Origin of the sequence: Micromonospora sp. NPDC048839, assembly GCF_040649915.1 — a bacterium.
GTDB lineage: Bacteria > Actinomycetota > Actinomycetes > Mycobacteriales > Micromonosporaceae > Micromonospora.
The window spans coordinates 54,671-169,725 of sequence record NZ_JBEZGL010000008.1; the positions used below are offsets into that span (position 1 = coordinate 54,671).

Consider the following 115,055-nt stretch of genomic DNA (forward strand, 5'->3'; position numbering starts at 1 on the left):
CGACCGGGCCGGCTGCTGCTGGTCTGCACCTACCGCACCGACGAGTTGCAGCGCGGGCACCCGTTGCGCCCGTTCCTGGCCGAGCTGGACCGGGTCCGTGGCGTGCACCGGGTCGAGCTGGGGCGGCTGGACCGCGACGGCACCGCCGCGGTCCTCGCGGATCTGCTCGGTGTCGAGCCGTCCACCCGTGCCGTCGACGACGTCCACGGGCGCACCCAGGGCAACCCCTTCTTCATCGAGGAGTTGGCCGTGGCCGGCGATCCGCTCGGCTGCGCGGCGCTCCCGGAGACCCTGCGCGACCTGCTGTTGGCGCGGGTGGACCGGCTGCCCGAGCCGTCCCAGCGGGTGCTGCGGATCGCCGCGGCCGGCGGCACCCGGTTCGCCCACGACCTGCTCGCCGAGGTCGCCGGCCTGCCGGACACCGAGTTGGAGGACGCGCTGCGTGCCGCCGTCGCCGCCCAACTCGTGGTGGCCGACCCGGACGGCGACTACGAGTTCCGGCACGCGCTGGTCCGCGAGGCCGTGCACGACGAGTTGCTGCCCGGCGAACACGCCCGGCTGCACGCCCGCTTCGCCGCCGCGATCGAGGCGCAGCCGCACCTGGTCGCCGTCGGCCGGGCGCCGGCCGAGATCGCCCACCACTGGTACGCCGCGCACCACCACCCGCGTGCCCTGGTCGCCGCGCTCTCCGCGGCCCGCGACGCCGCCGACCGGTACGCCTACGCCGAGCAGCGTCGACTGTTGGAACGGGCGCTGGAGCTGTGGGAACTGGTGCCCGACGCCGCCGACCTGCTCGGCATCGACCACTTGGGGCTGCTGGAGCAGACCCTGGACGCCGCGATCACCGCCGGTGACTTCAGCCGGGCCATCACCCTGACCCGGGCCGGGCTGGCCGAGGTGGACGCCGACGCCGCGCCGCTGCGTGCCGCCCGCCTGCTGGACCAGCGGGGTCGACTGATGGCCCTGCTCGGCAAGAGTGACGGCAGCCGTGAGCTGGATGAGGCGTACCGGCTGGCGGCCGGCGGCCCGATCGGCGTGGAGCGGGTCCGGCTGCTCGCCGACATCGCCACCCACCTGGCCAAGATCGCTCCTCAGCGGGCCGCCCAGGTGGCCGCCGAGGCGGGTGCCGCCGCCGCGGCCCTCGGCGAGGAGTTGGCCCTGCTGCCGACGCGGATCGCCATGCTCTGCCACGGTGAGCGGGATCTGGAGCGTGGGCTGAACGGGCTGGCCACGGTCGAGGCCGCCGCGCGTACGGCCGGGGACACACCGACGCTTGTGCTCGCCAAGGTGTTCCAGTCGGACATGCTCTGCGAACTGGGCCGTTACGCCGAGTCCGCGCAGGCGGCGGAGGCCGGTGTGGCCGAGGCGCGGCGGGTGGGGATCAGCCGCTCGACCGGGGCGTACCTGTTGTCGAACCGGGCCGAGGCGCTGATCGCGCTGGGTCGGTGGGACGAGGCCGAGGGGGTGTGCGCGGAGGCCGCCCGGATCGACCTGTCCGGCGTCACCGGGCTGCACTGGCTCCAGTTGGGCGCCGGGCTGCGGCTCGCCCGCGCCCACCCGGGGGCCGAGGAGCTGGTCGACCGGGCGTTGGCCTTCCTCGGCCGGCCCTATCTGTGGCCCAACCACCGGCTGCCCCTGCACGAGCTGGCGATCGAGGCGGCGCTGGCCACCGACGACAAGATCGAGGCGGTACGCGCCGCTCGCGTCGCGGTGGCCGACGCGCATCTGCCGCAACTGCCCCGGGAAGGCTGGCCGGTGCTCAGCGCCGTCGCCCGTACCGCCGCCCGGGTCGGTGACCGGGACCTGGCCGCCGCCGTCACCGTGCTCGCCGCGGACCTGCCGGCCCGGCACCCGGCGGCGCGGGCGCACGCCGCCCAGGTCGCCGCGCTGCTGGCGGTCGGTGACCAGGCGCTGCCGGCCTGGCGGGCGGCGGTGGACGCGTGGCGTGCCGACGGGCAGCCGTACCCGCTCGGTCGGGCGTTGTTGGCGCTGGCCGAGGCGGCCGCCGCCGGCGGCGAGCGGGACGAGGTGTCGGCGGCGCTCACCGAGGCCACGGAGATCGCCCGGCGGTTGGGCGCGACACCGCTGGCCGAGGCGGCCGCGACCCTGGCGCGGCGGGTCGGCCTGCGCGGGACGGGTCAGGGCGGGGCCGGCGCCGATCTGTTGACCGCCCGGGAGCGGGAGGTGCTGCGGCTGGTCGCCGAGGGGCACAGCAACAGCCGGATCGCCGAGCAGTTGTTCATCTCCCCGAAGACGGCAAGCGTGCACGTGTCCCGGATCATCGCGAAACTCGACGTGACGAACCGGGGGGAGGCCGCCGCGCTGGCCCACCGCCTCGGCCTGCTCGCCGAGCCCGCGCCACCCCGCTGACGAGCGCGCCAGCGGTCCCGGGCGCACCGGGCCGGATCGGGCCGGGTCGCGCGGTCAGGCCGACGGCAGGTAGATCCGCCAGCCGTCGATCGTGACCAGGTCCAGGCTGCCCGGGGCGGCGCGCAACCGCTCGTCGAGCGTGTACGCCAACGGCGAGCCGGTCGGTGCGACCCAGGCGGGCGCCGCCGCGCCGTCGACCTCCCGCCGGTACGCGGGGTAGCGGTCGAAGCCGGGGCGCAGCGCGTCGTCGACGACCGCGCAGACCACCTGCTCCGACGTGGCGAAGGTGAGCCGGTTGCAGGTCCAGTAGCCGGCGCGGACGTGTCGTACGCCGAGCTGACGCAGGGTGGTCACCAACTCGGTGTGCCGGGCCTCGGCGGCCCGGGTCGCGGGCGCGGTCCGCGCCGCCTGCCAGGTGGCGTGGCCGGCGGTGCCCAGGGTGGCCACGAGCAACGCCAGCGCGACCGGGCGGGCCAGCGCCGACCCGACGCCGCGACGGTCGCCCGCGGACCGCCGGAGACCGCCACGGGCCGCCGCCCAGACCGGCCACAGCAGTGCCGGCAGGGAGATGAGCAGGCAGGACAGATAGCGGGAACTCTCCACCGGCGTGAGCCCGGCGGAACTGCTCACGGTGTACGCGCCGAGGGTGCCGACCGCGGCCAGCACGAGCGCCAACCACACGGCCGCCGCCACCCGAGCCGGGACCTGCGCGACGCCCCCAGGACCGCCGGCCGCAGGGACCGCGGGGTCGGCGGGTGCGCGGCGCAGGGTGTGCCAGGCGGTGGCGGCGGCGAGGGCCAGCAGCAGCGGCAGGGCGAGCGCCCACCACAGTTGCCAGGTGGCGCACCTCCCGGGACCGCAGAAGCCCATCCCCAGCGCAGGGCCGAGCAACAGGCCGCCGTGCAGCCGGTCCGCCCATCCCGCGCTGGCGTTCGCGCCGCTGGCGGCGAGGACCGCGTTCAGTGGGTTCCGGCCGGTCAGCAGGCTGTCCAGCAGCAGCGGTGCGGCGCCCAGCACGGCGGCGGCCCCGAGCAGCGCCCCGGCCGCGCCCCGCAGCTCCCGACCGCAGAACCCGACGAGCACCGCGCCGAGCGCCACGACGTACGGCAGCACCAGCGGGTCGACCCAGACCATCAGGCCGGCCAGGAACCCCCACGCCGCCCAGCGCGTCAGCCGCCACCCCGGTCGCCCGGTGGCCAGATCAACCGCGAGTACGGCAAGCGCCATCCCGGCCGCGTTCATCTCCGGATAGCCACCACCGGCGATCAGCTGGTTCTTCACCACCCGGTCGGAGCCCAGCGCCAGCAACACCACCACCAGCAGCCCGAACCACCGGTCCCCGGTCAGTCGCAGCGTCAACCGCCAGGCCAGCAGCAGGAACAACACGTACAGCACGAGCGTGGGCAGCCGCAGACCGAGCAGCGACGGCCCACCGGCCAGGGCGAACACCGGCGCGGCCAGGTACGCCTCCAGCGCGCCCATGTACTGCTGGCCGTAGAACCAGACCGGGAAGTCCTCAGCTCGGGCGATGTGCAGCGCGGCCAACCCCATGGCGGCCTCGTCGCTGTTGGTGGGCGGCGCGGCGTGACCCAGCAGCCAGAGCCGGTAACCCACCCCGACGAGTACGGCCAACCCGGTCAGCCAGCCGACCAACCCGAGGCGCGAGCCCGGCCGTGGGTGCGGGGAGCCCGCGCCACGCGGCTGCTGGCGTACGCCGAGGGTCATCGCACGATCATGACATCCGGACGCCGAACGGCCGCGCGGCGCTGCCGGCGGGGTCAGCCCGCGGTGGTGGCGACCGGGGTGGCGGCACGGGCGTCGAGCGCCTGCTTGTAGAGCCGACCCGCCCGGTACGACGAGCGCACCAGCGGCCCGCTCATCACCCCGGCGAAGCCGATCTCCTCGGCCTCCTCGCGCAGCTCCACGAACTCCTCCGGCTTGACCCAGCGGGTCACCGGGTGGTGCCGGGGGGTGGGACGCAGGTACTGCGTGATGGTGATCAGTTCACAACCGGCGTCGTGCAGGTCGCGCAGTGCCTGGGAGACCTCGGCGCGCTCCTCGCCCATGCCCAGGATGAGGTTGCTCTTGGTGACCAGACCGTCGGCGCGGGCCTGGCGGATCACGTCCAGCGAACGGTCGTAGCGGAACGCCGGCCGGATGCGCTTGAAGATGCGCGGCACGGTCTCCACGTTGTGCGCCAGCACCTCCGGGCGGGTGCCGAAGACCTCGGCGAGCTGCTCGGGCACGGCGTTGAAGTCCGGGATCAGCAACTCGACGCCGCAGCCGGGCTGGAGGAGGTGGATCTGTCGGACGGTCTCGGCGTACAGCCAGGCGCCGCCGTCGGGCAGGTCGTCACGGGCGACACCGGTGATGGTGGCGTAGCGCAGCCCCATCGCGACCACCGACTCGGCCACGCGACGCGGCTCGTCGGCGTCGAACTCGGCCGGCTTGCCGGTGTCGATCTGGCAGAAGTCGCAGCGCCGGGTGCACTGGTCGCCGCCGATGAGGAAGGTGGCCTCCCGGTCCTCCCAACACTCGTAGATGTTGGGGCAGCCGGCTTCCTGGCAGACGGTGTGCAGCCCTTCGCGCGAGACGAGCCCGCGCAACTGGGTGTACTCCGGTCCCATCTTGGCCTTGACCTTGATCCACGGCGGTTTGCGCTCGATCGGCGTCTCGGCGTTGCGCGCCTCGATGCGCAGCAGACGCCGCCCCTCGGGGGCCGCCGTTGCGGTGCGCGCTGCCTGGCCGGTCGTCGGCGCGGAGTGCTCGATCGTCACGAAATTGAGCCTACGCTGGACGGCAGGTGTCTATGTACGCCAGGCGACCGGCGTCACGCTCCAAACGTTGTGACGCCGGACACCGGACAGTCGAAAATGAGCGTCACACACGTGGGGATCTGGTGCTACGGTCTCCGCCAACAGCGACGACGGAGCCGAGTAGCGCGCCGACCCGCCAGTGCAGAGAGCCGCCGGTGCTGAGAGGCGGTCTGGCACCGGTGCGCGAAGACCCTCCCGAGCTGCGGGTAGAACGGCAGATCGCCTAGTAGAGCCCGCCCGGCTGGCCCCGGTCATCAGGCGACGAACGAGGCCCCCGCTCCGGCGGGGGTGAAGGTGTGGTGGCACCGCGAGGTTCCCGCTCGCCCACACCTCCCTGGGGCTGATGCGACGCGTCGCCACCGCAGGGCGGCGACGGCGTGGCGATCGACCGAGGAGCAGCCCGCCATGCAACGAACCCTGTCCCACCACCTGCCCACCCGGATCGGCACGCCCGTGCGGATCGCCGGGTGGGTGCACCGCCGCCGACTGCTCAAGTCGGTGGCCTTCCTGATCGTGCGCGACGCCACCGGCCTGGCCCAGGTGGTCGTCACCGACCCGGCCGTCCGTGCCGAGCTGGAGAAACTCCCCGAGGAGACGGTCGTCGAGGTCACCGCGACGGTGACCGCGAACGACACGGCGCCCGCCGGGGTCGAGCTGACCGACCCGGAGGTACGCCCGCTCGGGCCGCCCGCCGTGCCGCCACCGTTCGACCTGTACCGGCCGACGCTCACCGCGAGCCTGCCCACCCAACTCGACAACGCGCCGACCGCGCTGCGCCACCCCACCCGGTCGGCCGCGCTGCGGATCTCGGCGGCGGCGGTGGCCGGCTTCCGGGCCGCGCTCGACGCCCGCGACTTCGTGGAGATCCACACCCCGAAGGTGGTCAGCTCCTCCACCGAGAGCGGGGCGAACGTGTTCGCGCTGGACTGGTTCGGTGGTCCCGCGTACCTGGCCCAGTCGCCGCAGTTCTACAAGCAACTGATGGTCGGCGTCTTCGAACGCGTCTACGAGGTGGGGCCGGTGTTCCGGGCCGAGCCGCACGACACCGTCCGGCACCTCGCGCAGTACACGTCGCTCGACGCCGAGCTGGGCTTCGTCACCGACCACCGCGACGTGATGCGGGTGCTGCGCGACACCCTGGCCGGGATGCTGGGCACCGTGGGCGAGCGGGCCGGCGCCGCCCTGGCGACGCTGGGCGTCACACCACCGGAGGTGCCCACGGAGATCCCGGCGGTGCACTTCACCGAGGCGTTGACGATCGCCGGCGCGCCCGCCGACGAGCCGGACCTCGCGCCCGCCCACGAACGGGCGCTGGGTGAGTGGGCCCGCCGCGAACACGGCTCGGACTTCCTCTTCGTCACCGGCTACCCGATGGCGAAGCGACCGTTCTACACGCACCCGGACCCGGCGCGGCCGGCGTACTCGAACGGTTTCGACCTGCTCTTTCGCGGGCTGGAGCTGGTCACTGGCGGGCAGCGGCTGCACCGGCACGCCGACTACCTGGCGGCGCTGGCGGCCCGGGGTGAGCCGGTCGAGCCGTACGCCGGTTACCTGGACGCGTTCCGGCACGGCATGCCGCCGCACGGCGGCTTCGCCATCGGCCTGGAACGCTTCGTGGCCCGCCTGGTCGGCGCGGCCAACATCCGGGAGGTCACCGCGTTCCCGCGGGACCTGCACCGGCTGACCCCCTAAAGGGATGCGCGGGCCGGCGTCGTACGACGCCGGCCCGTGCGGCGTCACAGCCCCTTGAACAGGTGGGAGGTGATGACCAGGACGGTCCGCTCGGCAGCGGGGATGACGTTGCGTCGCCGGAGGACGTCGTAGGCAGCCAACACGGTGCAACTGCTGATCTCCCAAGTGTGCCCGTGTCGACTCGCCCGCTCGTACCAGCTGGTTGCCACGTCTTCCGGCACCACCACGACGCTGCCCGCACTACGGGTCACCGCGGCCTGGGCCTGGACGGTCGTGCTGTCCCCGGCGATCGAGTGGAGGCTTCCGGCGCTGTCGGGAAAGCGCGCGGCGATGTCCTGGCCGGCAAGCACGACGGACAACCTGGGGAAGGGTTCGACCAGGTGAAGGCGTGGCAGGGGGCCGCCGGTGAGGGCGGACCACTCGGCGAACCCGAGGTGGATGCCCCAGGCCAGATCGCCACGGCTCGACGGGATCACGACGTGGTCCACCCCGGCAGGTACGGCGGCCGCTATCTCCCAGGCGATGGCCTTGTAGCCCTCGATCCCGAAACAGCTACTTCCGATGACGATGTCGGCGACGTTGGAGACGGCCAACGTGTCGGGACGGTCGGCCGCCTCCTTGACGTACCGGATGCGTTCCTCGTCGGTGTCGAAGGTGCGCAGGTCCGCTCCGAGCCTGCGCAGCGGCTCCGCGAGCGATTCGGGCAGCCAGGTGAAGCCGGCCACCACGGCCCGGAGGCCGACGGCGGCGGCGAAGGCGGCGGTGGCCAGCCCGGCGTTACCTGACGATCCGACGACGACGCGCTCGTAACCCGAGGCCTTCGCGTGGGTCACCGCCATCGCCGCGAACCGGTCCTTGTGGGACCCGGTCGGATTCGCCGCCTCGTTCTTGACGAGCACCCCGTCGAGCCAGGGCAGCGGGAACAGCGGTGTGTCCCCCTGGCCCAGATTCGGAACGACGGGGTACGGCACCAGTTGGTCCTGGCGTACCGCCTCGGCGGGGTAACGGCAGAACAGGTTCGAGCCGCGGCCGGCGGCCGCGCAGGAGGGGCACCCGAGCGGGTAGTCGCCGACCGGATGGTGGGCAGCGCATCGAATGCACTCCAGGGCCGTGACCGCGGTACCGGTCGGTGGGCGTACCGCGTCCGTCATGTCACGTCCCAGCGGCGTGGGTGCGCTCGTCGGTCAGGCCGCGACGAGGGTCGCGAGTCGGCGCTCGACCACCGGCAGCACGTCGGCGGCGGTGATCGGGCGGCCCAGCTCGGCGGTGAGCGAGGTGACGCCGGCGTCGCGGATGCCGCACGGCACGATCCGGTCGAAGTACGTCAGGTCGCAGTCGCAGTTGATCGAGAAGCCGTGCAGGGTGACGCCCCGGGCGACCCGGATGCCGATGGCGGCCACCTTGCGGGCCGGCCCCCGGTCGTCCTCGGGCACCCAGACGCCGCTGCGTCCCTCGACCCGGCCGGCGGTCAGCCCGAACTCGGCGCACACGTCGATGAGCAGCTCTTCGGTGCGGCGGACGTAGGCGACCACGTCCACCGGGTCGGGCAGCCGCAGGATCGGGTAGCCGACGAGCTGCCCCGGCCCGTGCCAGGTGATCTTGCCGCCGCGGTCCACGTCGACGACCGGGGTGCCGTCCGTCGGCCGGTCCCACGGCTCGGTGCGCTTGCCGGCGGTGTAGACGCTCGGGTGCTCCAGCAGCAGCACGGTGTCGCCGCGCTCGCCAGCCACCACCGACTCGTGCAGGCGTCGCTGCTCGTCCCAGGCGGCCTGGTAGTCCAGCAGGCCGGCGCGGACGGCGGTGAGGCCGGAGATCGTCGCTGTCACGGTGTCCAGCCTAATCCCGCTCCCGGCGATCGTCGCTGGTGAGCCGTCTCACCAGGGATGCGGCGCGGCGGCGACGAACGACGAGGGCGACGGCGAGCAGTAGCGGCACCGCCAGCGTGAGGTAGACCCAGAGCGGGGCGGCGAACGGTGACGGCCGGGGCTCCGGCCCACCGAACGCGGCCCGGGTCAGCAGGTCGCTCGGCACCATCAGGTCGGTCGAGCCGACCGGCGTGGTCACCAGCACCTCGCGACCGCCGTCGGGCGACAGCGCGGCGAGAACGGCCTGCCGGTCGGTGTCCTCTTCCATTGGGCTGACGTACCGCAGGACGGGGTCGTCGCCGCGCCAGCCGATGACCTCGCTGACCGAGGTGCCGGCCGGCAGGGCCTGGCCGACGGCGTGGCCGGTGGCCATGTCCAGGAACTCGATTCGCCAGGTGCGCGCCGCCGCCTCCTCGGACGTGCAACGGGGCCCGGCGCAGCCGTCGAAGGCGAGCAGCGCGAGCCGCCGACCGTCGGGATGCCAGGCGGCCGGGCCGGCGAGTTTGCGTCGGTCACCCAGGTCGACCTGCCAACGAGGGCCGCCGCCGGACGGGTCGACGACAACCAGTCGCCCGTGTTCGGTGAGTTGGGCTGGCACGTCCGGCCAGCCGGTGACCGCCACCAGGTCGCCCCCGGGTGACCAGGCCGCTGCGGTGTGCGACGCGAAGGTGCCGACGTCGAGCGTCCGCTCGGTGTCCCGGAACGGGTCGACGACGAGCAGGTCGTCGGGCTTCTCCGGGTCGTTGAGCTGCTGATTGTCCGGCCCGTAGGTGATCGCGTCGTCGTCGTTGTTGCGGGTGGCCAGCACCTGTTGCCCGTCCGGTGACCAGGCCATCAGGTAGTTGCCGGTGCTCATCGTGCGGCGCTGCCGGCCGGTGGTGAGGTCCAACAGCTCGCCGGAGTACGGCCGCAGGTAGTGCCGTCCATCCGGGGAGAGCAGCCCGTGCCCCTCGCCGATGGGGATCGGGATCAGCCGGTACGCGCCGTCCCGGTCGACGAGCACACCTGTCGACTCGAAGTAGCGGGTGCGGTCGGTGAAGAACACCAGCGCGGCCGGGCCGGCCGCGCGTTGCCCCACGGTGGCCTGCCACAGCCACGGATTGTGCACCCGGGTCGGCACCACGCCGGTCGTGCTGCCGGAAGCCGTCGTGCTGCCGGTACCAGTGCCGTTCGCGGCCGTGGCGGTTGGCGCGCTGAGTGCCACGAGAACCAGCGCGACACCGATCGCCGCTCCGCGGCGCAGTCTCCGGCCCCTCATTCCCATCGGCCCATTAGACGCGACGCGAGCCCGTCACGACGTCCCGAACGGTCGTGGCGTGGTCTACCGGTCGGCCTGCGGGATGCGCCAGAGCCAGACGTCGTCGACGCGCTGCGGCTCGCCGAACAGCGCGGTGCCGGTCCGTCGCAGCGCCTCCTCGTCGACCTCGAACTTGGCGCCGTGCACCTGGTCGGCGAGCACCACCGTCTCGATCCGCCAGTGCCGCAGGTCCGACTGCACCTCACGGATCGTCCCGTCGGTGACGATCGGCACCAACCCGGTACGGCCCGCCTGGTCCATCAACGCGCTCAGGGTGCGCGGCACCGGGCCGATCCGGCCACGCCCGTCCGGTCCACCGGGGCCGAGGAAGAAGCCGCCCGGGATGGCGAACTCACCCTGCCGGTGCGACAACGCGTACGCCTGCCAGCGCTGACCGTCCGGGTAGATGTCCACGGTCAGCGGCACCGGGGTGAGCACGCCGTCCGGTGAGACGTAGTCCCGCCAGGTGCCGGAGGTGATGAACCGGGGAACGGGCTCCCGCTCGTCGGTCAGCAGCGGGGTGGGCAGCAGCGGCACCAGGGCCACCGCGAACCCGATCAGCCAGGCCAACTCCGTGGAGCGGTGCCGGGGTGGTGCGGCGCGCAGTTGGTCGACGGCGTACGCCAGCAGCACGCCGATCACCGGCGCGACCACGAGCGCCAGCCGGGCCGGCAGCGCGGCGTTCACCACCGGCAGTTGTCCGAGCAGGTCGAACGGCATGGGCAGGTCGGTGCGGCGCCCGTCGACCTTGGCGACCGGGCCGAAGGAGAGCACCGAGAAGATCAGCGCGAGGACGCCCAGCGCCCAGAGGGTGGCCCGGCGGCTCGGGTCGGCCCGCCGCCAGAGCGCGACTAAGCAGACCACGGTGAGCACCAGCAGCGGGATGCCGAAGAACGAGTTCTCCTCGGTCGGGTTCGGTGCCAACGAGGTGCCCAGCCCCGCCTCGCCGGCCAGCGAGCGGCGCGGGAAGGCGGCGAACGCGGCGATGTCCTCGGAGTGGATCACCGGGTCGAAGCCGGTGCCGTGGAACCGTTGCGGCCCGGCGAAGTGCAACCACAGCGGGTACGACAGCAGCACGCCGGCTACCACGGCGGTCACCCCGAGCCCGCGCAGGAAGGTGGGCAGCGCGGCGCGGGCCTCGGCCCGGTTGGCCGGGTGCAGCGCCCAGATGGCGACGAACACCCCGAGCGCCAGCGCCGTGAAGAACAGCCCTTCGGCGGCGATCGAGAACGCCACCGCGACCAGCACGCCGAGGATCACCCCGTCGCGCAGCCAGTGCCCCGCTCGGCGCAGCGCGAACAGCCGCCAGATCAGCAACGGCACCAGCCAGCCGGCGGTCCAGTTCAGGTGGGCGTTGGCGTGCGAGACCATGCCGGGGGAGTAGGCGATGAACAGGCCACCGACCCCGGCGGCGAGCCGACTGCGGACCAGGTGCCGGGAGAGCAGCCAGTACCAGGCCAGCGCGGTGGCGAGCAGGTTCAGGGTGAGGATCACCAGGAACGTCGCCGGCGGCCCGATCAGGTACGTGAGGGGTGCGAACACCACCGCGTACACCGTGATCGAGGTGTTCACCGCGAGGTTCACGCCGTCCGGGACGTTGATCAGGTACGTGAAGAGCGGGTTGTCTCCGTGGGTGACCGCGTGCCCGCCGAAGGCCAGCAGCCACTCGAAGAGCGCCTGGTCACTGGAGTTGACGGTGATGGTGCGGACGTTCGGGTCCCGCCACAGCCCACTCGTCACCCAGACGGCGAGCGCGAACGCCACCAGCACGACGATCAGGTCGGCCCGGCGGTCCCGGACGACGCGCGGCGGTGACGCGGGTGCGGGCCCGGTGGCCAGCGACGGGGAGGACGGCACGCAGCGGACGTTACCAACCGGACCTGGACAGGCCGGTCAGACCTGCAAGGAGGGGACCGTTGTTGTCGCGTGGGGTTGGGGAGGACTCGCGTCGACGGTCCGGCGTACACCTCGGCGGCCGTGAATGTGTGAGCGCGCCCCATGTCATGGCGGCGACACATCGTCGTAACGTCACGGCAATTCGACCGTGACCCAGTTCACAGTCCGCCCCTTCCAGGAGGCCGCCGTGCGCCGCTCCTCGTCCATCCTCACCCGCCTGATCGGCGTGGGCGCCGGGCTCGTCCTCGCCGCAGCCGGCGCGGTCGCCATCGCCGCACCCGCCCGGGCCGCGACCCTCACCCAGGTCACCGGGTTCGGCTCCAACCCGGGCAACCTCGCCATGTACGCCTACCGGCCGGACAGCCTGCCCGCCAACTCCCCGGCCGTGGTGCTGCTGCACGGCTGCACCCAGACCGCCGCCGGCTACTTCTCCGGCTCCGGTTGGCAGAAGTACGCCGACCAGTGGAAATTCTCCCTGATCGTCGTCCAGCAACCGTCCGGCAACAACGCCAACTCCTGCTTCAACTTCTTCGAGGCCGGCGACACGGCCCGGGGTCAGGGTGAGGCGCTGTCCATCAAGCAGATGGTCGACCACGCCAAGGCGAACTTCGGGGTGGACGGCTCCCGGGTCTTCGTCAGCGGGCTGTCCGCGGGTGGGGCGATGAGCGCGGTCATGCTCGCCACCTACCCGGACGTCTTCTCCGCCGGATCGATCATCGCTGGCATCCCGTACCGCTGCGCCACCAGCATGGTCAACGCCTTCAGCTGCATGAACCCGGGCGCGGACAAGACCCCGGCCGCCTGGGGCGACCTGGTGCGGGGGGCGTACTCCGGCTACACCGGCCCGCGGCCCCGCGTGGCCATCTGGCACGGCACCTCGGACCCGACGGTCGCCCCGCTCAACGGCACCGAGTCCCGCGACCAGTGGACGAACGTGCGCGGCATCTCGCAGACCCCGACCAGCACCTCGTCGCTGCCCGCCAACACGAGCCTGGAGGTGTACGGCAACGACGAGGTACGGCTCTACCGGGTCTCCGGCATGGGCCACGGCACTCCGGTCGACCCGGGATCCGGGGCGGACCAGTGCGGCACCGCCGGGGCGTACCTCCTCGACACCATCTGCTCGACGTACCGGGACGCGCTCTTCTTCGGCCTGAACGGCGGCGGCACCACCCCGACGGCCACGCCGACCCCGACGGCCACGCCGACCCCGACCCCCACGGCCACGCCGACGCCGACGGCGACCCCCACCACGCCCCCGACCTGCGTGACGGCCAGCAACTACGCCCACGTGGTGGCCGGCCGGGCGTACCAGTCCGGTGGCTACGCCTACGCGAACGGCTCCAACCAGCGGATGGGCCTCTACAACACCTTCTACGCCAGCGCCCTCAAGCAGACCGCCCCCAACTACTGGGTGATCGGCTGCTGACGCCCCCACCCCCCACCCCTGTCGATCATGAGGTTATTGCCACGACACGCCGATGCGAGTGGCAATAACCTCATGATCGACGCGGTGGGGCGGGGGCCGAACCGCCCCTAGGCCGTCAGGGCTTTTTGGAGGGCTTGGGGGAGGGTGGGGTGCTGGTACGGGTAGGCCGCGCGGGCCAGGGCGCCGGGGAGGACTCGGGCGCTGGTGAGGGCCTCGTGGGCGAAGCCGCCGAGCGCCACCTTGAGCGCCAGCGCGGGGATCGGGACGATCGCCGGGCGGTGCAGTTGTCGGGCCAACTCTCGGGTGAACTCGGCGTTGGTGACCGGGTTGGGTCCCACCACGTTGACCGGGCCGGCGATGTCATCGTGGTCCAGCAGGAAGCGGGTCGCGTCCAGCCAGTCGGCCATCGAGATCCACGGCAGCCACTGCCGGCCGCTGCCCAGCCGGCCGGCGATGCCCAGCTTGAACGGCAGTAGCTGCGGCTTGAGCAACCCGCCGTCGCGGTCCAGCGGCAGGCCGGTGCGCAGCCGGACGACGCGTACCCCGGCGTCCTCGGCCGGCCTGGTCGCGGCCTCCCACACCCGGCAGACGTCGGCCAGGAAGCCCTCGCCGGCCGGCGCGTCCTCCTCGACGGCCCGGTCGCCGGTGTTGCCGTACCACCCCACGGCCGAGGAGTTGAGCACCGCCCGCGGACGGTTGGCGGCGGGGAGCCCGGCGATGGTGGCGGCCAGGATGGTGGTGCTGTCCACCCGGCTGGTCCGGATCAACCGTCGGTAGTCGTCGTTCCAGCGCTTGTCGCCGACGCCAGCGCCCGCCAGGTTGACCACCGCGTCCGCCTCGGCGACCACGGCCGGGTCGAGCTGCCCGGCGGCCGGGTCCCACCGCCGCTCCTGCGGGTCGCGCGGCGACCGACGGACCAGCCGGGTGATCTGGTGCCCGTCCGCCGTGAGCCGGTCGGCCAGCCGGGTGCCGAGGAAGCCGGACGCGCCGGCCAGAAGGATGCGCATACCCCCATCTTCGTCCAGAACGCCACCGACGGATGCGTCGAGCCGGCGACGGTGGGGGTGTTCCGGCAAGAAATCTGCGCCGCACCGCCGTGCCGCCTGGAAAACGCAGGTCAATGGGCGTCCCGGCCAGCGAAAAAGGCTTCCACGCAGATTCGGCGGTCACCGCGTTTCCGCAGGTCAGAGCGAACGTGAATGCAGTGTTCACGATTGCTTCCGGCATCGATCCGGCTGACCATGAGTCATCCGAGAGCGCTCCCGATTGGCGGGATCGGCTCGCCGTGCCCGCCGTCGGGCGAGACCTGAGGAGGAACAACCATGCCGATCCTGGTGACCGGAGCGACCGGGACCGTCGGCGGCAGCCTGGTTCGGCAACTGGTGAGCGCCGGGCACGACGTACGGGCGCTGACCCGCGACCCCGCGTCGCCGGCGGCCACCGCGCTGCCCGGCGGGGTGGAGGTGGTGGCGGGGGACTTCGCCAGCCCTCATACGCTGGTCGCGGCGCTGCGCGGCGTGACGCGGATGCACCTGGTGGCGATGGACGGGTACGGGCCGCTGACCACCGGCGCGGAGATCCTGGAGTTGGCCCGGCAGGCCGGTGTCCGCCGGGTCACCCATCTCGGCCACAACGATCCGAGCCGGGCGGACGACGACCCGATCGAGGCACCCCACCGGCCCCTGCACCGGGCCGTGGAGAACTCGGGCCTGGAGTGGACGCACGTCTTCCCCGGCGAGTTCATGGCGAACACCCGCGATTGGGCGGCCGACATCCGCACCGAGGGCGTGGTGCGGGCGCCGTTCAGGGACTGGAACAGCGCGCTGGTCCACGAGGCGGACATCGCCGCGGTCATCGTGGCCGCGCTGACCGAGGACGGCCACGCCGGCCGGGTGTACCAACCGACCGGGCCGGAACCGGTCCGCCGCCGGGACGCGGTCCGGATGATCGGTGAGGCGATCGGCCGTCCGGTGCGCTTCGACGAACTGACCCCGGAGCAGGCCCGCGAGCACTGGAAGGACCTCTACCCGACCGAGGTGATCGAGTGGTTCCTGGAGATGGGTAGCTATGCCGAGGACAGCGGCTGGGTCGCCCCCGACGTCGAGCAGGTGACCGGACGCCCCGGGCGCACGTTCCGGCAGTGGGCCGCCGAGCACGCGGACGACTTCCGCTGACGACGCCCGGGGCGAGGGCCGTTGACGGTCAGGCCGCGCGGACGGGCCTGAGGGGTCAGGCCGCGTGGGCCGGGCGCAGGTCGGCGAGCAGTCGCTCCACCTCGGCGTACGCCTCGTCGCTCAGCGGGCCGAGGGCCAGGGTGGCCAGGTTCTCCTCGGCCTGGGCCACGGTGCGCAGGCCGGGGATCGGGACGGTACGCGGGCTACGCGCCAGCAGCCAGCCCAGCGCCCCCTGCGCGAGGGTCCGCCCGTCGGCGGTGAGCGCCGCCCGAACCTGGTCCACCCGGGCCGCCCAGCGCGGCGTCGGCTGACCGTCGGTGAACCACTCCAGCCACTCCGGCGCGCGCCCGCGCACGTCGTCCGCCCCGACCGCCCGGGTCGACCCGGTGAGCAGCCCCATCGCCAGCGGCCCACGGTTGAGGCTGGCCAGGTCGTGGCTGTCGCAGACCGCCAGCACCCCGGCGTTGTCGCGCAGCACCGACTCGTCGTGCTGGATCGCGGCGCAGTGCCGACCGGCGGCGGCGAACGCCTCCGCCGAGGCGGGGTTGTCGGTGCTCCAGCCGTACGCCCGGATCTTGCCCTGGTCGACAAGGCCCTCCAGGGTGTCGACCAGGTCGAGCGCGGCGGGCACCGGCAACTCGGCGATGTGCAGTTGGTACAGGTCGACGTGATCGGTGCCGAGGCGGCGCAGCGAGTCTTCCAGGCTGCGGACCGTGAACGCCGGGCTGGCGTCGGTGCCGAGCCACCGCCGGGTGTCCTCCTCGCTGACGTTGCCGAACTTGGTGGCGATCACCGCGCTGTCCCGCCGGCCGGTCAGCGCCCGGCCGAGGATCCGCTCGCTGTGCCCGGCACCGTAGTTGCTGGCCGTGTCGAACAGGGTCACGCCGAGATCGAGCGCCCGGTGGATGGTGCGGATCGACTCGTCGTCGTCCACCTCACCCCAGCCGTACGGCTGTCGGTCGTCGCCCCAGAGCGGTCCACCGATCGCCCAGCACCCCATGCCGATGGCGCTCACCTCGAGGCCGCTGCGTCCCAGCGTCCGTGTCGTCGTCATGACGACCAGCCTCCAACCTGGAGCGCACTCCAGGTCAACCACTACGATCTGGCGACATGAGCGGTTACGCCCCTTCGGAGGCCGCCCGCCGCAGCGGCTTCAGCCTGGACACCCTGCGGTACTACGAGAAGATCGGCCTGCTCGCCGACGTGGAGCGGACGGCGGGCGGGCAGCGGGTCTTCACCGATGACGACCTCGGTTGGCTGGTGCTGTTCCGCTGCCTGCGCGACACCGGGATGCCGATCGCGCAGATGTGCCGCTACGCGTCTCTGGCCCGCGAGGGCGAGCACACCGTCGCCGAGCGACGCGAGCTGCTGGAACAGCACGCGGTACGGGTGGAGGAGCAGATGCGCCTGCTCCAGCGCCAGTACGACCACCTCCGGGAGAAGATCCGCTTCTACGAGCGGCTGCCCGAGCCGGTGCCGGAGGCCGAGCACGCCGCCGCGATCGGCTCGGCCGTCAGTCGGTGACGCGCGGCGGCGCGGCCAGGCCGAGGATTTCCTCGGTCGTCCCGGGCCGGCCGGTGAGCGCGTTCAGCGCGGAGACCAGCCGTTTCTCCTCGTACCGGAAGTGCGACTCCAGCAGGGCGGCCAACCCGTCCAGCTCGCCGCGCACCTGGGCGAGGGGCATGGCGGTCTCGCCGGCGAGCAGCGCCTCGACCCGTTCCAGGATCCCCGCCACCACCTCGTGATCGGTGATCAGGTTCGCGATGACCGGGCGCAGTTCGGGCACCTGCTCGGCCAGCAGCCGGAACGCGCCCGCGTCCTCGCCGGTGTGGTGTCGGCCGAGTGCGGCGCAGAAGGTCAGGCAGTGCGCCCGCAGGTCCCGGGACGGGGTGTCGAGACCGGCCCGGAGACGGGCCAGTTCCGCGCTGAGCCAGAGGTGGATCTCGATCATCTGATTGCCGACGGCGGCGAGCCGGTCGGCCGGTGAACCGGTCGGGTGCACGTTCGTCCCATGCTGTCCCCGCGCCTCCGTGCCCACGGCGGCCTTCGGGCCGGGTACACCGCGACGCTGCGCCGGAGTCTATCCCGAACCGATCAGGGCGTGGTGGGCTCGTCCGTCTCCCGGACGTCGTGCCAGCGGGCACGCCAGGCGGCCTCGTGGGCCTCGTGGGTGGTGCGCTCCTGAAAGACGGCGGCCCGCAACGCGTGCCGGGAATCCGACATCACCATCACCTCGACGGCCACCAGCGCCACGCAGATCACTGTCGCGAGGGTGAGCGTGCCCAGCGCCGGCAGGTGCTGGCCGACCGGCAGGGCGGCCGTCAGCACCACGATGACGCCGACCCGGGTCCAGGTGACGGTGTGCAGTGTCCGTAGCTGGAACAGCATGTTGACGGCGAAGTAGCAGATCAACCCGCCGAACAGCATCGGTACGGCCGGTCCCTCGACCCGCTCGGTGATCCCGCCGGCCGGGTCGGTGATCTTGTGCAGGACCTGCTCGTTGCCGATCGAGAAGAGGATCACCCCGGCGATCATCGGCAGGTAGAGGTACGCGTACGCGTCGCGGGCCATCGCCACCCGGGGGGCGCCCTCCGCCGCGTGCAGGGCGATCCGGGCGGCCGGCCCGACGAAGTCGAAGTGCGCCCACCAGAGGGCGGCCGTGATCACGATGCCCAGTGCCGCGGCTGCCACCGCCGGCCAGGTCACCGGCTTGCCGAGCAGATTGCCACCCACCCCCGTGGAGATGATGGACTCACCCAGCGCGATGATCAGAATGAGGTCGTAGCGCTCCGTCCAGTGCTCGGCACTCGTCACCCCCCAGCCCCAGGTGCCGACGATGAAGCCGGTCGCGTACTGCACCACCACCACGGAGATCCACAACACGTCGCGGACCAGTGCGGCCTGGTCCGGATCGCTGATCCGCGGCGGGATCAACGCGGCGGCCAGCAGCAGCACGATGCTCACCGCCAGCTCCGGGGCGAAGCGGCGCAGCTGCCGCCGCTCCTGCGGGCTGTCCCGCACCACGTGCTGATAGAGGATCATGTGGACGGCCCGGACCACGACGTAGCTGACGGCCACCAGCATCGGGCCGCCCGCGCTCTCCTTCGGATCGCTGAACGCCTGCGGCAGCGCCAGCGCGAACGCGAACAGGGCCACCATCGCGATCACCATGAGCACCGGCACGTAGCCCTCGCCGAGCCGGACCCGGGTCGCGACCAGGCTGTGCACCACCCAGATCCACCAGAGCACGGCGAGCACCAGAGCGGCGTGCAGCAACTGTCGGCCGGAGATGTTGGCGGCGGTCGCCCGCGTGATGATGAAGAACGAGAAGACGAAGACCAGGTCGAAGAAGACCTCGAACTTGTCCACCCGGGCACCGGGGGCGATCGGGACGGCAGGACCCAGTTGCCCACCCCGCCGGTAGCTGCCCACGGTCCCACTCTGGCAGCGTCCGGCCTGGTCCAAGGCCCGAACAGCAATGGCGGCGCAGTGGAGAGTTACCTCCGGCCCGGGGCGGGAAAACGCCTGGACCGGCCTTCATTCGGTTCCGGAGCGCCGGCTGTCGGCGCGGAGGCCGAATCATGGCCGCCACCGGCCCCCGGCAGATGGCCGGCCGGTCCGACCCACCCTGGACAAGGATGGATCATGACGACGAATAACCCGATCACCACGTCATTCGCCCATACCTCCACGGCCATGGACGTGATCCGGGGCGTGGACCTCGTCCGGCGGCGGGCCATCGTCACCGGCGGATCGTCCGGCATCGGCGTGGAGACCGCCCGTGCCCTGGCCAGCGCAGGCGCGGAGGTCACCCTGGCCGTCCGCAACCCCGACGCCGGCCAGCAGGCCGCCGACGACATCACCGGCACCACCGGCAACGACCGGGTCATGGTCGCGCCGCTCGACCTCGCCGACCAGGGCTCCGTCGCCGACTTCGTCGCCAACTGGGACGGACCGCTGCACATCCTGGTCAACAACGCCGGCATCATGGCTGCGCCCCTGAGCCGGACTCCGCAGGGCTGGGAGATGCAGTTCGCCACGAACCACCTCGGGCACTTCGCGCTCGCCACCGGGCTGCGCCCGTCGCTCGCGGCCGCCGACGGGGCCCGGATCGTCTCGGTCAGCTCCGCCGCCCACCTGCGCTCACCCGTGGTCTTCGAGGACATCCAGTACGACAGGCGGGAGTACGAGCCGTGGCAGGCGTACGGGCAGTCGAAGACCGCGAACGTGCTCTTCGCCGTGGAGGCGAGCCGCCGCTGGGGCGACGACGGCATCATGGCCAACTCGCTGATGCCCGGGGCGATCCGGACCAACCTCCAACGCTACGTCAGCGAGGAGGAGCTGAACCGGTTGCGCGCGGGCAACGCGGCGGCCTGGAAGACCGTCGAGCAGGGTGCCGCCACCTCGGTGCTGGTCGCCGCGTCGCCGCTGCTCGACGGCGTGGGTGGGCGCTACTTCGAGGACTGTCAGGAGGCCGCCCCGGCCACGCCCGGCGGTCGGACGGGCGTCGCGGAGTACGCGTTGGACCCGGAGGCCGCCGAGCGGCTCTGGAAGGTGTCGACCGATCTGCTCAAGAGCTGAGGACCGCAGACGACAGGGCGCCCCGGTCGACGACCGGGGCGCCCTGTTCGGCGTTGTCGCTGGATCAGGAGAGGCCCAGCTCCGCCTCGAAGTTGCCGCCCTCCAGCCGCTCCTTGATCGCGCTCAGGAAGCGGGCCGCGTCGGCGCCGTCGATCAACCGGTGGTCGTAGGACATGGCCAGGTAGACCATCGACCGGACCGCGACGACCTCGCCCAGATCCGGGTCGTTGACCACGACCGGCCGCTTGACCACGGCACCCGTGCCGAGCATCGCCGACTGCGGCGTCGGCACGATCGGGGTGTCGAAGAGCGCGCCCCGGCTGCCCGTGTTGGTAAGCGTGAAGGTCGCCCCGGCCAGCTCGTCCGGGCTGACCTTGTTGGTCCGGGTCCGCTCGGCCAGATCCGCCACCCGCTTGGCGATGCCGCCCAGGTTGAGGTCACCGGCGTTGTGGATGACCGGCACCACGAGGCCCCGCTCGGTGTCCACGGCGATGCCGAGGTGCTCGGCGGCCGGGTAGGTGATCGTACCGCCGTCCAGGTCGAGCTGGGCGTTGACGATCGGGTACGTCTGCAACGCCTCGACGGCGGCGAGGGCGAAGAACGGCAGGAAGGACAGCTTGACGCCGTGCCGCTGCACGAACGAGTCCTTCGCCTGCGCCCGCAACTTGGCGATCCGGGTGACGTCCACCTCGACCACCGTGGTGAGCTGCGCCATCTCGTGCAGCGACTCGTGCATCCGCTTGGCGATGGCCTTACGGATGCGGGGGAGCTTCTCGGTGGTGCCCCGCTTGCCGCTCGGCTGCGGCTTCGCGGCCGGCTTGGCCGGGGCGGCCGACGGTGCGGCGGCCGGCTGCGCGGCGGCGGGAGCGGCCTTGGCGGCCTTCGCCTTCTCGGCCGCGTCGAGGACGTCCTGCTTGCGGATCCGGCCACCCACGCCGGTGCCGTTGAGCGAGGACAGGTCGACACCGTGCTCGCTGGCGAGCTTGCGCACCAGCGGAGTGACGTAGCCGGCTGCCTCTTCGCCACCACCCTGCGCGGGGGCGGACGGGCGCGGCGGCGTCGAGGTCGGCGCGGCCGGCTGCGAAGCCTGCTCGGTCTTCGCCGGCTGCGCCGAGCTCTCGGTCTCCGCCGCCGGCTCGTTGTACGACATGCCCGGCGTCGGCTCCTCGACCTTCGGCTCCGGCTTCGGCTCGGCCTTCGGCGCCGGCGCGGCCTCCGCCTTCGGCTCGGGCTTCGGCTCGGACTTCGCCGGTGCGGGGGCCGCGCCGGAAACGCCGATGATCGCCAGGTCGGCGCCGACCGCGGCGGTCTCGTCCTCGGCGACCTTGATCTCCAGCACGGTGCCGGCGACCGGCGACGGGATCTCGGTGTCCACCTTGTCGGTGGAGACCTCCAGCAGCGGCTCGTCGACCTCGATGGTCTCGCCGACCTGCTTGAGCCAGCGCGTGACCGTACCCTCGGTGACGCTCTCACCCAGAGCCGGCATCTTCACCGCGGTGCCCTCGCCCGACGAGGCGGCGGCCGGAGCCGGAGCCGCGGCCGGGGCCTCGTCCTGGGCCACCTCGTCGGCGGTGCCCTCGGCGGCGGCCGTCGGCTTGGTGACCGGCTCGACCGCTTCGGCCGGTGCCTGCTCCTGCGGGGCGGCCTCGCCACCGCCGGTCGACTCGCCCTCACCGGCGATGACCGCCAGCTCGCTGCCGACCTCGGCGGTCTCGTCCTCGCCGACCACGATCCGGCTCAGCACGCCCGCAGCGGGCGACGGGATCTCGGTGTCGACCTTGTCGGTCGAGACCTCGAGCAGGGGCTCGTCGACCTCGACGGTGTCGCCCTCCTGCTTGAGCCAGCGCGTGACGGTGCCCTCGGTGACGCTCTCGCCGAGCCGGGGCATGGTGACCGATACCGGCATGTTCTCCAGACTCCTTCATTCCCCTGGGGGGATCTTCGCCCGTCGCCGGACGCCGCGGTTGTGGATGATCAGGCGTGCGCGTGCAGCGGCTTGCCGGCGAGGGCCAGGTGCGCCTCGCCCAGGGCCTCGTTCTGGGTCGGGTGGGCGTGCACGAGCTGGGCGACCTCCGCCGGGTACGCCTCCCAGTTGTAGATGAGCTGCGCCTCACCGATCAGCTCACCCACCCGGGCGCCGATCATGTGTACGCCGACCACCGGGCCGTCCTCGACCCGCACCAGCTTCACGAAGCCGGTGGTCTTGAGGATCTGGCTCTTGCCGTTGCCGCCCAGGTTGAAGTTGATGCTCTTGACCTTGTCGGCGCCGTACTGCTCCTTGGCCTTGGCCTCGGTGAGGCCCACCGACGCCAGCTCCGGGTCGCAGTAGGTGACGCGCGGGATGCCGACCTCGTCGATCACGGCGGGGGTCTGCCCGGCGATCTCCTCGGCGACGAAGATGCCCTGCTGGAAGCCCCGGTGCGCGAGCTGGAGGCCGGGCACGATGTCACCGACGGCGTAGACGTTCGGCACGCTGGTGCGCAGCCGCTCGTCGGTCAGCACGTAGCCGCGGTCCATCTTGACGCCCTGCTCCTCGTACCCGAGGTTGGCGGTGTTCGGGCCGCGACCGACGGCGACCAGCAGCAGTTCGGCCTCGACGGTCTCGCCGCCCTGGATGGTCAGCTTGACGCCGTTCTCGGTCTTCTCGACCTTCTCGAACGGCTTGCCGACCTTGAAGTTGATCTTCCGCTTGCGGAACGCCCGCTCCAGCGCCTTCGACGACTCCTCGTCCTCGGCGGCGACCAGCCGGGGCAGCGCCTCGACGATCGTCACGTCCACACCGAAGGACTTCCACACGCTGGCGAACTCGACGCCGATCACGCCGCCACCGAGCACGATCACCGACGACGGCACCCGGTCCATCATGAGCGCGTGGTCACTGGTGATGATCCGCTCGCCGTCGACCTCCAGGCCGGGCAGGCTCTTCGCGTACGAGCCGGAGGCCAGGACGATGTTGCGGCCGGTGTAGCGCTTGCCGTCCACCTCGACGACGTTCTTGCCGACAAGCGTGCCGTGGCCCTCGACGATGGTGATCGCCTTGTTGCCCTTGAGCAGGCCCTGCAGACCCTTGTACAGGCGGGAGATGACACCGTCCTTGTACGAGTTGACCCCGGCCATGTCGATGCCGATCAGCTCGGCCTTCACACCGAACTGCTCCGACTCGCGGGCCTGGTCGGCGATCTCCGCCGCGTGCAGCAGGGCCTTGGTCGGGATGCAGCCGTTGTGCAGGCAGGTCCCGCCGAGCTTGCCCTTCTCGATCAGCGCGACGGACAGGTCCAGTTGGGCGGCGCGCAGCGCCGCCGCGTAGCCGCCGCTGCCACCTCCGAGGATGACAATGTCGAAGGTCGCTTCGTTCGGCTCGCTCACGTCCAACTCCCAGGTCGCGTCGCTGCATCGGGGGTCACAGAGGTGTAACAGGGACACACCCCACCTCGGTCATCTTGTCACCACTGGGCACAGGGTGCGTACCGAGGTGCCCAACGACACGTCATCGACACGTACCCTTGGCACCGTTGTCGATGACGCACGGTGGGGGAGAGATCGGGTGGGCTTGTTCCGGCGCCGCAAAAAGGCGGCTGTGCCGAGCCATGACCGTGCGGCCAGTCGCGGCGACCTGGACCATTTGGAGAACTTCATCCGGAGTCGGCGCGGCGTCGAGGCGTTCATCGAGCCCCGGACGACGGTGACCGAGACCACGGTCATCCTGATCGCCGACGACGGGGAGTGGACCCGGCGCCGTATCGACGGCCCGGACGGCGCACGGCGCTTCGCGTACCGGATGGGCATCCCGGTGTACGACGTCCGGCTGATGGGCTATCCGCAGCGGATGCGCGACTTCAACGAGCGGCGTAAACGCCGCCCCGAGCAGTAACAGGCGGCACTGAACGCGACCGGGGCGTCCTCCAGGAGGAGGACGCCCCGGGTCGGCGGATCATCAGCCGTTGGCGGCGACGTCCTCGACGAGCTGCACCAGCGTGCGGACCGGGACGCCGGTGCCGCCCTTGGTCCAGTAGCCGGTCGCCTCACCGGAGTGGTAGCTCGGCCCGGCGATGTCGATGTGCGCCCAGGCCACGTCGTCGGCCACGAACTCGCGCAGGAACACCCCGCCCTGCAACATGTGCCCGGCCCGGTCCATCCCGGCGTTGACCTGCGAGATGTCCGCCACGTCGGACTCCATGCCCTTGCGTACGTCGTCGGGCAGCGGCATCGGCCAGGCCGGCTCGCCGACCGCGTCGCCGACCGCCTGGACCCGCTCGCACAGCTCCGCAGTGCCCATCACGCCCGCCACCCGCTTGCCCAGCGCGACCACCTGGCCGCCGGTCAGGGTGGAGGTCTCGAACAGGTAGTCGGTGCCGTCCGCGCAGGCGCGGGCCATGGCGTCGCCCAGGACCATCCGACCCTCGGCGTCGGTGTTGAGCACCTCGACCCGCTTGCCGTTGAACATGGTGATCACGTCACCCGGCCGGTAACTGGTGCCCGAGGGCATGTTCTCCGCCATCGGCAGGTAGGCGCTGACCGCCACCGCCGGCTTCAGCGCGGCGATCGCCAGCATGGCCGCGCCCACCGCGGCCGCGCCGCCCATGTCGGACTTCATCTCCCACATGCCCTGCGCCGGCTTGATCGAGATACCGCCGGTGTCGAAGGTGATCCCCTTGCCGACCAGGGCGACCCGCTTGCCGTTGCCGCCGTCCGGCGGCGTGTAGGTGAGCTTCACCAGCCGCGGCGGGGCCTCCGAGCCCTGACCGACCGCGACGATGCCGCCGTAACCGCCGGCGGCCAGCTCCGCCTCGTCCAGCACCTCGACGCCGAGGCCCGCGTCCCGGGCGGCACCGGCGACCGCGTCGGCGAACGACGGCGGACGCAGCTCGTTCGGGGCGGTGTTGACCCAGTCCCGGGTGAGCCGGACCGCACTCGCCACCACCTGCGCCCGGGTGACCTCCGCCTGCGCGCCCGCGTCGCCCGCGTCCGGCACCGCGATGAGCACCTCGGTCACCGGCTCCCGCCGGGTCGGCTGCGGCCGGGTCTTGTAACCGGCGAACCGGTAGCCACCGAGCAGCGCACCCTCGGCGACCGCGCGCAGCTCAGCCGACGCGTCCGTGTCGTCCGGCAGCGGCATCGCCAGCGCGACCCTGGGCGCTCCCGCCAGGGCCCGGATCGCCGAACCGGCGGCCCGGCGCAGCGTCTCCGGGGCCGGGGCGGCACCCGACGGCTCCGGGCCGAGCCCCACCGCGGCGACCAGTGGGGCGGTCACGGTGCCCAGCGTCGCCAGCTTGATGACCTCACCCGGCCCACCGGTCGCGCCGAGCAGCGCCAGCGTCTCGGTCAGCTTTCCGTCGAACGCGGCGGCGATGCTCTCCGCGCCACTGGCGAGCAGCAGGGTGCCGGCGAGGCCGCTGGTGGCGCCCTGCTCTCCGGTCTGGCTGTGCACGCCGATCACGATCGCGTCGACGGCGAGCTCGGCCGGGTCGGTGTCGACCAGGCTCAGGTTGGTCGTGCGGGGTGATGTCACTGAAGCTACTCCGGGCGGGCCGGGCCGGTCGCGACGTCGCGTACCAGCGGTGAAGGTCTCCGGCGGAACGTACCCGCCGAACGTCATGGCTGTCCCGCCGACAGCGCCAGCGGGCTCCCGCCGATGCTAACCAGCGACGTTGCCCCCGGTAAGTTGCCACCCATGACCGACGTGACCTTCGACGCCGCCGCGACCCGGCTGCGCCGTTCCCCGCTGCACGAGCGGCACATCGCCGCCGGCGCCAAGTTCGCCCCCTTCGGGGGCTGGGAGATGCCGCTGGAGTACGCCGGCGGCGGGGTGCTCAAGGAGCACACCGCGGTGCGTACCGGGGTCGGGGTCTTCGACGTGTCGCACCTCGGCAAGGCCCGGGTGAGCGGCCCCGGCGCGGCCGCCTTCGTCAACTCCTGCCTCAGCAACGACCTGGGCCGGATCGGTCCGGGCCGGGCGCAGTACACGCTCTGCTGCGACGACGCCACCGGTGGCGTGGTGGACGACATCATCGCCTACCTGTACGCCGACGACCACGTCTTCCTCATCCCCAACGCGGCGAACACCGCCGAGGTGGTGCGCCGGTTGCGCGCCGCCGCGCCCGCGCAGGTCACCGTCACCGACGAGCACGAGGGGTACGCCGTGCTGGCCGTGCAGGGTCCCCGCTCGGCCGAGCTGCTGGCCGCCCTCGACCTGCCCACCGAGCACGGCTACATGAGCTTCTCCGCGGCGAGCCTGGCCGGGGTGGAGCTGACCGTCTGCCGCACCGGCTACACCGGCGAGCTGGGGTACGAGCTGGTGGTGCCGGCGGAGCACGCGGTGACCGTCTGGGATGCGCTGTTCGCCGCGGGGGAGGCGTTCGAGTTGCGGGCCTGCGGGCTGGCCGCTCGGGACACGTTGCGTACCGAGATGGGGTACCCGCTGCACGGGCAGGACCTCTCGCTGGACATCACCCCGGTGCAGGCCCGCTCGGGCTGGGCCGTCGGTTGGGACAAGCCGGCCTTCTGGGGCCGCGACGCGCTGCTCGCCGAGAAGGCCGCCGGCCCCCGGCGTACGCTGCGCGGCCTGGTCGCCGTCGACCGGGCCATCCCGCGCCCGGGGATGACCCTGCACGTGGGCGACAAGCAGGTGGGCGAGGTGACCAGCGGCACCTTTTCGCCGACCCGCAAGCAGGGCATCGCGCTGGCCCTGCTGGACACGGACGCGAACCTGTCCGAAGGCGACCAGGTAGAGATCGACATCCGAGGCCGTCGAGCCCCCCTAAAGCTGACAAAACCCCCCTTCGTAACCCCCTCAGTCAAGTAACCCCCCTAGGCCCCCGGCCCCTCGGCCGCCCTCGGTCCGCCCCCGGTCCGCCCTCGGTCCGCCCTCGGTCCGCCCTCGGTCCGCCCTCGGTCCGCCCTCGGCCCGCCCCGGTCCGCCCCGGTCCGCCCTCGGCCCGTTGATCATGAGGTTATTGTCACCGCCGTCGGCGTGTCATGGCTATAACCCCATGATCAACCTCGGCGGGCGGGCGGGCGGGCGGCGGCGGCGGGTGGGGCGGGGGCGGGGCAGGGCGGGGGCGGGGGCGGGGGTTAGCGTGCGGGGGTTGGGGGTTCGCCGGAGTCCAGGACTGCCTGGGTCCAGCCGCCCTCGATGACGCCTGTCGCATCCAGGATGGCCCAGTCGACGACGTCGGTGGCCTCCACCACGACCGGGGCGCCGATCCGCACGCTGGGGTCGGTGTTGGCATCGCTGGCGCTCACGCCGACGATCCGTTCCGGGGTCTCCCACGAGGTCACGCCCGCCCAGACGTACTCCGGGCCGTCGTCGCCGGGCAGGCCGTACTTGACCACCAACTGCGACTCGGCGGGCAACTGACCGGCCACGAACCGGGCTCGTGCCTCGCCCAGCGCCGCCCGCGCGGTGGCGACCGCCCGGCTCATCGCGTCACCGGAGCGGGCGTAGCGCACGTCCGGCTGGATCCCGGAGAACAGGGTGGCGCAGGCGGCGGCGAAGTAGCGCCCGTCCGGACCCGGGTGCCCGGCCGGCGGGCGCAGGCTCAGGAACGAGTCGGCCTCCGGGTCGGTCGCCGGGTCCAGTTCCAGGCGCAGCAGCACCGGGGCCGTCGCGCCGTGCTGCTCCGGATTGCCGTACGCCACCGCGATGTCGTGCCCGGTGACGGTGGCCAGCACCGGCAGTTGCACGAACGCCGGCACCTCCTCGCCGGTGAGACCGTCGGTCCAGTCTCGCAGCAACCGACGGGCCGCCCCGGTCATCACCGCACCCCAGGCGCGGGTGAGGTGGTCGGGCACCCCCTGGGTCTGCAACTCCAGCAGCCCGAAGCGGCGCAGTCCCTTGGTGGTGAACCACAGCCCTTCGCTGTCCGAGGAGTAGGGCACCAGCACCCAGTCGACAAGTCGGATGCGGCCCTGCTCGTCGGGGAGGGAGCGCAGCGCGGTCGCCGGGTCGAGGAACTGCAGACCGAAGACGTCCACCACGTCGCTGTCGACGGATTCCGCCACCGCGGCCGCGACCGCGCGGGCCGCCCACTCGTGCGCGGGCGGCCAACCGGGCCGGTACTCGGCCTGCACGACCACCAGGTGGGTCGCCGCGGCCAGCCGGGCCAACTGCTCCTCGGTGGCGCCGAACGCGGTGAGCAGATCCGGCGGCAGCTCGGGGAAGTCGGCGATCGGCCGGGTGTCGACGCTCATCAGCGGGCTGTCCAGCATCTGCCGGGCCAGCCCGTGCACCGGCTCGGCCAGCCGGCCGCTCAGCGCCGCCACCGCGGTCTTCGCGCTGACCTTCGGCAGCCCCGCCATCGGCACCAGGTAGGTCGCGCTGAGCGACTCCGGCACCGGTACGGGCAGGAAGTCGTCCGTGATGAGCATGCTGGGTCCCCCGGTGGCCGTGCCGGTGCTGTCGAGCCGAACGCTACCCGGCCCGCCGCGCCCGGTTCAGGCGGACAGCACCAGACCCAGGTAGACCAGCGTGGTGACCACCTCGACGGTCGCGCCGAGCACGTCGCCGGTGATCCCGCCGAGCCGGCGTACCACGTGGGTGAGCAGCGCGAGCGCGACGGCCAGTGCGGCGGCGACGGCCAGCGGCCCCTGCCACGGGCGGCCCGGCACCGCGGGTACCGCCAGCAGCACGACGGCGACCGCGCCGACCGCCAGTGCCACCGGGCCGACCGTGCCCGCCACCAGCGCGCCGAGCCCGTCCGGTCGGGCCGCCGGCACTCCCCGCCGGCAGGCCAGCGTGACGCCGAACCGCCCGGCGGCGGTCGCCGCGACCACGGCCGTGAGACACGCCGGCCCGGACCGTCCCACCAGGTCGGCCAGCACGGCAGCCTGCACCAGGAGTACGACCACCAGGGCGGCGACCCCGAACGGGCCGACGTCCGGCTTCTTCATGATCTCCAGGGCGGCCGCCCCCCGCCGGTACGAGCCGAGCGCGTCCACGGTGTCGGCCAGCCCGTCCAGGTGCAGCCCGCGGGTGAGCAACGCGGCCACGCCGACGGTGACACCCGCGGCCACCAGTGGCGGAGCGAACGCGCCGGTCAGCAGCAGCACACCGGCCAGCAGGGCGCCGAGCAGCGCGCCGACGGCCGGGGCGAGTGCCATCGCTGCGCCGGCGACCGGGCGGTCGATCCGCCCGGTCCGCACCGGCAGCGTGCTGAACGTGGTGATCGCCAGCCGGGTTCCCGCGAGGAGCCGCGACTCAGCCGGCACGCCAACCCGACGCCGGTTGCTCGTCCGCCCCGGTGCTGGCTGGTCCTGGACCGGCCGGCTCCGGCTCGGCGAAGTCGGACTCGTCGAGGGTCTCGTCGAGGTGGTCCGGCTCGTCGGCGTCCGGGTCCGGGTCTTCGTCGCCGCCGAGCGACGGGTGGACCGGCAACGCGGCGGCCAGGGCGAGCACCGAGCGCAGCAGCGGGAGCGCGACCAGGGCGTTCGCGCCCTCGCCGAGATCCATCCGCAGGTCGAGCAGGGGGGTGAGGCCGAGCACGTCGGCGGCGAGCCGCACCGCCGGGTGACCACCGTGGTCGGCGAGCAGGCACCAGTGCCGGGCCTGTCCGGCCAGATCGCGGCTGACCATGCCGGCGGCCAGCCCGACCGGCCCGTCGAGCAGCACCGGCACCCGGCGGGCGGTGGCGCCGAGCAGCACACCGCTGGCGACTGCCACGTCGCCGCCGCCCAGCTCGGCCAGGATGTCCTTGGCCCCGCGCGACGAGCGGCGGGTGCGGTGCAGCGCGTCGCGGACCGCCGCGCAGCGGACCATCCACGCCGCGTCGTCGATCTCGCCGGAGTCGGTGATGACCCGGCCCAGCACGGCGGGCGGCTCCGCGCCCGCGGTCGCCGCGAGCACCGCCGCGGCCGCCGCCTCGGTGCCCGCTCCGCACGCCCCCAGCACCAGCAGTTGTACGCCCGCGTCGGCGGCCTGCTCGGCGAGCCGCCAGCCGTAGCGCAGCGCGGACTCCACCTGGTCGAGCGAGAGCGCCGGCTGGTCCTCCATCGGGGCGGCGGCGGGAGTGTCCACCACCTGAAGGCTGGCCCCACTCTCGGCGGCGAGCCGCGCCAACGCGCCCCGGCCGGCGCGGGCCTGCGCGGCCCGCCGCGCCGACTCACCGGCGACGGTGCCGGCCGACGCACCGCCGGCGTGGTCGCCGTGCAGCAGCAACACTCGCACCGAACCCCAGGCCTGGGGGGTGACGGTGCCCTGGGTGGCGGCGGCGAAACCCACCACCCGGTCCAGCACGCCCAGCCCGGCGCCCGGTACGTCCAGCGTGGCCAGTCGGTCCACCGCCTGCGGGCCCGCGTACTCGTCGGGCATCGGCAGCTCCATGCCCGGCTGGATGACCAGCCCGGTGGCCACCATCGGCAGCGCCATGGTCGGGGCTGCCCAGGGGTTGCCGGGCTCCTGGTTCGGCGCGACCGGCGGCGTGTGGGTCAGCACGTCGGGCAGCTGCACCTCGGGGGTGGGTTCGGCGTCGGCCAGGCTGCCGGGGATGGCCGGTGCGGTCGCGCTGCCGGCGGCGGCCGGGACGGCGGTGCTGGCCGGTGCGGCGGTGCTGTCGAGGGTGGCCGGTGCGGCGGTGCTGCCGAGGGCAGCCGGGACGGTCGCGCTGGCGGCCGGCTTCAGCCAGACCGGTTGGCCGGCGACCACGAGCACCACCGCGTCGCAGGCGTCGGCGACCGAGCGGTTGGCCGCGCCCAACGCGTCGGTGAACGCCCGACCCAGCGGGGTGGTCGGCACGAGCGACAGCCCCACCTCGGGGCTCACCAGGACCACCCGGGCCGAGCAGGTGCGGATCGCCTCGGCCAGCTCCGCGATCGTCGCCACGTCGTCGGCCGGCTGGTAGTCCGGGTCGAGCAGCACCGTCACCCAGCCGCCCAGGTCGTCGACGAGCAGCGTCTCGTTGGGCTCGGCGGAGGCGAGCACGTCGGCCAGCCGGCGGGGGTCCTCGGTGGTCTCCTCGGTGGTCCAACTGCCCGGCCGTCGGGCGCGGTGCGCCGCCAGCCGGGTCGCCCACTCGGTGTCCTCCGGGTCGCCCTCGGGCGCGGTGGCGACGTAACGGACCACCGGCGCGTCGGTGACCAGGGACTCGGCGAACTCGGACTTGCCAGACCGGATACCGCCGAGCACCAGGACCGTGTTCCACCCGTCTACGGACATGCCCGTACCTTAGTTCGCCTCGTCCGAGTCCGGGCACGTCGCCCCAGCCCTGACGAAGATCGAAAACCCGCCCCGCCTCTCGCCCCGCCTCCACCTGCGCCGATCTTGCAGTTTCTGTCGCCGCGATGCGTGGAATGCCTCCTATGTCGCGGCAGAATGCGCAAGATCGCGGAAGGGTGCGGTGGTTTGACGTCGCTGCCGGGATTGATCGCGCCGAGGGCGAGCGAGCGGCCGTCGCGCGCCGGGCCGACTACGCTTGCGAGGGTTCGTCCCACGGGGACATCAGCGGCGAGGGGAGACGCGGCATGGCGTGGAGCTGGCGGTACGAGGGCACGGACGGCCAGACGGTCGAGGGACCGGCGGAGTCGTTCAGCAGCCAGGCCGACGCCGAATCCTGGATCGGTCAGACCTGGCGGGAGCTCGCGGCGTCCGGCGTCACCTCGGTCGCACTCATGGAGGACGACCGGGTGGACTACCGGATGAGCCTGCTACCCACGGCCGAGTGATGGCCTACGACCGGCCGGGCGCCGACGGGCTGGTGCTCGGTGTGCCCAAGGCGGCGTTTCGGCCCAGCCCGGTCTTCCTCGGCCTGGTCGCCCTCTTCGCGGTCAGCGGGGTGCTGGCCTGGAACGAGTACGGCAACGCCCGATTCAACGTGTTCCTGTTCGTGGTGTCCGGCTGGTTGGTCTCGCTGTGCCTGCACGAGTACGCCCACGCGGTGGTCGCCTACCGGGCCGGCGACCGGGACATCGCCCACCGGGGCTACCTGACGCTCAACCCGTTGAAGTACACCCACCCGCTGCTGTCGATCGTGCTGCCGGTGGTGGTGCTGCTGCTCGGCGGCATCGGTCTGCCCGGCGGTGCCGTCTGGGTGGACCGGCACTCCATCCCGGGTCGACTGCGGCACACCCTGGTCAGCCTCGCCGGCCCGGCGACAAACGTGGTGTTCGCGCTGGTGTTGGTGGCGGTGCTGCGGATCGGCACCGAGTCGGCGGGCGGCCCGGTGGAGTTCTGGGCCGGCGTGGCCCTGCTCGCCTTCCTGCAACTCACCGCGAGCGTGCTCAACCTGCTGCCGGTGCCGGGCCTGGACGGCGGCAACATGATCCAGCCGTGGCTCAACCCGCAGTGGCGCAAGATGTACGACCTGTTCGCCCCGTACGGTTTCCTGCTGCTCTTCGCGCTGCTGTGGAACCCGCGCATCGGTGGCTGGTTCTTCGACGCGGTCTTCGCGATCGGCGACGCCCTGGGCCTGCCGTCCTGGCTCTACGCCACCGGCCTCGACCTGATCCGCTTCTGGCAGGGCTGACCGGGCACGGGCCTGAGCTGACCGGGCACGGGCTTGAGCTGACCGGGCACGGGCCGAGCTGATCCGGTCCGGCCGGCGCGACCATCTCGCGCCGGCCGGACCGCAGCGGCGTCAGGGACGCTGTGCGGGGGACTCGGTCTTCGCCGGGTCCCGTTCGGTGACCGGCTCGACGATCTCGTCGATGGCCTTGAGCAGCCCGGCGTCGAGCTTCACCCCGGCCGCCTTGACGTTGTCGTGCACCTGCTCGGGGCGGGACGCGCCGATGATCGCCGACGAGACGTTCGGGTTCTGCAGGACCCACGCCACGGCGAGCTGGGCCATGCTGAGCCCGGCCTGCTCCGCGAGGGGCTTGAGCTGCTGGACCCGGGTGAGCACGTCGTCGTTCATGAACCGGGAGATGAAGTTCGCACCCGACTTCTCGTCGGTGGCCCGGGAGCCGGCCGGCGGCGGCTGCCCCGGCAGGTACTTGCCGGAGAGCACGCCCTGGGCCATCGGCGACCAGACGATCTGGCCGATGCCCAGCTCCTCGCTGGCCGGCACGACCTCGGTCTCGATGACCCGCCACAGCATCGAGTACTGAGGTTGGTTGGAGACCAGCGGGATGTGCAGCTCACGGGCGAGCGGGTGGGCGGCGCGCAGCTGCTCGGCGGTCCACTCGGAGACGCCGATGTAGTGCGCCTTGCCGGAGTGCACGACGTCGGCGAACGCCTCCATCGTCTCTTCCAGCGGGGTGCTGTAGTCGTACCGGTGGGCCTGGTAGAGGTCCACGTAGTCGGTGCGCAGCCGGCGCAGCGAGCCGTTGATCGACTCCATGATGTGCTTGCGGGACAGGCCCCGGTCGTTGCGGCCCGGCCCGGTCGGCCAGTAGACCTTGGTGAAGATCTCCAGGCCCTCGCGACGCTCGTTCTGCAACGCCCGGCCGAGCACGTCCTCGGCCCGGGTGCCGGCGTACACGTCGGCGGTGTCGAAGGTGGTGATCCCCGCGTCGAGGGCGGCCCGGACGCACGCGTTCGCCGCGTCCTCCTCGACCTGTGAACCGTGGGTGATCCAGTTGCCGTACGAGATTTCACTGACCAGCAGGCCTGAACGGCCCAGGTGTCGGAATTCCATGTACCGACCCTAGCCCCGGTGGATCACCATCGTCGAACGGCCGCTCAGAGCACCGGGTTGGCGTCGGTCAACAGCCGATCGATCTCCGCCAACACCTCGTCGCGATCGCGGTGCACCAGGTCGATAAGTGGCTCGCCGCGCCGGTCCAGCGCACCCCACCGCCCGCCGCTGCCGACCAGGAACGCCACCGGGTGGATGACCAGCATCGGGTGGGTCGGCGGGACCAGCACCGCGCCGGTGCGATCCACCACCCCGCGCCGGCCCGCCACGTCCACCACGGCGAGCCCTTCGTCGGTGAAACCGTCGACCCGCCGGCCGTCGGCCAACTCGGTGACGAACCCGTGGTAGCGGGTGGGCACGACGATCCGGCCGGTCCGGTCGACCGCCCCCCACCCCTCGCGCCGCACCGCGGCCAACCCGCGGCGGAACTGTCGTACCTCGGCGAAGTTGGGCGCGACCTGCACCGCGCCGGTCGCGTCGATGGCCGTCCAACCGCCCTCGCCGACCACCCAGGCCAGGCCGTCGCTGAAGGGGTGCGCCGCCCGGTAGGACGGCGGGATCACCGTCGTACCGAGCAGGTTGATCAACGACCACCGGTCGGTGTCCGGCCGGCGAACCCAGGCCAGACCGTCGTGGAACGGCTGCGCCTCGGCGTACCGGGCGGGGATGACCTGGTCGCCGTCCTGGCCGGTGTAACCCCACAGCGGCCCGTCCCGCTCCGGCACCGGGGGTCGGTCCCGGTCGAGCACCTCGTCCCGACCCCGGCGGTACGGCCCGAAGCCGTCGGCCGTGGCTCGGACGGCGACCGCGTCGAGGGCCACCCGGACCCGGTCCAGCAGTTCGGCGTCGCCGGCGCCACGCAGGTCGAGTGCCTGCTCGAAGTGCTGGCAGGCCTCCATGAGCCGCCCCTGGTCGTAACACGACCGTCCGGCGTGCTCGTGAAGTGCGGCCCGCAACCGGTCGGGTAACTCGACCGAGTTGGCCTGGGCGAAGAGTTGGTCAGCCTCGGCGAAGTTGCCCCGCCAGCGCAGTACGTGGGCCAGTCGGGCCTGGGCCAACGAGGTCCGGCGCAGCTCGCCGGTCGCCTCGGCGTAGGTGAGGGCGAGCCGGCCGTCGGCCAGCGCGTCGTCCAGGTCGCCGAGGATCCGCGAGGCCACCGCCCGCAGGCTGAGCAGCCGGGCCCGGGCGCGGTTGTCGATGGCCGAGCCCAGCTTCTCGGTCAGCCGCCGCCGGATGGCCCGCAGGTGGTCCGGCTCGGTCAGCTCCTCGCGCAGGGTGACCGGGTCCAACCGCCAGCGGTACGCCGCGAGAACCTGTTCCGGATCACCCGGGTCGGCCAACGAGGGGCGGGTCGCCGCCGGTGCGGCGTCGCCGGGTGGCGCGGAGACCGGCGCGTCCTCTCCGCGCGGGCCGGTCCTCGGGCCGGGAACGTTGGCCGCGGGTGCTGCGTGGGCCGGCGGTGTGGGCGCGGGTGGTGCGGAGATGGGTGGCGTGTAGGTGGGCTGTGTCGGCGCGGGTGGTGCGGAGATGGGTGGCGCGTAGGTCGGCTCTGCGGGCGCGGGTGCTGCGCGGGCCGGCTGTGTCGGCGCGGGCGGTGCGGAGACGGGCGGCGCGGGGGTGGGTGCTGTCGACGTGGGTGACGGGGTTGTCGGCGCTGCGGAGACGGGTGGCGCGTGGGCCGGCTCTGTCGACGCGGGCGGCGCGGATACGGGCGCGGGGGCGGCGGGTGGTGCGGATACGGGCGCGAGGGTGGCGGGTGGTGCGGAAACGGGCGGTGACACCGACGCCAATGGTGCGGACACCGGTTCTGCGGAGACTGGTGGCGCGGAGACCGGTGCTGCGGCGGCCGGTGCTGCGGCGGCCGGCGGTGCGGCTGCCGGGGGTGCGGAGACGGGCGTCAGGGTCGACGGCGTGTGGTCGGCCGAGACCGGTGCTCCCGAGACCGGTGCATCGTTGTCATCAGACATCGCGGACGGGGCCGGTGGGGCCAAATCGTCCGGCCAGTCGTCGGTTCGCGAACCGTCCGTCGACGCGGTGGTGTGCGGATCGGCCTCGGCTTCGGACGGCCAGACGTACGCCTGGGCGTCGACAGTGGTGTCGTGCGCGACGGGATCGGTGTCCTCGACGACCTGAGCGGTGACCATCGGCTGGTCGACCTCGGCCTGCTGGTGCGATGTCGCGGTGGCAGGCGCGCCGGAGACGGGTCGGTCGTCGTGCGCCGGGGTGGGTCCGCCAGCCGTCTGTGCATCGTCCTGCGGGTCGTCGGCCCGGGCGTCGACTGTCGGGCGTGTGGGTGGCGTGGGCACGGGCTCGGGAGCGTCAGCCGGCGTCGACCCGCCTCCGTGCTCGTCACTCGGCTCGTGAGCGACGTCGGTGGGTGGTGCCGACGGGTCGTGGTCCACCGGGTCTTGGTCCAGCGGGTCCCGATCCAGCGGGTCCCGATCCACCGGGTCGTGGTCCACCGTGGTCGACAGGTCGGGCTCGCTCATCGTCGACCCATGGTCGGCCGGCTCGGACGACTGCCGCTCCGGCGCAGGCTCGCGCGGATCCGGGTCGGCGGGCTGAGCGGGGCTGAACCACGCGTCCGGCCCGCGGACGCCCGCGACCTCGTCCGCGCCTCGAACGGGGGCGAGCGGCCCTTCCGAGGATGGCGGCGGTACGTAGCGGCGCGGCGTGCCAGGGGCGAGCGGGAGTGCCGCCGCGCCGGCGTCCGGCTCCGGGGGTTCCGGGGCGGCAGGCGTCGGAGCGGGCGGGGTCGCCGCCGGGTGCGGGACCTGCCAGGTGGGCGGCGGCGCGACCGGCGGGCGTGCGTCCGCCGAAGGGGCCATCCGATCCGGCGACTCCGGGCGCTGCCCCGAGGCCGGTCGGTCCGTGGAGTGCGGTCGGTTCGTGGAGTGCGGTCGGTCGGTGGAGTGCGGGCGCTGCCCCGAGGCCGGTCGATCGGGAGAGTGCGGCGTCGGGCGTCGGTCGGTCGGGGTCGTGCTGCCCGACGGGTCGGCGAACTGGCGGCGGTCCGGGGTGGGCTCGCCGCCTCGCCGCTGGTCCGCCGGGCGGGCGGTGGTGTCCGGGCCGGGGTAGCGCGGCGGCGCGGTGGGGTGTGCCCCGGCAGTCGGTGCCGGTTCGCCAGGTGTCCGGCGCTCCGGCGGAGGTGGTACCTCCGAACGCTCGTCGGGGGCGGGCGGGTCCACGGGCGCGGGCAGGTACTCCAGCCGAAGCCGTGCGGCGGGTGGACCCGAGATGGGCACGTCGGGGGCGGGGGAGACCGGGGCGGCCGGGACCTGGCGGTCCCGGTCGGGCGCGGCGGGGGAGACCGGTGACGGCGGCGGAGGGATCGGAGTGGCACGGCCGGCCGGCGACGGGGCCGTGGCGGCCGGGCGGGTCTGTCGCTCGTCGTAGCGGGACGGGGTGACCGCCTGTCGCTCGGGCCGAGCGTCCGGCCGCGACGGGGTGACCGGGTCGACGCCGCGGTGCGGCTCGGTGCGGTGGCCCGGCTCCCGCGTGCGGTCCGGGCGCACGGGACCCGGCGGCGGCCAGGGCAGGGTGCCGTCCGGCCGTGGGCCGGGCTGCGCACGAGGCTCCCGGTACGCGTTGTCGTGCGGCCGCTCCTCGCGGTACGGGTGGTCGCGAGGCCCGTCCTCGCGGTACGCGTCCGGTCGGGCCTCCTCGCGGGGACGCCGGTCCGGGTACGCCTCGGCGCGGGCCGCGGTCTCGCGGGGCTGCTGCCGGCGCGGGTCGCTGTCGGGCCGACGCCGATCGTCGTCGCGCCGGGGATGGTCGGGCAGGTCCGGCTCGGGCCGGTGCCGTCGTCCACCGTTGGGTGACGGCGCTGCGCCGGCGCCCTCGTCCGCGCGGTAGCGCCGTTCCGGGCGGCGACCGTCGTCGCCGGTCCGGTCCGGGTAACCGTCGGCGCGGTGTCGCGTGCGGCCGTCCACGGGTGCCCACTGGTCAGCTCCGTCGGCGGTCCGGTCGTCGGCCGTCCGGTCGTCGGCCGTCCGGCCGTCGTGGTCCCGGGTGGGCCGCCCGCCGTACCCGTCGACGGGGTGGCGGTCGTAAGCGGCGGCCGGTCGCTCGTGTGTGCCGCGTCGACGCGGCACGTCGTCCGGCTCCGGCATCCGACCGGAATCGGAGCGGGGCGCGGGGGAGACCGGTGGCGTGCCCGGGTAGCCACGGTCCCGCTCGGTGGGCTCCGGGCGCTGGCGTCGGCCGTCGTACCGGTCGGGGGAGGGCTGGTCCCGGTGCCAGGCGGCCTCCCGTGCCGGACCTCGCTCGTCGCCGGGCCGGCGGTCGGACCAGGCGGTACGCCGGTCCGACTCGGAGGAGCGGCGGTCGTCGCGCCGGGGCGGTTCGGGTAGTGGCCGGCGGTACGGCTCATGGTCGTAGGTGCGCGGGTCGGCGCTGTCGTTGCGGCCGTAGCTGGACGCGTCGGCCGAGCGCGTGTCGCTCCGGGCTCGGCCGTAGCTCGGTGTCTCCCCCGGCTCGTCGTCCGCCCAGGATCGGCCGTGGACCGCCGGCTCCTCCGGCGGTTCGTCGGCCCAGGACCGGCCGAGGTAGGTGCCGTCCGGGCGGGTGGGCGCGAGCGGCGGCACCTCGGCTCGGCCGGTCACCGTCGCCCGGCCGCGCGGTGGCGGCTGGTGGGTCACGCCGATGTCGCCGGGATAGCGCTGGCCGGGGTACTGGGGGTGCCACTCGGTGGTCGGTTCGACCACCCAGGCCGGCTCGTTCGGGTCGGACCACCGGTCGGCGTAGCGGCCGTTCATCGGCCGCGCCCATCGCCACACCCGGCCACTTGGCCGATTCTCGCCGGAGGTGAGCTGTCCGCAGCCGTCGCGGACTGGTCGCCGGGCGTCCGGTCGCCGCCTGCCACGCCCCGGTGGCCGGCTCGCGTCCGCTCGCTCACGGCGTTGTCACCTCGTTGCAAATTGTCGTGCTGGGGCCTCGCGTGCCGGTCAGGTCGCCCGCGCCGGCAGGCCGTGGCTGCGGATGGAGGGTAACGGCGTGGGCTCGCTCACCGCCACTGTGGTGCCGCTCCCAGGGGCAAACGTTATCCGCACTGTTTCCGGCATTTAGTCCTATAACCGGACCTGGTCTCCGACCATACCGCATTCGGGGGCCGCCGGGACCGGGTTGATCGTCGCCCTTCGGTCAGGGATGTTCCAGGATGAGGACGGCGAACGTGCCGGAAGCGAGCGCCTCGTAACGGTGCGGGGCGTCGCCGGGAAACGCCGCGTAGTCACCGGGTCCGAGCTCGATCGGGGCGGTCTCGGGGCCGACACGTAACCGGCCGGCAGCCACCACCACGTGTTCGATGCTGCGCGGGGTGTGTCCGTCCGCCGTTCGGGCCGCTCCCGGCTCCAGTTCGATCAGGTAGAGGTCCCGGCGCAGATGTGCCGCCCCGGCGCTGAGCAGCGTGCCGGCGAAGTCGGCCTGCTCGGAGCCGACCCGGGGTCCGTCCCCGGCCCGGATCACCCGGACGGCGTCGTCAGCGGGTTCCACCAGTCGGCTGAACGGCACGCCGAGCGCCATGCCCAGTGCCCAGAGTGTCTCCACGCTCGGATTGCCAGTGCCCGACTCCAGCTGGGAGAGGGTGGATTTGGCCACTCCCGCCCGGCGGGCGAGCTCGGTCAGCGAGATGCCCACGCGTTCCCGTTCCCGGCGCAGGGCGGCGGCGATGGTGGCCAACGGGGCGGCCGGTTCCGGAGGCATGTGTCCGCTCCTCGGTTCGGCGTTCGTTGTGGCGAACAGCAGCCTGTTCAGCAGGGTGAACCCTGCGTACGGTACAACGAACAGCACCTGCTCGGATGCCGCACGGCGTGCTTGCCCTCGACCCGCTCACAAACGGCAGTCGACCAGCGCAGCTACGGCGAAACCGCTGCCGCCGGGAATGCCGGGGACAGCGGTTTCGCCGATGGTGGGGCGCGGGTGGGAAGTCGGGGTCAGACCTTGTCGCCGAGCTTGACCTGCGGGGCTGGGGCGCGCATCCGTCGGAAGGTGATCGACCGCATGACCGCGTAGAGGTAGAGCGAACCCATCCGCTGGCCGGTCTTCGGGAAGCGCTCCCGGACCAGCTTGCCGATCTTGCGGCAGATCAGCACCGAGTCGATGATCAATCCCAGGGCCAGCGCGCCCCAGAGCACGTTCGAGATCAACCGGACCAGCGGCGGCATGGCCGCGTTCGACCCGATCAGCACGATCAGCGCGCCGCCAAAGAACCAGGTGCCGACGGTACGCCGCGAGTCGACCACGTTGCGGGCCAGCAGCCGCTCCGGGCCGCGGTCGCGGGGGCCGCCCTCGCGGCGGAACTCCGACGCGGCCTCGGCGCGCAGCTGGCGGCGACGTTCCCGCTCCTCCTCCTTGGTGAGGGGGCGGGTGGGGCCGGCCGGGCGGCGACCGACGGTCGGCCGCTTGGGCGTCTCCCGACCCTTGGCCGGGGTGTAACCCCGGGACCGCTCGGCGGTCTCCTCGGGGGTCACCGAGGAGACGGCCTCGTCGACGAGGTCGGTGGACTTGCGGCGAAAGAGCGACGGCACGCGGCAAGGGTAGCCAACGCTCCGCGCCCGGTGCACATCGCGGTACGGAGACCGACGGCTCCAGGTCGCAGCGCGACCTGGAGCCGTCGTGGTCGAACGTCGGGGTGACCGGGGTTACGGACGCTCGGCGTGCGCGCCCAGGTCGGCGAGCTTCGCCTCGAAGTCCTCGTAGCCCCGGTTGATCAGGTCGACGCCGTACACCCGGGAGGTGCCCTCGGCCGCGAGTGCCGCGATCAGGTGGCTGAACCCGGCCCGCAGATCCGGGATGACCAGGTCGGCGGCGTGCAGCTTGCTCGGCCCGGCGATCACCGCGGAGTGCTTGAAGTTGCGGCGGCCGAAGCGGCACGGGGTGCCACCGAGGCAGTCCCGGTAGACCTGGATGTTGGCGCCCATCGAGTTCAGTGCCTCGGTGTAGCCCAGCCGCTGCTCGTAGACCGTCTCGTGGACGATCGACAGGCCACGGGCCTGGGTCAGCGCCACGACCAGCGGCTGCTGCCAGTCGGTCATGAAGCCGGGGTGCACGTCGGTCTCCAGCGCCACCGCGTTCAGCTCGCCACCGGGGTGCCAGAAGCGGATGCCGCCCTCCTGGCCCGGGTCGCCCAGCTTCGGCGCACGGGCGTCGGTGACCTCGTACTCGCCACCGACCGAGCGGAAGATGTTCAGGAAGGTCATCATGTCGGCCTGCTGCGCGCCGAGCACCTCGACGTGACCACGGGTGGCCAGGGCGGCGGCCGCCCAGCTCGCCGCCTCGATCCGGTCCGGGATCGGCCGGTGGGTGTAACCGTGCAGCTTCGGCACACCCTGGATCTCGATCACCCGGTCGGTGTGGACCTTGATGATCGCGCCCATCTTCTGCAGGATGCAGATCAGGTCGATGATCTCCGGCTCCACCGCGGCGTTGCGCAGCTCGGTGACGCCCTCGGCCATGACCGCGGTCAGCAGCACCTGCTCGGTGGCGCCGACGCTCGGGTACGGCAGGGCGAACTTCGTGCCGTGCAGCCCGTTCGGCGCGGACAGGTGCAGACCCTCCGGCCGCTTGTCGACAGTGGCACCGAACTCGCGCAGCGCCTGGAGGTGGAAGTCGATCGGGCGCGGGCCGATGTGGCAGCCGCCCAGGTCCGGGATGAACGCGTGCCCGAGCCGGTGCAGCAGCGGGCCGCAGAACAGGATCGGGATCCGGCTGGAACCGGCGTGCACGTTGATCTGGTCCGTGCTGGCGCTCTCCACGTTCGCCGGATCGAAGACGAGCTCGCCGTCCTCGGTGCCGTCGGTGACCTTGACGCCGTGCAGACCGAGCAGACCTCGGACCACCTCGACGTCGCGGATCTTCGGCACGTCGAACAGCCGGCTCGGGGTGTCGCCGAGTAGCGCGGCGACCATCGCCTTCGAGACCAGGTTCTTCGCGCCGCGCACGCGGATCCGCCCTTCGAGCGGAGTGCCTCCGTGAACGACCAGGACGTCGTCGGTCAACGCAACCTCCAGCGCGTCGGTGCTGCAGTGTTATTGGTGGGGCGCCTGAGCTTTCTCGCTACCCCGGATGCGGCCATGTCGAAACGGCCCGCTTGTGTCGTCGCTCCGGGCAGCATAGCCCTCGGTGACGAAAAAGGACTCGGTCACATCGGCGTGTGTGGCATTAATCGGTGATCCGGCACTTTTGCGTACCAAGAGCGCTACTGACCGTGATCAGGATGCCGTTGGTGGCGGGGTGTCCGCGCCGGGCAGGGCGAGCATCTGGTCCAGTGCCACCCGGGCGTGGTAAGCGGTGTCGGGATCCACCGTGATCTGGTTGGCGACCCGGCCCGCGACCAGCTCCTCCAGGGCCCAGACCAGGTGCGGCAGGTCGATCCGGTTCATCGTCGAGCAGTAGCAGACGGCCTTGTCCAGGAACATGATCTGCTTGTCCGGGTGCGCCAGCGCGAGCCGGCGGACCAGGTTCAGCTCGGTGCCGAGCGCCCACGCCGAACCGGCCGGAGCCGCCTCGATGGTCTTGATGATGTATTCGGTCGAGCCCACGTGGTCGGAGGCGGTAACCACCTCGTGCCGGCACTCCGGGTGGACCAGGACGTTGACCCCGGGCACCCGCTCGCGGACGTCGTTGACGCTGTCGAGGGTGAACCGGCCGTGCACCGAGCAGTGCCCCCGCCAGAGGATCATCTTGGCGTCGCGCAGCTGCTCCGGCGTGAGCCCGCCACCGGGCTTGTGCGGGTCGTAGAGCACACAGTCGTCGAGCGACAGGCCCATCTCCAGCACCGCCGTGTTGCGGCCCAGGTGCTGATCGGGCAGGAAGAGCACCTTCGACCCCTGCTCGAACGCCCAGTCCAGGGCCCGCTTGGCGTTGGACGAGGTGCAGACCACGCCGCCGTTGCGGCCGACGAAGCCCTTGATGTCGGCCGACGAGTTCATGTACGTCACCGGCACTGTCTCGCCGGCGATCCCCACGTCGGAGAGCGTGTCCCAGGCGGCCTCGACCTGATTCAGCACAGCCATGTCCGCCATCGAGCAGCCGGCCGCCAGGTCGGGCAGGATCACCCGCTGGGCGTCGGTGGTGAGGATGTCGGCGCTCTCGGCCATGAAGTGCACGCCGCAGAACACGATGTACTCCGCGTCCGGACGGGCCGCGGCCTCCCGGGCCAGCTTGAACGAGTCACCTGTCACGTCGGCGAACTGGATCACCTCGTCGCGCTGGTAGTGGTGCCCCAGCACGAAGACCTTGCTGCCCAGCTTCGCCTTCGCGGCCGTGGCGCGGGCCACCAGATCCGGGTCACTGGGCGCCGGAAGGTCGCCCGGACACTCGACGCCGCGCTCGGTGTCCGGGTCGCTGCCCCGGCCGAGCAGCAGCAGAGCCGTCGCGGTGTTGGAGGGTTCCAGCCAGGTCGAAGTCACGTAGCCCATGGTCCCACAGCACGAGCGCGCCGCAGCTCCGCTCGGTGTGGGCTGCCACACTGCTCGGCATGCGCGTGCTGCTCTGCCCGGACAAGTTCGCCGGCACCCTGTCCGCACCGGAGGTGGCCGCCGCGGTGGCCGACGGCTGGCGCACCGTCACCGACCGCGACGAGCTGCTGATCCGGCCGCTCGCCGACGGTGGTCCCGGCTTCGTGGAGGTGCTCGCCGGAGCCCTCGGTGGTCGGCGGGTGCCGGTGGCGACCGTCGACCCGCTGGGCCGGCCGGCCGCCGGTGAGATCCTCCTCACCACCGACGGCGCGACCGCCTATCTGGAGAGCGCCCAGGCCTGCGGGCTGCACCTGCTCAGCGCCGCCGAACGGGACCCGAAGACCACCACCTCGTACGGGCTGGGCCTGCTGGTGGCCGCCGCGGTGGAGAGCGGCGCACGCACCGTGGTGATCGGGCTGGGCGGCTCCGCCACCAACGACGCGGGAGCCGGAATGCTCACCGCGCTGGGCCTGACCCCGCTGGACCCGGGCGGCGCGGCGCTGCCGTACGGCGGGGCGGCGTTGGCCCTGGTCGACGCCCTCGACGGCGTACCCCGGCTGCGGGGCGTTCGGCTGGTCGCGGCCACCGACGTGGACAACCCCCTGCTCGGCCTGCACGGCGCGAGCAACGTGTTCGGCCCGCAGAAGGGCGCCGACCGCGCGGACGTGCTGCTGCTCGACGCCGCGCTGGAGCGCTTCGCGGAGGTGCTGGAGCGGGATCTGCCCGGCTGCCCGGCGGGGCTCTGCACGGTACCCGGGGGCGGGGCCGCCGGTGGCATCGGCGCGGCCATCCTCGCCCTCGGCGGCGGCTGCGAGTCGGGAATCGGCGTGGTCACCCGGGCCACCCGACTGGACGCCGCGTTGGACAGCGTCGACCTGGTGATCACCGGTGAGGGGTCGTTCGACCACCAGTCGCTGCGCGGCAAGGTCGTCGCCGGGGTGGCCGGCGCCGCCCGCGACCGGGGAGTCCCCTGCGTCGTGGTGGCCGGGCAGGTCAGCACCGGCCGGCGGGAGGCCGCCTCGGCCGGGGTGACCGACGCGTACAGCCTGGTGGAGCAGTTCGGCGGCGAGGAGCGCGGAGGGCTCGACGCCGCCCTGAGCCGGCCTGCGGCGGGGCTGCACGAGCTGGGCGCCCGGCTGGCCCGGCAGTGGAGCCGCTGAGGCCGCCGGCCGCCCACCACCGGGGCCGACCTGCGGCGGCGATCACGCCACGCGGGTGGGTCCGGCCGAGGCGGCGTAGGATCGGAAGCGGACCACAACCGGGAATGACTGGACGGCGCACGGCGTTGGCCAGTGCGTCCGGACCCACACCGCGCAGGGAGACTTCCACGTGACCACGCCAGCGCAGACCGAGTCGACCGAGGCCAAGGCCCCTACTTCCGTCGTCCTCACCGACGTCGCAGCGCAGAAGGTCAAGGCCCTGATCGAGCAGGAGGGCCGCGACGACCTGCGGCTCCGCGTCGCCGTGCAGCCGGGCGGCTGCTCCGGCCTGCGGTACCAGCTCTTCTTCGACGAGCGTTCGCTCGACGGTGATGTCGTCACCGACTTCGACGGTGTCGGGGTCGTCGTCGACCGGATGAGCGCCCCGTACCTGTCCGGCGCGACGATCGACTTCGCCGACCGGATCGACGCCCAGGGCTTCACCATCGACAACCCCAACGCGGGCAACTCGTGCGCCTGCGGTGACTCGTTCAACTGAGTCACACCACACAGCAGCACTGGCGGGGCCGTCCTTCGGGACGGCCCCGCCGCCGTGGTGGCTGGGAGCGGTCCCGGAGCCGGTGACGGTCGGTCACGGATGTCCGACCGACGGGACGCGGACGCTCTCAGATGGCGGGGCCGGTAGGCTGACCGCGCCCTGCTCCCGACCCCGAGGGTTGACATGAAGATCGCCGTGACCGGCTCGATCGCCACCGATCACCTGATGAGCTTCCCCGGTCGCTTCGCCGACCAGCTGATCGCCGATCAGCTGCACAAGGTGTCGCTCTCCTTCCTGGTTGACGATCTGGTGCTCCGTCGCGGTGGTGTGGCCGCGAACATTTCCTTCGGCATGGGCCAGCTGGGCCTGCGCCCGGTGCTGCTCGGCGCGGTGGGTGCGGACTTCGCCGATTACCGCTCCTGGCTGGAGCGCCACGGCGTCGACTGCGACTCCGTGCACGTCAGCGAGGTCGCGCACACCTCCCGCTTCGTCTGCACCACCGACACCGACATGTGCCAGATCGCGTCGTTCTACGCCGGTGCGATGAGCGAGGCCCGCAACATCGAGCTCGCTCCGGTCGCCGACCGGGTCGGCGGACTGGACCTGGTGCTGGTCGGTGCCAACGACCCCGAGGCGATGCTGCGGCACTCGGCCGAGTGCCGCACCCGCGGGTACGCGTTCGCCGCCGACCCGTCGCAGCAGCTCGCCCGAATGCCCGGCGAGGACGTGGTGGCGCTCATCGAAGGCGCCGACTACCTGATGACCAACGACTACGAGAAGTCGCTGTTGCAGAGCAAGGCGAAGCTGAGCGACGACCAACTGCTGGACCTGGTCAAGGTCCGGGTCACCACGCTGGGCAAGCACGGTGTGGAGATCGCCGGGCGGGGCATCGACCCGATCCACGTCCCGATCGCGCGGGAGATCCGCGCGGTCGACCCGACCGGGGTGGGCGACGGCTTCCGGGCCGGGTTCTTCACCGCGCTGTCCTGGGGGGTCGGGCTGGAGCGGGCCGCCCAGGTCGGCTCGCTGCTGGCCACGCTCGTCCTGGAGACCGTCGGGACCCAGGAGTACGACGTCCGCCGCGACCTGTTCGTCAAGCGCCTGGCCGAGTCCTACGGCGACGAGGCAGCGGACGAGATCCGCCCCCACCTGCTCCCGGCCTGACCCACCCTCACCCTCGCCGGCGTCTCCTGATCGCTTGACGCTCAGCAATGTGACCTGTGAGCCGACGCGGTGTGGCCAGGTCGGTCACCGTCGGTCACCTTCGTTGGGGTCGGATGCGGCATTGAGCGGTATACCTCAGAGGTATAAATATACCCCTGAGGTATACCGCTTCTTGGCAGATCGACATGGCGGCCAGTCGAGCGCTCGGCGTTCGTCAGCCTTTTAGGAATTACTCGTCTAGTGGAGGCGGCGGACGTCGTAGGCCGGGCCTTCGGGGCCGTTGACGGCCCCCAGATACTCGTGGCCGCGCATCCGGCACCAGGCGGGAATGTCGACCGCCGCCGCCGGGTCGTCCGCGAGCACCCGGACCACCGTGCGCACCGGCACCTGCGGCAACCGTCGGGCCGCCGCGATCACGGGCAGCGGGCACCGCTGCCCCCGACAGTCGATCACCTCGTCCGGCATCGTCACAGCCCCACCACCCCCGCCTCGGCGCGCAACTCGGCGACGATCCCGGGCAACTCGCCGAGGAACCGTTCGACGTCCGCGTCGGTCGTCTCCCGATGCAGGCTGACGCGTACGTTGCCGTGCGAGAGCACCCCCATCGCCTCCAGCACGTGCGACGGCCGCAGCGTGGACGACGTGCACGACGAACCGGACGACACGGCGAAGCCCCGCCGGTCCAGCGCGTGCAGCAGCGCCTCACCGTCGACGTAGAGGCACGAGAAGGTGACCAGGTGGGGGAGTCGGAGCACCGGGTCGCCGACCACCTCCACGTCGGGCACCTCCACCGCCACCCGCGCCCGGATCCGGTCCACGAGCGCGGCCAGCCGGGTCGCCTCGGCCGCCGCGTCCGCCGCCGCCGCGCGCAGGCTCGCCGCCGCCGCCACCACCGCCGGCAGGTTCACCACCCCGGGGGTACGACCACCCTCCCGCTCGTCGGCCGGCCAGGGTGACTCCCAGCGGGTGCCCTTGCGCACCGCCAAGACCCCCACCCCGGGAGGGCCGCCCCACTTGTGCGCGCTCGCGGTCAGCACCGCCCAGCCGGCCGGCAGGGGCACCCGGCCGACCGACTGCGCGGCGTCCACGAAGAGCGGCACCCCCACCTCGGCGCAGGCGGCAGCCGCCTCGGCGACCGGTTGCACGGTCCCCACCTCGTGACTGGCAGTGATCAGCGCGGCCAGCGCGACTCCGGGTGCGCGAACGGCAGCCGACCACGCTTCCAGGTCCAACCGGCCCAACCGGTCGACCGGCACGCCGGTCGCGGTCCCGCCCGCCGCCACGTGTCGCTCCGCCGCGTGCAACACCGCCGAATGCTCGATCGCGGAGTGCACAAGCGTCAACCCGACCCGGTGCCGGGCCGCCAGGCCGCCGAGCACCGCGCCGTGGGCCGCGGTCGTACCGCTGGGGGTGAAGGACACCTCGTCCGGGCGGACGCCGAGCGTCAGCGCGGTGGCCTCGCGGGCGGCGTCGAGCAGCTGTCGTGCCCGGCGGGCCTGGGCGTAGAGCTTGCCCGGGTCGGCCCAGCCGTCGTCGAAGGCCGCCAGCAGCGCCTGCCGCGCGACCGGATGCATCGGCGCGGCGGTCGCCGCGTCCAGGTAGACCGGGGATGCGCTCACAGATCCGCCTTTTGTTCGCGATTGCGGGGCTCGCAACCCCGGCTCACTCCTCGCGCTCACAGATCGACACGCTATCGCGGCGGTATGCCCATCATCCCCCCAATGGGGGGTGGACAGTGACCCCACCACGGCCGAGCCCGTCATGGTCGAGTAATCTGCGACCGTCGGTGACGCCTTTGCCGCCGGTGCTGAGGAAAGACGCACCGCGGCGCGCTAGGGAGGCAGGACCAGGTGGTCGCAAGGAGTTCGGAGGTACGGCCGTCGGCCGTACGGCACAGCGCTTCGCCAGGGGTCGGTGGACGCCGGGGGCGTGGTGCTGGTCGGTTGGCCGGGCTCGGTCTCAGTGGCGTGGCGCTGCTGATCCTGCTCACGGGCTGTGATGTGGGCCAGGCGTTTGACGGCTTCGGTTGGCCGCAGGGCGGCATCTCGCCGGAGTCCAAGCGGATGTACGACCTGTGGATCGCCTCCTGCATCGCCGCGCTCGCGGTCGGCGTCTTCGTGTGGGGCCTGATCTTCTGGTGCGTCGTGCGCTACCGCAAGCGTGGCAACGCGCTGCCGGTGCAGACCCGCTACAACCTGCCGATGGAGTTCCTCTACACCATCGCGCCGATCCTGATCGTCTCCGTGCTCTTCTACTACACGGCGATCGTGCAGACCGACGTCGACAAATTGTCGAAGAACCCGGACGTCACGGTCGAGGTCGTCGCCTTCAAGTGGAACTGGCAGTTCAACTACCGTGACGGCCAGGGCACGGAAGCCCGCACCACCGCGTCGACGCTCGGCACCAGCGAGGTCATCCCGGTGCTGGTGCTTCCGACCGGCCGGTCCATCCGCTTCGAGGAGACCAGCCGCGACGTCATCCACTCGTTCTGGGTGCCGGAGTTGCTGTTCAAGCGGGACGTCATGCCGGGCAAGATCCGCAACGTGTTCGAGGTCTCCAGTCTGGACGCCGAGGGCGCCTACGTCGGACGCTGCGCCGAACTGTGCGGCAGCTACCACGCGTTCATGAACTTCGAGCTGCGGGTGGTCTCGCCGGAGAAGTACGACCAGTTCCTGGCTGCCAAGCAGAGCGGCAAGTCGACCCAGGACGCGCTGACCGAGATCGGTGAGCAGCCGTACGCGGAGACCACGCAGCCGTTCGACACCCGGCGGACGCAGGACAACTTCAACCCGGACAAAGTTCCGGCCCGCACGGGAAGCTGAGGCAGCCGCATGAAGACCGAGTGGCGTATCTTCCTGGTCATCGCCGGGTTCCTCTTCGGTGCCACCATCCTCTACGGCGCCTGGACCAACGGCGCGTCCGGCGGCATCGAGTGGGTGGGCACCGTGGCCCTGCTGCTGTCGTTCCTGCTCTGCTCGATGTGCGGTGGCTTCTTCTGGTTCGTCTCCCGCCGCATCGACCTGCGGCCCGAGGACCGTCCGGACGCCGAGATCGCCGACGGCGCCGGTGAGGTCGGCTTCTTCAGCCCGGGCAGCTACTGGCCGTTCGGTCTGGCTCTGGCCGCCGCGATCGCCGCGCTCGGCATGGTGTTCTGGCAGTTCTGGCTGATCGGTGCCGGTCTGTTGGCGGTCATCTTCTCCGCCTGCGGGTTGCTGTTCGAGTACTACAGCGGCACCCGGCGCACCGCCGAGCACTGATCCACCCGGTCGCCGCCGCGACCGACCCGTACGCCACGAAGGCCCGCCTCCCACGGGGAGCGGGCCTTCGTCGTGGCGCGCCTTCGTCGTGGCGCGCTTTCGTCGTGGCGCGCTTTCGTCGTGGCGCGCTTTCGTCGTGGCGCGCTTTCGTCGTGGCGCGCTTTCGTCGTGGCGCGCGCCGGGCGGTGCCCAGGTGCGTGCGGTCTGGGTGCTGCGGCGCGGGTGCGGGGCGGTGCCGGTGGTGTGGTGCGGGTGCTGGGCGGTGAGTGTCAGGCGGCGTGGCGGTGGGTGGGCTGGTGGCGTCGGCGCTCAGCCAGCCGGGTGACCGGAAAGGCGAACGTGGGGATCACCACGGCGACGCCGCAGCCGGTGCAGATCAGCTCGGGAGAGTCGGTGCCGTGGCCGTCGACGCAGCGCGGCATCTCGAACGGCGTCACGTCCTGGCAGACATCGCAGTAGAGCTCGCGGTGCGACACGGGTGTCTCCTTCTCACTCCAGGTGAACCGCCCCCGGATGCGACAACGACGCACAACGGAAGCGGAGAAGTACTCGCCTGCAGTTTTCCACGCGGGTCCGACAAATCTCCGCGTAGGGGCTGGGCATGATCCACTCGACATCATTGAGGTCGGGGTGTCCAGGGCTGCCGGACAGCACCGATTCAAGGATCTCGAGTTGATCAAAGGCATTTCGGCTGTCGGACACCCCGGGTTCAAGGACCCTGAGTCGATCAAGGGTTGGAGAGCGGCGTCGGCGGTGGCGGCGCTTCGGTCAGACGGGTGCCGGCCCGAGGGCGGCGGCGGTCTTGATCCAGCGGTCCAGGGTCGCGGCGGCCGCGCCGGAGTCGATCGACTCGGCCGCGCGGTTCATGCCCGCCCGGAGCGCCTCGGTCAGGTCGCCGTCGAGCGGACCCTGGGTGGCCAGCGCCGCGGCGGCGTTGACCAGCACCGCGTCCCGGACCGGGCCCGTCTCACCGGCCAGCAGGCGGCGGGCCACACCGGCGTTGTACGCGGCGTCACCGCCCCGCAGGTCCTGCAGGGTGGACCGGGGCACCCCCAGGTCCGTCGCGTCCAGCACGGCCTCGCGTACGGTGCCGTCCTGGGCCACCCAGACGCGGGTCGGTGCGGCCGTGGTGAACTCGTCCAGACCGTCCTCGCCGCGCATCACGATCACCGAGTCGCCGCGGGCGGCGAAGACGCTCGCCATCACCGGGGCCATCCGGGCGTCGAAGCAGCCGACCGCGCCGGCACGGGGGCGGGCCGGGTTGGTCAGCGGGCCGAGGAAGTTGAAGAAGGTGGGCACTCCCACCTCACGACGGACCGGGCCGGCGTGCCGCATGCCGGGGTGGTGTCGGGCCGCGAAGCAGAACCCGATGCCCGCCTCCTCGACGCAGCGGGCCACCTGTTCGGGGCCGAGGTCCAGCGGGATACCGAGGAACTCCAGCAGGTCGGCCGTGCCGCACAGGGAGGAGGCGGCGCGGTTGCCGTGCTTCACCACGCGTACGCCCGTGCCCGCGACCACGAGCGCGGTCATCGTGGAGATGTTGACCGTGTGGGCGAGGTCACCGCCCGTGCCGACGACGTCGAGCGCGGTGCGGCGCACCTCTTCGGGAAGCACCACCGGCACCGCACGACCCAACATCGCCTCGACGAGACCGGCCAGCTCAGCCGGGGTCTCGCCCTTGGCCCGCAGCGCGATGGCGAAGCCCGCGATCCGCGCCGCGCTCGCCGAACCGGTCATGATCTCGTCCATCGCCCACGCGGTGTCGGCGGTGGACAGCTCCTCGCCGTGCAGCAGCGAGTTGAGCAGGTGCGGCCAGGTCCGATCGCCCATGGCGGGCCTCCCGAGCGTGCGAAGTGCGGGTGGGCTGGAACGGGCGCCGGCGGATCCGGCGCCGCGACGGTGCCGGACAGCTGGGAGACGTCAGGCGGGTGCGTGCGTCCGCAGCAGCTCGGCCACCGTACCGCCGGTGGTCACCGGGTCGAGCGGGTGCACGAGCGTGGCGTCGACCTCGGCGTACGCGGCGAGCCATCGGTCGGCGGCGCGGGCGATCACCAGGCAGGTCGGGGGAGCGTCGTCCCGGTCGTCCTTGATCTGGCGGGCGATGCCGATGCCGCCACCGGGGCTCGCCTCACCGTCGAGCAGCAGCAGGTCGATCTCGTAGTCGTCGACCAGCCGGATGGTCTCCGCGTAGGTCGACGCGTCGACGAACTCGATCTGCAGACCGGGCGCGGGCCGGGTGCCGACGGCCATCCGCATCCGATCACGGACCTGCGGGTCGTCGCTGTAGAGCAGGACGGTGCAAAGACGATCGCTCATGCCGGCACTCCGCTTCCAACCTCGTAGCTGCCCGCCGATCGTACCGGTCGGCGTGACGTAGCCGACATCCCGCCCGGCGGCACTCGCCGGGCGTACCGTCCGGGCAGCTCAGGCGGGCGCGGCGTCGGCAGCGCGCTCGCGGGCCTCCTGGCGGTCCAGCTCGCGGTCGACCCGGCGGGCCTCGCGCTCGGACTGCTTGACCCACTGCACCACCAGCACCGCGAGCATGGTCACACTGACGAACTCACCGCCGGCCCAGAGAATGCCGCCGGCGACCACCTGGTCCGCCTTGGGATCGGACCAGCTCAGGTTGAGCGACGGGTACCAGTCGCCGCCGAAGAGCGTGGTGCTCTGCATGATGGTGAGGCCGAGCACCGTGTGGAACGGCACCGACAGCAGCATCAGGAGCGCACGCGCCGGGTACGGCCAGCGGCCGGGCAGCGGGTCGAGGCCGAGCAGCGGCCAGAAGAACACGCAGCCGGTCATGATGAAGTGCGCGTGCACCAGCTCGTGCGCCCAGGCGTGTTCGAGGGTGAAGCGGTACAGATCACTGAAGTACAACACGAACGGGTTGACCACGAAGATGGCGAACGCCACCAGCGGGAAGCTGTAGACCCGGGCGACGCGGCTGTGCACGATCGCCAGCAGGCGCTTGCGCGGCCCGACCGGCAGGGTGCGCAGGGCGAGGGTCATCGGCGCGCCCAGCGCCAGGAAGATCGGCGCCACCATGGACAGCACCATGTGCTGGATCATGTGCACGGACAGCAGAGCGGTGTCGTACGCGTGCAACCCGCTGACCGTGACCAGCGCGATGCCGCCCAGCCCGGGGCCGAGGAAGAACACGGTACGGGCGACCGGCCAGCGGTCGCCCCGCAGGCGCAGCCGGTACACCCCGTAGAGGTACAGGCCGGCAGCGAGCACCAGGCCGAGGGCCAGCCAGCTGTCCAGCCGGGTCTCGGTCAGCACCGCGCCGACGGTGAACGGCGGCGGGGCCGAGGTGGCGGCGAAGATCGGATCGACGTGCAGCACGCTTTTCAGGCTAGGCCAGGCGAACCGGACCCTGACGGTCGGGCCACGGAAGGCGCAGGTTTGCCACCCCGCTGATGGGCGGCCCCGGTCAGGGGCAATAATGACGGCGTGACTGCGGCCCCAGCCATTGACAAGAGCCGGATCCACTCTCTGACCCGACCGAACATGGTCAGCGTCGGGACGATCGTGTGGCTCTCCAGCGAACTCATGTTCTTCGCGGCGTTGTTCGCGATGTACTTCTCGATCCGCGCGGCTGCGCCGGAGCAGTGGGAGAAGCACACCGAGGCGCTGAACATCCCGTACGCGACCACCTTCACGGTGATCCTGGTGCTGTCCTCCGTGACCTGCCAGCTCGGCGTCTTCGCGGCGGAGAAGGGCGACGTGCACGCGCTGCGGCGCTGGTTCACCGTCACCTTCGTGATGGGCCTGATCTTCGTGCTCGGCCAGCTGAACGAGTACCGGCACCTGGTCGAGGACGGCATCAAGATCAACGGAGACGGGTACGGGTCGGTGTTCTACCTGACCACCGGCTTCCACGGCCTGCACGTGACCGGCGGTCTGATCGCCTTCATCATCTTCATGGTCCGTACGACCATGGGCCGGTTCACTCCGGCGCAGGCGACCTCGGCGATCGTCGTGTCGTACTACTGGCACTTCGTCGACGTCGTGTGGATCGGGCTGTACGGCATGATCTACTGGCTTCAGTGATCTTGCGCGTCACATTCCGTGCTGCTGCTCCGTCCCCTGAGACAGGTCCAACCGGTTAAGGACACCGCTCATGACTTCTGACAACGACCGCCGACGCGGTCTGCTCGCGCGGTTGCGTGAGCGGCCCGCCGCGCGCAGCAGGGGCCGCCGCCGGCTGGGCGCCGCGGTCCGGCTGATCGCCGCGCTGATGCTCGCCGGCGGCGCCTACACCGTCTTCGCTCCCGGTGCCCAGGCGCAGGACAATCCGCAGCTGACCGGCGCCGCCGCCGAGGGCAAGGCGCTGTTCGACGTGAGCTGTGTGACCTGTCACGGCCGTAACGCCCAGGGTGTGGAAGGTCGCGGTCCGAGCCTGATCGGCGTCGGCGCGGCCTCGGTCGAGTTCCAGGTCAGTTCCGGGCGGATGCCGCTGGCCCGCCAGGAGGCCCAGGCGCACCGCAAGCCCCCGGTCTTCACCCCGGATCAGGTCACCCAGCTCGGCCAGTACATCCAGGAGCTCGGCGGCGGTCCGGTCGTGCCGGGCACCGAGGAGAACCTCCACGAGAACGGCAACATCGCCGCCGGCGGCGAACTGTTCCGGATCAACTGCTCCCAGTGCCACGCCTTCGGCGGCGGCGGCGGTGCGCTCTCCTCGGGCAAGTACGCCCCGAGCCTGCACCCGGCGACCGACCGGCAGATCTACGCGGCGATGCTGAGCGGCCCGCAGAACATGCCGGTGTTCGGTGACAACCAGATCACTCCGGAGCAGAAGGCGAACATCATCGCCTACATCCAGGAGACGCTGAAGCACGACCAGGACCCGGGCGGCTTCAACCTCGGGCGGTACGGCCCCTCCACCGAGGGTCTGGCGATCTTCCTGATCGGCATCGTGGCGCTCGTCTTCGCCAGCCTGTGGATTGCGGGCAAGTCGTGACCGAGCGGATCATCCGATTCAGTGCTGTGGCGCCGCTCGGCGCCACCCGTAGCGAGGTGACGGCATGAGCACCCACACCGAGCACCAGGCCCCGCAGGGCCAGGAGCCGCTCGACGTGAACGACCCCAAGCTGACCCGTTTCGACATCGTTCGCGAGGGCGCGCGTCGGGACGACATCGAGATCGTCCACTATGAGCCGCAGGTGCTGCCGGGCACCAAGGCGGAACGTCGGCTGACCCGCGTGGTGGCCGGGTTCTTCCTGATCACCGGCCTGGCCGCGACCGCGTTCCTGGCCATCTACATCTGGTGGCCGTGGCAGTACGAGGCGGGCCGCGGCGGCGACAAGTGGTACACGCCGCTGCTGGGCGCCACCCTCGGCATCGCCCTGCTCGCCGTCGGCTTCGGCATCCTGACCTGGGGCAAGAAGTTGCTGCCCAAGGAGGTCTCGATCCAGGACCGGCACGAGGGGCAGGTGGACTCCGAAGGCCGCACCATCACCGGCCAGACCATGCTCTACATGGCCGACGAGTTGGGTGTGAAGCGTCGTCCACTGCTCGGCATCTCGCTGCTGGCCGGCCTCGCGCCGGTCGCCGCGGTCGCGGCGGCGCCGCTGGTCGGCGGTCTGATCTCCCAGCCGCACAAGAAGAACCAGATGTTCACCACCGGGTTCGCCTCGGCCGAAGGCGGCGAGCCGATCCGCCTGGTGCGCGAGGACGGCCGGCCGGTGCGCCCGGCAGACGTCAGCGCCGGTGGCCAGGTGACGGTCTTCCCCGGCATCGAGCACGGGGTGAGCAACATCCACGCCGACTCCCCGACGCTGCTGATCCACCTCCGGGACTCCGACGCGCAGGAGTCGCGTCGGGCCAACGAGAGGATCGGCCACGGCGACTACATGTGGGGCAACTACGCGGCCTTCTCCAAGATCTGCACGCACGCCGGCTGCCCGGCCAGCCTCTACGAGCAGCAAACCAACCGGCTGCTCTGCCCGTGCCACCAGTCCCAGTTCCTGATCACCAACAACGCCAAGCCGGTCTTCGGCCCTGCCAGCCGGCGGCTGCCGCAGCTGCCGATCGAGGTGGACTCCGAGGGCTTCTTCGTGGCGAAGTCCGACTACACTGAGACCGTCGGGCCTGATTTCTGGGAGCGGCCATGAAGCGTCGAAAGTTAGACCTGGCGGCGACGCCGGGCAAGGCTGCGGTGGGAGTGGACGACCGCTTCCAGGTGGCCACCCCGCTGCGCAAGCTGCTGAACAAGGTCTTCCCGGACCACTGGTCCTTCCTGCTCGGCGAGATCGCGCTGTTCTCGTTCATCGTGCTGCTGCTGACCGGTGTGTTCCTCACCTTCTTCTACGAGCCGGCGATGACCGAGGTGGTCTACAACGGCAGCTTCGCGCCGTTGCAGGGCACGCCGATGTCCGCCGCGTACGCCTCCAGCCTGGACCTGTCGTTCGACGTCCGCGGCGGTCTGGTGATGCGGCAGATGCACCACTGGGCGGCGCTGCTGTTCATGGCCGCGATCGTCGTGCACATGCTGCGGGTCTTCTTCACCGGCGCCTTCCGCAAGCCGCGTGAGACCAACTGGATCATCGGTTCGCTGCTGTTCTGGGTCGGCTTCCTGGCCGGCTTCACCGGCTACTCGCTTCCGGACGACGGCCTGTCCGGCACGGGTCTGCGGATCGCCTCGGCGATCATGCTGTCCATCCCGGTGATCGGCACCTGGGTCACCTCGTCGATCTTCGGTGGCGAGTTCCCGGGCACGATCATCATCAGCCGGTTCTTCATCGCCCACGTGCTGCTCATCCCGGGTCTGCTGCTGGCGCTGATCAGCGTCCACCTCGGCCTGGTCTTCAAGCAGAAGCACACCCAGTGGCCCGGCCCCGGCCGGACCAACAACAACGTGGTCGGCGAGCGGATGTTCCCGCGGTACGCGCTGAAGCAGGGCGGCTTCTTCATGGTCGTCTTCGGCGTCATCGCGCTGATGGGCGGTCTGTTCCAGATCAACCCGATCTGGTTGTTCGGCCCGTACGAGGCGTGGGTGGTCTCCTCCGCCAGCCAGCCCGACTGGTACGTCATGTTCCTCGACGGTTCGACCCGACTCATGCCGGCCTGGGAGATCAACATCCCGCTCGGCGACGGGTACGTGATCCCGCCGCTGTTCTGGCCGACTGTCGTGCTGCCCGGCATCCTGGTGGGCCTGTCGACGATGTACCCGTTCCTGGAAGCCCGACAGCTCAAGGACCGCAAGAACCACAACCTGCTCCAGCGACCCCGGGACGCTCCGGCGCGGACCGCGGTCGGCGCCATGGCCGTCTCGTTCTACGTCGTGCTGACGCTCTCCGGCGCCAACGACGTGATCGCCGACAAGTTCCAGATCAGCTTGAACGCGATGACCTGGGCCGGCCGGATCGGTCTGCTGGTGGTTCCGCCGCTGGCGTACTACGTGACGTACCGGCTCTGCCTGGGCCTGCAGCAGCACGACCGGGAGGTGCTGGCACACGGCGTGGAGACCGGCATCATCCGGCGCATGCCGGACGGTCGGTTCGTCGAGGTGCACCAGCCGCTCAGCGCGTCGAACGGGCACGCGGACGGCCACGGCGAGCTGGAGTACGTCGGCTGGGTCGTGCCGAAGAAGATGAACCGGCTCGGGGCACTCGGCCCGGCCATCCGGGGCTTCTTCTACCCGATCGAGAAGCCGGTCGAGGCGCCGGTCTCGCCGGGGCACCCGCCGGTCGAGCCCCGACCGGACCGCGAGGAGATCACCAGCGGCGACAGCCGCCGCTGACCGCCCAGACGCACCGTCACGGGGCGCCCGCCGGATTCCGGCGGGCGCCCCGTCGTATCCGTACCCCCCGCCCCATCCGACCAGGAGTCGGACGGCCCTGATCGGACCGGTCGACCCCGCGCGACGGGGGATCGCAGGAATAACCCCGGTGAGCCGGGTATCCGTGCGGTCCAACGTCTCAAGGGGGGGAAGCATGTTGGGTATCAAACGCCTCGGCCTGTTGGCCGCGCTGGTACTTGTCGGTGTCGCGCCGGCTGCGGCCGCGCAGGCCGCGGCACAGCCGTCGACGCAGGACACCCAGTACCTGCAGGCGGTACACCAGGTCAACCTGTTCGAGATCACCGCCGGTGACCTGGCCCAGCAGAAGGGCCAGGACCAGGGGGTCAAGGACCTGGGCGCGATGCTGAAGACCGACCACACCCAGCTGGACCAGACGGTGCAGCAGACCGCGTCCCAGCTCGGGGTGGAACTGCCGAACGAGCCCAGTGCCGATCAGCAGGCGGTCATCGACAAGCTGAACAACGCCAGCGGGGCGGAGTTCGACCGGCTCTGGGTGACAAGTGAGCTGGCCGGCCACGTCCAGGCCATCCAGGCCACCCAGACGGAGATCTCGCAGGGCTCCGAGCAGTCGGTGGTCCAGTTGGCCCAGACGGCCCTGCCGACGCTGCAGGCGCACTATGACGAGCTGGTGCAGCTCGCCAACAAGCTGGGCATCCCGGTTCCGCAGACCAGCGCCAGCGGTACACCCAGCCCGGGTGGCACTGGCACCGAGTCCCCGGCTCCGGGTGGCACCGGCACCGAGTCGCCGGCTCCGGGTGGTGGCACCGAGGCCCCGGCTCCGGGCACCACCGAAACGCCCGCTCCCAGCGTGAGCTGACGTAGCGACAGCAGACGGCCGGTCCACCCCTGCGGGTGGACCGGCCGCCGTGCGTGCGCTGGTCAGTCGGCGCTGGAGAGGCCGATCGCGAACGCCTCCTCCAGGTCGTGCTGGGAGTACGCCCGGAACGCGATGTGCGACTCGGTGTTGAGCACGCCCGGCACCTTGGAGATGCTGCCCGCGATGACCTGGGCGATCTGGTCGAACTCGCGGACCCGGACGATGGCGATGAGGTCGACGTGCCCGGCCACCGAGTAGACCTCGCTGACACCGGAGAGGCTGGCCAGGGTCTCCGCCACCTCGGGGATCGCGTCGGTGGCACAGTCGATCAGCACGATGGCGGTGATCACGGGACATTTCTCCGTTCGTCGGCGTCGTCGCCCATGCTAGATGCTCCCCGGCGGCTCGGAGACCGGTGTGCCCGCCGGCCGCGCCGACTCGGCTCAGGCGTGAGTGGTGGCGGCCACGGTCAGGTCGTTCCCGGCCCGGATCACGTCCTGCAGCCGTTCGCCGTCACGCACGGTCGCGCCCGGCCACACCACGCTGCGGAGCACGTCGCCGTCCACCCGTGCGCCCGCGCCGACCACCGACTCCACGCAACCACCGGTCACCGTGGCGGACCTGTCGACGAGGGTGCCGCCACGCGCGGCGTGCAGGTTGGCGGCCAGGTAGTCGGCGGGAGTGCCCGTGTCGTAGAAGGTGCCCGGGTAGGGCACCACCTCCAGCGCGCCCGCCGCCTCCGCCGGGCGCCAGAGGGCGCGGACCAGGTCGGAGAAGACGACAGGCAGATCGCGGACGAGCCGCCAGGGCAGCAGCGAGAAGCCGGTGAAGCTGTGCCCGGCGAAGGTGCCCGGCGCCGCCGGGTCCGCGGCGGGCTGACCGAGCAGGCGTACGGTGTGCCCGTCCCACCCGTCGAGCAGGGCGGCCACGTCCGGACCCGGTGCGGCGGCCGGGTCGGCGAGGTACGCGTCGGAGTTGCCGACCAGCACCGGCCGCCCGTCGATCCAGTCCCGCAGGTTGGCCACGCCCCCCGCGGTGCCCAGTGGCTCGCCCGGCTCGACGGACAGGTGTGCGCGGTCGCCGACGTGCGCGACCACCTGGTCACCGAGATAGCAGGCGTTCACCGCGACCCGGGCGGGACCGACCAGGCCGAGCCCCGCGACCCGGGCCAACGCCCGATCCAGCAGCGGGACGTTGCCCACCGGGCAGAGCGCCTTGGGCACCCGTTCGGTGAGCGGACGCAACCGGGTGCCCGCACCGGCGGCGAGCACCACCGCGCACAGCTCCGCCGGCACGGACGCCGTCCCGGTCATGGCAGGTCGTCGGGGATCGGGGGCGGGAACTGCCCGGCCAGCGGCCCGATGTCGTAGTAGGCGAGCAGCCGGGCCGTCGGCCAGGTCAGCTTGGGCAGGTCGTCCAGCGGGTGCCACGCGGCCTCGAAGACCTCCGCGCCGTCGACCGCCAGCTCGGTGCCGGACGCCGGGACCTCCGCCTCGAAGACCACGTCCACCCAGCCCTTGGCGTGCACGATCGCGTTCGGCACCGCCGGACGTAGCCGGGACGGGGGGAGTCGGACGCCGGACTCCTCGAACAGCTCACGCGCCGCGCCCACCACCGGGGCCTCGCCGCGGTCCAGCAGGCCGGCGGGCAACGACCAGCCCTTGCCGGGCGGCTGGCGCAGCATGAGCAGCCGTCCTGCGCCCGGTGCCTCGGAATCGCGGACCAGGGTGACCGCGCCGACGATGTACTTCGGCATCGCCAGCTTGACCAGGCGCCGGCGCACCGGCAGCGGCAGCCGGTAGAAAGCCTGGTAGAAGATGGCCCGACCGGTGGCGCGGGAACGGGGGATCATGACTCCAGGCTAGTGGTCACGAATGTTCCTCGGACGCGCTGGGCCGGCCCCGGTCACTGTCGATGGTCGACCAGGTCGATGAGCTGGCGTACCACGGTGTCCGGTTCGATCACCCGGTCGAAGACCGCGACCAGCAGGGTCTCCAGGTCGGGATAGCCCAACTCCTCCGAGAGGCGCAACAGCGGCAGGTCGCTGGCGAGACCCCGGTTGTGCTGACGCAGGGTGAGCCCGATGGTCGCCCGACCGAGACGGACCTTGTCGCTGATCGTGATGCCCGGCTCGGTGTGCTCGGCGAACCACCTGTTGATCTGCATCTGGGCGTTTGGCGACTTGACGAAGCTCAACCACTCCCGCCGGGGGCCACGCGAGGCGACCCCGGCCTCGAACCCGTTGTCGCCGTCGTTCTCGGTGAAGATCTCCACCACGTCGCCCTCGTCCAGCTCCGAGCTCAGCGGGGCCAGCCGACCGTTGATCCGCGCCGCGAGACAGTGGTCGCCCCGCTCGTTGCCCAGTTCGTACGCGAGGTCGACCGGGGTGGCGCCGCCCGGCAGCACGACCTGCCGCCCCTCGGCGAAGACCTGGATCTGGCCTTCGGCGAGGTCGCAGCGCAACGACTCGAGGAACTGCGCCGGGTCGGCGGCGTCCGGCTCCCAGTCGAGCACCCGGCGCAGCCAGTCCAACTGCTCGGCGCGGGCCGCGGCGCTGCTGCTCCCCGAGCGGGGGAAGCGGAAGTCGGCGGCGATGCCGTACTCGGCGGCGCGGTGCATCTCCTGGGTGCGGATCAACACCTCCACCGTGCGGTCCTGCGGGCCGCGGACGCTGGTGTGCAGCGAACGGTAGAGGTTGTTCTTCGGTGAGGCGATGAAATCCTTGAAACGCCCGGGGATGGGTCGCCAGGTGCCGTGGATCGCGCCCAGCGCGGCGTAACAGTCGGTGGCCGGGCCGTCGACCACCACCACGATGCGGGGCAGGTCGAACGGGGCGGTGTGGCCGCCGGCGATGGTGTCCTTCCAGATCGAGTAGAGGTGCCGGGGGCGCGGGCTCACCTCGGCGTCGACCCGGCTGCGCTTCAGCGCCGCCTTGGTCCGGGTGACCACCGCGTCGAGGTACGCGTCCCAGCCCGGCCGGTCGTGCACGTGCCGGGCCAGCCGGGCGTGCTCGTCCGGCTCCAGGTGCAGCAGCACCACGTCGTCCAGCTCGCGCTTGAGGGTCTGGATGCCCAGCCGGTCACAGAGCGGGACCAGCACCTCCTGGGTCTTGCGGGCGATGCGCTCCCGCGACGACGCCGAGCGCACCCCGAGGGTGCGCATGTTGTGCAGCCGGTCGGCCAGCTTGATGATCAACACCCGGACGTCCTTGGCGGCCGCCACGATCATCTTGCGGATCGTCTCCGCCTCGGCGGCCTTGCCGTAGAACGCCTTGTCGAACTTGGTCACCCCGTCGACCAGGTGGGCCACCTCGCCGCCGAAGTCCTCGGAGAGCGCCTGGAGGGTGTAGCGGGTGTCCTCCACGGTGTCGTGCAGCAGCGCCGCGACCAGAGTGGTGGTGTCCATCCCCAGCTCCGCGCAGATCTGCGCCACCGCGAGAGGATGGGTGATGTACGGCTCACCGCTCTTGCGGAACTGCCCACGGTGCATGTTTTCCGCGATCGTGTACGCACGTCGCAGCACCGCGGGATCGGTGCCGGCGTGGATGCCCCGGTGGGTGCGCACCAGTTGGGTGACCGGGTCGGAGTCGGTGGTCGGCCAGCTGAGCAACGACCGCAGCCGGCGGGCGAGCGGCAGCTCACCCGGCTGTGTCGGCAGGGCGCCCCCCAGGGCGGCGCCGTGTCCGGCGTCGACGTCCACGAGGGACACCTCCTCACCCCGGCTCCGCGACGCCGGAACCCGGCGGCGGGAGCAGGCCCACGAATCGGGCAGGACTGCACTCCTCTAACAGCCTAAGCGAGTCGACGTAGTCCGATCGGTCAGTTGGTCATGAGCGTTCGGTCGAGACTTGGTGAGATGCGCCGCTCTCGGCCTTCGCCAGCAGGTCACGGAACCGCCCCGCGCCTCCCACCGGGGACGACCAACCGGAGGACATCTCGACCAGTCGGGTCTCCGGTCGTTCCAACCAGGACAGGATCCGCTCGGACTCCTCGGCGGTCGCCGCCGGCACCGGGCCGTGCCCGCCGGCCACCGTTTCGGCAGTGGCCCGGATGGTGGCCAGCGTGGGCCGCGGGTGCGCGCCGGGCGGGGACACCCCCGCACCGGCCAGCCGGCCGTGCCGCACCAGCGCCAACTCCCAGCCGCCCCGGGCGGCCGGCCGGGCCGCGGCCAGCTCGACGATCCCGGTCAGCGCGGCCAGCCGCTGCATCCGCACGGTGGCCCGCAGTACCGCCGCCAGTCGGGACCGCACCACGGCGGCCTCCTCGTAGCGCTGGTCGGCCGAGAGCACGTCGATCCGGGCGAGCAGGGCGTCCACCACCGGCTGCGGGTCACTTGTCGTGGCGGTGCGGAAGGGCCGGGCCGCTCTGTCGTCGTACTCCTCGGGGGTGATCTTGTGCTCGCAGGGCGCCGGGCAGCGACCCAGCTCAGCCAGCGCGCAGGCCGGCGTGACGGTGCGCAGCGAGAGCCGGTGCGTGCACTGGCGCAGCGGCACGGCGTCGTGGAAACCGGCGGCGGCCAGCTCCGCGGCCCGCCGGGAGGTGAACGGACCGAGGTACGCGGTGTCGGTGGGGGAGAGGTCGCGGACGATCGAGAGCCGAGGATAGGGACCGTCGGTCAGCTTGAGCCAGACCATCCGCTCCGGGTATTTCGACCGTCGGTTGTACGGCGGGGCGTGCGCGGCGATCAACCGCAGCTCACGGACCTCCGCCTCCAGCGAGTGCGCGCACTCCACCGCCTCGACCCGCTCGGCCGCCGCGAGCATCTCGGAGATGCGGGCGCGCTTCTCCCCGGCGGTGAAGTAGCTGCGCACCCGGGTGGCGATGTCGACGGAGGTGCCCACGTAGAGCGGACGGTCGTCGGCGGCGCGGAAGATGTAGACCCCCGGGACCTTGGGCAGCCCCTCGGCCAGGTGCCGTTTGCGGCGTTGGGTGGGGGTGACCGCGCGGGCGAACTCGATGGCGTCGCCGACCGTGTCCACCCGGTGCCCCCCGAGCCGACCGATCAGCCCGTGCAGCACGTCGACTGTCGCCTTCGCGTCGTCCAGTGCCCGGTGGGTGGGCTGGGTGGCGGTGCGGAAGTAGGCGGCCAGGGTGCCCAGCTTGCGGTTGGGCACCTCGTCGCGGGTCAGCACCCGGCGGGCCAGCGCCGCCGTGTCCAGGACCCGGGGGTTGGGCCAGCGGTAGCCGTGTTTGGCACAGGCCGCCTTGAGGAAGCCCACGTCGTAGGGGGCGTTGTGGGCCACCAGGACCGCGTCGGCGATGAACTCCAGGAAGCTGGGCAGCACCTGCTCGATCGGCGGCGCCGGCACCAGCATCGCCTGGGTGATGCCGGTCAGCACCGTGATGAACGGCGGGATCGGCTGCCCCGGGTTGACCAGGGTGGCCAACACCCCCAACTGCTCGCCACCGCGCACCCGGACCGCGCCGATCTCGGTGATGCCGCCGCCGTCCGGTGCACCGCCGGTGGTCTCCAGGTCGACAACCACGAAGGTGGTCGCGTAGAGCGGTAGCGCCGGGTCCACCCCGCCCACCGTCGGGTCGAGACCGGCCAGTGACTCCTGGACGTACTCCGCCTGTGCCATCGGCGGCACGCTAGCGCGTCGGTCCGACACTCGCGTCGCAGCCGTCCCACCAGTCACCATGGGGCTAGGATGAGAGATCGGCTCACTCACCGGGCGGTGGGCCCGGTCGCGGTGGGAGACTTGCCACATGCCCCTCACCGAGCCGTCCGACGACCACCTCCCGCAGGAGGATCTGGTCGCGCTCGACGGGGCCGTCAGCAACCCGGACGACAACGTAGTCAGCGCGACATCCGACGCATCCGACCCGGCGACGCCGGGCGGCGGCGCGACTGGTGAGCCGGAGTCGACGCTGCCCGAGCCGACGCTGCCCGAGCCGGTCCGGCAGCGGATCGTGACGCTGACCGCCACGGTCCTGCCCACCCTGCCCGCCGACGAGGTGCCGGTGCCGTTGCGTCGGGTGGCCAAGTTCGCCCCGAACCGGCGGGCCCGGCTCGGCGCGCCGGCCATCGCCGCCCAACTCACCGCCGACCCGCTGTTCCGGCAGCGGGTCACCGCCCGGGTCCTGGCCGACGCCGGCGACCTCGGGGCCGCCGTCGTCGAGGGCACCGCGCCCGCCGCCGCCGACCCGGTCGAGGTCGCCGCGCTGGCCTACCTGGCCCGGCCGCGCGGCTGGCGGGAGCTGATCGACGCCAGCGGTGCCGTCGTGCGTGCCGAGGCGGACAGCGCGGTCGTCGCCGAGCTGGTCCGCGAGGCCGAGCAGCGGGCCACCCGCGCCGAACACGACCGGGCGGTGGCCCGGGTCGAGGCGGAGAAGCTGCGCGACGAACTGGCCCGCGTCCGCGAGGAGCTGGGTCAACTCCGTGAGGAGTCCCGGCAGGTCGCCCGCACCCTCCGGGAGACCCAGGCCCGTGAACGCAAGGCCACCGAACTGCTGGCCACCGAGCGCGGCCGGGCCGCGCGCGCCAGCGCCGACGTCGACGCCGAGCTGCGCCGCGCCCGCGCCCGACTGGCGGAGGCGGAGGCTGCCGCCGGGGTGGCCCGGGCCAGCGCCAAGGAAGCCCGCTCGGTCGACGACGCCCGGCTCTGGCTGCTGCTGGAGACCATCGGTCAGGCCGCCGTCGGGCTGCGCCGCGAGCTGGCGCTCGACCCGGTCGACAAACTCCCCGCCGACTTCGTCGCCGACGCGTTCGCCGAGCAGCCGGGCACCGCTCCGGCCAGCCCCGCCGCACGTGCCCGCGACACCGACGACCCGGCTCGACTCGACCAACTGCTCGCTCTGCCCCGGGCACACCTCGTGGTGGACGGCTACAACGTCACCAAGCGCGGCTTCGGCGAGATGTCCCTGGAGCAGCAGCGCAAACGCCTGATCACCGGGCTGGGCGGGATCGCCGCGCAGACCGGCGACGAGGTCACCGTGGTCTTCGACGGCGCCGAGCGGATGCACGGGCTGCCGCCCGCACCGCGCGGCGTCCGGGTGCTGTTCTCCCGCAAGGGCGAGACCGCCGACGAGCTGATCCGGCGGCTGGTCCGCGCCGAGCCGGCGGGGCGGCCGGTGGTGGTGGTCTCGTCCGACCGTGAGGTCGCCGACGGGGTACGCCGGCATGGCGCCTACCCACTGGGTGCCGACTCGCTGCTGCGGCGGCTCGCCCGCTCCTGACCGTGGTCGACACGAGCTTCGTGATGTCGGGGTGTCCGACCGAGTCGGGATACCCCCGATATCGCTGATCTGGAGTGGATCTCGCCCCCAAACGGACGGTCGGGCGCGGTTTCTGTCGTACCCGGTGGTTAGCGTCGATGTGACCGACGGTGCTCGGTCGGCGACGACAGGGTGCGCCGACCGTGCGTCGCGAGCGATCAGGAGGCGCGATGCTCATCGACTGCGACGGGTGCGCGAAGCGGGATGCCGGCTGTTCCGGCTGCCCGCTCACCGCCCTGTTCGACGAGACGTCCCCGGCCGCCGGGCTGGTCGCCGCCGAGGTGGAGGCGATCGAGGTGCTCGCCCGCGCCGGTTTCGACGTGGAGGTGCTGGCCGCGCCCGCACGTAGCGCGGCGGCTCGCCGCGGTGCCGTCCGCCGGATCGCCTGAGCGCGACACCGCGCCCGGGAGCGGGCCTCTCGCGGACCATAGGATGAGCGGTCACGGCGGGAGGAGTGGCGCGATGAGCGGGATACGACGGGCGGTGGCGCGGTGACCCCGCGCGGGTGGGCACTGCTGACCCTGGCCGGGCTGACCATCGCGCTTGTCGTGATCGCCGCGCTGCTCATCCCCTGGCACCGACCGCCGGCCCCGCGGGCCGACCAGCTCGCCGCGCTGCGTGACCTGCCGGCCGAGCAGGTGGCCAAGGGGCGGGAGTTCCGAGCCGCGCTGCGCCCGGGCGGTTACACCGCGCTCGCCGTGGGGCTGCTCGTCGCTCTCGCGCTCGGGCTGACCCCGCTGGGCAGTCGCCTGGTCGAGCTGGTGGGCCGGCCGTTCGGGGGGCACTGGGTCGCGCAGGCGGTGCTCGGCGGGCTGGCCGTGATGCTCGTCGCCGACCTGGTGACGCTGCCGTTCGCCGCCTGGCGCCAGAGCGTACTCACCCGCTACGGGTTGAGCACCAACGGCTGGAGTGGCTGGGCTGTCGACCTGCTGAAGTCGTACGCGGTCAGCGCGGTGATCGGCGCGGTGGCGCTCGTCGGCTTCTACGCGGTGATCCGGTTCGCGCCGCGCTGGTGGTGGGCGTTCGGCGCGGCGGGTGCGGCGCTGCTGGTGGTGCTGCTGTCGTTCGTGCTGCCGGTGCTGGTGGAGCCGGTGTTCAACAAGTTCACGCCGATGGAGCAGGGTCCGCTGCGTACCGAGCTGATGAGCATGGCCGCCCGCGACGGGGTGCCGATGCGCGACGTGCTGGTCGCCGACGCGTCCCGGCGTACCAAGGCGGTCAACGCGTACGTCTCCGGTCTCGGGCCGACCCGGCGGGTGGTCGTCTACGACACGCTGCTGCGCGAGGCGACCCCGGCCGAGGTGACCGCCGTGGTCGCGCACGAGCTTGGGCACGCGAAGGACTCCGACGTGACGGTGGGCACGCTGACCGGGGCGCTGGGCGCCGCGGCGGCCGTGGTGGCGCTCTATCTGCTCGGCTCGTGGGGGCCGCTGCTGCGGCTGGCCGGCGTCGACTCGGTCGCCCAGCCACGCGCGTTTCCGTTACTGCTGGCACTCGTCACGGTGGCCGGCCTGGTCGCCGCGCCGGTGCAGGCGCTGATGTCGCGACGGGTGGAGGCTCGGGCCGACGCGCACGCGCTCGCGCTGACAGGTGACCCGCAGGCGTTCGAGTCGATGCAGCGCCGGCTCGGATCGGTCAACCTCGGCGACCCCGATCCGCCACGCTGGGAATACCTCTACTCGGCCTCGCATCCGTCCACCGTCGAGCGGATGGCCGCCGCCCGCGCGTACGCCCGGGAGGCCGGCCGATGAGCCGCACGCTGTTGATCACCAACGATTTTCCGCCCCGCCCGGGTGGCATCCAGTCCTTCGTGCACAACCTCGCGGTGCGGCAGCCGGCCGGTTCGGTGGTCGTCTACGCGTCGAACTGGCGGGGGGCCGAGAAGTTCGACGCCGACCAGCCGTTCGAGGTGATCCGGGAGCGCACCCGGGTACTGCTGCCCACCCCGTTGATCGCCCGCAGGGCGGCGCGGTTGGCGCGCGCGTACGACTGCGACACGGTGTGGTTCGGTGCGGCGGCCCCGTTGGGGTTGCTCGCCGCCGGCCTGCGTCGGCGTGCCGGCGTACGCCGGGTGGTGGCGCAGACCCACGGCCACGAGGTGGGTTGGGCGGCGCTGCCGGCCGCCCGGCCGGCGCTGCGACGCATCGGTCGAGGTGTGGATGTCACCACCTATCTCGGCGAGTACACCCGCAGCCGACTGGCCCGCGTGCTGGACGGGGTGACCGAGCTGCGCCGACTCGCCCCGGGGGTCGACGTGGACACCTACCACCCGACCGTGGACGGCGAGCAGGTCCGGGCCCGGCTCGGGTTGACCGACCGTCCGGTGGTGGTCTGTGTGTCCCGGCTGGTGCCGCGCAAGGGCCAGGACATGCTGATCCGGGCGCTCCCGGAGATCCGCCGCCGGGTGCCCGAAGCGGCTCTGCTGATCGTCGGCGGTGGTCCGTACCGGGCGACCCTGGAGAAGCTGGCCCGACAGACAGGTGTGGAGCGGGACGTGGTGTTCACCGGCTCGGTGCCGTCGGCCGAGTTGCCGGCGCACTACGCGGCCGGCGACGTCTACGCGATGCCGTGTCGCACCCGCAACCGGGGCCTCGACGTGGAGGGGCTGGGCATCGTCTACCTGGAGGCGTCCGCGACCGGCCTGCCGGTGGTGGCCGGTGACTCCGGGGGCGCACCGGACGCGGTCCGCGAGGGGGAGACCGGTTACGTCGTACGCGGGCGCGACGTGGCCCAGCTCGCCGACCGGGTGGCCCGTCTGCTCGCCGATCGGGACCTGGCCCGCCAACTGGGCGCCGCCGGCCGGGCCTGGGTGGAGCGGGAGTGGCGCTGGGAGGCGCAGGCGGAACGGATGGCGGCGCTGCTCGCCGGTTGAGCGCCGTTCAGCTCTCCCGGGCCGGCGCGTAGTGCGGCACGTACTCCTGGCCGGTGAGCTTCTGGATCTCCGCCATCACCTCGTCGGTGACCGTCCGGACGTCCCGCGGCCCGTGGATCCGGTCGACGACCGGGATCGGCGGGCCGAACCGCAGGGTGACCGGATGGCGACGGGGCAGCCGTGCGTCGACCGGCAGCACCTCGGCGGTGCCCAGCACGCCGACCGGAATGATCGGCACTCCGGCGTCGCGGGCCAGCCGGGTCATCCCGACGCGGCCCCGGTAGAGCCGTCCGTCCGGGGAGCGGGTGCCCTCCGGGTAGATGGCGACCAGGCCACCGGCGCGCAGCACCGGTACGGCGGCGTCGAGAGCGCGCAGGGCGGCCCGGCCGCCGGCGCGTTCGACCGGGATGGCGCCCATGCCGGCGACGATCCGCCGGTTGAGCCAGCCGCCCGGACCGCGCCCGTTGAAGTACTCGACCTTCGCCCAGAAGGTGACGTGCCGGGGCGTCGAGGTGACGAGGAACCACTCGTCGGCGACGGACAGGTGGTTGCCGGCGAGGATCGCGCCACCGTGTCGGGGCAGATGCTCAAGCCCTTCCACGTGGGGCCGCCAGCCCATCCGGAGCGCGGCGCCGACGGTCAGCTTGGCGACGTCGTACAGCAGGGGCACGTGTCCTCCGGGGTCGAGCTTCAGGCCCGCGCCGGGCCGAGGTGGGCCTCCAGCGCGGCGTGCAGCAGGGTGTCGTCGTCGGTGACGCCGGTGGCCAGGGGCAGGCTGCCCCAGGCCCAGAGCTGGGCGATGCCGTGCAGGTTCGCCCAGAGCGCGCCGGCGAGCACCGTCGCGGGGGCGTCGGTGGGCCGACGCACCTGCGCCACCAGGTCGGCCAGGGCGGTGAACAGCGGCAGGCTCGTCTCGCGCAGCCGCAGCCGGCCGCTGTCCAGCAGGTCGTGGCGGAACATCAGCTCGAACATGCCGCGGTGGGCAGCCGCGAAGTCCAGGTACGTCCGGGCCAGCGCGGCCAGTCGGGTACGCGGGTCCGGGTCGACGTCGCGCATCGTCTGCTCGACGCGGGCGGTGAGGTCGGCGAAGCCCTCCCGGGCGATGGCGGAGAGCAGGTCGACGTGGGTGGGGAAGTAGCGTCGCGGTGCGCCGTGCGAGACCCCGGCGCGGCGGGCGATCTCCCGCAGTGACACCGCCGCCTGACCCTCGCGCAGCACCAGGTCCACCCCGGTGGCGACCAGCCGGCCGCGCAGGCCTGCCTCGTCCGCGTCCATAGACAGTGTCTACCAGTAACGGTAGACGCTGTCTACCTCGGGTGTGGGCTGCTCTCCGGTGGCGCGCGGCTCGCTGATCGACTGTGGGCCGCCGGCCTGTTGGACTGTCGTCGGCGTGTCATGACCTGCCGAGTGCCTCAGGTCAACGTGATGCCTGTGAGTCATCACGATGACTCGCAGGCATCACGCCCGATGGAGATACCGGGACGGGCTCGGCCTCGCGCCGTCGAGAGTCGCCGCACCGTGCCAGGCATGCCGCTTTCGCTCGACCTGCTCGCTCGACCTGCCCGCCCGCTCGCCCGCTCGCTCGCTCGACCTGCTCGCCCGCTCGCTCGCTCGACCTGCTCGCTCGACCTGCTCGCCCGCTCGCTCGCTCGACCTGCTCGCTCGACCTGCTCGCTCGACCTGCTCGCTCGACCTGCTCGCTCGACCTGCCCGCTCGACCTGCCCGCTCGACCGCTCGCCCGCTCGCCCGCTCGCCCTGCCCGCTCGACCGCTCGACCGCTCGCCCGCTCGCCCGCCCGCCCGCTCGCTCGCCCGCTCGACCGCGAACCGGGTACCGGGGAGCCGGGTGAGGCGGTGATGGGACTCGACCACGGCTAACGGCGGCCACCGGGCGGCGCGGCAGGGACACCAGGCCGTGCCGACGCTCTAAAGGGGACAATCCGCGTACACCGCTCTGGCTCCCTCGCGTGATCCACTCCGGTTTCATGAAGTCGGGGTGTCCTGGTGGCAGGGATGCCCCGACTTCATGAAAGACGAGTGGATCATGCTCGTCAGCAGTGGCCGGAGTCGGCCGGAGTCGGCCGGAGTCGGCCGGAGTCGGCCGGAGTCGGCCGGAGTCGGCCGGAGTCGGCCGGAGTGGCCGGAGTGGCCGGAGTCGGCCGGAGTGGCGGCAGCCGCCGCTTGGCCGGCGAGGCCGACCAGGCTGGGCCGCGCCCGGGGCTCGGGGTTCAGCGGATGCGGGCCAGGATCCGGTCAGCGGGGGCCGGACGCCCGAAGTGCCAGCCCTGGCCGGCGTCGCAGCCGATCGCCCGTAGCCGCTCGGCCTGCCCGGCGGTCTCCACGCCCTCGGCGGTGACCGTCAGGTCCAACGCGTGCGCGAGCGAGACCAGCGAGGCGAGGATCCGCTCGTCGGTGCGGCCGACCGAGGGCGACCGCAGGCCGGCGACGAACTCCCCGGCGACCTTCAGTTCGGTCACCGGCAGATCCCGGAGGTACGCCAGGTTGCTGTAGCCGGTGCCGAAGTCGTCGATGGCGATCCGTACGCCGAGGTCGGCCAGGACCCGCAGGGCGCGGACCGGCTCCTTGGCGGTGCTCATCATCGTGCTCTCGGTGATCTCCAGTTGGAGCCGCTCCGGCGGCAGGCCGGTCTGCCGCAGGAGCGCGCGAACCTCCTGCACCAGCCCGGGCCGGTGCACCTGCCGTACCGCCAGGTTGACGCTGATGAAGGGTGCGGCGACGCTCCCGGTCGCCCACGCCTCCGCCTCGCGGCAGGCCTCGGCCAGCACCCAGCCGCCCAACTGGATGATCAGGCCGGTCTCCTCGGCCAACCCGATGAAGCTGTCCGGACGCAGCACCCCCAGCTCCGGGTGGCGCCAGCGGACCAGCGCCTCGACGCCGACCAGGCTGCCGTCGCGAAGTGAGGTCAGTGGCTGGTAGTCGAGGTAGAACTCGCCCCGCTCCAGCGCGGCGGGGATCGCCGCGGACAGCGCGTACCGGGCCAGTTCGCGTTGGTTGCGCTCGGCGTCGTAGAGCGCCCAGCGCTCCCCGCCGGCGGACTTCGCCCAGTGCAGGGTGCTGTCCGCGGCCCGCATCAGGTCACTGGGGTTGGCCCCGGCCACCTGACGCTCGACGATGCCGATGCTCGCCGAGATCTGCAGCTCGTGCCCGTCGACGAGCGCCGGTGCCCGAACCGCGGCCAGCGCGCTCTCGGCCAACTCCACGATGTCGTCGGTGCCGCCGGTGCGTTGCACGAGGATGACGAACTCGTCCCCGCCGAGCCGGGCCACCAGATGCTCACCCATGGCCTGACACAGCCGTTCGGCCACCGTGACCAGCAGCCGGTCACCGACCTGGTGCCCCAGGGTGTCGTTGACGACCTTGAAGCGGTCCAGGTCCAGGAAGCACACCCCGACCCGCTGCGCGCCCCGGCCGGGCTCGTTGAGCGCCGCGGTGAGCCGCTCGGTGAACAGCGTCCGGTTCGGCAGACCGGTGAGCGGGTCGTGCGTGGCCTGATGCCGGAACCGGGCCTCGCTGGCGCGCAGCGCCCGCTCGGCCTGCGTCCGGGCGCGCATGGCGGCCCGGCGGATCGACTCCTGCTCGTCGAGAGTGCGGTCGCGCAGCGCGCGGGCGTAACCGGTCGCCACGGCCGCCAGCAGCCGGGCCATCCGGTCCTCGACCTCCTCGGCCACCAACCCGAGGTCGCGCACCAACCGAAGCTGGATGACCTCGATGGTACGACCAAGCCCTTCCGCGGAGGCGATGTGCGCGGCGACCAACTCGGCACCGACCCGGTACCCGGCGCGCAGGTCGAACGGCTCCGTGAGCAACGCGCCGGCCAGTTGTGCGGTGAGCCGGTCCAGCATGGTTTCCAGCTGGGCCTGGGTCATCGGCAGGTAGCTGGTGCCGGAGACCGCCTTCGCCCAGGCGCGGGCGAAGGTGCCCGGACGGGTGGCCGCCTCGGGCGTCTCAGTCACCGAGTCGCCCGACGCCGCCCATGAAGACCGCGCGCTCGGCGTCCTCCGCGCTCTCCGGGGTGTCCGGTCGCCACTGGGGCACCCACACCACGCCGGGGTCGAGCAGCTCGAACCCGTCGAAGAGTGCGGTCAGCTCGGCCCGATTGCGTATCCACAGCGGATTGTCGGTGCGTCGGTAGACCCGTTCCGCCTCGGCGCGTTCGTCGTCGCTGCGCCCGTCGTCGCTGGCCTGCGACAGCACCAGATAGCTGCCGGGGGCCAGGGCGTCGCGCAGCGTCCGCAGCAGCTCCGCCGGTCGGTCGTCGTCGGAGACGAAGTGCAGGACGGCCACGACCATCACGGCCACCGGTTGGCTCAGGTCGAGCAGCTTGCGGACCTCCGGGTGGGCCAGGATCGCCTCCGGGTGCCGCAGGTCCTCCTGCACCACCACCGTCCGGTCGTTGCCGGCGAGGATCTCGCGGCTGTGCGCCACCGCCACCGGGTCGACGTCCACATAGACCACCCGGGACCGCGGGTCGAGCCGCTGGGCGATCTCGTGTACGTTGCCGACCGTCGGGATGCCCGAGCCGATGTCCAGGAACTGCCGGATCCCGGCCTCGGCGAGGTGGTGCACGGCCCGGCGCAGGAACGCTCGGTTGGCCTGGGCCATCAGCGGCGCCTCCGGCACCGCCGCGACCATCGCCTGCGCCGCGGCGCGGTCCGCGGCGAAGTTGTGCGAGCCACCGAGGTAGTAGTCGTACATCCGCGCGACACTCGGGCGCTCGATGTCGATGGTGTCGGGTGCCCAGTCCGGCCGCTGCATGCGATCCACCCCTCGAGTCCGCGACGCGGGCGTCGTCGCCCGCGCGGGTATTGTGCACCCGCCACGCACGCCTGACCATAGCGTGCGAGAGGTTCCCCGGCCGACGTCGGTCGATGCGCGACGGCCCGCGCCGGCCGAAGCCGGCGCGGACCGTCGGTCGTGCGGTCCCGCTCAACGAGCGGGGGCGGATCAGAACTTCGGTGCGTCCGGTGCCTCGAGCAGGCCGAGCCGCAGCGCGGTCATCAGCGCCTGGGCCCGGTTGGCCGCGCCGAGCTTCTCGTAGAGCTTCGAGATGTGCGTCTTGGCCGTGGACTCGCTGACGAACAGCTGCTTGGCGATGCCGGCCACGCTCATCCCGTCGGCGAGCAGCCGCAGCACCTGCCCCTCCCGGGGAGACAACTGCGGGCCGGACGGCGCGAGCCGGCGCTTCATCGCCTCGGCCAGGTCGGCGGCGGTGAACGCGCTGGGGGAGGAGGCGGCGTGCCGCGCGGCGGCCACCACCTCGTCGGCCGGGGCGGTCTTCGGCACGAAGGCACTCGCACCGGCCTCCAGAGCACCGAAGAGCTGGTCGTCGCCGGCGTACATGGTCAGCACCACGATGCCCATCGACGCGCTGGACTTGCGCAGCGCGCGGGTGGCCTCCAGGCCGCTGCCGTCGGGCAGCCGCAGATCCATGATCACCACGTCCGGCTGCAGGGCGCCGGCCTGGCGTACGCCCTCTGCCGCCGTGGCGGCCTCACCGACGACCTCGAACTGCCGGTCGCGCTCGAAGGCATGGCGCAGGCCCTTGCGAATCAGGTCATGATCGTCAACAAGGAGGACCTTGGTGCGGGTGGCCGGTGTCGGACTTGTGGTCATCCTCGGGTTACTCCCCTTCTGGTGCTGCGCTGTCGCGCACGTTATCTCGGCGGGACGAGGTGCCAACAACCACGGCCACGGTGGTGCCGCTGGGTTGCCGCGGCCTGATCTCCAACCGGCCCCGGATACGTTCCGCCCTCTCGGCCATGATCGCAAGACCGTACCGTCCGTCGGGGCGCTGGTCAGCCATCCCCTGACCGTCATCCGACACTTCTATTTGGGCGTACGGGGGGTCGACCTCGCACGTGACCCACAAATTCGAGGCGCCGGCGTGCTTGCGCGCGTTGGTCACCGCCTCCTGGGCGATGCGCAGCAACTCGGCCTCGGTGGCGGCCGGCAGCCGGGCGGTGGACTCGTCCAGCGAGAGGTGCACCCGCAGTCCGCCGGACGCGCCCACGGTGCGCGCGTACTCGGCGATGGCGGCGGCCAGCCCGCCCTGCCGGTCCACCTCACTGCGCAGCTCGAAGAGGCTCAGCCGCAGCTCCTGGATCACCCGGGTCACCTCCGTGCGCAGCGTACGCAGCGCCTCGGCGGTCTCGTCGGCGTCGTCGAAGACGGTGGCCATGGCGTTGTCGATGCCGTAGCCGACCATCACCAACTCCTGCGCCACCCCGTCGTGGATCTCCCGGGCCAGCCGCTGCCGTTCCTCGTTGGTGGCCAGCGAGCGCACCTCGTCGAAGAGCAGCGCCGCCTCCAGCCGCAGCGCGGCCGGGCGGGTCAGCGCGGTCACCCGGGACACCACCGGGGGTGGGTACGCGTGTGCGGCGTCCGCCTCCAGCACCACCAGCCCGACCGTGCGGACCCCGGCGACCAGCGGAACGATCAGCGCGGACACGTCGCCGCCACGGTGTGAGCGGGACTGCGAGCGCCCGGCCGTCGTGGCCTGCTGGCTGGCCCAGGCGTCGGCGATGGCCGAGTCGGCGTCCAGCGTCGTCTCCCAGTCCACCCGGTCGACGCCGGCCTGGGCGAGCACCACGAGCCGGCCTCCGCCACTGGCCGAGAGCACCGCGCCCCGGTCGGCCTGGGCCACCGTGCGCAACTCCTCCAGCAGGTGCTCGGAGATGCCGCCCGGGTCCAGGGTGGCGCCGGGCAACTGCCGGGCCACCGTCCGCAGCTGGGTCAGCAGCCTGGTCGCCTCGGCGTACGGCTGGGGTTTGCCCTCGTTGCGGACGGCCATCACCCGGTGCAGGGTGCCGGCGGCGTAGAGCCCCAGCGCCGCCAGGATGAGCCACTGCGCGCAGACCGCGAGGTAGCCCGGCTGGCCGAGCTGGAGCTCTCCACCGACGGTGGTGAGCGCACCGCTGACCAGCAGGGTGGCGGCGGTGACCGCGAGCAGGGCGGTGCCCTCCCGGAAGTGGCGGCGCAGCGCGGTGACGGTCACCGGGACCGCCAGGTAGGGCAGCACCGCCGAGGCGCCGAGCCCGGCGACCGTGCCGATCGACGCCACCGCGGCCACCTGGCTCGCGGCCAGGCCCAGCACCACCACCTCGGCCACCCGGCTCAGCGGCGCGATCAGCCGGTGCTGCGGGGCCAGCAGGGACGGGAGCCCGGCCACCGCCAGCAGCGCGATCCACCACAGCTGGCTGAGGTCGCGGGTGGCGAAGAGGGTCAGGACGGCGATCAGCGCCAGCATCACCAGGCGGGCGGCCGCGGCGAGGGGATGCGGGTGCGGTGCGGTGGCTGTGGATGCGGGCACGTGACGGATGGTAGTCAGCCTCGGTAGATCTCGGCGATGTCCGCCGCGTACGTCGTGTGGACGACCTGGCGCTTGACCTTGAGCGACGGGGTCAGCTCGCCGGTCGCCTCGGTGAAGTCGCGGGGCAGGACCCGGAACATCTTGATCGCCTCGGCCTTGGAGACGGCCTGGTTGGCGGTGTCGATCGCGGTCTGGATCTCCCGGAGCAGGGCCTCGTGCTCGCGGAGCTGCTCGACGGGGGTGTCGGCGGGGATCCCGGCGCCTTCCAGCCAGGCCGGGAGCGCCTCCTCGTCGACGGTGACAAGCGCCGCGATGAACGGCTTGCGGTCGCCGACGACGACGCACTGGCTGATCAACGGGTGCGCCCGGACCAGGTCCTCCAGCACCGCCGGGGCGACGTTCTTGCCGCCGGCGGTGACGATCAGCTCCTTCTTGCGCCCGGTGATGCTCAGGTAGCCGTCGGCGTCGAGCTGGCCCAGGTCGCCGGTGCGGAACCAGCCGTCGGTGCTGAGCGTCTCGGCGGTCGCCGTCTCGTTGCGCCAGTAACCCTGGAAGACCAGCGCGCCGGAGATCAGGATCTCGCCGTCGTCCTCGATCCGCACGGTCACGCCGGGCAGTGGACGGCCGACGGTGCCGATCCGGGTGCCGGTCGGCAGGTTCGCCGCGGCGGCGGGCGAGGTCTCGGTCAGGCCGTAGCCCTCCAGGACCGTCACGCCGATGCCGCGGAAGAAGTGACCGAGCCGGGCGCCGAGCGGCGCGCCGCCGGAGATCGCGTCGCGGCACCGCCCACCGAGCGCGGCGCGCAGCTTGCCGTAGACCAGCCGGTCGAAGACCACGTGCTGGGCGCGCAACGCCAGACCCGGTCCGCCCGGGGTCTCCAACGCCTCGCTGTACGAGATGGCGACCTGCTCGGCGCGGGCGAAGATGCCGCCCTTGCCGTCGGCCTCGGCCTTCTGCTTGGCCGCGTTGTAGACCTTCTCGAACACCCGGGGTACGGAGAGCACGAAGGTCGGCCGGAACGCCTGCAACTCGGCGACCAGGTTCTTGGTGTCGGCGCAGTGGGCCATGGTGGCCCGCGCCTGCACGACGCCGATCTGGATCAGCCGGGCGAAGGCGTGCGCCAGCGGGAGGAAGAGCAGGGTGGACGCGCCGGCGTGGAACAGGTTCGGCAGCACCGGCACAGCGTTGGCGATGTCGGCGTACATGTTGCGGTGGGTGAGCACGCAGCCCTTGGGGCGGCCGGTGGTGCCGCTGGTGTAGATGATGGTGGCCAGGTCGTCGGCGCCGACCGCCTTGCGTCGCCGCTCGACCTCGGCCAGCTCGACCGTGGCGCCGGCGCCGACCAGTTGGTCGACCCCGCCGAGGTCGATCTGCCAGACGTGGTCCAGCTCGGGCAGCCGGTGTCGGACGCCGGCGATCAGGGCGGCGTGCGCGTCGGTCTCCACCACGACCGCGACCGCGTTGGAATCCTCGATGATCCACGCGGCCTGTTCGGCGCTGGACGTCTCGTAGATCGGCACGGTGACCGCTCCGACGGTCCAGATGGCGTAGTCCAGCAGTGTCCACTCGTACCGGGTGCGGCTCATCAGCCCGACCCGGACACCTGGTTCGATGCCGGCGGCGATCAGTCCACGGGCCACCGCGGCCACCTCGTCGCGGAACTGCCGGCAGGTCACCTCGGCCCAGACGGTGACGGCGCCCTCGGCGCCGGGGGTGGGGCGGGCGAACTGGACGGCGTCGGGCGCGACCTCGGCGTTGTCCCAGACCGGATCGGTGAGGTTGGCCGCGTCGCCAACGGTGACGATCGGCGGGACGGAGAACTCGCGCACCTGCACTCCTTCGTGCTCGCACTGGCCGGGCCGGCACCGCCGACGGGCGGTGGCTGTGTCGAAACCTACCCGGTGAGCACGGGCACACCGCGAACGCCCGGCGCTGTCCCGGCCCCCTGCGGGCCGCTGGCGGCGCGGCGGGGGCGGCGCGGCGTGCAGCCGTGGCCCGCCGGGTAGCCTCCCCCCATGGCGGACTCCTCCACCCAGTCGATCATCATCGGCGCCGCACCGGATCGGGTGACGGCGGTCATCTGCGACTTCGCGGCATACCCGGAGTGGACCGACGCGGTCCGCCGCGCCGAGGTCGTCGAGGAGTACGAGGACGGCTACGCCAGCCAGGTGCGGTTCACCATCGACGCCGGGGTGATGGCCGACGAGTACGTGCTCGCCTACGAGTACGCCGAGGACCTCTCCCGGATCGAGTGGCACCTGGTCGCTCCCTCGAAGATGCAGAAGTCCCAGCGCGGTTCGTACGACCTGGTGGGTAACCCGGACGGCAGCACGACGGTGACCTACACGCTGGAGGTCGACCTGTCGGTGGGGATGCTCGGAATGTTTCGGCGCAAAGCCGAGAAGGTGATCATGGATACCGCGTTGAAGCAGCTCAAGCGCCGGGTAGAAACACCCGGTGCGGCGCACTGACGGGGTCGGCGGCACGGTGGAGGAGCCGAGGGTGGGCGGAACGGATCCGGGTTCGGCCCGGGAAGAGGCGGAGCGGTTGGTAGCCACCCTGCTCGCGGGGGCGCGACTGGCCTCCGCCGGGTCGGCGGGCGGCGCGTTCGGCTCGCTGGGCGGGGTGCTGTCCGGTGTCCTCGGTCACAATAACGACTCAGCAGGACGTCCCGGCGCCGGCGGTGCTTTCGCCACCGGATCGGCCGAATGCTGCGTCTGCCCGGTCTGTCGGGGCATCGCCGCGTTACGAGACCCGAGTCCGGAATTCGCCGAACGGCTCGCGACGGGCGCCGGAGACCTGGCAGCGGGCGTCGCCAGCCTGCTCCGCGCCTTCTCCCCGGCGCAGCCGTCCCCGACGAGCCCCTCCGGTGGGACCTCCGAACCCTCCGCCGCGCCACCACCGGCACCCGCCGCGAGCACCGACGATGTGCTCACCGAGCCAGCCCCCGGCGACCCGTCCAGCGCGACCGGCGACGAACACGTGTGGCGCGATGCCACCCGCAGCGGGCATGATTCTCAGCCGGCGCCGGAGCGGGATGTCTGGTCGGTCGCCACCCGGACGGCGGACCCACTCGCCCCGGCCGCCGTACCACCCGTCGACGACGCCGGGCCGGCGACCGTACCGGCACCGACCACTCATCCCGCGGTGCCCGCTTCGCGGGTGCCGGACGACACCGGTGCGCAGGCACCGGGCGACGGCGCCTGAGCGCGGGACATCCCGACCCGGACCGGCATGCCGCCGGGACCCGGGCCGGACAGTAGAGGGGAGCGGCAGCGGTGACGCTGACCATCGGAGTCGACGTCGGTGGCACGAAGGTGGCTGGCGGTGTCGTGGACGACACCGGCGCGGTGCTCGTGCAGACCCGACGGGACACCCCCGCCGATGACGTCGGCAAGACCCGCGACGTCATCATCGAGTTGGTCGGCGAGCTGGCGGCCGGGCGGACGATCGAGGCTGTCGGCATCGGCGCGGCCGGTTGGATCGACGCCAGTCGCTCGACTGTGCTCTTCGCTCCGAACCTGGCCTGGCGGGACGAACCGCTGCGGGAGTACGTCAGCGAGGCCGTCGGCCTACCCGTGATCGTGGAGAACGACGGAAACGTGGCCGCCTGGGCCGAGTTCCGCTACGGCGCGGCCCGCGACGCCGACGATTCCATGATCATGTTCACCATCGGCACCGGTGTGGGCGGCGGCATCGTGCTCGGCGGCGACCTCATGCGCGGCGCGCACGGCATCGCCGCGGAGCTGGGCCACATGCTGGCCGTGCCGGACGGGCACCAGTGCGGCTGCGGCCGGCTCGGCTGCATCGAGCAGTACGCCAGCGGCAGCGCCCTGGTGCGATTCGCCCGGGCGGGCGCCCGGCAGGAGCCCGACCGGGCCACCGCGCTGCTCGACCTGGCCGGCGGTGAGGCCGAGGCGATCACCGGCCCGATGGTGACCGCCGCCGCCCAGGGTGGTGACCCCGTCTCCGCCGAGGCGTTCGCGCAGATCGGCCGCTGGCTGGGCACCAGCCTCGCCGACATGGCGCAGATCCTCGACCCGCAGACCCTGGTTGTCGGCGGCGGTGTGATCGACGCCGGTGACCTGCTGCTCGGCCCCACCCGCCGCTCGTACCTCGACGCGCTCGCCCAGCGCGGTCGCCTGCCGGTGGCCGAGGTGCTCCCGGCGGAGCTGGGCAACAGCGCCGGGGTGATCGGCGCCGCCGACCTGGCCCGCCGGATCTGAGGCGGCCCGGGATGGGTGTGCCGCTGCGCGTGGTGTCGTACAACATCCACAGCCAGCGCGACGACACCGCCGCGCTGGCGGCGGTGGTCCGGGCGGCGCGCCCGGACGTGGTGATCGTGCAGGAGGGACCGCGCCGGTTCCGGTGGCGGCAGAAGTCCGCCACGCTGGCCGAGTCGTTCGGCCTGGTGGTGGTCGCCGGTGGGCTGCCCGCGCTGGGCAACCTGCTGCTGACCAGCCTGCGGGTACAGGTGCGGGGCACCCGGTGCCAACGCTTCCCGCTCACCCCCGGTCGGCACCTGCGTGGCGCCGCGTACGCCGACTGCCGGGTCGGTGACGCCCGGTTCACCCTGGCCGGCTCGCACCTCTCCACCGACCCGGCCGAGCGGCCCTCCCAGGCCGCCGAGTTCAAGCGTGGCCTGGACGCGGCGACCAGCCCGGTGCTGGCCGGGGCGGACCTCAACGAGGGTCCGGACGGACCTGCCTGGGCCACCGTGTCGCGTGGGCTGACCGACGCCGCGGTGGCGGCCGACCGGGCCGAGCGGCTCACCTACTCCTGCGCCGACCCGCGCCGCCGCATCGACGCGCTCTTCGTCGACCCACGGATCACCGTGGTCGACTACGACGTGGTGGACACCCCGCAGACGCGCCGGGCCAGTGACCACTTCCCGGTCCTGGTCGACCTGCTGCTGCCCACCACCGGCTGACCGCCCGACCCGGCCCGAGCGTCGACGCGTCCGTTCCAGGACTGGACATCCGGCTCCGTTGTGGAGAGGATTTCGCGGCGACCGGCACGCCTGCCGTACCAAAAGGAGATGTCCCGGTGTCCACCTCCACCGACCACGGCCGGCCCGACCCGGAGGCGACCTCGTCCGCGCACAGCGGCGACGGTCGCCCGGTCTCCGACCGCGGCGACACGGTCTGCGTCATCGGGGCCGGGGCCAGCGGCCTGACGGCGATCAAGAACCTGCGCGAGCACGGGTTCGGCGTGGACTGCTACGAACGGGAGACGGGCGTCGGCGGCGCCTGGAACTGGCGGCACGACCGCAGCCCGGTGTACGCCAGCACCCACCTGATCTCGTCGAAGCCGTTCACCCAGTTCCCGGACTTCCCGATGCCGGACTCCTGGCCGGACTACCCGCACCACAGTCAGCTGCTGTCGTACTTCGAGCGCTACGCCGACCACTTCGACCTGCGCTCGCACATCTGGTTCGGCACCGAGGTCGTCCGGGTCGAGCCCGCCGAGGGGGACCGGTGGGACGTGACCACCCGCTCCACCGGCGGGTACGGCCCGGAGCGCACCTCCCGGTACGCCGCCGTGGTGATCGCCAACGGCCACAACTGGTCGCCGAAGCTGCCCCGCTACGAAGGGCTGGAGGAGTTCCGCGGCGAGATCATGCACGCCTCGTCCTACAAGGACCCGGCGCAGCTGCGCGGCAAGCGGGTGCTGGTGGTCGGCGCCGGCAACACCGGCTGCGACATCGCCGTCGAGGCCGCCCAACAGGCGTCGCGGTGCTGGCACTCCACCCGGCGCGGCTACTGGTACGCGCCGAAGTACGTGCTCGGCCGCCCCGCCGACCAGGTGAACGACAGCCTGTTGGCGCTGCGCGTGCCGCTGCGGGTGCGGCAGTGGCTCTACCACTGGACGATGCGGTTGACCGTCGGCGACCTGACCCGCTTCGGCCTGCCCAAGCCCGACCACCGGGTGTACGAGACGCACCCGATCGCGAACAGCCAGCTCGTCTACTACGTGGGCCACGGCGGGATCGGCCCGGTGCCGGACGTCGCCCGGTTCCGCCCGTACGCCGTGGAGCTGGCTGACGGCCGCGAGATCGACCCCGAGGTGGTCGTCTTCGCCACCGGTTACCTGCCGCGCTTCGAGTTCCTCGACGCGTCGGTCTTCTCCGACAGCGCCGGCGCGGGCCGGCCCACGCTGTGGCTCAACGCGTTCACCCCGGGGCACCCGACCCTGGCGGTCGCCGGCCTGGTGCAGCCGGATTCCGGGCTGTTCACCCTGTCGCACTGGCAGACGGTGCTCTTCGCCCGGCTGCTCCAGGCCCGTCGGGACCGGCCGGAACGGGCCACGGCGTTCGCGCAGCGGGTCCGGGACCGGGCGGGGGAGCGGTACTCCGGGCCGGTCAAGGAGAGCAGCCGGCACTGGTTCGAGGTTGGTCACGCCGACTACCTGCGCGCCATCCAACGCGCCCTGGTCGAGCTGGAGGGCAAGTGAGCCGCCCCGTAGCCGCGAATGGAAGGCAGACCAGTGACTGAACTGCGGATCATGCGGGGTCGGGAGTGGTCGCGTCCGGTCCGACCGGCCCGGCGGGAGGTGCTCAGCGCCGTCCCCGCCGCGGAGGAGGGGCGACCCCCGCTGCTCTTCGTCCCCGGGTTCGGGCACGGCGCGTGGGCGTTCGCCGAGCACTGGCTGGGTCACGCGGCGTCGCGGGGCTTCCCGGCGTACGCGGTGAGCCTGCGCGGGCACGGTGGCAGCGAGCCGGCGCCGGAGGCGACGCTGCGCGCGTACGCGCACGACGTGGTCCAGGTGGCCGCGAGCCTGCCGCGGCAGGCGGTGCTGGTGGGGCACGGCGCCGGGGCTCTGGTGGTGGCGCACGCGTTGGCCCGCTATCCGGCGCGGGCCGCGGTGCTGGTGGCGCCGGTCTTCGGCGGTTGGGGAGTGCTGGGCGCGGCGTTGCGCCGCAACCCGGGGGGCACGTTGCCCGCGGTGTTCGGCGGGCCGTTGCGGCTCAACCGTGGGCAGTTGTTCAGCCGCGAGTTGCCCGACGAGGAGGCCCGGCGGTACGTCGGACGACTCGGCCGGGCGGGCCGGCGGGCGCAGTGGGCTCTGCTGGGCGAGCCGGAGGCCGAGCCGGCGGTGGGCGCACCGCCGGTGCTGGTGCTGGGCAGCCCGGACGACCGGGTGGTGCCGGCGTCGACGTTGACCCGGGTGGCCCGCCGCTACGATTCGGCCCCGCTGCTCTTTCCCGGGATGGGCCACGATCTGATGCTGGACGCCCGGTGGGCGGAGCCGATCGACGCGATCCTGGACTGGCTGGAGAAGGAGCCCACGGCGCACTGAGCACCCGGGCGCTCACCGCCTTCGGCGTCGCCGGTCCTGGCGGGGTGGGTCGTGCTCGGCGACGACCCCGGGGGTCAGCCGCTGGTCGGTCGGCTGGTCGAGGCGGCGGTGGGGGTGGCGGGTCGCGGCACCCGAGCACCGTCGGTGGAGGTGGCGGCGTCCGGGTTGGCGTCGCCGGGAGAGACGTCGTTGCTGGTCAGGCGACTGACCAGGGCGCCGTGCTCGTCCAGCGCGTGCAGGTAGGAGCGCGCCCAGGCCCGGATGTCGTGCTCCTCCAGGTGCGCACGCATGGCCCGCATCCGTTGCGTGGTGTCGGCCGGTGTGGCCCGCAGCGCGGCACAGAGGCCCTGCTTGAGCCCCTCCAGGTCGTGCGGGTTGACCAGGTACGCCTGGGAGAGTTCGGCGGCGGTGCCGGCGAACTCGCTGAGCAGCAGGGCACCGGTGTCGTCCACCCGGGCGGCCACGTACTCCTTGGCGACGAGGTTCATCCCGTCGCGCAGCGGGGTCACCGCCATCACGTCGGCGACCCGGTAGAGCGCGGCCAACTCGGCCCGGTCGAACGGCTGGGTGAGGTAGTGGATCGCCGGCTCGCCGACCCGGCCGAACTCGCCGTTGATCCGGCCCACCTCGCGCTCGATCCGCTCGCGCAGGATCTGGTACTGGCCGACGCGCTCGCGGCTCGGCATCGCGACCTGCACCAACACCGTGTCGCGGACCTTGACGTCGCCGCTGGCGAGCAGCTCGCTGTACGCCTTGAGGCGCTGCTCGATGCCCTTGGTGTAGTCCATCCGGTCCACGCTGAGGATGACCTGCCGGGGGTCGCCGAGGTCTTGGCGCAGGCGGCGGGCTCGGGCGGCCACGTCCGGGCGGGCGGCGAGCGCGCCCATCTCGGCGGTGTCGATCGAGACCGGGAACGCGCCGATGCGGACGACCCGGTCGTCGATGCCGATCCGCCGGTCGGTGGCCGGCAGCTCCAGCACCCTCGTCACCAGTTGGGCGAAGTTGTGCGCCGCCTGCACGCGCTGGAAGCCGACCAGGTCGGCGCCGAGCATCCCGCGCAGCAACTCGGCCCGGCGCGGCAGCTGCATGAAAAGCTCCGGCGGTGGGAACGGCACGTGCAGGAAGAAGCCGATGCGCAGGTCCGGACGGAGCGCCCGCAGCAGACCGGGGACCAGTTGCAGGTGGTAGTCCTGCACCCAGACCACGCCGCCCTGCTCGGTCACCTCGGCGGTCGCCTCGGCGAAGCGCTTGTTGACCCGCTGGTACGCCTCCCACCACCGCCGGTGATGCTGCGGCTGCTCGACGGCGTCGTGGTAGAGCGGCCAGAGGGTGGCGTTGGCGAACCCCTCGTAGTGGTCGCGCAGGTCTTCGGGGCTGAGTGCGACGGTGTGCATCCGGACGCCGTCGACGTCCGGTAGGGCGGGGGGAGGCCCGGTGCCGCCGGCCCAACCGACCCAGGTCGCCGGGGTGTGCCGCAGCAGGGGGTGCAGCGCGCTGACCAACCCACCCGGGCTGCGCCGCCACTCGCAGGCCCCGTCGGGCGCCTGACTGTCGTCGATGGGGAGGCGGTTGGCCACCACCACGAGAGAACTCTGTCGCATCTCGGGCATTCCGATCAGCAGAGGACTGACCGCCACGAGCAAGGAAAAACCGGTCAGTCAGCGGGGGAAGTGACGTACAGCGGTATTCCTACTGACAGTAAGTTACACCACTGTTACGCGCCCGGCGGGTCGGAGCCGTCCCGGGATGCGGGCCAGGATCAGACGACAGCGCCGTTGTCCGGGTCGTCGTCGTCCTCGTCGCCGGGGCGCAGCCGCCAGATCAGCGTGACGAAACCGGCAAGGATGCCGGTGAACCCGAACAGGGTGACCGCCGAGCGGTCCACCGGAATCAGCGACGGGAAGAGGAAGAGGACGAACCCGAGCACCACGCCGAGCACACCGACCACCGCGTACTTGCTGACCCGGGGCAGCGGCGGCGGCGGGGGCGGGTGGTAGCTCTCGTCGTCCTCGTCGTCGGGCAGGTCGGCCCCGAACGTGTCCAGCCCGTCCAGCAGCGACGGCTCGTCCGGCCGGGTGCCGCGACCCACCGAGATCCCGGAGATGTCGGTGGCGGAGGGCAGCCGACGGGTGTCGGTGGCGGTCGGGCCCGGCTCGTCGGCCCCCGAGCGGGCCAGCGGGCCAGCGGTCGGCTCGTCGCGCGCCTCCCGCTCGTCCACGTCCTCCGAGGCCGGCCACGGGCGGTCGCCGACGGCGGATGAGGTGTGGAAGCCGGCCACGATCCGCGCCCACTCGGCGTCGATGTCCGGTTCGTCGCGTGCGGGCGGCTGCTCCGGGCTGCTCTCGTCGGCGAGCTGGGTCAGATAGTCCCGAGCGGTGGTCAGGTGTGAGCGGTCCACGTAGAGCCGGTCGACCGGCCGGGCCGGAACGGTGGTGGTGCGGGTGACCGGGTTGAGGTCGGCCGAGGGCTGCAGGTAGGCGGCGATCCCGCCAGCGGCCAGCACGTCGAGCAGGTGCTCGCCGACGCGCGGATCGACGTCGCCGACGACGGCGAACTCGTTCGCGTCGAGCCCGTTGTCCCGCCGTCCCCGGCGGGCACCACCCGCTGACACCCGGACATCCCCCTTAAGCGCCTCGCGGCGCGACCCTCGACGCCCGTCCGCACGCCGTGCTCTGAATCGTGACACGTCCGGGCATGGTTCCGGGAGTGCGTTGTGTCGCGTCTTCCAAAGTCACGACTGCCGCCGCAGGTCGCGACCGGGGTTCTTTGTCCGTTCTTGCGCGACCAGCGCCATCTCGGTGATCGTCGGCATTCTTCGACCGGATGGGCCTCCCGCTCAGCAGGCCACCGCCGGCCCCGTCGGGCTGATCGGCCGACCGGCCAGGGCGAGCAGGCCGGGCGCGTCGTTGCGCAGCGCGAAGGTGCGTACCTCCGCGCGGGTCGCCCGCGCGCCGGTCCGGTCGCCGGCGCGGGTCAGCTCCGCCGCCGCGAGCGCGAGCGCCAACACCTGGTCGCTGACGTCCGGGATCCGCCCGTAGGTCTCGGCGGCGGCCAGGTGCAGCTCGGCCGAACGCCGGTGGTCGCCGTCCGCCGCGGCCAGGGCCGCCGTCACGGTCCGCAACGCCGCCTCCGACCAGGGCGTGCGGTGCCCGACCCGGCCCAGCATCGTGCGGACCCGCACCGCCGCGCCCCGACCGCTCAAGGCTGCGGCGTACGCGGCCGCGGCGATCCACTCCCCGCTGGCCAGCGCCGGCACCGCCGACCAGCTCGCGTCCAGCTCCTCGATCAGCTCCGCCGCCTCGGCGTCGCGTCCCTGCAACCCCCGGCACAACGCGGCCATGCTCAACATCGTCCAGAGCAGCCGGTGGAACCCGCTGCGCCGCGCGGTGTCCAACGCGTCGGTCAGGTCGGCCGGGTCGTCGTCGTCGCGCAGCACCAGCAGACAGCAGCGCAACCCGCGCACCTGCATGTCCCAGCTCCCGGTGGGCGTGTCCACGAACGCCTCCGCCGCTGCCAGGAGCCGGCCGAAGTCGCCGTCGAACCAGGCGCGCATCGCCTCCGCCGAGTAACTGGTGGTCAGGGTCTGACCGCTGGCGGTCCGCGCCGGCGCGGCCGAGAGCAGGGCGTTGGACCGCAGCCAGTCGCCCTCCTCCCGGATCGCCCAGGCCAGGTTCTGGGTGGCGCGGGGCAGCGCCAGCAGTTGACCGGCCCGGGCGAACTCGACGATCGCGTGCAGCTCGTCCAGGCCGACCCGGTCCCCGGACTGGTAACGGGCGGTGGCCGCGGTGATCCGGGCGTTGGTGCGGGTCTCGGTCAGACCCAACTGCTCGGCGATCTCCGCCGCCGTGTCCGCCGCTGACACGGCCGGGTCCCGCTCGTAGTTGAGCATGTGCAGCCGGCCCATCTCGGCGTACGCGTCCGCCTTCTGCGGCGTGTCCGGTAGGGGCTCGAACAGCTGCACCGCGCGGTCCAGGCAGGCCAACGCGTCGCCGCGGTCGGCCCGCAGCCAGGCGGCCTGACCGAGCAGCGTCCACGCCCGCGCGGCGCAGGCGTTGTCGCCGTGCGACAGCAGCTGGTCGGCGAGCGTCTGCACCTGCTCGGGCCCGCCGCCGGAGAGGAACGCGTTGCCGTCGCGGTAGAACGAGATCTCCGTGCTCAGCAGCTCCAACTGGAGCCGGCCCACGGGGTCGCTGTCGTCGGCCAGGCCGAGTGCCCGGCCCGCGTGGCTGGCCGCCGCGTCCAACCCGTGCAGCGCGTACGCCCGCCGGGCGGCCCGGTGCAGCGCCTGCCGCGCCGGCCCGGCGTAGCGCCGCACCTGCATGCCCAGCGAGCGGGCGATCTCGTGCGCCGCCCAGCGGTGGTGGGCGAGCACCTCGGCCAGGTCGGTGTCGCGGGAGTGCGACAGCGCGTCGAGCCAGTCGGCAGCGCGCTCGTGCCGGGCCACCCGCTCGGTGCGCGGCAACCGCTGGTAGCAGACGTCGCGTACCAGCACGTGGCGGAACCGGAACTCCGCCTGCCCGGCCATCGTCGACGCGGCCTGCTCGTGCACGAAGTCGCGTTGTTCGAGTCGGCGCAGCGACCGCTCGACCGACTCGACCTGTTGCCCGAGCGCGGTGGCGACCGCGCCGGGCCAGAACTGCACCCCGACCACCGACGCGGCCAGCAGCACCGCGCGGTCCTTGGCGTCCAGCAGGTCCACCCGGTTGGCGATCACCGCGTGCACGCTCTCCGGCATGGCCAGCTCAAGCTGCTTGTCCAGCGACCACCCCCGCCCCGACTGGCGCAGCGCCCCCTGCTCGATCAGCATCCGGACGTACTCGTGCGCGTAGAGCGGGTTGCCGCCGGCCACCTCGATCAGCGGGGACAGCATGTCGGCGGAGAACGCCGCCTGGCCGAACAGGTGCGCGTACAGGGCGGCGATGCCGGTGTCGCGCAGTGGCGGCAGGGTGATCGTCACCGAGCCGGTGATCGTCCCGGCCCAGCTCGGGTCCCGATCGACCAGCTCCGGGCGGGCGGTGCAGAGCAGCAGCAGCGGCACGTCGCGGGCCGCCGCCCCGAGCAGCTCCACGAAACGCAGCATCGCGTCGTCGGCCCAGTGCAGGTCCTCGAAGACCAGCACGGTGGGACGCTGGGCGGCCAGCGCCAGCAGGAAGCGACGCCACGCCGACTCCGCCTCCTCGGCCGGCAGCGGCGTGCCGGGCAGCCCGACCAGCGGGCGCAGCGCGTCCACCACCCGGTCCCGTTCGCCCGGGCCGATCAACTCGCCCACGGCGGCGGAGAGCCGCTGCGCGGCGCTCGTCGCCGGGTCGGTGTCGAGGATGCCGGCCTCGGACTTCACGATGTCGGCGAGCGCGGCGAAGGTGACGTTCTCCCCGAACGGCGGGCAGCGCCCCGTACGCCAGGTCAGCGGCTCGTCGACCAGCCGCCCGGTGTGCCGGTAGAGCTCCCGCAGCAGCCGGCTCTTGCCGATGCCGGCCCGGCCGAAGATGGTGACCACCTGCGGTCGCCGGTCACGCAGCGACCGGTGCAGGGCGTTGACGAGCATCCCCAGCTCGTGTTCCCGATCGACGAGCGGTGTGGTGTCCGGCTCCCGGTCGGTGGGTTGGCGACGCAGCGGGGACAGGGCGAGCCACACCTCGGTCGGCGACGACCGGCCGCGCAGGGTGACCGGGGGCTGCTCCTCGTAGCGGATCGCGTCCTTGGTGAGCGCGTGGGTGGTGCCGCAGACCAGTACCCCGCCGGGTGGCGCGACCGACTGCATCCGGGAGGCCGTGTTCACCACGTCGCCAGCCACGATGGCCTGTCCGCCGTCGCGCGCGGCGGCCACGTCGACGAGCGCCTCGCCGGTGGCCACCCCGACCCGGAACCGCAACTCGGCGCTGCCGGTCGGCGCGAACCGGGTGAGCACCCGTTGCAGCTCCAGACCGGCCCGTACGCAGCGCAGCGCGTCGGTCTCGGTGGCGATCGGGGCACCGAAGAGCGCCATCACCGCGTCGCCGATGTATTTCTCCACCACCCCGCCGTACTGACCGACCACGCGGCGGGCGGCGGAGAAGAACCCGGTCTGCATGCCACGGACCTGCTCCGGGTCGGTGCGCTCGACGTACGGCGTGAAGTCGATCAGGTCCACGAAGAGCACGCTCACCCGGCGGCGGTCCTCCTGCGGGGTGACCGCGGCCGGTCGGTCCGCGCCCGGTCGGGGCGACCCGCAGGACGTGCAGAACGTGACGTCCGCGGCGAGTGGGCGCAGGCAGTGCGGACACACGGCGCCCAGTTCGGCGCCGCAGCCACCGCAGAAGCGGTCCCCGTCGGCGGCCGTGCGTCCACAGCGTCCACACTGCGCGGCGATGACATCCCCCCCAGGAGACGATCGGGTCGACGCCGATGGGCGTCCGCTGACCGGAATTATCGCCCCCCGGGGCCGATGTCAGGTACCGGCCTGTTGGCTTGTGGACAGTCACCGACGGTGCCGACCGACTAGATTCAGGCGGCCAGATATCGAGCAGGGACCAAGGGGGACAGGTCAATGGTGTACGTCAAGTTGGAGAGCGACTGGACCGACGGCAACGGGGTCAGCCACTCCGCGGGCGACTCGGTGGACGTCGACGCCGCCACGCTCGCCACGCTGCAGGCCGAGGGCATCGTCAGCGAGCCGGTCCACGGCCCGGGTGGCGACGGCAAGGGCCCGGACAAGTGGGCCGGGCCGGGCAGCTCCGGGGTGTGACCCCACGCCGATGACGCCGGAACGGCCGGGTCGCCACTGGGCGACCCGGCCGTTCCGTGTTGTTCGTGCGGTGTCAGCGGTCGTTCATGCCGGCGCGGCGGCGCAGCGCGGCCACGTCGGTCACCACGATCCGACGTCCCTCCGTACGCAGCCAGCCGCGGCTGGCGAACGAGCCGATCGCCTGGTTGACGCTCTGCCGGGAGCCACCTGCCATCTCGGCAAGTTGGCTCTGGTTGAGCTCGATCGTGATCATCGGTGCCTGGCTCTCGCCAGCCAACCGCACAAGCGTTTTGGCGACCCGACCTGGCAGGTCGAGGAAGACGTGGTCGGCGTTCTGCTCGGTCAGCCGGCGGATCAGCCCGCCCAGCGAGCGCATCACCGCGTCCAGGATGCGCGGGTTGGAATGCACCAACTCCATGAACGCGCCCCGCGAGAGGGCGAGCGCCGCGCAGTCCTCGATGGCCTCGGCCGAGGCGGATCGGGTGGACGCGTCGAGCAGGGAGACCTCGCCGAGCACGTCCGGTGGACGGATCACCGACAGTACGGCCCGCTCACCCGTGGGTGCGGTGCGGAAGACGGCCACCGCGCCACGGCGCAACACGATGAGCGACTCGCCCGGGTCGTTCTCCACGAAGAGCAACTGCCCCTTGCGGTAGGTACGCGGAACGGCGGCGGCGATGACGCGTTGCCGCACCTCGGGCTCCAAACCAGCGAACATCTCGACACCCGTGAGCGCGTCACCCGGCTCCGGCAGGCGCATCTCCACGGCCCAACCCCTCCCCGGTCATGGACCACACACTCGCTCACCGGGTGAACCTGATGGCCCTGACAAGGTGAACTGACACCGATTCGGCATCCGGTAGCGGTACACATCAGATCATGACGGTCCGGTCGCTTGCTGTACACCCCTCGAAGCACTTCCGTGACCGTCGCGAGCTGCGGCGTACCGTCATGGAAGTGCCGCTCAGGCCCGTCACCAGCGGTGCGGCGGCCCCCGCCGGGCGGGGCCGGACGGCGGTGGGCGAGGATGGCCGGAATGGTCTACCGCTATTTCTACGACTGCGAGTTCATCGAGGACGGCACCACCGTCGACCTCGTCTCGATCGGTGTCGTCGACGAGTACGGCCGCGAGTTCTACGCGGTCTCCACGGAGTTCGACGACTCCCGTGCCGTGCCCTGGGTCCGGCGCAACGTACTGGACAAACTGCCGTCCCCGGCGGACCGGGCCTGGCGGTCGCGCGAGCGCATCCGCGACGACCTGTTCGACTTCCTGGTCGAGCCCGTCCGGGACCGGCCGGGGGAGCAGTTGGAGCTGTGGGCCTGGTTCGCCGCGTACGACCATGTGGTGCTCGCCCAGCTCTGGGGTGCGATGCCGGCGCTGCCCCGGGAGATCCCCCGGTACACCAAGGAGCTGCGGCAGCTCTGGGACGACCGTGGTCGGCCCACACTGCCGGACGCCGACGCGGCCCGGCACGACGCTCTGGTCGACGCTCGGCACAACCTGGCCCGCTGGCGGGCGATGACGGCTGGTGGACGATGACGATCCGCTGAGTGGCGGTCGTACCGTCGTAGGTTTGACCGGTTCTGTCCCGGGCATCGGTTCGACCAGCCGATCCGAGGGAGAGTGCCATGAGCAACCAGCCGACCAGCGCCGCCGAGGCTCGGGCCCGGGTCACCGAGCTGGCCCGGGACGCGCGGATCTGCATGCTCACCACGACCGCTCTGGACGGGCGGCAGGTGAGCCGGCCGATGGGGCTCCAGGAGGCCGAGTTCGACGGCGAGCTGTGGTTCTTCGCCTCCGCCGAGTCGGCCAAGGTCCGCCAGCTCCGGGTCAACCCGGAGGTCAACGTCGCCTTCTCCGACCAGCAGCACAACGCCTGGGTGTCGATCTCCGGCACCGCCACCGAGGGGTTCGACCGGGAGCGCGCCGAGCGGCTGTGGAACCCGCTGCTCAGGGCGTGGTTCCCCGATGGGCTGGACACCCCGGGACTCACCTTGATCAAGGTGCACGCCAGCTCCGCCGAGTACTGGGACTCGGCGAACAGCGCCGTGGTCAACCTGCTCGGCTTCGCGAAGGCCGCCGTCACCGGGCGGCCGCCGAAGGCCGGGGAGAACCACGAGGTGACGTTCTGAGCAGCGCTCGTCGGCCCGCCGCCCCGGGGCGCGCTGTCGTCGTACCGGCGGGCCGACTACAGTGCGCAGTGACGGCCCGCCCCGGGCCGGCAACGGCGCCGATGGTCTGATCTGACACATACCCTGGGGCAATTCGGGCTTTACTCGATGCTCCAGGAGGATGAGCGGATCATGCGTATCGGCGTGCTCACCGGCGGCGGCGACTGCCCAGGTCTCAACGCGGTCATCCGGGCGGTGGTCCGCAAGGGCGTCGCCACCTACGGTCACGAGTTCGTGGGCTTCCGGGACGGCTGGAAGGGCCCGCTGGAGGGTCTGTCCCGGCCCCTCGGCATCGCGGACGTCCGTGGCATCCTGCCCCGCGGCGGCACCATCCTCGGCTCGTCCCGCACCAACCCGTTCAAGATCGAGAACGGCGTCGAGCGGATCAAGGACAACCTCGCCTCCCAGGGTGTCGACGCGCTGATCGCGATCGGCGGCGAGGACACCCTCGGCGTGGCCACCAAGCTCTACGAGCTGGGCGTGCACGTGGTCGGCGTGCCGAAGACGATCGACAACGACCTCGGCGCCACCGACTACACCTTCGGCTTCGACACCGCGGTCAACATCGCGATGGAGGCCATCGACCGGCTGCACACCACCGCGGAGAGCCACCACCGCACCCTGGTCGTCGAGGTCATGGGCCGCCACGCCGGCTGGATCGCCCTGCACGCCGGCCTGGCCGGCGGCGCCAACGTGATCCTGCTGCCCGAGCGGCAGTTCGACGTCGACCAGGTGGCCGGCTACGTCGAGAAGCGCTTCCAGCACCAGTACGCCCCGATCGTCGTGGTCGCCGAGGGCGCCCAGCCGCTGGACGGCCAGATGGTCCTCGCCAACCAGGAGCTGGACTCGTTCGGCCACGTCCGCCTCGGCGGCATCGGCCAGTGGCTCGCCGAGCAGCTGGAGGCCAAGACCGGCAAGGAGGCCCGCACCGTGGTGCTGGGTCACATCCAGCGCGGTGGCACCCCGACCGCCTTCGACCGGGTGCTCGCCACCCGCCTGGGCCTGCAGGCCATCGACGCGGTCAACGACGGCGACTGGGGCAAGATGGTCGCGATGCAGAGCACCGACATCGTCCGGGTGCCCCTCGCGGAGGCCACCCGCGAGCTGAAGACCGTGCCGCTGGAGCGGTACGTCGAGGCCGAGGTCTTCTTCGGCAGCTGATCGACAGTTGACGGCACGGCGGGCCCGCGGGTCCGCCGTGCCGCGACCAGACGTTCGACGGCGCGTCGGGCTCGCGCCCGATGCGCCGCAGCGCGACGCGAGGGGGGTACGGGCCGACATGTCCGCCGGGGTGCACACGGTCGCGGTCATTGGCGCGGGCAAGATCGGTGAGCTGATGCTCTCCGGGCTGCTGCGCTCGGGATGGCCGGTGGACCGGCTGCTGGCCACCGCCCGCCGGCCGGCCCGCGCCGAGGAGTTGACCGCCCGCTACGGCGTACGGGTCGTCGACAACCTGACCGCGGTGGACGAGGCGGCGGTGCTCGCGGTCTCCGTGAAACCGCAGGACGCCGCCGCGCTGCTCGACGAGATCGGGCCCAAGGTGCCGGCCGACAAGCTCGTCATCTCGCTCTGCGCCGGCCTGCCCACCAGCTTCTTCAACCGCCGGCTGCCCGACGGCACCCCGGTGGTCCGGGTGATGACCAACACCCCCGCGCTCGTCGACGAGGCGATGACGGCGATCTCGGCGGGCGCGCACGCGACCGGGGCGCACCTGGCGTTGGCCGAGGAGATGTTCAAGCCCCTCGGCCAGACGATCCGGGTGCCCGAGTCACAGCAGGACGCCGTCACCGCGCTCTCCGGATCCGGGCCGGCCTACTTCTACCTGCTGGTCGAGGCCATGATCGACGCGGGAATCCTGCTCGGGCTGCCCCGGCAGGTGGCGCACGAACTCATCGTGCAGACCGCCATCGGCTCCGCGGTGATGTTGCGGGACTCCGGGGAGCACCCGGTCAAGCTGCGCGAGGCGGTCACCTCGCCGGCCGGCACCACCATCTCCGCGATCCGCGAGTTGGAGAAGCACGGCGTACGGGCGGCGCTGCTCGCCGCGCTGGAGGCCGCCCGGGATCGCGCCCGGGAGCTGGCCGCCCAGGCCGACTGACCGTTCCGGGCAGCTGTCCGGTTGGTCGTCTCCGCCCGTGGAGCGCTGACCGTTCTGGGCCGGTGGCCGTCGGGGTGCGTCATGGGGCCGGGTGTGCCGCATACTGGCCCGGTGTTCACACTTGCCCAGGCCCGGCACCTGGTGGCCACCCTGCAGCCGCGCGTCGACGAGTTGATCCGGGTCCGGGCCGACCTGGCTGAGCTGCAAGTCGACCTGGCCGACCACGGCGTGAGCGCGCTCGGCGGGCTGGCCGAGGTCAAGGGGCTGGAAGCTCGACTGCACGCAGTCGTCGACGAGCTGCACCAGCACGACATCCAGGTCAAGGGCATCGCCCCGGTCCTGCTCGACTTTCCCGGCGAACGCGCCGGCCGCGCCGTGCTCTGGTGCTGGCTGGAGGGCGACTCCGACGTGCGCTGGTACCACCGCGCCGAGTGCGGCTTCGCCGGCCGCCGCCCGATCTGACCCGCCGTCGCGCCGCCCGCCGCGGGCCCCCGACGCGCCCGCTGGCCGCTGGCCGCTGCCCGCTGGCCGCTGGCCGCCGGCCGCTGGCCGCTGGCCGCTGGCCGCTGGCCGCTGGCCGCTGGCCGCTGCCCGCTGGCCGCTGCGCTGACGCCGCCTGGCGCTTGTCGGCGGCGCGGAGGGCCGGGTTGGGCGCTTGATCCACTCGGGGTCCTGAAAGTCGCGGCATTAGGGCACGTCGGACACCGCGACTTCCGGGAAACCGAGTGGATCAATCCGTGCGGCGGGCGGCAAGCCGAACGGGGCAAGCCGTGCGGGGCAAGCCGTACGGCGGGCGGCAAGCCGTGCGCCGGGCGTGCGGTCGTGCGGCCGTGCGGCGGGCGGCGGGCGTCAAGCCGTGCGGCGAGCGTCCAGCCGTGCGCGGGCGTCGGGGGCGTGCGGTCAGCCTGCGGCGGAGTCCGGCAGTACCGGACTGGCGGCCTCGGTCACCGCGAACACCACGACGTTGTCCCGGTAGTGCCCGCTCCGCCGGTCGAAGTCACCCCCGCAGGTGACCAGCCGCAGCTCCGCGCCGGGGGTCGGCCCGTAGACCGCCTCCGTCGGGAAGTGGTCCTTGCGGGTCCGCAGAGAGCCGGTCACCCGGAACGGCAGCCGCTGCCCGCCGCGCCACACCTCGACCCGGTCACCGGGGCGCAGCTCACCGAGCCGGGCGAACACCGCCGGTCCGCTCCGCGAGTCCAGGTGCCCGGCGAGCACGGCCGGCCCGGTGTCGCCCGGGGCCGGGCCGCCGCCGTACCAGCCGGCGGTGCCGAAGTCACTCGGCGGGATCAGCGCACCGGCCTGGTCCAGGCCGAGCACGGTGAGGGTGGAGTCGACACCGATGCGCGGTACGCGTACCCGCGTGGGTGGACCGTGTGGCGCGGGCGCGGCGGCCGCCGTCGGTGGGCAGTCGTCGGTGCAGCCGGGGTGCCAGGTCGCCGCCGGGGGCGGCGGGTCGGCGTCGGCCAGCCCGACGCCGGCGCCGGCGGTCAGGCAGACCGCCGCGCCGGCCGCGACCAGCGCGGCCGGCAGTATCCGGCGGTCACGATGCCGCCGGATCGACGGATCGGGCCGGGTGGTCACCAGGTGGTGCGCCGCCGCCGGCGCCACAGCAGCAGGGTCACCGCGACGGCCGCCGCGACCAACCCGCCGGCCACCAGGGGGTACGCGCCGAGTCCGTTGCTGGCGGTGCCGCCGGCGCCGGTGTCCACCCCGCCGGCGGGAACGACGGTGCCGCCCTCGGCGTCGCGGCGCAGCTCGGCGGTGAGCCCGCCCTGCTTCGCGTCGAGCACCAGCAGCGAGTAGACCGCACCGCCGGTGAGCCGCACCTCGGCGTTGGTGCTCGGCCCGTCGGCGCCCGCCAGCCGCAGCCGCCAACTGCCCGGCTCGACCTGCTCATACTCGGTCGTGGAGGCGAACTGCACGTCGTTGGCGATCACCGGACCGTCCGCGGCGGCGACGTCCAGCACCGGGGTACGCACGGAAGCCTGCACGACACGCACCTTGGCGCGGCCCTGCGTGGGCGCGCTGAGGTCGTCGTTGAGTACCCGCAGGCCCAGGTCCGCGTGGCGCCCGACACCGGCCACGGTGTACGCGTCGCCGCTGGTGACCGCGACCTCGGTGGTGAGCACCGGGGGGTCGGTGGCGGGAGCGCCGGCCTCCCGCATCGCCACCGCGTACCGGCCGGGCGCCAGCTCGAAGTAGTCGGAGACCACGCCGTAGCCGACCCCGGGGAAGACCCGCGGTTTCGCGGCGCCCGGCGCGGCCAGGTAGACGTCGACGGCCGGGGTGTCCGGGGAGAGGTGGGCGAGCCGGACGTAGCCGACGGTGTCCGCGCCGGTCGCGGCGCTGGCCGGCATCGGCGTGCCGGCTGCGGCGAGGGCGGTGCTGAGCAGGAGAGCGCCGGAGCCGGCCAGCAGCCGGCGGGGGGCGGTACGGAGCGTGAGCATCTCGCCTCCGGAAGCACGTTTGGTGAGCGGGCGGCAACCCAGAGAACAGGGTCCCGTGTGCGGGACTGCAACGCAAGTTGCCGCTTCGATGTTTTCTGTCGCCGTCCCGACCCTCGCGTGGGCTCGGGGCGGGCGGCCTGTCGCTACCGCTCCCGAACGGCGAGGAGGCCGAACAGGTCGGGAACTCCGCCCGGGCCTGCCTCGGCGACCCGGACCAGCCGCAGACCGGCGGTCGCGGTCGCGTTGACCAGGTCGGCGAGCGGGAGGTGCCAGGCACCCACCCGGACCCGCACCCCGTTGGTGTTCCAACTGTCGAAGCTGCGGGACCGGTCGGCGTAGCGCTCGTCGACCACCACCCTCGGGTGCTGGCCCCAGTCGGCGAACGCACCCACGAAACACGGGTGCACGCCCACGTGCACGAACCGCCCGCCGGGGCGCAGGACCCGGGCGACCTCGCGCACCAGGGCCGGGTAGTCGGGTAGGTCGGTGCTGGCCAACACGCACATCGCGGCCGGCAGCGACGCGTCGCCGACCGGCAGGGCAGTCGCGTCGCCCCGGGTCACCGGCAACCGCCCACGCGCGTGCCGCAACTGCCCAGCGGACAGGTCCACGCCCACCGGCGTCCACCCCAGAGCAGCCGGTACGGTCGCGTGCGCGCCGGTGCCGCAGCAGATGTCGAGGCAGACCCCCTCGCCCGCGCCGAGCAACTCCGCCACGGTCGCGTGCACCCGGCGGAGATAGTCGCCCGCACCCGAGACGAAGCCCTCGTACCAGTCCGCGTGGGCGTCGTACGCCGGTGCGCTCGTCGTCGTCATCCGTCGAGGCTAGGGAACGACACCGCGCACGCGGTGCCCGTTCTGCCGAGCGCAGAGGTGCCGGCGGCTGCCGCTGCCGGGGCCGCCGCTCGTCGTCGCGCTCGCCTATCCTCGATCGATGCGGGATCGCCGGGTGGCGCTGATCTGGACGGCCTTCGTCGTCGTCGCGTCGGTGTCCTGCGTGCTCGTCCTGCGGCGCGAAGACCGCCTCTCCGACCTGCACATCTACTACGGCGCACTGTCCGATCTGCACGATGGTCTTCCGCTGTACGAGTTCCGGGCGGCCAACGGCGGGCCGTTCACGTATCCGCCGTTCGCCGCGCTCGCGCTGGGTCCGATCACCGCCGTGAGTGAGGGCGTACTCCAGGGGATCTGGCTGGTCGCGACCTGCGCGGCGGTCGTCGCCATCGCCGGGGCGGTGGGTGTCGCGCTGACCACCCGGCCGTCCCGGCGACCGCTGGTCGTGGCGGTGGCCGCCACGGTGCTGATGCTCTCCGCGCCGGTGCAGAGCAATCTGCGCTTCGGTCAGGTCAGCGTCTTCATCGTGTTGATGGCCCTGCTCGACGGGATGGGCGTCGGCCCGCCCCGGCTGCGCGGGATGCTGGTGGGGGTCGCCGCGGCGATCAAGCTGACCCCGCTGCTGTTCGTGGTCTACTTCCTCGCCACGGGCCGCTATCGCGACGCCGGTCGCGCGGTGGCGAGTTTCCTGGCCTGTGCGGGTCTCGCCGCGGTGGTGCTGCCCGCCGAGAGCTGGACGTACTGGACCGAGGCCGTGCGGCAGACCTCGCGGATCGGCAACCTCGCCTCGCTGGGCAATCAGTCCCTGCACGGGATGTTGCTGCGCGTCGGTGTCGACGAGACGACGCTGCCCCTGCTCTGGGGCGCTCTGGTGGCCCTCGTGTGCGCGGCGGCGTTGCTGCGGGCGCGACAGTTGGCGGTGCGGGGCCGCCCGGGGCACGCGGCCGTGCTCGTCGGTTGCGCCACCGTCGCCGCGTCCCCGGTGTCCTGGACCCACCACCAGGTGTGGCCGGTGCTCGCCGCGATGCTGCTGATCGGCGCGTCCGGTGTCACCCAGCGGGCCGCCGGCGTGGGGTTGCTCGCCGCCATGGTCGTCTCGTTGGGTGCGGTCCTCGGCCCGGTGTCGACCCGGCCGGGTGTGCAGTTCCTCTTCGAGAACGCCCGCGCGATCGGGGTGAGCCTGCTGTGCCTGGTCGGCTTCGGAGGTGTCGCGGTCGCCGCCAGCCGGACGGCTCGGCGGCCGGCCGGCGGGCGGGGCTGGTTGCGGGTGGGCGTCACGGCGACGGTGGCGCTCGCGTTCTTCGCCGTGCAGCCGTTGCCCGCCGGGGCGGACCCCACCTTCAAGGCGTACGCCCTCGACGACGTGGTCAACCCGCGCTACTTCTTCGTCTGCCGTGGCCCGGCCGAGTGCGCCGCCTACGGCACCGACGCGCCGGTCACCTTCGGCACCGGCGCCGAGAAGACGAAGGTACGTGTCAACGGCGTGGTCTCCCCGCAGGTGACCCGCCTGGAATACTATTCCGCGCCCGGTGGGGCACCCCGGGCCATCCCGCTGCTCGACGCGTACCCGGGCAGTCGCACGTTCTCGTTCCGCTCGGCGAACATGGCGCAGGGACGGCTCGTCGCGTACGCCTCCGACGGCCAGCCGATCGCCAGCTACGACGAGGAACTCGCCGCCGCCCTCCGGACGGCCACCCGGTAGGCGGTCGGGGGAGGGCGGCGGCGTGGCTCAGCGGGTCGCGGCGGCCAGGGCGGTGCGCAGCTTGTCGGCGTCACCCGTTGCCGGGTGCTCCCAGTCGGTCGGGCTGGCGGAGTAGAGCGTGCCGTACGCCGGGGTGTCCGGCTGGTAGCGCCACCCCTCGGCCAGCGGGCCGACGTCCACCGCGTCGTAGCCGATCCGGTCCAGGAAGGCGGTCACCTCGGCCTTCGCGGCGGCATCGTCGCCCGCGATGGCGAGCGCGCTGCGGTCGGCCGCACCGGACGGGCGGGGGAGCGCGGCAAGGCCCTTGTAGTAGATGTTGTTGAAGACCTTGACCACCCGCGAGTCCGGCAGGTGCCGCTGGAGCAACTCGCTGCTGGTGGTCTCGCCCGAGTCCAGCTCGGGGAAGGTCCCGTCGCGCTGCGGGTAGTAGTTGTTGGTGTCGATGACGACCTTGCCGGCCAGCGGCTCGACGGGCACCGCGCGGTACGCCTTCAGCGGCACGGTGACCACCACCAGGTCGCCGACCTGCGCCGCGTCCTGTGCCGTGCCGGCGCTGGCGTGCTCGCCCAAGTCCTCGACCAGGTCCTTCAGCGTCTCCGGGCCGCGTGAGTTGCTGAGCACCACGTCGTAGCCGGCGTCCACCGCCAGCCGGGCCAGGGTGCCGCCGATGTTGCCACTGCCGATCAGTCCCACAGTTGTCATGTTGGTTCCCAACTCCGTCCACCCACGACGAATTCCCGACCAGTCCGGTGGGTTATTTCCGACGCCCCGCTGCCGGGTAGCCGCGCCGCCTTAGCCGTCGGCGGGTGCCTGGTCGCGCCGCGGGACCGCCCTGCACAACGTACTGCGCACGCTTGTCGCCGACCGGCTCCGCGGAGACATGCCACCCATCGGTGACGGGCGGTCCGTGCCCGCCCGGCCGTTTGGGCCTCAGGCGGGGAGGGCCTTGTCGATTGCGGCCTGCAGGTCGGTGTCCTCGGGGGTGACCGTGGGGGCGAAGCGGGCGGCGACCGTGCCGTCCGGGGCCACCAGGAACTTCTCGAAGTTCCACCGCACGTCCCCGGTGTGCCCGTCGGCGTCCGGGGTCTCCACCAGGGTGGCGTAGAGCGGGTGCCGGTTGGGGCCGTTGACGTCGACCTTCTCGGTCAGCGGGAACGTCACCCCGTAGTTGACCTGGCAGAAGTCGCTGATCTCGGCGGCGCTGCCCGGCTCCTGCCCGGCGAACTGGTTGCACGGGACACCGAGCACCACCAGGCCGCGCTCGGCGTAGGTGTCGGCGAGCGTCTGCAGGCCGGCGTACTGCGGGGTGAGGCCGCAGCGGGAGGCCACGTTGACGACCAGCAGCGCCTTGCCGCGGTAGCGGGCCAGGTCGGCGGGGTCACCGTCGAGGGCGTCGATCGGAATGTCGAAGACGGTCATGGCCCGAGGCTACGCGCCGACCGGGCGGTGGCCCGGAGGCGGGCGGAGCGGGTGCAATCCACACATCAAGGGAAATCGAAACATGGACATCTTGACGAAGTGATGACGCCGTGAGTACCGTCTCACCATCTCTTTTGGAAAGTTTCCTAACAGTTCGGGAGACGCCTTATGAAAAGATCGCTCCGCCGGGCCCTCTGGGCCGGTGCCGTGGTCGCCGTGACCGTCGCAGCGGTACCGATGACCACCGCGTTCGGCGCCGGCAGTGTCACCACCACGTTCACCAGAGCACAGGACTGGGGGACCGGTCACGAGGCGAGGGTGACGGTCACCAACGGGTCGAGTGCCACCGTCACCACCTGGCGCATCGAGTTCGACCTGCCGTCGGGCACCACCATCAGCAGCGCCTGGGACGCCGACGTCAGCAGCAGCGGCAACCACTACGTCGCGGTCAAGAAGAGCTGGGCGGGTGGCCTCGCCCCCGGTGCCTCGTTCAGCTGGGGTTACAACGGCACCGGCGCGTACAAGGCGCCGCTGAACTGCACCGTCAACGGCGCACCCTGCGGCGGCGGCACCCCGACCAGCCCGCCGACCACGAGCGCGCCGACCACCGCCCCGCCCACCACGGCGCCGCCCACCACCGCGCCGCCCACCACGGCACCCCCGACCACCAACCCGCCGAACCCCGGTGGCAAGAAGGTCGTCGGCTACTTCGCCGAATGGGGCGTCTACGGGCGCAACTACCACGTCAAGAACATCCAGACCAGCGGCTCCGCCGCCAAGCTGACCCACATCCTGTACGCCTTCGGCAACACCACCGGCGGCCGCTGCTCCATCGGGGACAGCTACGCCGACTACGAGAAGGCGTACACGGCGGCGGAGAGCGTGGACGGCGTCGCCGACACCTGGGACCAGCCGTTGCGCGGCAGCTTCAACCAGCTGCGCAAGCTCAAGCAGCTGAACCCGCACCTCAAGGTGATCTGGTCGTTCGGTGGCTGGACCTGGTCCGGCGGCTTCACCCAGGCCGCGCAGAACCCGGCCGCGTTCGCGGAGAGCTGCCACAACCTGGTCGAGGACCCGCGCTGGGCGGACGTCTTCGACGGCATCGACGTCGACTGGGAGTACCCCAACGCCTGCGGTCTGACCTGTGACACCAGCGGCCCGAACGCGTTCAAGAACGTGATCAGCGCGCTGCGGTCGAAGTTCGGGTCCAGCGCCCTGGTCACCGCCGCCATCACCGCGGACGGCAGCAACGGCGGCAAGATCGACGCCACCGACTACGCCGGGGCCATCGGCAACCTCAACTGGCTGATGCCGATGACCTACGACTACTTCGGCGCGTTCGCCGCCCAGGGTCCGACGGCGCCGCACTCGCCGCTCACCTCGTACACCGGCATCCCGCAGCAGGGCTTCAACTCCGACGCGGCGATCCAGAAGCTCAAGAGCAAGGGCGTCCCGGCCAGCAAGCTGCTGCTCGGCATCGGCTTCTACGGCCGCGGCTGGACCGGTGTCACCCAGGCCACTCCGGGTGGCAGCGCCACCGGCGCGGCGCCGGGCACCTACGAGGCGGGCATCGAGGACTACAAGGTCCTCAAGAACACCTGCCCGGCCACCGGCACGGTCGCCGGCACCGCGTACGCCAAGTGCGGCAGCAACTGGTGGAGCTACGACACCCCGTCGACCATCAACGGCAAGATGACGTACGCGAACAACCAGGGCCTCGGTGGCGCGTTCTTCTGGGAGCTCTCCGGTGACACGAGCAACGGCGAGCTCATCGGCGCCATCAGGGGCGGCCTCGGCTGAGCCGAAGGTCGGCGCATCACCCACACGGCGGGGAGGGGCCCGCACCGCTCCTCCCCGCCCGTGAGACGACGGCCCGGTCGACGCCCAGCGTCGGCCGGGCCGCCGTTCGTTGGGTCGGGTCAGCTCGATGTGGCAGACTCGCGGCTCGGCAGGTCTCGATCTCACCGTCGACGGAGGTGGTCATGCGCCCGATCCACCGCAGGCTGGCGCCAACCGCCGCCGGGCTGTTGCTGCTGCCGGTCGCCCTGGTCGGCTGCGGGATCGGCGACGACGACGCCAAGGAGAAGCCGCCCGCCAAGCCCGCGCGTGCCCCCGCCGAGGAGGCCGCCGCCCGCTCCCGGGAGCGCGTGCAGGCGTACCTCGACGCGATGACCGCGAAGGACGTCGCCGCCGGCCGGAGCCAGCTCTGCGCCGTCCTGCACGACGGCTTCGACCTGGCCGCCACCGGTCCCAACGGCGACTTCGCCGATCACTTCCAGGTGCCCGAGGCGGCCATCACCGCCATCCGGTCCGGGCCGCTCGGGCAGGAGGTGAGCGTGTCGGTCTCGGTCACCGCAGGCAAGCGCACCGTCGCCCGGCCGCTGGTGTTCACCGTCACCCGTCAGGGCAGCGACTGGTGCATCGCCGGGGAGTCGCCGGGCGGCGGACCGGCCGCCAATCCGACGCCGACCGGGGTCACCCCCACCCGCGTGTCCTGACCGACGTCCGGCAGGTTGATCTCCCATCTGCCGGAACCGTCCCCCTCGCCGCCCGGTCACCCCGACCGTCGCCGTACGCTTTCTGTCATGCGCCATGAGTGGCATCAGCTGAGCCATCCCGCGGTGGGCAGCCCGGGCCTGCAGACCAGCCGACCGACAGTCGACTCCGCCGAGGACGCCGCGCTCGGCCTGGACCGATGGCGGGAGCTGCCCCGCGAGCAGGTCCCGCCGTGGTCCGACCCGGCGGCCGTGGCCGCGGTCTGCAAGGTCCTCGACACCGTGCCGTCGGTCGTCGCGCCCTACGAGGTGGACCAGCTCCGGCAGAAGCTCGCCCTGGTCTGCGAGGGCAAGGCGTTCCTGCTGCAGGGCGGTGACTGCGCCGAGACGTTCGTGGACAACACCGAGAGTCACCTGCTGGCCAACGCCCGCACCCTGCTCCAGATGGCGATCGTGCTCACCTACGGCGCGTCGCTGCCGGTGGTCAAGGTCGCCCGGGTCGCCGGTCAGTACACGAAGCCCCGCTCGCTACCCACCGACGCGCGCGGCCTGCCCGCGTACCGCGGCGACATGATCAACTCGCTGGAGGCCGACCCGGCCGCCCGGATCGCCGACCCGCAGCGCATGATCCGGGCGTACGCCAATTCGGCGGCGGCGATGAACATGCTCCGGGCGTACCTCGCCGGCGGGCTCGCCGACCTGCACGCCGTACACGACTGGAACAAGGGCTTCGTGAAGAGCTCCCCGGCGGGGGAGCGTTACGAGGCGATCGCCCGGGAGATCGACCGGGCGCTGGCCTTCATCCGGGCCTGCGGTATGACCGACGACGAGGCGCTGCGTACCGTCACGCTCTACTGCTCCCACGAGGCCCTGGCCCTGGAGTACGACCGGGCGCTCACCCGGGTCTCCGACAGTCGGGCGTACGGGCTCTCCGGGCACTTCCTCTGGATCGGCGAGCGCACCCGGCAGATCAGCGGCGCGCACATCGACTTCATCTCCCGGATCGCCAACCCGATCGGCGTCAAGCTCGGCCCGACCACCTCCCCGGACGAGGCGATCGAGCTGTGCGAGAAGCTCAACCCGGACAACATCCCCGGCCGGCTCACCCTGATCAGCCGGATGGGCAACCACCGGGTGCGCGACGCCCTGCCGCCGATCGTCGCCAAGGTCACCGCCGCCGGTGCCAAGGTGGTCTGGCAGTGCGACCCGATGCACGGCAACACGCACGAGTCGTCGAACGGCTACAAGACCCGGCACTTCGACCGCATCGTCGACGAGGTGCTCGGCTACTTCGAGGTGCACCGGGGGCTGGACACCCACCCCGGTGGCCTGCACGTCGAGTTGACCGGCGAGGACGTCACCGAGTGCCTCGGCGGTGCGCAGGGCATCGAGGACCTCGACCTGCCCGACCGGTACGAGACCGCCTGCGACCCCCGACTGAACACCCAGCAGTCGTTGGAGTTGGCGTTCCTCGTAGCGGAGATGCTCCGTGGCTGACGCGAGGAGTGAGCTTGCGAGCCCCGCAGTCGGCAGCCGGAGGGACAACAGTGGCTGACGCGAGGAGTGAGCTTGCGAGCCCCGCAGTCGGCAGCCGGAGGGAAGATCATGGCTGATCTGTTCGTGGACCTGCGTTCCGACACGGTGACCCGGCCCACCGCCGGGATGCGGGAGGCGATGGCCACCGCCGAGGTCGGTGACGACGTCTACGGCGAGGATCCGAGCGTCAACGCGCTGGAGGCCGAGGTCGCCACGCTGTTCGGGCACGAGGCGGCGCTGTTCGCCCCGAGCGGGTCGATGGCCAACCAGATCGCCCTGCAACTGCTGGTGTCACCCGGCGACGAGCTGCTCTGCGACGCCGACGCGCACGTGGTGACGTACGAGATCGGCGCCGCTGCCGCGTACGGCGGTATCTCCTCGCGGACCTGGCCCGCCGTTGGCGCGGACATCGAGCCGGAGAGGGTGGCCGCGATGATCCGGCCGGACGGCTACTTCGCCGTCCCCACCCGCGCGATCGCGGTCGAGCAGACCCACAACCGTGGCGGTGGCGGGGTGATCCCGCTGGCCACCCTGCGGGACCTGCGCGGGGTCGCCGACGACGCGGGCGTCGCGTTGCACTGTGACGGGGCCCGGATCTGGCACGCGCACGTCGCCGACGGGGTGCCCCTGATCGAGTACGGCCGACTGTTCGACACGCTGTCGGTGTGTCTCTCCAAGGGCCTGGGCGCTCCGGTCGGCTCGCTGGTGGTGGGCAGCGCGGAGAAGATCGAGCGGGCCCGGATGATCCGTAAGCGGATGGGTGGCGGCATGCGTCAGGCCGGCATCCTCGCCGCCGCCGGCCGGTACGCGCTCGCGCACCACATCGACCGGCTGGCCGATGACCACGCGAGGGCGGCCCGGCTCGCCGAGGCCGTCGCGCCGTTCGGTGTGCTGGCCACCACGGTCCGCACCAACCTGGTCGCGTTGGACCTGACGAAGCACGCACTGGACGCGCGTGCCCTGGCCGCCGCCGCGCGGGCCGAGGGCGTACTCGTGTCGGTGCTCGGCCCCCGTACCGCCCGCCTGGTCACCCACCTCGGCCTCGACGACGCGGACATCGACCGCGCGGTCGCGGCCCTGCCCCGCATCCTCACCGCGTCCTGAATCCCCCCAGTGCCCCTCGACTCCCTGGCCCGCCGCCGGTGATCATGGAGTTAATGCCACTCGCATCGGCGTGTCCCGGCAATAACCTCATGATCACCGGGGCGAGTTGGGCAGGGGGAGGAGGGGAGGGGGAGAGCCCGAGTTAGGGGCGGGTTAGGCGGGTTAGCGTCGTGATGTCGGCGGTGTGGCCCAGCTGTTTCTCGCTGGGGGTTTCCACCACGGTCGGGACGCCTGCGGTCGCGGGGTGGGTCATCAGCTCCGCGAAGGCGGGCTCGCCGATGGTGCCCTTGCCGATGTTCTCGTGCCGGTCCCGGGTGGAGCCGCACAGATCCTTCGAGTCGTTGGCGTGGACCAGCCGCAGCCGGTCGGCGCCGACCGTGGCCACCAGGGTGTCCAGGGTCGCCGTCATGCCGCCCTCGGCCGCCAGGTCGTGGCCGGCGGCCCAGGCGTGGCAGGTGTCGAAACAGACCCCGAGCATGGGGTGCCGGTCCACCGCGTCCAGGTAGGGGCCGAGCTGCTCCACCCGGGAGGCCAGTGACCGGCCGCCGCCGGCGCTCGGCTCGACAAGCAGCATCGGCCCGCCGGCGTCGGCGGCCCAGTCGAGAAGCGGCAGCAACTCCCGGCGGACCTGCCGCATCGCCTCCTCGGCGTGCCCCTCGTCGACCGAACTGCCCGCGTGGAACACCACCGCCCGTGCGCCGATCGCCACGCCCCGACGCAGGGCGTGGGCCAGGGTCTGCGCCGACTTCTCGACCGTGGCCGGGGTGGGCGAGCCGAGGTTGACCAGCAGCGAGGCGTGGATGAACGCCGGAATGCCCCGCTCGGCGCAGCCGTCGCGGAACAGGGCGTCCTGCACGGGGTCACCGCTGGGCAGCGCCCAGCCCCGTGAGTTGGACACGTAGACCTGCACCACCTGGGCGCCGGTCGCGTCGACGTACGGCAGGGCGGCCTTGGCCAGCCCACCGGAGGTCGGCGTGTGCGCGCCCACCGGACGCGAGGTGACCGCCGGCATCAGAAGCACGTGAGGGTGACCGGGGTGCCCGGCGGCACCTGCGAATTCTCGCCCGGGATCTGGATCCGGACCACGGCGTTGGGGTTGACCGCGACCGTCACCGGGAAGCCCTGGCTCTCCAACGCCTGCTTGGCCTGCTGACACGGCAGGTCGACCACCCGGGGTACGACGATCGCCGCCGGGCCCTTGCTGACGTCCAGCTTGACCTGGGTGCCCTTCTCCACGCCGGCGCCATCGGCGGGGCTCTGGCCGAGGATCTCGTCCCTGGGCTTGTCGGAGTCCTTGTAGGTCTCCACCAGCACCAGGTTGAGCTGGGCCAGGGCGGTGCGAGCGTCGTTGAGGTTCTTGCCGACCAGGTTCGGCACCGTCACCGGCGCCCTGCCCCGGCTCAGGATGACGGTGATCTTCGCGCCGGGTTTGACCTCGGTGCCCACCTTGGGGGAGGTGTCCAGCACGACCCCGGACGGCAGGCTGTCGTCGTATCGGGGGGTGCCCTTGGCCACCACCAGCTTCACGTTGACCAGGTCCGCCTCGGCGAGCTCGAACTCCTTGCCGATCACGTCCGGTACGGGGAAGCGTTCCGGGCCGAGGGACAGGGTCAGGGTGATCGCGTCACCCTTGACGATCTTGGTGGAGGGCGCCGGGCGCTGCTCCAGCACGCTGTCCTTCGGGACCTGCTCGTCGAAACGCGGCTCACCGTACTTCAGGGTGAGCCCGGCACGCTCGGCCTGCGTCTGTGCCTCGGCCTTGCTCAGGCTCACCAACTGCGGGGCGTCCGTGTAACGGCCGACGCCGAACCACCAACCCCCGATCGCGGCCACCAGGCCCAACGTCACCACCACGGCCGCCACGGCCAGCCGGCCGCGCGGGCTGGCCAGCAGCGTGCCGCGCAGCGCGGTGAGCCGGGATCCCAGCCCCGCCTCGGGCTCCGGGGCGGCCCGCCGCCGACCCGGCCCCTGGGCGGCGCCCTCGGGCAACCGCGCCCAGGACGGGCGGTCGGAAGGGCGGACCGTCGCGACCACCATGGTCGGCTGGGAGAGCGGCTCGCCGCTCACCGGGCGGAGCACGGCGGTGTGGCTGTTGGCGTCACCCAGGCGGTCCCGGGCGACCTGCACCTCCGCCAGCAGCGCGCCGGCGTCCGCCGGCCGCGCGTTGGGATCGCGCCGAGTGGCCCGCTGCACCAGGGCGTCGAGGACCGGCGGCAGGCCGGGCACCAGCGTCGAGGGCGCCGGTACGTCCCGGTCGACGTGCTGCCAGGCGACGTCCACCGGGCGGTCCCCGTCGTACGGCACGCGGCCGGTGAGCATCTCGAACAGCACGATGCCGGCCGAGTAGACGTCGGTACGGGGATCGGCGCGGCCCTCGGTGACCAGCTCCGGGGCGACGTACGCCACGGTGGCCATCAACTGGTTGCCCTGCTCCTCGTCGGCGCTCGCCTCGACCGCCCGGGCCAGCCCGAAGTCGGCCACCTTGACCACGCTGTCGACCAGATTGGCCACACCGCCGGTGGGTGCCTCGGCGACCAGCACGTTCTCCGGCTTGACGTCGCGGTGCACCAGGCCGGACCGGTGCGCGGCGGCGATCGCGGCGAGCATCTGCTCGGCGATGGCCAGCGCCTCGTCCGGGTGGAGCCGGCGTCGCTCGGCCAGCACGTCGCGCAGCGTACGGCCGCGCACGTACTCCATCACCAGGTACGGCAGACCGGCGTGCGTGCCCTGGTCGTAGACCGCCACCACGTTCGGGTGGGTCAACCGGGCGATGGTCTTCGCCTCGTCGGTGAACCGGGCCACGAAGTTGGCGATCCGGGCCCTGGCCTCGGGGGCCTGGGTCGGATGGATGATCTTGACAGCGACGGTGCGCTCGAGGCGCTCGTCGGTGGCGGTGTACACGGTCGCCATGCCACCACGGGCCACGCGACCGCGAATGCGGTAGCGCCCGTCGATCAGCGAGCCCAGCAACGTGTCGGCGACCTGAGTGTCCATCGGCAGGGAGTCTATGTGTCCAGGGGGTGAAGGTTGAACAGGATGCTACAGCCGGACGCCGAACGGGTCCGTCCCGCTGCGCTCACCGCTGCCTCACCAGCGGCTCAGCGGCGTCCGGGAGAGCGGGCTCCGCTCGGTCGTCCGGGGTGCCGGTGGCCCGTCGCGACGGTGGCGTGGCAGGGTGGTCGGGTGACCGAACCCGTACCCGACCAGGCCGTGCCCAGCCTGGAGCTCGCCGGACCCGCCGACCCGGCCGGCTGGCTGACCCTGCCCGACGTCGCCGAGCGCCTCGACGTGTCGATCAGCAAGGTGCACCAGATGATCCGTGACCGGGAGTTGCTGGCGGTCCGCCGCGACGGCGTCCGCCGCATCCCGACGGACCTGGTCGCCAACGAGATCGCGCTCAAGCACCTGCCCGGCGTGCTCAACCTGCTCACCGACAACGGCTACGACGACGAGGCCGCCCTGCGCTGGCTGTACGAGCCGGACGACACCCTCCCCGGCAACACCCCGGCCGCAGCCCTCTCCGGCGACCAGGCCCGCGAAGTAAAACGCCGAGCCCAAGCCCTGGGCTTCTAGCCCCCCGCCCCACCCCACCCGGCCGCCCCCGGCCCCTTCTGGGCGTCGATCATGAGGTTATTGTCACGACACGCCGAGGCGAGTGGCGATAACTCCATGATCAACGCGCGGAAACGGGGCCGGAGGCGGGGCGGGGCGCGGCGGGGGGTTAGTCGGCTCGGCGGGTTGCGGCTATGGCCAGGTCCACCAGGGCCTGGCGGGCCTCGGTGTCCAGGTCGACGGCGGTCAGGGCCGCCAGCGCGGCGTCGGTCAGCGTGACGATCCGCTGCTCGGTGCGGGCCAACGCCCCGCTCGCGGTGATCAGCTCGCGGAGCCGAGCCACTCCCCGCTCGTCCAGCTCAGGGTCGCCGAGTTGACCCAGCAGCAGCTCACGCCCGGTGTCGTCGGTGGCCTCCACGGCCGCCGCCACCAGGTAGGTGCGCTTACCCTCGCGCAGGTCGTCCCCGGCCGGCTTGCCGGTCAGCGCGGGATCACCGAAGACGCCCAGCACGTCGTCGCGGAGCTGGAACGCCTCACCCAGCGGCAGCCCGTACGCCGAGTAGGACGCCCGTACGTCTGCCGTCGCGTCGGCCAGCGCGGCGCCGAGCAGCAGCGGACGCTCGACGGTGTACTTCGCCGACTTGTACCGGGCGACCTTGCTGGCCCGTTCCACCGAGGTGTCGCCGGTGACCTGCGTCAGCACGTCGAGGTACTGCCCGACGGTGACCTCGGTGCGCATCTCGTCGAAGACCGGTCGCGCCCGCGCCAACGACCACAGGTCCAGCCCCGCGGAGTGCAGCAGCTCGTCGGACCAGACCAGGCACAGGTCGCCGAGCAGGATGGCGGCGGCGTCGCCGAAGCCGTCCGGGTCACCGCCCCAGCCGGCCTCCCGGTGCCGCGCGGCGAACCGCCGGTGCACTGCCAGCTCGCCGCGTCGGGTGTCGGAGCGGTCCATCAGGTCGTCGTGGATCAGGGCGCTGGCCTGGACGAACTCCAGTGCGGCCAGGGCGGTGACCACCTCGTCGCCGTCGAGACCGCCCGCGCCCCGAAACCCCCAGTACGCGAATGCCGGGCGGAGCCGCTTGCCGCCGCCGAGCACGAAAGCCTCGATCGCCTCGGCCACCGGGGCCAGGGCGTCATCCACGGCGGCGAGTCGCACGCGTTGGCCGGTCAGGAACTCGCTGAGGGCTTTGTCGACGCGCTGCCGTAGGCCGGCACGGTCGACGGGAGAGACGGGGGCAGCGTGGGTCACGTACCGACGCTAGCCGGTCGCCTCGGTCCGCGCCCCAGTGCCACGCGTGGGGCCGGTGTCAAAGCCCCTTGCCTGGCCTCCGCCTGGCCTCCGCCTCGGCTCGACCGAGTGTGCCACCGGCCCTGGTCCCGTCGGTGCGACCGGGACCGGTGCGCCCCGCCGGTCGCGTGCCGGCCGCCGCCGTGCGGCCCGGTCCGGGGGCGCGCGTCGCGCCGGCCCGGCGGGTGCCCGCGGCGGCCTCGGTCAGGGTCACCAGCGGCACGTCCAGGACGACGGCGAGCCAGCCGAGCCAGAATCCACCGGGAACACGACGCTGTCGTTCCCACCGGGACACCTCGTGCCGGCTCAACGTCGGCACCCCGGCGGCGGCGCACAACTCGGCGGCGGCGCGCTGCTGGCTCCAGCCACGGGCCAGCCGGCACCGGGCCAGCAGCGGGCCGAGCTGCGCCGGGCGCGGCGATCGGGGCGCGGTCATGGGTCCTCCTGGCGGGCGTCGGCGCGGGTGACGACCCGCCCCGACCGGGCGGGACCTGCGTCACCGCGTGTGGCTGACCGACCCCCGCGCGGGACCCGGGCGCCGCCCCCGCCGCCCCTCCCACGCCACCCATTTCTACCTCCGGGGTACGACGCCCTCCGGCCGTCGGACCCGGCGGACGGTGCGGTAGGGGACCGCCAAGTGGAAAGCGTCTGGGTCGGGGTGGCGTCGCCCGCTAGAGTCGGGTCGTGGCGCTCGGTCTTCCCTCGGTACTCCCCAATCCGCAGCCGGCGATCGGGGAGCTCATTCGTGAGCGCCAACCGACCTTCTCGTTCGAGTTCTTCCCGCCCAAGACGGAGGCGGGGGAGACGCTGCTCTGGCAGGCCATCCGCGAGCTGGAGTCGCTGCGCCCGTCATTCGTGTCGATCACCTACGGTGCGGGCGGTTCGACCCGGGACACCACCGTGTCGGTGACCGAACGGATCGCCACCGACACCACCCTGCTGCCGATGGCCCACCTGACCGCGGTCAACCACTCCGTCGCCGAGCTGCGGCACGTGATCGGCCGGCTCGCCGGGGTGGGGGTGCGCAACGTGCTGGCGGTGCGCGGTGACCCGCCGGGCAACCCCGGCGGGGAGTGGGTCCGCCACGCCGAGGGCGTCGACTACGCCGAGGACCTGGTCCGCCTGGTCCGCGACGCCGGTGACTTCAGCGTGGGCGTGGCGGCCTTCCCGTACAAGCACCCCCGCTCCCCCGACGTGGCCAGCGACACCGCGCACTTCGTCCGCAAGTGCCGGGCCGGCGCCGAGTTCGCGATCACGCAGATGTTCTTCGACGCCGACGACTACCTGCGGCTGCGGGACCGGGTGGCCGCCGCCGGCTGCGACACCCCGATCCTGGCCGGGGTGATGCCGGTGACCCAGATCGGCACCATCGAGCGGTCCGTGCAGCTGTCCGGCGCGCCCTTCCCGCCGGCGCTGGCGGCCCGCTTCGAGCGGGTCGCCGACGACCCGGAGGCCGTTCGCCAGCTCGGTGTCGAGCAGGCCAGCGAGATGAGCCGCCGACTACTGGACGAGGGTGTGCCGGGCATCCACTTCATCACCCTCAACCGGTCCACCGCGACTCGTGAGGTCTGGCAGAACCTGAAGGTCGGCGCGCGGGTGTGAATGCCCCACCTGCGACACCTGATGCCCGGCACGACGGTTGATCCGTGGTGGGCACACAGCTGAACTGGGACCAGTACGCCACGGCATGGGCGCGGTTGCACGGCGGGTTCGACCCCCGGGTCGCGGCACCGGTGGTGCGCGCCTGGCTGCGGTTCGCGTACCACGTCGGGTACGTGCTGGGGCGGCTGCGGGTCAGCCCCACCGCGGTCACCGTGGCCGGTGTGGTGCTCTGTTTCTGCGTACCGTTGCTGGTCACCCGGCCGGGGGACGGGCCGTTCCTCGGTGCGTTGTTCGTGCTGCTCGCCGCCGTGGCGGACAGCGTGGACGGCGCGGTGGCGGTCGCCACCGGCCGCACCACCCGGCTCGGCTACGTCTACGACTCGGTCGCCGACCGGCTCGGTGAGGTGGCCTGGCTGCTGGCGTTCTGGCTGGTCGGCGCGCCGGGGGCGCTCGTCGTCGCGGGCGGCGCGCTGTCCTGGCTGCACGAGTACGTCCGGGCTCGGGCGGTCGCCGCCGGCATGCGCGACATCGGCGCGGTCACCGTCGGGGAACGTCCCACCCGGGTCTCGGTGGCGCTGGCCGGCCTGGTGGTCGCCGGGCTGGCCGGGCTGATCGAGGCGGACCTGGCCGCCGGCACCATCACCATGGCGACCGCGGTGTGGGTGCTGCTGGCCGGCTTCGGCCTCGGGCAACTGCTCTCCAGCATCCGGCGCGCCCTGCTCGACGCCGGCTGAGCGGCTGGCCCTACCAGGCGGGGCCGATCTCGTCGGCGACGATCTGCGCGGAGAGGGTCACCATCGGCAACCCGCCGCCCGGGTGGGTGGAGCCGCCCACCAGCCACAGCCCGTTCGCCGGGCCGCGGTTGGCGGGGCGGAGCAACCCGCCGGCGGTGCCGTAGATCGAGCCGCCCGGCGCGCCGGTCGCCGTGCCCAGGTCGGCGGGGGTGCGGATCTCGCGGAACAGCAGCCGGTCGCGCACGTCCACGCCGCGCCGGGCCAGCACCTCCAGGATCCGGTCGGCGTACGCGTCGGCCAGCCCCGGGCGTCGCCAGTCGACCGCGCCCGCCGCGCTGCCATGGCGGGGGGCGTTGACCAGCACGAACCATGCCTCGTGCCCGGCCGGACGGACCATCGGGTCGTCGGCCACGGTGACGAACACTGTCGGGTCGACCGCCGGCCGGGCCCGTACGCCGCGCCCGGGGTTTCCGAAGACCGCGTCGAACTCCGCGTCGTAGTCGTCCGGGAAGAAGACGGTGTGGTGGGCCAGACCGGTGCTGCCGGAGACACCGAGCAGCAACACGAAACCGGCGAGGCTGCGGTCGGTCAGCCCGGCCAGCCGACGCGGGTGCGGCAGCAGGTCACGGTAGACGGTCAGCGCGTCCACGTTGGCCACCACCACGTCGGCGGGCACCGGCGCGGTGACGCCGGCGAGGCGTACCCCGTGCACCCGGCCGCCGGTGGCGTCGATCCGGGTGACCGTGGTGTCGGTCTGCACGACCACGCCGAGGTCCAGGCACCGGGTCAGCAGCGCGTCGGCGAGGGTGCGCAGCCCACCGTGCAGGTACCAGCCACCGAAGGCCAGCTCGGCGTAGGGGACCGCGACCAGCGCCGCCGGCGCCCGGCGCGGGTCGGCGCCGGTGTAGGTGGCGTACCGGTCCAGCATCATCCGCAGCCGCGGGTCGGACAGGTGCCCGCGCCCCAATCCGCGCAGGGTGCGGCCCGGGGCGATGGCGGCCAGGTCGCCGAGCCGCCAGGCCAGCGACGCGAGATCGCGGGGGGAGTCGACGGTACGGCGCAGGATGTCGCGTTCGGAGGCCCGCCACACCCGTTCGGCGCGGTGCCACAGCCGTTGCCAGTCGGCCGCCGCCCGGTCACCTAGGGCGGCCCCGATCCGGGTGGTGAACTCCGCCGGGTCGGCGCACGAGTCCAGGGTCGGGCCGCCGCCGGGAAAGACGTGCCGGACGATCGGGTCCAACGGGACCAGGTCCAGGTATTCGTCGAGCTTCGCCCCGGTCGCCTCGAACAGGTCGTGGAAGACCTGGGGCAGGGTGAGCAGGCTCGGCCCGGTGTCGAAGTGGAACGACCCGGCCGGGGTGTCGTGCGCGTACCGGCCGAGCTTGCCACCGACCGTGTCGGCGGCCTCGAAGACGGTCACCTGGTGCCCGGTGGCGGCCAGCCGGGCGGCGGTGGCGAGGCCACCCACCCCGGCGCCGACGACCACGATCCGCGCCATGCCACGCCCTCCTAGCTGACCGGGCGGCCCCGCCAGGTCAGGCGACGTCGCTTTCGCAGATGGTACGACCGCAGGGTCAACCAACCGAGGACCACGACCGACACGGGGTGTGCGAGCGCGTCGGGCCACCACCGGCCGCCGGTCCCCCGGGCGGTGAGCACCCGTCCGGCCACCCCCAGCAGGTAGGCGGCCAGGCCCAGGGCGGTCACCTGCGCCGAGCCGGCCACGAGCCCGGCAAGCGCGACCAGCGGCGGGGCGGTGTAGAGCACGAGCAGCAGTGTCACCACGGCCGCCGCCGCGCCCGGATGCCCGAACGACGCCCAGAGCGACTTCGCGTACCCGTCGCGCAGTTGCGGCCAGTCGTCGTACATCCGGCAGGTGGCCAGCCGGGAGCCGTCGGCCAGGGCGATCCGCCCACCGGCGCGCTTGACCGCCCGGGCCAGCTCGACGTCCTCCAGGATCTTGTCGGCGACCGCGGCGTGCCCACCGGCGGCGGTGTAGCCCGCCCGGTCCACCACCAGGAACTGGCCGCCCGCCGCGGCCAGCGACGGCCGCGACGAGCGCTCCATCGCGCGCAGCGGCAGAAAGGTCAACCAGAGCCACTGCAGCAGCGGCTGCACCAGCCGGTCGGCCGCCGTCGCCACCACGATCCGGGGGTACGGCGACAGCAGCGTCACGCGGGCGTCGCGCAGCTCGGTGACGGCCGCGGCCACGGCGTGCGGGGCGAGCACCACGTCGGCGTCGACGAAGACCAGCGCGGTGGCGTCCGGGTCGGCCCGGGTGGCCAACTGCCAGCAGGCGTGCGGCTTGCCCAGCCAGCCCGGCGGCGGGGCGACCCCGGTGAGCAGCGTGACCCGGGGGTCGTCGCCGGCCACCGCGCGGACCACGTCGGCGGTGCCGTCGGTGGACCCGTCGTCGAGGACCACGACGCGCAGCCCGGGCACGCCGCGTTGGGCGAGCAGGGCGCGCAGGCAGGGCGTGACCCGCCCGGCCTCGTCGCGCAGCGGCAGCAGCACGGCGACCGGTTCGTCGAGGGCGTCGGGTCGGTCGGTGGGCCGGCGCAGCCAGCGGGTGGCGTTGAGCCAGGTGTGCCCGGTCAGCGCGGCGACGGCGATGAGCAGGGCGAGCAGGACGGTCATCGGGTCGCGTCGACGCCGGGGCGGTGCGGCTGGTGGTCCTCCCGGCGGGTGTCCCGACCCCGGCGGGCGCGCAACAGGGTCACCGCCAACGGGACGGCGGTCACCGAC

At 72.6% G+C, this 115,055-nt stretch carries 100 protein-coding genes (2 of these 100 running past the window's edge); 44 read left to right on the plus strand and 56 right to left on the minus strand.

The window, feature by feature from the left end; genetic code table 11:
• Positions 1-2,370: the 3' portion of an AAA family ATPase gene (locus AB0C25_RS17080; RefSeq protein WP_357374096.1), read on the plus strand. 522 nt of this gene lie to the left of the window's left edge; the window shows 2,370 of its 2,892 coding nt (coding positions 523-2,892); the start codon falls outside the window, past its left edge; the stop codon is at positions 2,368-2,370.
• 54 nt (positions 2,371-2,424) lie between these two features.
• Here AB0C25_RS17080 and AB0C25_RS17085 read toward each other — a convergent pair whose 3' ends face one another.
• Both AB0C25_RS17085 and lipA read right to left on the minus strand, forming a co-directional pair.
• A complete protein-coding gene (locus AB0C25_RS17085; protein WP_357374098.1) occupies positions 2,425-4,095 on the minus strand; it encodes a hypothetical protein in 1,671 nt (556 codons plus the stop codon).
• A gap of 53 nt (positions 4,096-4,148) precedes the next feature.
• A complete protein-coding gene (gene lipA / locus AB0C25_RS17090) occupies positions 4,149-5,147 on the minus strand; it encodes a lipoyl synthase (protein WP_357374100.1) in 999 nt (332 codons plus the stop codon).
• Between the two features lie 444 nt (positions 5,148-5,591).
• Here lipA and aspS point away from each other — a divergent pair, with 444 nt between their 5' ends.
• Positions 5,592-6,878 (plus strand): aspartate--tRNA(Asn) ligase, encoded by a 1,287-nt coding sequence (aspS, locus tag AB0C25_RS17095; protein WP_357374102.1) that lies wholly within the window; start codon positions 5,592-5,594, stop codon positions 6,876-6,878.
• Between the two features lie 44 nt (positions 6,879-6,922).
• On the opposite strand, the gene AB0C25_RS17100 is transcribed toward aspS, so the two are convergent.
• From AB0C25_RS17100 to AB0C25_RS17115, 4 genes are read right to left on the minus strand one after another with little or no spacing between them, the layout of a single operon-like run.
• Entirely contained in the window at positions 6,923-8,029 is a 1,107-nt protein-coding gene (locus AB0C25_RS17100; RefSeq protein ID WP_357374104.1) for a PLP-dependent lyase/thiolase, read from the minus strand.
• A gap of 33 nt (positions 8,030-8,062) precedes the next feature.
• The gene (gene lipB / locus AB0C25_RS17105; RefSeq protein WP_357374106.1) at positions 8,063-8,704 is read right to left on the minus strand and encodes a lipoyl(octanoyl) transferase LipB; all 642 of its coding nucleotides are present in this window, start codon (positions 8,702-8,704) and stop codon (positions 8,063-8,065) included.
• Positions 8,705-8,714: 10 nt separating this feature from the next.
• A complete protein-coding gene (locus AB0C25_RS17110) occupies positions 8,715-10,007 on the minus strand; it encodes a hypothetical protein (protein ID WP_357374108.1) in 1,293 nt (430 codons plus the stop codon).
• 57 nt (positions 10,008-10,064) lie between these two features.
• Positions 10,065-11,897 carry a DUF2079 domain-containing protein gene (locus AB0C25_RS17115; protein ID WP_357374110.1) on the minus strand — a complete coding sequence of 611 codons (1,833 nt, stop codon included), beginning with the start codon at positions 11,895-11,897 and terminating at the stop codon, positions 10,065-10,067.
• Positions 11,898-12,123: 226 nt separating this feature from the next.
• On the opposite strand from AB0C25_RS17115, the gene AB0C25_RS17120 reads away from it, so the two are divergent.
• Complete coding sequence (locus AB0C25_RS17120) at positions 12,124-13,365, plus strand: PHB depolymerase family esterase (RefSeq protein ID WP_357374460.1); 1,242 nt, start codon at positions 12,124-12,126, stop codon at positions 13,363-13,365.
• Positions 13,366-13,472: 107 nt separating this feature from the next.
• On the opposite strand, the gene AB0C25_RS17125 is transcribed toward AB0C25_RS17120, so the two are convergent.
• On the minus strand, positions 13,473-14,372 hold the full coding sequence (locus tag AB0C25_RS17125) for a TIGR01777 family oxidoreductase (protein WP_357374112.1): 900 nt from the start codon (positions 14,370-14,372) through the stop codon (positions 13,473-13,475).
• Positions 14,373-14,687: 315 nt separating this feature from the next.
• On the opposite strand from AB0C25_RS17125, the gene AB0C25_RS17130 reads away from it, so the two are divergent.
• Positions 14,688-15,539, plus strand: coding sequence for an NAD(P)H-binding protein (locus AB0C25_RS17130; RefSeq protein WP_357374114.1), 852 nt, complete (start codon positions 14,688-14,690; stop codon positions 15,537-15,539).
• Between the two features lie 55 nt (positions 15,540-15,594).
• On the opposite strand, the gene AB0C25_RS17135 is transcribed toward AB0C25_RS17130, so the two are convergent.
• Positions 15,595-16,593 carry an aldo/keto reductase gene (locus AB0C25_RS17135; protein WP_357374116.1) on the minus strand — a complete coding sequence of 333 codons (999 nt, stop codon included), beginning with the start codon at positions 16,591-16,593 and terminating at the stop codon, positions 15,595-15,597.
• Between the two features lie 56 nt (positions 16,594-16,649).
• Between AB0C25_RS17135 and AB0C25_RS17140 the strand changes: the two genes are divergently transcribed.
• Positions 16,650-17,063, plus strand: a complete 414-nt coding sequence (locus AB0C25_RS17140) for a MerR family transcriptional regulator (RefSeq protein ID WP_357374118.1) — start codon at positions 16,650-16,652, stop codon at positions 17,061-17,063.
• On the opposite strand, the gene AB0C25_RS17145 is transcribed toward AB0C25_RS17140, so the two are convergent.
• On the minus strand, positions 17,053-17,541 hold the full coding sequence (locus tag AB0C25_RS17145; RefSeq protein WP_357374120.1) for a hemerythrin domain-containing protein: 489 nt from the start codon (positions 17,539-17,541) through the stop codon (positions 17,053-17,055). The two genes, AB0C25_RS17140 and AB0C25_RS17145, sit on opposite strands and share 11 nt — an antisense overlap.
• Positions 17,542-17,633: 92 nt before the next feature.
• Positions 17,634-18,971 (minus strand): low temperature requirement protein A, encoded by a 1,338-nt coding sequence (locus AB0C25_RS17150; protein ID WP_357374122.1) that lies wholly within the window; start codon positions 18,969-18,971, stop codon positions 17,634-17,636.
• Positions 18,972-19,184: 213 nt separating this feature from the next.
• Between AB0C25_RS17150 and AB0C25_RS17155 the strand changes: the two genes are divergently transcribed.
• The gene (locus AB0C25_RS17155; RefSeq protein ID WP_357374124.1) at positions 19,185-20,120 is read left to right on the plus strand and encodes an SDR family NAD(P)-dependent oxidoreductase; all 936 of its coding nucleotides are present in this window, start codon (positions 19,185-19,187) and stop codon (positions 20,118-20,120) included.
• 64 nt (positions 20,121-20,184) lie between these two features.
• Here the strand turns inward: AB0C25_RS17155 and sucB are convergent, their stop codons facing one another.
• Complete coding sequence (gene sucB / locus AB0C25_RS17160) at positions 20,185-22,026, minus strand: 2-oxoglutarate dehydrogenase, E2 component, dihydrolipoamide succinyltransferase (protein WP_357374126.1); 1,842 nt, start codon at positions 22,024-22,026, stop codon at positions 20,185-20,187.
• A gap of 68 nt (positions 22,027-22,094) precedes the next feature.
• The gene (lpdA, locus tag AB0C25_RS17165) at positions 22,095-23,486 is read right to left on the minus strand and encodes a dihydrolipoyl dehydrogenase (protein WP_357374128.1); all 1,392 of its coding nucleotides are present in this window, start codon (positions 23,484-23,486) and stop codon (positions 22,095-22,097) included.
• Between the two features lie 178 nt (positions 23,487-23,664).
• On the opposite strand from lpdA, the gene AB0C25_RS17170 reads away from it, so the two are divergent.
• Positions 23,665-23,991: a hypothetical protein gene (locus AB0C25_RS17170; RefSeq protein ID WP_357374130.1), complete on the plus strand. Its 327-nt coding sequence runs from the start codon at positions 23,665-23,667 to the stop codon at positions 23,989-23,991.
• Positions 23,992-24,054: 63 nt separating this feature from the next.
• On the opposite strand, the gene AB0C25_RS17175 is transcribed toward AB0C25_RS17170, so the two are convergent.
• On the minus strand, positions 24,055-25,629 hold the full coding sequence (locus AB0C25_RS17175) for a leucyl aminopeptidase (RefSeq protein ID WP_357374132.1): 1,575 nt from the start codon (positions 25,627-25,629) through the stop codon (positions 24,055-24,057).
• A 162-nt stretch (positions 25,630-25,791) separates the two neighbouring features.
• On the opposite strand from AB0C25_RS17175, the gene gcvT reads away from it, so the two are divergent.
• Entirely contained in the window at positions 25,792-26,922 is a 1,131-nt protein-coding gene (gene gcvT / locus AB0C25_RS17180; RefSeq protein WP_357374134.1) for a glycine cleavage system aminomethyltransferase GcvT, read from the plus strand.
• A gap of 269 nt (positions 26,923-27,191) precedes the next feature.
• Here gcvT and AB0C25_RS17185 read toward each other — a convergent pair whose 3' ends face one another.
• The 3 genes from AB0C25_RS17185 to AB0C25_RS17195 form a co-directional block, all read right to left on the minus strand.
• Positions 27,192-28,487 carry a DUF2314 domain-containing protein gene (locus tag AB0C25_RS17185; RefSeq protein WP_357374136.1) on the minus strand — a complete coding sequence of 432 codons (1,296 nt, stop codon included), beginning with the start codon at positions 28,485-28,487 and terminating at the stop codon, positions 27,192-27,194.
• Between the two features lie 66 nt (positions 28,488-28,553).
• The gene (locus AB0C25_RS17190) at positions 28,554-29,327 is read right to left on the minus strand and encodes an adenosylcobinamide-GDP ribazoletransferase (RefSeq protein WP_357374138.1); all 774 of its coding nucleotides are present in this window, start codon (positions 29,325-29,327) and stop codon (positions 28,554-28,556) included.
• Complete coding sequence (locus tag AB0C25_RS17195; RefSeq protein WP_357374140.1) at positions 29,317-31,269, minus strand: bifunctional adenosylcobinamide kinase/adenosylcobinamide-phosphate guanylyltransferase; 1,953 nt, start codon at positions 31,267-31,269, stop codon at positions 29,317-29,319. Before AB0C25_RS17195 ends, AB0C25_RS17190 begins: the two co-directional genes overlap by 11 nt.
• Before the next feature lie 305 nt (positions 31,270-31,574).
• Between AB0C25_RS17195 and AB0C25_RS17200 the strand changes: the two genes are divergently transcribed.
• Positions 31,575-31,775, plus strand: a complete 201-nt coding sequence (locus tag AB0C25_RS17200) for a hypothetical protein (protein WP_357245087.1) — start codon at positions 31,575-31,577, stop codon at positions 31,773-31,775.
• Complete coding sequence (locus tag AB0C25_RS17205) at positions 31,775-32,575, plus strand: site-2 protease family protein (RefSeq protein ID WP_357245089.1); 801 nt, start codon at positions 31,775-31,777, stop codon at positions 32,573-32,575. The genes AB0C25_RS17200 and AB0C25_RS17205 overlap by 1 nt, the downstream gene beginning before the upstream one ends.
• Before the next feature lie 111 nt (positions 32,576-32,686).
• Here AB0C25_RS17205 and AB0C25_RS17210 read toward each other — a convergent pair whose 3' ends face one another.
• The 6 genes from AB0C25_RS17210 to nadA all read right to left on the minus strand — a co-directional run bounded on the left by AB0C25_RS17210 (position 32,687) and on the right by nadA (position 43,095).
• Positions 32,687-33,685: an aldo/keto reductase family protein gene (locus AB0C25_RS17210; protein ID WP_357245091.1), complete on the minus strand. Its 999-nt coding sequence runs from the start codon at positions 33,683-33,685 to the stop codon at positions 32,687-32,689.
• A 44-nt stretch (positions 33,686-33,729) separates the two neighbouring features.
• Positions 33,730-38,442, minus strand: a complete 4,713-nt coding sequence (locus tag AB0C25_RS17215; RefSeq protein ID WP_357374142.1) for a WG repeat-containing protein — start codon at positions 38,440-38,442, stop codon at positions 33,730-33,732.
• 385 nt (positions 38,443-38,827) lie between these two features.
• Positions 38,828-39,388, minus strand: a complete 561-nt coding sequence (locus tag AB0C25_RS17220; protein ID WP_357374144.1) for an XRE family transcriptional regulator — start codon at positions 39,386-39,388, stop codon at positions 38,828-38,830.
• 230 nt (positions 39,389-39,618) lie between these two features.
• Positions 39,619-40,212 (minus strand): DUF3043 domain-containing protein, encoded by a 594-nt coding sequence (locus AB0C25_RS17225; RefSeq protein ID WP_357374146.1) that lies wholly within the window; start codon positions 40,210-40,212, stop codon positions 39,619-39,621.
• A 114-nt stretch (positions 40,213-40,326) separates the two neighbouring features.
• Positions 40,327-41,682, minus strand: coding sequence for a UDP-N-acetylglucosamine 1-carboxyvinyltransferase (gene murA, locus AB0C25_RS17230; protein WP_357374148.1), 1,356 nt, complete (start codon positions 41,680-41,682; stop codon positions 40,327-40,329).
• A gap of 213 nt (positions 41,683-41,895) precedes the next feature.
• Positions 41,896-43,095: a quinolinate synthase NadA gene (nadA, locus tag AB0C25_RS17235; RefSeq protein WP_357374150.1), complete on the minus strand. Its 1,200-nt coding sequence runs from the start codon at positions 43,093-43,095 to the stop codon at positions 41,896-41,898.
• A 68-nt stretch (positions 43,096-43,163) separates the two neighbouring features.
• Between nadA and AB0C25_RS17240 the strand changes: the two genes are divergently transcribed.
• The 3 genes from AB0C25_RS17240 (at position 43,164) to AB0C25_RS17250 (ending at position 46,005) form a co-directional block, all read left to right on the plus strand.
• Positions 43,164-44,303, plus strand: a complete 1,140-nt coding sequence (locus AB0C25_RS17240; RefSeq protein WP_357374152.1) for a glycerate kinase — start codon at positions 43,164-43,166, stop codon at positions 44,301-44,303.
• A gap of 169 nt (positions 44,304-44,472) precedes the next feature.
• The gene (gene erpA, locus AB0C25_RS17245; RefSeq protein WP_357245104.1) at positions 44,473-44,841 is read left to right on the plus strand and encodes an iron-sulfur cluster insertion protein ErpA; all 369 of its coding nucleotides are present in this window, start codon (positions 44,473-44,475) and stop codon (positions 44,839-44,841) included.
• A gap of 183 nt (positions 44,842-45,024) precedes the next feature.
• Positions 45,025-46,005, plus strand: coding sequence for a carbohydrate kinase family protein (locus AB0C25_RS17250; RefSeq protein ID WP_357374154.1), 981 nt, complete (start codon positions 45,025-45,027; stop codon positions 46,003-46,005).
• 237 nt (positions 46,006-46,242) lie between these two features.
• Here AB0C25_RS17250 and AB0C25_RS17255 read toward each other — a convergent pair whose 3' ends face one another.
• Both AB0C25_RS17255 and AB0C25_RS17260 read right to left on the minus strand, forming a co-directional pair.
• Positions 46,243-46,476, minus strand: a complete 234-nt coding sequence (locus AB0C25_RS17255) for a sulfurtransferase TusA family protein (RefSeq protein ID WP_357245108.1) — start codon at positions 46,474-46,476, stop codon at positions 46,243-46,245.
• On the minus strand, positions 46,473-47,624 hold the full coding sequence (locus AB0C25_RS17260; RefSeq protein ID WP_357374156.1) for an aminotransferase class V-fold PLP-dependent enzyme: 1,152 nt from the start codon (positions 47,622-47,624) through the stop codon (positions 46,473-46,475). Before AB0C25_RS17260 ends, AB0C25_RS17255 begins: the two co-directional genes overlap by 4 nt.
• A gap of 231 nt (positions 47,625-47,855) precedes the next feature.
• On the opposite strand from AB0C25_RS17260, the gene coxB reads away from it, so the two are divergent.
• Together coxB and AB0C25_RS17270 are read left to right on the plus strand one after the other, a co-directional pair.
• Positions 47,856-48,827 (plus strand): cytochrome c oxidase subunit II, encoded by a 972-nt coding sequence (gene coxB / locus AB0C25_RS17265; RefSeq protein ID WP_357374158.1) that lies wholly within the window; start codon positions 47,856-47,858, stop codon positions 48,825-48,827.
• A gap of 9 nt (positions 48,828-48,836) precedes the next feature.
• A complete protein-coding gene (locus AB0C25_RS17270) occupies positions 48,837-49,262 on the plus strand; it encodes a cytochrome c oxidase subunit 4 (RefSeq protein WP_357374160.1) in 426 nt (141 codons plus the stop codon).
• A gap of 269 nt (positions 49,263-49,531) precedes the next feature.
• On the opposite strand, the gene AB0C25_RS17275 is transcribed toward AB0C25_RS17270, so the two are convergent.
• The 4 genes from AB0C25_RS17275 to AB0C25_RS17290 form a co-directional block, all read right to left on the minus strand.
• Entirely contained in the window at positions 49,532-49,738 is a 207-nt protein-coding gene (locus tag AB0C25_RS17275; RefSeq protein WP_357374162.1) for a hypothetical protein, read from the minus strand.
• Positions 49,739-50,030: 292 nt separating this feature from the next.
• Complete coding sequence (gene trpD / locus AB0C25_RS17280; protein WP_357374164.1) at positions 50,031-51,092, minus strand: anthranilate phosphoribosyltransferase; 1,062 nt, start codon at positions 51,090-51,092, stop codon at positions 50,031-50,033.
• Between the two features lie 90 nt (positions 51,093-51,182).
• Complete coding sequence (locus tag AB0C25_RS17285) at positions 51,183-51,578, minus strand: hypothetical protein (protein ID WP_145779657.1); 396 nt, start codon at positions 51,576-51,578, stop codon at positions 51,183-51,185.
• A 108-nt stretch (positions 51,579-51,686) separates the two neighbouring features.
• Positions 51,687-52,616 (minus strand): cytochrome c oxidase assembly protein, encoded by a 930-nt coding sequence (locus tag AB0C25_RS17290; RefSeq protein ID WP_357374462.1) that lies wholly within the window; start codon positions 52,614-52,616, stop codon positions 51,687-51,689.
• A 99-nt stretch (positions 52,617-52,715) separates the two neighbouring features.
• On the opposite strand from AB0C25_RS17290, the gene AB0C25_RS17295 reads away from it, so the two are divergent.
• From AB0C25_RS17295 to AB0C25_RS17315, 5 genes are all read left to right on the plus strand, one after another.
• A complete protein-coding gene (locus tag AB0C25_RS17295) occupies positions 52,716-53,315 on the plus strand; it encodes a heme-copper oxidase subunit III (RefSeq protein ID WP_357245119.1) in 600 nt (199 codons plus the stop codon).
• 70 nt (positions 53,316-53,385) lie between these two features.
• Positions 53,386-54,225, plus strand: coding sequence for a cytochrome c (locus AB0C25_RS17300; RefSeq protein WP_357374166.1), 840 nt, complete (start codon positions 53,386-53,388; stop codon positions 54,223-54,225).
• Between the two features lie 64 nt (positions 54,226-54,289).
• A complete protein-coding gene (locus tag AB0C25_RS17305; RefSeq protein WP_357374168.1) occupies positions 54,290-55,378 on the plus strand; it encodes a Rieske 2Fe-2S domain-containing protein in 1,089 nt (362 codons plus the stop codon).
• Entirely contained in the window at positions 55,375-57,006 is a 1,632-nt protein-coding gene (locus AB0C25_RS17310; protein ID WP_357374170.1) for a cytochrome b N-terminal domain-containing protein, read from the plus strand. The genes AB0C25_RS17305 and AB0C25_RS17310 overlap by 4 nt, the downstream gene beginning before the upstream one ends.
• Before the next feature lie 193 nt (positions 57,007-57,199).
• Positions 57,200-57,883 (plus strand): DUF4142 domain-containing protein, encoded by a 684-nt coding sequence (locus tag AB0C25_RS17315; protein ID WP_357374172.1) that lies wholly within the window; start codon positions 57,200-57,202, stop codon positions 57,881-57,883.
• Positions 57,884-57,945: 62 nt separating this feature from the next.
• Here AB0C25_RS17315 and AB0C25_RS17320 read toward each other — a convergent pair whose 3' ends face one another.
• From AB0C25_RS17320 to AB0C25_RS17340, 5 genes are all read right to left on the minus strand, one after another.
• Positions 57,946-58,233, minus strand: a complete 288-nt coding sequence (locus AB0C25_RS17320; RefSeq protein WP_355033408.1) for an Lrp/AsnC ligand binding domain-containing protein — start codon at positions 58,231-58,233, stop codon at positions 57,946-57,948.
• A 93-nt stretch (positions 58,234-58,326) separates the two neighbouring features.
• On the minus strand, positions 58,327-59,196 hold the full coding sequence (locus tag AB0C25_RS17325; RefSeq protein WP_357374175.1) for a sugar phosphate nucleotidyltransferase: 870 nt from the start codon (positions 59,194-59,196) through the stop codon (positions 58,327-58,329).
• A complete protein-coding gene (locus AB0C25_RS17330; RefSeq protein ID WP_357245131.1) occupies positions 59,193-59,735 on the minus strand; it encodes an NUDIX domain-containing protein in 543 nt (180 codons plus the stop codon). The genes AB0C25_RS17325 and AB0C25_RS17330 overlap by 4 nt, the downstream gene beginning before the upstream one ends.
• 53 nt (positions 59,736-59,788) lie before the next feature.
• Positions 59,789-61,582, minus strand: a complete 1,794-nt coding sequence (locus tag AB0C25_RS17335) for an HD domain-containing protein (RefSeq protein ID WP_357374465.1) — start codon at positions 61,580-61,582, stop codon at positions 59,789-59,791.
• 127 nt (positions 61,583-61,709) lie between these two features.
• A complete protein-coding gene (locus AB0C25_RS17340; protein ID WP_357374177.1) occupies positions 61,710-63,464 on the minus strand; it encodes a DEDD exonuclease domain-containing protein in 1,755 nt (584 codons plus the stop codon).
• 127 nt (positions 63,465-63,591) lie between these two features.
• Here AB0C25_RS17340 and AB0C25_RS17345 point away from each other — a divergent pair, with 127 nt between their 5' ends.
• The 4 genes from AB0C25_RS17345 (at position 63,592) to AB0C25_RS17360 (ending at position 67,972) form a co-directional block, all read left to right on the plus strand.
• A complete protein-coding gene (locus AB0C25_RS17345; RefSeq protein WP_357374179.1) occupies positions 63,592-65,061 on the plus strand; it encodes an NYN domain-containing protein in 1,470 nt (489 codons plus the stop codon).
• Positions 65,062-65,270: 209 nt separating this feature from the next.
• A complete protein-coding gene (locus tag AB0C25_RS17350) occupies positions 65,271-65,489 on the plus strand; it encodes a hypothetical protein (RefSeq protein ID WP_357374181.1) in 219 nt (72 codons plus the stop codon).
• A gap of 102 nt (positions 65,490-65,591) precedes the next feature.
• Positions 65,592-66,851: a M48 family metallopeptidase gene (locus AB0C25_RS17355; RefSeq protein ID WP_357374183.1), complete on the plus strand. Its 1,260-nt coding sequence runs from the start codon at positions 65,592-65,594 to the stop codon at positions 66,849-66,851.
• Positions 66,848-67,972 (plus strand): glycosyltransferase family 4 protein, encoded by a 1,125-nt coding sequence (locus AB0C25_RS17360; protein ID WP_357374185.1) that lies wholly within the window; start codon positions 66,848-66,850, stop codon positions 67,970-67,972. The genes AB0C25_RS17355 and AB0C25_RS17360 overlap by 4 nt, the downstream gene beginning before the upstream one ends.
• A gap of 7 nt (positions 67,973-67,979) precedes the next feature.
• Here AB0C25_RS17360 and AB0C25_RS17365 read toward each other — a convergent pair whose 3' ends face one another.
• From AB0C25_RS17365 to AB0C25_RS17395, 7 genes are all read right to left on the minus strand, one after another.
• Positions 67,980-68,642 carry a lysophospholipid acyltransferase family protein gene (locus tag AB0C25_RS17365; protein ID WP_357374187.1) on the minus strand — a complete coding sequence of 221 codons (663 nt, stop codon included), beginning with the start codon at positions 68,640-68,642 and terminating at the stop codon, positions 67,980-67,982.
• Between the two features lie 20 nt (positions 68,643-68,662).
• Entirely contained in the window at positions 68,663-69,247 is a 585-nt protein-coding gene (locus tag AB0C25_RS17370; RefSeq protein WP_357374189.1) for a TetR/AcrR family transcriptional regulator, read from the minus strand.
• 953 nt (positions 69,248-70,200) lie between these two features.
• A complete protein-coding gene (locus AB0C25_RS17375) occupies positions 70,201-71,859 on the minus strand; it encodes a bifunctional diguanylate cyclase/phosphodiesterase (protein ID WP_357374466.1) in 1,659 nt (552 codons plus the stop codon).
• Positions 71,860-71,938: 79 nt separating this feature from the next.
• Positions 71,939-72,748, minus strand: a complete 810-nt coding sequence (locus AB0C25_RS17380) for an SAM-dependent methyltransferase (protein WP_357245147.1) — start codon at positions 72,746-72,748, stop codon at positions 71,939-71,941.
• 189 nt (positions 72,749-72,937) lie between these two features.
• Complete coding sequence (locus tag AB0C25_RS17385) at positions 72,938-73,606, minus strand: response regulator transcription factor (RefSeq protein WP_007072219.1); 669 nt, start codon at positions 73,604-73,606, stop codon at positions 72,938-72,940.
• A gap of 7 nt (positions 73,607-73,613) precedes the next feature.
• Positions 73,614-75,302: a GAF domain-containing sensor histidine kinase gene (locus tag AB0C25_RS17390; protein WP_357374191.1), complete on the minus strand. Its 1,689-nt coding sequence runs from the start codon at positions 75,300-75,302 to the stop codon at positions 73,614-73,616.
• A 14-nt stretch (positions 75,303-75,316) separates the two neighbouring features.
• The gene (locus AB0C25_RS17395) at positions 75,317-77,131 is read right to left on the minus strand and encodes a long-chain fatty acid--CoA ligase (protein WP_357374193.1); all 1,815 of its coding nucleotides are present in this window, start codon (positions 77,129-77,131) and stop codon (positions 75,317-75,319) included.
• A gap of 186 nt (positions 77,132-77,317) precedes the next feature.
• Here AB0C25_RS17395 and AB0C25_RS17400 point away from each other — a divergent pair, with 186 nt between their 5' ends.
• From AB0C25_RS17400 to AB0C25_RS17425, 6 genes are all read left to right on the plus strand, one after another.
• Positions 77,318-77,773, plus strand: a complete 456-nt coding sequence (locus AB0C25_RS17400; RefSeq protein WP_357374195.1) for an SRPBCC family protein — start codon at positions 77,318-77,320, stop codon at positions 77,771-77,773.
• 31 nt (positions 77,774-77,804) lie between these two features.
• Positions 77,805-78,509 (plus strand): hypothetical protein, encoded by a 705-nt coding sequence (locus AB0C25_RS17405; protein WP_357374468.1) that lies wholly within the window; start codon positions 77,805-77,807, stop codon positions 78,507-78,509.
• Between the two features lie 71 nt (positions 78,510-78,580).
• Positions 78,581-79,528 carry an ROK family glucokinase gene (locus tag AB0C25_RS17410; RefSeq protein WP_357374197.1) on the plus strand — a complete coding sequence of 316 codons (948 nt, stop codon included), beginning with the start codon at positions 78,581-78,583 and terminating at the stop codon, positions 79,526-79,528.
• Positions 79,525-80,232: an endonuclease/exonuclease/phosphatase family protein gene (locus AB0C25_RS17415; protein WP_357374470.1), complete on the plus strand. Its 708-nt coding sequence runs from the start codon at positions 79,525-79,527 to the stop codon at positions 80,230-80,232. Before AB0C25_RS17410 ends, AB0C25_RS17415 begins: the two co-directional genes overlap by 4 nt.
• Before the next feature lie 116 nt (positions 80,233-80,348).
• Positions 80,349-81,755, plus strand: coding sequence for an NAD(P)-binding domain-containing protein (locus AB0C25_RS17420; protein WP_357374199.1), 1,407 nt, complete (start codon positions 80,349-80,351; stop codon positions 81,753-81,755).
• A 51-nt stretch (positions 81,756-81,806) separates the two neighbouring features.
• Positions 81,807-82,601, plus strand: coding sequence for an alpha/beta fold hydrolase (locus AB0C25_RS17425; RefSeq protein ID WP_357374472.1), 795 nt, complete (start codon positions 81,807-81,809; stop codon positions 82,599-82,601).
• A 74-nt stretch (positions 82,602-82,675) separates the two neighbouring features.
• Here the strand turns inward: AB0C25_RS17425 and AB0C25_RS17430 are convergent, their stop codons facing one another.
• The 3 genes from AB0C25_RS17430 to AB0C25_RS17440 form a co-directional block, all read right to left on the minus strand.
• Positions 82,676-84,202, minus strand: coding sequence for a trehalose-6-phosphate synthase (locus tag AB0C25_RS17430; RefSeq protein WP_357374201.1), 1,527 nt, complete (start codon positions 84,200-84,202; stop codon positions 82,676-82,678).
• Positions 84,203-84,360: 158 nt separating this feature from the next.
• Positions 84,361-85,212, minus strand: a complete 852-nt coding sequence (locus AB0C25_RS17435; RefSeq protein ID WP_357374203.1) for a DUF308 domain-containing protein — start codon at positions 85,210-85,212, stop codon at positions 84,361-84,363.
• Between the two features lie 225 nt (positions 85,213-85,437).
• Positions 85,438-89,010 (minus strand): adenylate/guanylate cyclase domain-containing protein, encoded by a 3,573-nt coding sequence (locus tag AB0C25_RS17440; RefSeq protein ID WP_357374474.1) that lies wholly within the window; start codon positions 89,008-89,010, stop codon positions 85,438-85,440.
• Positions 89,011-89,127: 117 nt separating this feature from the next.
• Between AB0C25_RS17440 and AB0C25_RS17445 the strand changes: the two genes are divergently transcribed.
• Positions 89,128-89,325 (plus strand): hypothetical protein, encoded by a 198-nt coding sequence (locus AB0C25_RS17445; protein WP_357245167.1) that lies wholly within the window; start codon positions 89,128-89,130, stop codon positions 89,323-89,325.
• A gap of 73 nt (positions 89,326-89,398) precedes the next feature.
• Here AB0C25_RS17445 and AB0C25_RS17450 read toward each other — a convergent pair whose 3' ends face one another.
• Positions 89,399-90,091, minus strand: a complete 693-nt coding sequence (locus AB0C25_RS17450) for a Crp/Fnr family transcriptional regulator (protein ID WP_007463121.1) — start codon at positions 90,089-90,091, stop codon at positions 89,399-89,401.
• 270 nt (positions 90,092-90,361) lie between these two features.
• Between AB0C25_RS17450 and AB0C25_RS17455 the strand changes: the two genes are divergently transcribed.
• The 5 genes from AB0C25_RS17455 to AB0C25_RS17475 all read left to right on the plus strand — a co-directional run bounded on the left by AB0C25_RS17455 (position 90,362) and on the right by AB0C25_RS17475 (position 94,057).
• Positions 90,362-90,865: a polyadenylate-specific 3'-exoribonuclease AS gene (locus AB0C25_RS17455; RefSeq protein WP_357374477.1), complete on the plus strand. Its 504-nt coding sequence runs from the start codon at positions 90,362-90,364 to the stop codon at positions 90,863-90,865.
• A gap of 89 nt (positions 90,866-90,954) precedes the next feature.
• Positions 90,955-91,458 (plus strand): pyridoxamine 5'-phosphate oxidase family protein, encoded by a 504-nt coding sequence (locus AB0C25_RS17460; protein ID WP_357374205.1) that lies wholly within the window; start codon positions 90,955-90,957, stop codon positions 91,456-91,458.
• 171 nt (positions 91,459-91,629) lie between these two features.
• Entirely contained in the window at positions 91,630-92,658 is a 1,029-nt protein-coding gene (locus AB0C25_RS17465; protein WP_357374479.1) for a 6-phosphofructokinase, read from the plus strand.
• A 118-nt stretch (positions 92,659-92,776) separates the two neighbouring features.
• Entirely contained in the window at positions 92,777-93,595 is an 819-nt protein-coding gene (gene proC, locus AB0C25_RS17470; RefSeq protein WP_357250930.1) for a pyrroline-5-carboxylate reductase, read from the plus strand.
• A 111-nt stretch (positions 93,596-93,706) separates the two neighbouring features.
• Positions 93,707-94,057: a DUF2203 domain-containing protein gene (locus AB0C25_RS17475; protein ID WP_357374207.1), complete on the plus strand. Its 351-nt coding sequence runs from the start codon at positions 93,707-93,709 to the stop codon at positions 94,055-94,057.
• A 438-nt stretch (positions 94,058-94,495) separates the two neighbouring features.
• Here the strand turns inward: AB0C25_RS17475 and AB0C25_RS17480 are convergent, their stop codons facing one another.
• The 3 genes from AB0C25_RS17480 to AB0C25_RS17490 form a co-directional block, all read right to left on the minus strand.
• Positions 94,496-95,203 (minus strand): class F sortase, encoded by a 708-nt coding sequence (locus AB0C25_RS17480; protein ID WP_357374209.1) that lies wholly within the window; start codon positions 95,201-95,203, stop codon positions 94,496-94,498.
• Positions 95,173-96,042, minus strand: a complete 870-nt coding sequence (locus AB0C25_RS17485; protein ID WP_357374211.1) for a DUF4397 domain-containing protein — start codon at positions 96,040-96,042, stop codon at positions 95,173-95,175. The genes AB0C25_RS17480 and AB0C25_RS17485 overlap by 31 nt, the downstream gene beginning before the upstream one ends.
• A gap of 143 nt (positions 96,043-96,185) precedes the next feature.
• A complete protein-coding gene (locus tag AB0C25_RS17490) occupies positions 96,186-96,857 on the minus strand; it encodes a methyltransferase domain-containing protein (protein WP_357374212.1) in 672 nt (223 codons plus the stop codon).
• A gap of 118 nt (positions 96,858-96,975) precedes the next feature.
• Between AB0C25_RS17490 and AB0C25_RS17495 the strand changes: the two genes are divergently transcribed.
• Positions 96,976-98,577 carry a glycosyltransferase 87 family protein gene (locus AB0C25_RS17495; RefSeq protein ID WP_357374214.1) on the plus strand — a complete coding sequence of 534 codons (1,602 nt, stop codon included), beginning with the start codon at positions 96,976-96,978 and terminating at the stop codon, positions 98,575-98,577.
• A gap of 27 nt (positions 98,578-98,604) precedes the next feature.
• Here AB0C25_RS17495 and AB0C25_RS17500 read toward each other — a convergent pair whose 3' ends face one another.
• A complete protein-coding gene (locus AB0C25_RS17500) occupies positions 98,605-99,279 on the minus strand; it encodes an NADPH-dependent F420 reductase (RefSeq protein ID WP_357374216.1) in 675 nt (224 codons plus the stop codon).
• 228 nt (positions 99,280-99,507) lie between these two features.
• A complete protein-coding gene (locus tag AB0C25_RS17505) occupies positions 99,508-99,996 on the minus strand; it encodes a glutathione peroxidase (RefSeq protein WP_357374218.1) in 489 nt (162 codons plus the stop codon).
• A gap of 168 nt (positions 99,997-100,164) precedes the next feature.
• Between AB0C25_RS17505 and AB0C25_RS17510 the strand changes: the two genes are divergently transcribed.
• From AB0C25_RS17510 to AB0C25_RS17525, 4 genes are all read left to right on the plus strand, one after another.
• Entirely contained in the window at positions 100,165-101,796 is a 1,632-nt protein-coding gene (locus AB0C25_RS17510; RefSeq protein WP_357374220.1) for a glycosyl hydrolase family 18 protein, read from the plus strand.
• 182 nt (positions 101,797-101,978) lie between these two features.
• Positions 101,979-102,494 (plus strand): hypothetical protein, encoded by a 516-nt coding sequence (locus AB0C25_RS17515; RefSeq protein ID WP_357374222.1) that lies wholly within the window; start codon positions 101,979-101,981, stop codon positions 102,492-102,494.
• A gap of 87 nt (positions 102,495-102,581) precedes the next feature.
• Positions 102,582-103,988, plus strand: a complete 1,407-nt coding sequence (locus tag AB0C25_RS17520; RefSeq protein ID WP_357250956.1) for a class II 3-deoxy-7-phosphoheptulonate synthase — start codon at positions 102,582-102,584, stop codon at positions 103,986-103,988.
• A 108-nt stretch (positions 103,989-104,096) separates the two neighbouring features.
• Positions 104,097-105,131 (plus strand): GntG family PLP-dependent aldolase, encoded by a 1,035-nt coding sequence (locus AB0C25_RS17525; protein ID WP_357374224.1) that lies wholly within the window; start codon positions 104,097-104,099, stop codon positions 105,129-105,131.
• Between the two features lie 142 nt (positions 105,132-105,273).
• On the opposite strand, the gene AB0C25_RS17530 is transcribed toward AB0C25_RS17525, so the two are convergent.
• Both AB0C25_RS17530 and pknB read right to left on the minus strand, forming a co-directional pair.
• On the minus strand, positions 105,274-106,143 hold the full coding sequence (locus AB0C25_RS17530; RefSeq protein ID WP_357374226.1) for a deoxyribonuclease IV: 870 nt from the start codon (positions 106,141-106,143) through the stop codon (positions 105,274-105,276).
• Positions 106,143-108,125: a Stk1 family PASTA domain-containing Ser/Thr kinase gene (pknB, locus tag AB0C25_RS17535; protein ID WP_357374228.1), complete on the minus strand. Its 1,983-nt coding sequence runs from the start codon at positions 108,123-108,125 to the stop codon at positions 106,143-106,145. Before pknB ends, AB0C25_RS17530 begins: the two co-directional genes overlap by 1 nt.
• 189 nt (positions 108,126-108,314) lie before the next feature.
• Here pknB and AB0C25_RS17540 point away from each other — a divergent pair, with 189 nt between their 5' ends.
• Entirely contained in the window at positions 108,315-108,704 is a 390-nt protein-coding gene (locus AB0C25_RS17540) for an Rv2175c family DNA-binding protein (protein WP_357374230.1), read from the plus strand.
• 148 nt (positions 108,705-108,852) lie between these two features.
• Here AB0C25_RS17540 and AB0C25_RS17545 read toward each other — a convergent pair whose 3' ends face one another.
• Together AB0C25_RS17545 and AB0C25_RS17550 are read right to left on the minus strand one after the other, a co-directional pair.
• Positions 108,853-109,935 carry a polyprenyl synthetase family protein gene (locus AB0C25_RS17545; protein ID WP_357374232.1) on the minus strand — a complete coding sequence of 361 codons (1,083 nt, stop codon included), beginning with the start codon at positions 109,933-109,935 and terminating at the stop codon, positions 108,853-108,855.
• Between the two features lie 58 nt (positions 109,936-109,993).
• Positions 109,994-110,410 (minus strand): helix-turn-helix domain-containing protein, encoded by a 417-nt coding sequence (locus AB0C25_RS17550; RefSeq protein ID WP_357374234.1) that lies wholly within the window; start codon positions 110,408-110,410, stop codon positions 109,994-109,996.
• Between the two features lie 248 nt (positions 110,411-110,658).
• On the opposite strand from AB0C25_RS17550, the gene metF reads away from it, so the two are divergent.
• The gene (gene metF / locus AB0C25_RS17555) at positions 110,659-111,576 is read left to right on the plus strand and encodes a methylenetetrahydrofolate reductase [NAD(P)H] (protein WP_357374236.1); all 918 of its coding nucleotides are present in this window, start codon (positions 110,659-110,661) and stop codon (positions 111,574-111,576) included.
• Between the two features lie 44 nt (positions 111,577-111,620).
• On the plus strand, positions 111,621-112,310 hold the full coding sequence (locus tag AB0C25_RS17560) for a CDP-alcohol phosphatidyltransferase family protein (RefSeq protein ID WP_357250978.1): 690 nt from the start codon (positions 111,621-111,623) through the stop codon (positions 112,308-112,310).
• A 10-nt stretch (positions 112,311-112,320) separates the two neighbouring features.
• Here AB0C25_RS17560 and crtI read toward each other — a convergent pair whose 3' ends face one another.
• The 3 genes in view from crtI to AB0C25_RS17575 are tightly spaced (at most 11 nt apart) and all read right to left on the minus strand, a layout consistent with a single transcriptional unit that may run on beyond the window.
• Positions 112,321-113,808, minus strand: coding sequence for a phytoene desaturase family protein (gene crtI, locus AB0C25_RS17565; protein WP_357374238.1), 1,488 nt, complete (start codon positions 113,806-113,808; stop codon positions 112,321-112,323).
• A gap of 11 nt (positions 113,809-113,819) precedes the next feature.
• The gene (locus AB0C25_RS17570; RefSeq protein WP_357374240.1) at positions 113,820-114,947 is read right to left on the minus strand and encodes a glycosyltransferase family 2 protein; all 1,128 of its coding nucleotides are present in this window, start codon (positions 114,945-114,947) and stop codon (positions 113,820-113,822) included.
• A protein-coding gene (locus tag AB0C25_RS17575; protein ID WP_357374242.1) for a carotenoid biosynthesis protein crosses the window boundary here: on the minus strand, positions 114,944-115,055 show its 3' portion. It continues 809 nt past the right edge of the window; 112 of the gene's 921 nt are visible here — the last part of the coding sequence; its start codon lies beyond the right edge, outside the window — the gene reads right to left on this strand; it ends in the stop codon at positions 114,944-114,946. The genes AB0C25_RS17570 and AB0C25_RS17575 overlap by 4 nt, the downstream gene beginning before the upstream one ends.

Coding starts and splice junctions, on each gene's coding strand:
- AB0C25_RS17360 (WP_357374185.1), top strand. CDS start 66,848: ATGAGCCGCACGCTGTTGATCACCAACGATTTTCCGCCCCGCCCGGGT.
- AB0C25_RS17300 (WP_357374166.1), top strand. CDS start 53,386: ATGACTTCTGACAACGACCGCCGACGCGGTCTGCTCGCGCGGTTGCGT.
- AB0C25_RS17490 (WP_357374212.1), bottom strand. CDS start 96,857: ATGACGACGACGAGCGCACCGGCGTACGACGCCCACGCGGACTGGTAC.
- AB0C25_RS17330 (WP_357245131.1), bottom strand. CDS start 59,735: ATGATCCCCCGTTCCCGCGCCACCGGTCGGGCCATCTTCTACCAGGCT.
- AB0C25_RS17520 (WP_357250956.1), top strand. CDS start 102,582: ATGCGCCATGAGTGGCATCAGCTGAGCCATCCCGCGGTGGGCAGCCCG.
- AB0C25_RS17525 (WP_357374224.1), top strand. CDS start 104,097: ATGGCTGATCTGTTCGTGGACCTGCGTTCCGACACGGTGACCCGGCCC.
- AB0C25_RS17125 (WP_357374112.1), bottom strand. CDS start 14,372: ATGCGCATCCTTCTGGCCGGCGCGTCCGGCTTCCTCGGCACCCGGCTG.
- AB0C25_RS17140 (WP_357374118.1), top strand. CDS start 16,650: ATGAGCGGTTACGCCCCTTCGGAGGCCGCCCGCCGCAGCGGCTTCAGC.
- AB0C25_RS17185 (WP_357374136.1), bottom strand. CDS start 28,487: ATGCTCATCACGGACGACTTCCTGCCCGTACCGGTGCCGGAGTCGCTC.
- AB0C25_RS17210 (WP_357245091.1), bottom strand. CDS start 33,685: ATGGAATTCCGACACCTGGGCCGTTCAGGCCTGCTGGTCAGTGAAATC.
- crtI (WP_357374238.1), bottom strand. CDS start 113,808: ATGGCGCGGATCGTGGTCGTCGGCGCCGGGGTGGGTGGCCTCGCCACC.
- AB0C25_RS17570 (WP_357374240.1), bottom strand. CDS start 114,947: ATGACCGTCCTGCTCGCCCTGCTCATCGCCGTCGCCGCGCTGACCGGG.
- AB0C25_RS17110 (WP_357374108.1), bottom strand. CDS start 10,007: ATGGGAATGAGGGGCCGGAGACTGCGCCGCGGAGCGGCGATCGGTGTC.
- AB0C25_RS17085 (WP_357374098.1), bottom strand. CDS start 4,095: ATGACCCTCGGCGTACGCCAGCAGCCGCGTGGCGCGGGCTCCCCGCAC.
- AB0C25_RS17250 (WP_357374154.1), top strand. CDS start 45,025: ATGAAGATCGCCGTGACCGGCTCGATCGCCACCGATCACCTGATGAGC.
- AB0C25_RS17400 (WP_357374195.1), top strand. CDS start 77,318: ATGGCGGACTCCTCCACCCAGTCGATCATCATCGGCGCCGCACCGGAT.
- AB0C25_RS17135 (WP_357374116.1), bottom strand. CDS start 16,593: ATGACGACGACACGGACGCTGGGACGCAGCGGCCTCGAGGTGAGCGCC.
- AB0C25_RS17270 (WP_357374160.1), top strand. CDS start 48,837: ATGAAGACCGAGTGGCGTATCTTCCTGGTCATCGCCGGGTTCCTCTTC.
- AB0C25_RS17485 (WP_357374211.1), bottom strand. CDS start 96,042: ATGCTCACGCTCCGTACCGCCCCCCGCCGGCTGCTGGCCGGCTCCGGC.
- AB0C25_RS17455 (WP_357374477.1), top strand. CDS start 90,362: ATGGTCTACCGCTATTTCTACGACTGCGAGTTCATCGAGGACGGCACC.
- AB0C25_RS17285 (WP_145779657.1), bottom strand. CDS start 51,578: ATGAGCGATCGTCTTTGCACCGTCCTGCTCTACAGCGACGACCCGCAG.
- AB0C25_RS17460 (WP_357374205.1), top strand. CDS start 90,955: ATGAGCAACCAGCCGACCAGCGCCGCCGAGGCTCGGGCCCGGGTCACC.
- AB0C25_RS17445 (WP_357245167.1), top strand. CDS start 89,128: ATGGTGTACGTCAAGTTGGAGAGCGACTGGACCGACGGCAACGGGGTC.
- AB0C25_RS17310 (WP_357374170.1), top strand. CDS start 55,375: ATGAAGCGTCGAAAGTTAGACCTGGCGGCGACGCCGGGCAAGGCTGCG.
- sucB (WP_357374126.1), bottom strand. CDS start 22,026: ATGCCGGTATCGGTCACCATGCCCCGGCTCGGCGAGAGCGTCACCGAG.
- AB0C25_RS17515 (WP_357374222.1), top strand. CDS start 101,979: ATGCGCCCGATCCACCGCAGGCTGGCGCCAACCGCCGCCGGGCTGTTG.
- proC (WP_357250930.1), top strand. CDS start 92,777: ATGTCCGCCGGGGTGCACACGGTCGCGGTCATTGGCGCGGGCAAGATC.
- AB0C25_RS17550 (WP_357374234.1), bottom strand. CDS start 110,410: ATGACCGCGCCCCGATCGCCGCGCCCGGCGCAGCTCGGCCCGCTGCTG.
- AB0C25_RS17155 (WP_357374124.1), top strand. CDS start 19,185: ATGACGACGAATAACCCGATCACCACGTCATTCGCCCATACCTCCACG.
- AB0C25_RS17195 (WP_357374140.1), bottom strand. CDS start 31,269: ATGTCCGTAGACGGGTGGAACACGGTCCTGGTGCTCGGCGGTATCCGG.
- AB0C25_RS17340 (WP_357374177.1), bottom strand. CDS start 63,464: ATGGCACAGGCGGAGTACGTCCAGGAGTCACTGGCCGGTCTCGACCCG.
- AB0C25_RS17370 (WP_357374189.1), bottom strand. CDS start 69,247: ATGGACGCGGACGAGGCAGGCCTGCGCGGCCGGCTGGTCGCCACCGGG.
- AB0C25_RS17505 (WP_357374218.1), bottom strand. CDS start 99,996: ATGACCGTCTTCGACATTCCGATCGACGCCCTCGACGGTGACCCCGCC.
- AB0C25_RS17495 (WP_357374214.1), top strand. CDS start 96,976: ATGCGGGATCGCCGGGTGGCGCTGATCTGGACGGCCTTCGTCGTCGTC.
- AB0C25_RS17430 (WP_357374201.1), bottom strand. CDS start 84,202: ATGCGACAGAGTTCTCTCGTGGTGGTGGCCAACCGCCTCCCCATCGAC.
- AB0C25_RS17375 (WP_357374466.1), bottom strand. CDS start 71,859: ATGACCCAGGCCCAGCTGGAAACCATGCTGGACCGGCTCACCGCACAA.
- AB0C25_RS17205 (WP_357245089.1), top strand. CDS start 31,775: ATGGCCTACGACCGGCCGGGCGCCGACGGGCTGGTGCTCGGTGTGCCC.
- AB0C25_RS17220 (WP_357374144.1), bottom strand. CDS start 39,388: ATGCCTCCGGAACCGGCCGCCCCGTTGGCCACCATCGCCGCCGCCCTG.
- AB0C25_RS17325 (WP_357374175.1), bottom strand. CDS start 59,196: ATGACCGGGACGGCGTCCGTGCCGGCGGAGCTGTGCGCGGTGGTGCTC.
- AB0C25_RS17305 (WP_357374168.1), top strand. CDS start 54,290: ATGAGCACCCACACCGAGCACCAGGCCCCGCAGGGCCAGGAGCCGCTC.
- AB0C25_RS17215 (WP_357374142.1), bottom strand. CDS start 38,442: ATGAACGGCCGCTACGCCGACCGGTGGTCCGACCCGAACGAGCCGGCC.
- aspS (WP_357374102.1), top strand. CDS start 5,592: ATGCAACGAACCCTGTCCCACCACCTGCCCACCCGGATCGGCACGCCC.
- AB0C25_RS17315 (WP_357374172.1), top strand. CDS start 57,200: ATGTTGGGTATCAAACGCCTCGGCCTGTTGGCCGCGCTGGTACTTGTC.
- AB0C25_RS17350 (WP_357374181.1), top strand. CDS start 65,271: ATGCTCATCGACTGCGACGGGTGCGCGAAGCGGGATGCCGGCTGTTCC.
- AB0C25_RS17465 (WP_357374479.1), top strand. CDS start 91,630: ATGCGTATCGGCGTGCTCACCGGCGGCGGCGACTGCCCAGGTCTCAAC.
- trpD (WP_357374164.1), bottom strand. CDS start 51,092: ATGGGCGATCGGACCTGGCCGCACCTGCTCAACTCGCTGCTGCACGGC.
- gcvT (WP_357374134.1), top strand. CDS start 25,792: ATGACCGACGTGACCTTCGACGCCGCCGCGACCCGGCTGCGCCGTTCC.
- AB0C25_RS17380 (WP_357245147.1), bottom strand. CDS start 72,748: ATGCAGCGGCCGGACTGGGCACCCGACACCATCGACATCGAGCGCCCG.
- AB0C25_RS17500 (WP_357374216.1), bottom strand. CDS start 99,279: ATGACAACTGTGGGACTGATCGGCAGTGGCAACATCGGCGGCACCCTG.
- AB0C25_RS17385 (WP_007072219.1), bottom strand. CDS start 73,606: ATGACCACAAGTCCGACACCGGCCACCCGCACCAAGGTCCTCCTTGTT.
- pknB (WP_357374228.1), bottom strand. CDS start 108,125: ATGGACACTCAGGTCGCCGACACGTTGCTGGGCTCGCTGATCGACGGG.
- AB0C25_RS17530 (WP_357374226.1), bottom strand. CDS start 106,143: ATGCCGGCGGTCACCTCGCGTCCGGTGGGCGCGCACACGCCGACCTCC.
- AB0C25_RS17240 (WP_357374152.1), top strand. CDS start 43,164: ATGCGCGTGCTGCTCTGCCCGGACAAGTTCGCCGGCACCCTGTCCGCA.
- AB0C25_RS17100 (WP_357374104.1), bottom strand. CDS start 8,029: ATGACGGACGCGGTACGCCCACCGACCGGTACCGCGGTCACGGCCCTG.
- AB0C25_RS17345 (WP_357374179.1), top strand. CDS start 63,592: ATGCCCCTCACCGAGCCGTCCGACGACCACCTCCCGCAGGAGGATCTG.
- AB0C25_RS17425 (WP_357374472.1), top strand. CDS start 81,807: ATGCGGGGTCGGGAGTGGTCGCGTCCGGTCCGACCGGCCCGGCGGGAG.
- AB0C25_RS17200 (WP_357245087.1), top strand. CDS start 31,575: ATGGCGTGGAGCTGGCGGTACGAGGGCACGGACGGCCAGACGGTCGAG.
- AB0C25_RS17510 (WP_357374220.1), top strand. CDS start 100,165: ATGAAAAGATCGCTCCGCCGGGCCCTCTGGGCCGGTGCCGTGGTCGCC.
- AB0C25_RS17130 (WP_357374114.1), top strand. CDS start 14,688: ATGCCGATCCTGGTGACCGGAGCGACCGGGACCGTCGGCGGCAGCCTG.